The sequence below is a fragment of the Fundidesulfovibrio putealis DSM 16056 genome (genome assembly GCF_000429325.1).
Classification (GTDB): Bacteria; Desulfobacterota; Desulfovibrionia; order Desulfovibrionales; family Desulfovibrionaceae; genus Fundidesulfovibrio; species Fundidesulfovibrio putealis.
Window position 1 is genome coordinate 57331 of sequence record NZ_AUBQ01000004.1, and the last position, 114264, is coordinate 171594.

At 62.0% G+C, this 114264-nt stretch carries 103 protein-coding genes, 1 tRNA gene and 1 other RNA gene (2 of these 105 cut by a window edge); 65 read left to right on the top strand and 40 right to left on the bottom strand.

Going from position 1 to position 114264, the window contains the following annotated elements:
- A protein-coding gene (locus G453_RS0103205) for a DUF3536 domain-containing protein (protein WP_027189880.1) crosses the window boundary here: on the bottom strand, positions 1 to 1636 show its 5' portion. It extends 794 nt beyond the left edge of the window; the window shows 1636 of its 2430 coding nt (coding positions 1-1636); its start codon is at positions 1634 to 1636; its stop codon lies beyond the left edge, outside the window.
- A 61-nt stretch (positions 1637 to 1697) separates the two neighbouring features.
- Entirely contained in the window at positions 1698 to 4517 is a 2820-nt protein-coding gene (gene treY / locus G453_RS0103210) for a malto-oligosyltrehalose synthase (protein WP_051271572.1), read from the bottom strand.
- 198 nt (positions 4518 to 4715) lie between these two features.
- On the opposite strand from treY, the gene treS reads away from it, so the two are divergent.
- Positions 4716 to 8003: a maltose alpha-D-glucosyltransferase gene (treS, locus tag G453_RS22105; RefSeq protein WP_043644290.1), complete on the top strand. Its 3288-nt coding sequence runs from the start codon at positions 4716 to 4718 to the stop codon at positions 8001 to 8003.
- A gap of 138 nt (positions 8004 to 8141) precedes the next feature.
- On the opposite strand, the gene G453_RS0103220 is transcribed toward treS, so the two are convergent.
- The 5 genes from G453_RS0103220 to G453_RS0103240 all read right to left on the bottom strand — a co-directional run bounded on the left by G453_RS0103220 (position 8142) and on the right by G453_RS0103240 (position 18306).
- Complete coding sequence (locus G453_RS0103220) at positions 8142 to 10178, bottom strand: amylo-alpha-1,6-glucosidase (protein ID WP_027189882.1); 2037 nt, start codon at positions 10176 to 10178, stop codon at positions 8142 to 8144.
- Positions 10171 to 12066 carry a malto-oligosyltrehalose trehalohydrolase gene (gene treZ, locus G453_RS0103225; protein ID WP_027189883.1) on the bottom strand — a complete coding sequence of 632 codons (1896 nt, stop codon included), beginning with the start codon at positions 12064 to 12066 and terminating at the stop codon, positions 10171 to 10173. The genes G453_RS0103220 and treZ overlap by 8 nt, the downstream gene beginning before the upstream one ends.
- Before the next feature lie 181 nt (positions 12067 to 12247).
- Complete coding sequence (locus G453_RS25960) at positions 12248 to 13810, bottom strand: ATP-binding response regulator (RefSeq protein ID WP_051271573.1); 1563 nt, start codon at positions 13808 to 13810, stop codon at positions 12248 to 12250.
- Between the two features lie 507 nt (positions 13811 to 14317).
- Entirely contained in the window at positions 14318 to 16789 is a 2472-nt protein-coding gene (mdoH, locus tag G453_RS0103235; protein WP_084502070.1) for a glucans biosynthesis glucosyltransferase MdoH, read from the bottom strand.
- Positions 16786 to 18306: a glucan biosynthesis protein G gene (locus G453_RS0103240; protein WP_235731685.1), complete on the bottom strand. Its 1521-nt coding sequence runs from the start codon at positions 18304 to 18306 to the stop codon at positions 16786 to 16788. The genes mdoH and G453_RS0103240 overlap by 4 nt, the downstream gene beginning before the upstream one ends.
- A gap of 688 nt (positions 18307 to 18994) precedes the next feature.
- On the opposite strand from G453_RS0103240, the gene G453_RS26980 reads away from it, so the two are divergent.
- The 13 genes from G453_RS26980 (at position 18995) to G453_RS25965 (ending at position 29214) form a co-directional block, all read left to right on the top strand.
- Positions 18995 to 19153, top strand: coding sequence for a DUF3309 family protein (locus tag G453_RS26980; RefSeq protein ID WP_084502071.1), 159 nt, complete (start codon positions 18995 to 18997; stop codon positions 19151 to 19153).
- A 167-nt stretch (positions 19154 to 19320) separates the two neighbouring features.
- Positions 19321 to 19998, top strand: a complete 678-nt coding sequence (locus G453_RS0103245) for an undecaprenyl diphosphate synthase family protein (protein ID WP_205620048.1) — start codon at positions 19321 to 19323, stop codon at positions 19996 to 19998.
- A gap of 550 nt (positions 19999 to 20548) precedes the next feature.
- On the top strand, positions 20549 to 20773 hold the full coding sequence (locus G453_RS0103250; protein ID WP_027189887.1) for a hypothetical protein: 225 nt from the start codon (positions 20549 to 20551) through the stop codon (positions 20771 to 20773).
- Positions 20774 to 21040: 267 nt separating this feature from the next.
- Complete coding sequence (locus tag G453_RS0103255; protein WP_027189888.1) at positions 21041 to 21370, top strand: PRC-barrel domain-containing protein; 330 nt, start codon at positions 21041 to 21043, stop codon at positions 21368 to 21370.
- Positions 21371 to 21506: 136 nt separating this feature from the next.
- Positions 21507 to 21998, top strand: coding sequence for a hemerythrin domain-containing protein (locus tag G453_RS0103260; RefSeq protein WP_051271576.1), 492 nt, complete (start codon positions 21507 to 21509; stop codon positions 21996 to 21998).
- A 208-nt stretch (positions 21999 to 22206) separates the two neighbouring features.
- Positions 22207 to 22542 carry a PRC-barrel domain-containing protein gene (locus tag G453_RS0103265; protein ID WP_027189890.1) on the top strand — a complete coding sequence of 112 codons (336 nt, stop codon included), beginning with the start codon at positions 22207 to 22209 and terminating at the stop codon, positions 22540 to 22542.
- Positions 22543 to 22643: 101 nt separating this feature from the next.
- Complete coding sequence (locus G453_RS0103270; RefSeq protein WP_027189891.1) at positions 22644 to 23036, top strand: PRC-barrel domain-containing protein; 393 nt, start codon at positions 22644 to 22646, stop codon at positions 23034 to 23036.
- A 194-nt stretch (positions 23037 to 23230) separates the two neighbouring features.
- Positions 23231 to 25639, top strand: a complete 2409-nt coding sequence (locus G453_RS0103275; protein WP_027189892.1) for a catalase — start codon at positions 23231 to 23233, stop codon at positions 25637 to 25639.
- Positions 25640 to 25774: 135 nt separating this feature from the next.
- Complete coding sequence (locus G453_RS22115) at positions 25775 to 26038, top strand: hypothetical protein (protein WP_051271578.1); 264 nt, start codon at positions 25775 to 25777, stop codon at positions 26036 to 26038.
- Positions 26039 to 26054: 16 nt separating this feature from the next.
- A complete protein-coding gene (locus G453_RS0103280; RefSeq protein WP_027189893.1) occupies positions 26055 to 26399 on the top strand; it encodes a phage holin family protein in 345 nt (114 codons plus the stop codon).
- A gap of 36 nt (positions 26400 to 26435) precedes the next feature.
- Positions 26436 to 26834, top strand: a complete 399-nt coding sequence (locus G453_RS0103285; RefSeq protein WP_027189894.1) for a hypothetical protein — start codon at positions 26436 to 26438, stop codon at positions 26832 to 26834.
- A 106-nt stretch (positions 26835 to 26940) separates the two neighbouring features.
- Positions 26941 to 27294: a hypothetical protein gene (locus tag G453_RS0103290; RefSeq protein ID WP_156920786.1), complete on the top strand. Its 354-nt coding sequence runs from the start codon at positions 26941 to 26943 to the stop codon at positions 27292 to 27294.
- Between the two features lie 837 nt (positions 27295 to 28131).
- Entirely contained in the window at positions 28132 to 29214 is a 1083-nt protein-coding gene (locus G453_RS25965; RefSeq protein ID WP_051271582.1) for a VgrG-related protein, read from the top strand.
- A 190-nt stretch (positions 29215 to 29404) separates the two neighbouring features.
- On the opposite strand, the gene G453_RS22125 is transcribed toward G453_RS25965, so the two are convergent.
- Positions 29405 to 32098 (bottom strand): CBS domain-containing protein, encoded by a 2694-nt coding sequence (locus G453_RS22125; protein ID WP_043644296.1) that lies wholly within the window; start codon positions 32096 to 32098, stop codon positions 29405 to 29407.
- Positions 32095 to 33003, bottom strand: coding sequence for a site-specific tyrosine recombinase XerD (gene xerD / locus G453_RS0103305; protein ID WP_027189896.1), 909 nt, complete (start codon positions 33001 to 33003; stop codon positions 32095 to 32097). Before xerD ends, G453_RS22125 begins: the two co-directional genes overlap by 4 nt.
- A gap of 166 nt (positions 33004 to 33169) precedes the next feature.
- On the opposite strand from xerD, the gene G453_RS0103310 reads away from it, so the two are divergent.
- The 6 genes from G453_RS0103310 (at position 33170) to G453_RS22130 (ending at position 36793) form a co-directional block, all read left to right on the top strand.
- Positions 33170 to 34342, top strand: a complete 1173-nt coding sequence (locus G453_RS0103310) for an LL-diaminopimelate aminotransferase (RefSeq protein WP_027189897.1) — start codon at positions 33170 to 33172, stop codon at positions 34340 to 34342.
- Between the two features lie 14 nt (positions 34343 to 34356).
- Positions 34357 to 34869, top strand: a complete 513-nt coding sequence (gene folK, locus G453_RS28345; RefSeq protein WP_084502114.1) for a 2-amino-4-hydroxy-6-hydroxymethyldihydropteridine diphosphokinase — start codon at positions 34357 to 34359, stop codon at positions 34867 to 34869.
- 28 nt (positions 34870 to 34897) lie between these two features.
- Positions 34898 to 35170: a YHS domain-containing protein gene (locus G453_RS0103320; RefSeq protein ID WP_027189899.1), complete on the top strand. Its 273-nt coding sequence runs from the start codon at positions 34898 to 34900 to the stop codon at positions 35168 to 35170.
- 3 nt (positions 35171 to 35173) lie between these two features.
- Positions 35174 to 35821: a fructose-6-phosphate aldolase gene (gene fsa, locus G453_RS0103325; protein WP_027189900.1), complete on the top strand. Its 648-nt coding sequence runs from the start codon at positions 35174 to 35176 to the stop codon at positions 35819 to 35821.
- Positions 35822 to 36005: 184 nt separating this feature from the next.
- Positions 36006 to 36149: a hypothetical protein gene (locus G453_RS27745; protein WP_156920788.1), complete on the top strand. Its 144-nt coding sequence runs from the start codon at positions 36006 to 36008 to the stop codon at positions 36147 to 36149.
- A complete protein-coding gene (locus G453_RS22130) occupies positions 36146 to 36793 on the top strand; it encodes a class I SAM-dependent methyltransferase (RefSeq protein ID WP_051271584.1) in 648 nt (215 codons plus the stop codon). Before G453_RS27745 ends, G453_RS22130 begins: the two co-directional genes overlap by 4 nt.
- A gap of 105 nt (positions 36794 to 36898) precedes the next feature.
- Here the strand turns inward: G453_RS22130 and G453_RS0103340 are convergent, their stop codons facing one another.
- On the bottom strand, positions 36899 to 37843 hold the full coding sequence (locus tag G453_RS0103340) for an MDR/zinc-dependent alcohol dehydrogenase-like family protein (protein ID WP_027189901.1): 945 nt from the start codon (positions 37841 to 37843) through the stop codon (positions 36899 to 36901).
- A 99-nt stretch (positions 37844 to 37942) separates the two neighbouring features.
- Between G453_RS0103340 and G453_RS22135 the strand changes: the two genes are divergently transcribed.
- From G453_RS22135 to G453_RS0103365, 5 genes are all read left to right on the top strand, one after another.
- Positions 37943 to 39535, top strand: coding sequence for a dephospho-CoA kinase (locus G453_RS22135; protein ID WP_051271586.1), 1593 nt, complete (start codon positions 37943 to 37945; stop codon positions 39533 to 39535).
- Positions 39536 to 39586: 51 nt separating this feature from the next.
- Entirely contained in the window at positions 39587 to 40309 is a 723-nt protein-coding gene (locus G453_RS0103350; protein WP_027189902.1) for a rhomboid family intramembrane serine protease, read from the top strand.
- 93 nt (positions 40310 to 40402) lie between these two features.
- A complete protein-coding gene (locus G453_RS0103355; protein ID WP_027189903.1) occupies positions 40403 to 41161 on the top strand; it encodes an ABC transporter ATP-binding protein in 759 nt (252 codons plus the stop codon).
- A gap of 13 nt (positions 41162 to 41174) precedes the next feature.
- Entirely contained in the window at positions 41175 to 42332 is a 1158-nt protein-coding gene (locus G453_RS0103360) for a SufB/SufD family protein (protein WP_027189904.1), read from the top strand.
- 175 nt (positions 42333 to 42507) lie between these two features.
- Positions 42508 to 42957, top strand: coding sequence for a metal-dependent hydrolase (locus G453_RS0103365; protein ID WP_027189905.1), 450 nt, complete (start codon positions 42508 to 42510; stop codon positions 42955 to 42957).
- Between the two features lie 16 nt (positions 42958 to 42973).
- Here G453_RS0103365 and G453_RS22140 read toward each other — a convergent pair whose 3' ends face one another.
- Entirely contained in the window at positions 42974 to 43435 is a 462-nt protein-coding gene (locus tag G453_RS22140) for a hypothetical protein (protein ID WP_051271589.1), read from the bottom strand.
- A 228-nt stretch (positions 43436 to 43663) separates the two neighbouring features.
- On the opposite strand from G453_RS22140, the gene G453_RS25970 reads away from it, so the two are divergent.
- Positions 43664 to 45724, top strand: coding sequence for a response regulator (locus tag G453_RS25970; RefSeq protein WP_051271591.1), 2061 nt, complete (start codon positions 43664 to 43666; stop codon positions 45722 to 45724).
- Positions 45725 to 45738: 14 nt separating this feature from the next.
- Here the strand turns inward: G453_RS25970 and G453_RS0103380 are convergent, their stop codons facing one another.
- The 6 genes from G453_RS0103380 to G453_RS27750 all read right to left on the bottom strand — a co-directional run bounded on the left by G453_RS0103380 (position 45739) and on the right by G453_RS27750 (position 50992).
- The gene (locus G453_RS0103380; protein WP_027189906.1) at positions 45739 to 46107 is read right to left on the bottom strand and encodes a response regulator; all 369 of its coding nucleotides are present in this window, start codon (positions 46105 to 46107) and stop codon (positions 45739 to 45741) included.
- 1 nt (position 46108) lies between these two features.
- A complete protein-coding gene (locus G453_RS25975; protein ID WP_051271593.1) occupies positions 46109 to 48112 on the bottom strand; it encodes a PAS domain-containing sensor histidine kinase in 2004 nt (667 codons plus the stop codon).
- A gap of 253 nt (positions 48113 to 48365) precedes the next feature.
- Positions 48366 to 49139 carry a J domain-containing protein gene (locus G453_RS0103390; protein WP_027189907.1) on the bottom strand — a complete coding sequence of 258 codons (774 nt, stop codon included), beginning with the start codon at positions 49137 to 49139 and terminating at the stop codon, positions 48366 to 48368.
- Positions 49136 to 49591, bottom strand: a complete 456-nt coding sequence (locus tag G453_RS0103395; RefSeq protein ID WP_027189908.1) for a YkgJ family cysteine cluster protein — start codon at positions 49589 to 49591, stop codon at positions 49136 to 49138. Before G453_RS0103395 ends, G453_RS0103390 begins: the two co-directional genes overlap by 4 nt.
- 1 nt (position 49592) lies before the next feature.
- Positions 49593 to 50012 carry a CoA-binding protein gene (locus tag G453_RS0103400; protein ID WP_043644299.1) on the bottom strand — a complete coding sequence of 140 codons (420 nt, stop codon included), beginning with the start codon at positions 50010 to 50012 and terminating at the stop codon, positions 49593 to 49595.
- 92 nt (positions 50013 to 50104) lie between these two features.
- The gene (locus G453_RS27750; RefSeq protein WP_156920789.1) at positions 50105 to 50992 is read right to left on the bottom strand and encodes a DMT family transporter; all 888 of its coding nucleotides are present in this window, start codon (positions 50990 to 50992) and stop codon (positions 50105 to 50107) included.
- Between G453_RS27750 and G453_RS0103410 the strand changes: the two genes are divergently transcribed.
- A complete protein-coding gene (locus G453_RS0103410) occupies positions 50979 to 52202 on the top strand; it encodes a M24 family metallopeptidase (protein ID WP_027189910.1) in 1224 nt (407 codons plus the stop codon). The genes G453_RS27750 and G453_RS0103410 overlap by 14 nt on opposite strands.
- Before the next feature lie 84 nt (positions 52203 to 52286).
- Here the strand turns inward: G453_RS0103410 and G453_RS0103415 are convergent, their stop codons facing one another.
- Positions 52287 to 52718 (bottom strand): CBS domain-containing protein, encoded by a 432-nt coding sequence (locus G453_RS0103415; protein WP_027189911.1) that lies wholly within the window; start codon positions 52716 to 52718, stop codon positions 52287 to 52289.
- Between the two features lie 177 nt (positions 52719 to 52895).
- Here G453_RS0103415 and G453_RS0103420 point away from each other — a divergent pair, with 177 nt between their 5' ends.
- From G453_RS0103420 to G453_RS0103515, 20 genes are all read left to right on the top strand, one after another.
- Positions 52896 to 53540 carry a protein-L-isoaspartate(D-aspartate) O-methyltransferase gene (locus tag G453_RS0103420; RefSeq protein ID WP_027189912.1) on the top strand — a complete coding sequence of 215 codons (645 nt, stop codon included), beginning with the start codon at positions 52896 to 52898 and terminating at the stop codon, positions 53538 to 53540.
- Positions 53541 to 53560: 20 nt separating this feature from the next.
- Positions 53561 to 54517, top strand: a complete 957-nt coding sequence (locus G453_RS0103425; RefSeq protein ID WP_235731686.1) for an Mrp/NBP35 family ATP-binding protein — start codon at positions 53561 to 53563, stop codon at positions 54515 to 54517.
- A gap of 138 nt (positions 54518 to 54655) precedes the next feature.
- Positions 54656 to 55204 carry a CDP-diacylglycerol--glycerol-3-phosphate 3-phosphatidyltransferase gene (pgsA, locus tag G453_RS0103430; protein ID WP_027189914.1) on the top strand — a complete coding sequence of 183 codons (549 nt, stop codon included), beginning with the start codon at positions 54656 to 54658 and terminating at the stop codon, positions 55202 to 55204.
- A gap of 193 nt (positions 55205 to 55397) precedes the next feature.
- Complete coding sequence (locus G453_RS22155; RefSeq protein ID WP_043644305.1) at positions 55398 to 55676, top strand: hypothetical protein; 279 nt, start codon at positions 55398 to 55400, stop codon at positions 55674 to 55676.
- Between the two features lie 53 nt (positions 55677 to 55729).
- Complete coding sequence (locus G453_RS22160) at positions 55730 to 55996, top strand: FtsB family cell division protein (RefSeq protein WP_235731687.1); 267 nt, start codon at positions 55730 to 55732, stop codon at positions 55994 to 55996.
- Positions 55980 to 56831 (top strand): tetratricopeptide repeat protein, encoded by an 852-nt coding sequence (locus G453_RS0103445; RefSeq protein WP_027189915.1) that lies wholly within the window; start codon positions 55980 to 55982, stop codon positions 56829 to 56831. The genes G453_RS22160 and G453_RS0103445 overlap by 17 nt, the downstream gene beginning before the upstream one ends.
- 89 nt (positions 56832 to 56920) lie before the next feature.
- Positions 56921 to 57742 carry a hypothetical protein gene (locus tag G453_RS22165; protein WP_084502075.1) on the top strand — a complete coding sequence of 274 codons (822 nt, stop codon included), beginning with the start codon at positions 56921 to 56923 and terminating at the stop codon, positions 57740 to 57742.
- A gap of 23 nt (positions 57743 to 57765) precedes the next feature.
- Positions 57766 to 58779, top strand: a complete 1014-nt coding sequence (gene fbp, locus G453_RS0103455) for a class 1 fructose-bisphosphatase (protein ID WP_027189916.1) — start codon at positions 57766 to 57768, stop codon at positions 58777 to 58779.
- Entirely contained in the window at positions 58776 to 59834 is a 1059-nt protein-coding gene (gene tsaD, locus G453_RS0103460) for a tRNA (adenosine(37)-N6)-threonylcarbamoyltransferase complex transferase subunit TsaD (protein WP_027189917.1), read from the top strand. Before fbp ends, tsaD begins: the two co-directional genes overlap by 4 nt.
- A 45-nt stretch (positions 59835 to 59879) precedes the next feature.
- Complete coding sequence (locus G453_RS22170; protein WP_051271595.1) at positions 59880 to 61118, top strand: HD domain-containing phosphohydrolase; 1239 nt, start codon at positions 59880 to 59882, stop codon at positions 61116 to 61118.
- A gap of 93 nt (positions 61119 to 61211) precedes the next feature.
- On the top strand, positions 61212 to 61538 hold the full coding sequence (trxA, locus tag G453_RS0103470; protein ID WP_268870756.1) for a thioredoxin: 327 nt from the start codon (positions 61212 to 61214) through the stop codon (positions 61536 to 61538).
- Between the two features lie 3 nt (positions 61539 to 61541).
- A complete protein-coding gene (trxB, locus tag G453_RS0103475) occupies positions 61542 to 62471 on the top strand; it encodes a thioredoxin-disulfide reductase (RefSeq protein WP_027189919.1) in 930 nt (309 codons plus the stop codon).
- 61 nt (positions 62472 to 62532) lie between these two features.
- Positions 62533 to 63267 carry an outer membrane protein assembly factor BamD gene (locus tag G453_RS0103480; RefSeq protein ID WP_043644314.1) on the top strand — a complete coding sequence of 245 codons (735 nt, stop codon included), beginning with the start codon at positions 62533 to 62535 and terminating at the stop codon, positions 63265 to 63267.
- Between the two features lie 52 nt (positions 63268 to 63319).
- Complete coding sequence (locus G453_RS0103485; RefSeq protein ID WP_027189921.1) at positions 63320 to 64138, top strand: hypothetical protein; 819 nt, start codon at positions 63320 to 63322, stop codon at positions 64136 to 64138.
- Positions 64139 to 64145: 7 nt separating this feature from the next.
- Entirely contained in the window at positions 64146 to 66215 is a 2070-nt protein-coding gene (gene fusA / locus G453_RS0103490; protein WP_027189922.1) for an elongation factor G, read from the top strand.
- Positions 66216 to 66218: 3 nt separating this feature from the next.
- Complete coding sequence (gene rsmD / locus G453_RS0103495; protein WP_027189923.1) at positions 66219 to 66815, top strand: 16S rRNA (guanine(966)-N(2))-methyltransferase RsmD; 597 nt, start codon at positions 66219 to 66221, stop codon at positions 66813 to 66815.
- Complete coding sequence (gene coaD / locus G453_RS0103500) at positions 66761 to 67273, top strand: pantetheine-phosphate adenylyltransferase (protein ID WP_027189924.1); 513 nt, start codon at positions 66761 to 66763, stop codon at positions 67271 to 67273. Before rsmD ends, coaD begins: the two co-directional genes overlap by 55 nt.
- 28 nt (positions 67274 to 67301) lie before the next feature.
- Positions 67302 to 68255, top strand: a complete 954-nt coding sequence (gene miaA, locus G453_RS0103505) for a tRNA (adenosine(37)-N6)-dimethylallyltransferase MiaA (RefSeq protein WP_027189925.1) — start codon at positions 67302 to 67304, stop codon at positions 68253 to 68255.
- Between the two features lie 12 nt (positions 68256 to 68267).
- Positions 68268 to 68834 carry a DedA family protein gene (locus G453_RS0103510; protein ID WP_027189926.1) on the top strand — a complete coding sequence of 189 codons (567 nt, stop codon included), beginning with the start codon at positions 68268 to 68270 and terminating at the stop codon, positions 68832 to 68834.
- Positions 68835 to 68900: 66 nt separating this feature from the next.
- Positions 68901 to 69521 (top strand): hypothetical protein, encoded by a 621-nt coding sequence (locus tag G453_RS0103515; protein ID WP_156920790.1) that lies wholly within the window; start codon positions 68901 to 68903, stop codon positions 69519 to 69521.
- A gap of 40 nt (positions 69522 to 69561) precedes the next feature.
- Here G453_RS0103515 and ffs read toward each other — a convergent pair.
- The 9 genes from ffs to hisD all read right to left on the bottom strand — a co-directional run bounded on the left by ffs (position 69562) and on the right by hisD (position 79473).
- An RNA gene (ffs, locus tag G453_RS26990) (signal recognition particle sRNA small type) lies at positions 69562 to 69657 on the bottom strand.
- A gap of 4 nt (positions 69658 to 69661) precedes the next feature.
- Positions 69662 to 69755, bottom strand: a tRNA-Ser gene (locus G453_RS0103520).
- A 72-nt stretch (positions 69756 to 69827) separates the two neighbouring features.
- Complete coding sequence (locus G453_RS0103525) at positions 69828 to 70592, bottom strand: enoyl-ACP reductase FabI (RefSeq protein WP_027189928.1); 765 nt, start codon at positions 70590 to 70592, stop codon at positions 69828 to 69830.
- Positions 70593 to 70841: 249 nt separating this feature from the next.
- Positions 70842 to 71867, bottom strand: a complete 1026-nt coding sequence (locus tag G453_RS0103530) for an electron transfer flavoprotein subunit alpha/FixB family protein (protein ID WP_027189929.1) — start codon at positions 71865 to 71867, stop codon at positions 70842 to 70844.
- Positions 71868 to 71929: 62 nt separating this feature from the next.
- Positions 71930 to 72736, bottom strand: coding sequence for an electron transfer flavoprotein subunit beta/FixA family protein (locus G453_RS0103535; protein WP_027189930.1), 807 nt, complete (start codon positions 72734 to 72736; stop codon positions 71930 to 71932).
- A gap of 226 nt (positions 72737 to 72962) precedes the next feature.
- On the bottom strand, positions 72963 to 74819 hold the full coding sequence (locus tag G453_RS0103540; protein WP_027189931.1) for a 4Fe-4S ferredoxin: 1857 nt from the start codon (positions 74817 to 74819) through the stop codon (positions 72963 to 72965).
- A 219-nt stretch (positions 74820 to 75038) separates the two neighbouring features.
- Complete coding sequence (locus tag G453_RS0103545) at positions 75039 to 77096, bottom strand: acyl-CoA dehydrogenase family protein (protein WP_027189932.1); 2058 nt, start codon at positions 77094 to 77096, stop codon at positions 75039 to 75041.
- A gap of 154 nt (positions 77097 to 77250) precedes the next feature.
- The gene (locus G453_RS0103550) at positions 77251 to 78147 is read right to left on the bottom strand and encodes a phosphoribosylaminoimidazolesuccinocarboxamide synthase (RefSeq protein ID WP_027189933.1); all 897 of its coding nucleotides are present in this window, start codon (positions 78145 to 78147) and stop codon (positions 77251 to 77253) included.
- Between the two features lie 21 nt (positions 78148 to 78168).
- On the bottom strand, positions 78169 to 79473 hold the full coding sequence (gene hisD / locus G453_RS0103555; protein WP_027189934.1) for a histidinol dehydrogenase: 1305 nt from the start codon (positions 79471 to 79473) through the stop codon (positions 78169 to 78171).
- A 142-nt stretch (positions 79474 to 79615) separates the two neighbouring features.
- Here hisD and G453_RS22175 point away from each other — a divergent pair, with 142 nt between their 5' ends.
- The gene (locus G453_RS22175) at positions 79616 to 80914 is read left to right on the top strand and encodes an MFS transporter (RefSeq protein WP_043644320.1); all 1299 of its coding nucleotides are present in this window, start codon (positions 79616 to 79618) and stop codon (positions 80912 to 80914) included.
- A gap of 93 nt (positions 80915 to 81007) precedes the next feature.
- Here the strand turns inward: G453_RS22175 and lysA are convergent, their stop codons facing one another.
- The 5 genes from lysA to G453_RS0103585 form a co-directional block, all read right to left on the bottom strand.
- Positions 81008 to 82255: a diaminopimelate decarboxylase gene (lysA, locus tag G453_RS0103565; protein ID WP_027189935.1), complete on the bottom strand. Its 1248-nt coding sequence runs from the start codon at positions 82253 to 82255 to the stop codon at positions 81008 to 81010.
- Positions 82256 to 82258: 3 nt separating this feature from the next.
- The gene (gene mutS / locus G453_RS0103570) at positions 82259 to 84955 is read right to left on the bottom strand and encodes a DNA mismatch repair protein MutS (protein ID WP_043644324.1); all 2697 of its coding nucleotides are present in this window, start codon (positions 84953 to 84955) and stop codon (positions 82259 to 82261) included.
- Between the two features lie 261 nt (positions 84956 to 85216).
- Entirely contained in the window at positions 85217 to 85594 is a 378-nt protein-coding gene (locus G453_RS0103575; RefSeq protein WP_027189937.1) for a lipopolysaccharide assembly protein LapA domain-containing protein, read from the bottom strand.
- Between the two features lie 14 nt (positions 85595 to 85608).
- On the bottom strand, positions 85609 to 86109 hold the full coding sequence (locus G453_RS0103580) for an HIT family protein (protein WP_027189938.1): 501 nt from the start codon (positions 86107 to 86109) through the stop codon (positions 85609 to 85611).
- The gene (locus tag G453_RS0103585; protein ID WP_027189939.1) at positions 86109 to 86564 is read right to left on the bottom strand and encodes a TIGR00725 family protein; all 456 of its coding nucleotides are present in this window, start codon (positions 86562 to 86564) and stop codon (positions 86109 to 86111) included. Before G453_RS0103585 ends, G453_RS0103580 begins: the two co-directional genes overlap by 1 nt.
- Positions 86565 to 86680: 116 nt before the next feature.
- Between G453_RS0103585 and uvrC the strand changes: the two genes are divergently transcribed.
- Entirely contained in the window at positions 86681 to 88510 is a 1830-nt protein-coding gene (gene uvrC, locus G453_RS22180; protein WP_043644327.1) for an excinuclease ABC subunit UvrC, read from the top strand.
- Between the two features lie 55 nt (positions 88511 to 88565).
- Positions 88566 to 89252, top strand: coding sequence for a methyltransferase domain-containing protein (locus G453_RS0103595; protein ID WP_043644329.1), 687 nt, complete (start codon positions 88566 to 88568; stop codon positions 89250 to 89252).
- Between the two features lie 612 nt (positions 89253 to 89864).
- Here the strand turns inward: G453_RS0103595 and G453_RS0103605 are convergent.
- Positions 89865 to 90593, bottom strand: coding sequence for a metal-dependent hydrolase (locus G453_RS0103605; RefSeq protein ID WP_027189941.1), 729 nt, complete (start codon positions 90591 to 90593; stop codon positions 89865 to 89867).
- 126 nt (positions 90594 to 90719) lie between these two features.
- Positions 90720 to 91289 carry a UbiX family flavin prenyltransferase gene (locus G453_RS0103610; RefSeq protein WP_156920791.1) on the bottom strand — a complete coding sequence of 190 codons (570 nt, stop codon included), beginning with the start codon at positions 91287 to 91289 and terminating at the stop codon, positions 90720 to 90722.
- Between the two features lie 189 nt (positions 91290 to 91478).
- Here G453_RS0103610 and clpS point away from each other — a divergent pair, with 189 nt between their 5' ends.
- The 4 genes from clpS (at position 91479) to G453_RS0103630 (ending at position 95172) form a co-directional block, all read left to right on the top strand.
- On the top strand, positions 91479 to 91793 hold the full coding sequence (clpS, locus tag G453_RS0103615) for an ATP-dependent Clp protease adapter ClpS (RefSeq protein ID WP_027189943.1): 315 nt from the start codon (positions 91479 to 91481) through the stop codon (positions 91791 to 91793).
- Positions 91794 to 94091: an ATP-dependent Clp protease ATP-binding subunit ClpA gene (clpA, locus tag G453_RS0103620; protein ID WP_027189944.1), complete on the top strand. Its 2298-nt coding sequence runs from the start codon at positions 91794 to 91796 to the stop codon at positions 94089 to 94091.
- 129 nt (positions 94092 to 94220) lie between these two features.
- A complete protein-coding gene (gene aat / locus G453_RS22185) occupies positions 94221 to 94949 on the top strand; it encodes a leucyl/phenylalanyl-tRNA--protein transferase (RefSeq protein WP_084502078.1) in 729 nt (242 codons plus the stop codon).
- Positions 94950 to 94986: 37 nt separating this feature from the next.
- Positions 94987 to 95172 carry a hypothetical protein gene (locus tag G453_RS0103630; RefSeq protein ID WP_027189945.1) on the top strand — a complete coding sequence of 62 codons (186 nt, stop codon included), beginning with the start codon at positions 94987 to 94989 and terminating at the stop codon, positions 95170 to 95172.
- A gap of 87 nt (positions 95173 to 95259) precedes the next feature.
- Here the strand turns inward: G453_RS0103630 and G453_RS22190 are convergent, their stop codons facing one another.
- The 3 genes from G453_RS22190 to G453_RS0103645 form a co-directional block, all read right to left on the bottom strand.
- Positions 95260 to 96177: a DUF1848 domain-containing protein gene (locus tag G453_RS22190; RefSeq protein ID WP_084502079.1), complete on the bottom strand. Its 918-nt coding sequence runs from the start codon at positions 96175 to 96177 to the stop codon at positions 95260 to 95262.
- Positions 96174 to 97844: a glycoside hydrolase family 3 protein gene (locus tag G453_RS22195; protein ID WP_043644332.1), complete on the bottom strand. Its 1671-nt coding sequence runs from the start codon at positions 97842 to 97844 to the stop codon at positions 96174 to 96176. The genes G453_RS22190 and G453_RS22195 overlap by 4 nt, the downstream gene beginning before the upstream one ends.
- A 267-nt stretch (positions 97845 to 98111) precedes the next feature.
- A complete protein-coding gene (locus G453_RS0103645) occupies positions 98112 to 99440 on the bottom strand; it encodes a malic enzyme-like NAD(P)-binding protein (RefSeq protein WP_027189946.1) in 1329 nt (442 codons plus the stop codon).
- 126 nt (positions 99441 to 99566) lie between these two features.
- Between G453_RS0103645 and G453_RS0103650 the strand changes: the two genes are divergently transcribed.
- From G453_RS0103650 to lon, 9 genes are all read left to right on the top strand, one after another.
- A complete protein-coding gene (locus G453_RS0103650) occupies positions 99567 to 101138 on the top strand; it encodes a glycosyltransferase family 9 protein (RefSeq protein ID WP_027189947.1) in 1572 nt (523 codons plus the stop codon).
- Positions 101139 to 101223: 85 nt separating this feature from the next.
- Positions 101224 to 101832, top strand: a complete 609-nt coding sequence (locus tag G453_RS0103655; protein WP_027189948.1) for a hypothetical protein — start codon at positions 101224 to 101226, stop codon at positions 101830 to 101832.
- Positions 101833 to 101850: 18 nt separating this feature from the next.
- A complete protein-coding gene (locus G453_RS0103660) occupies positions 101851 to 102201 on the top strand; it encodes a hypothetical protein (RefSeq protein ID WP_027189949.1) in 351 nt (116 codons plus the stop codon).
- 177 nt (positions 102202 to 102378) lie between these two features.
- A complete protein-coding gene (gene ercA / locus G453_RS0103665) occupies positions 102379 to 103545 on the top strand; it encodes an alcohol dehydrogenase-like regulatory protein ErcA (protein WP_027189950.1) in 1167 nt (388 codons plus the stop codon).
- The gene (locus G453_RS22200) at positions 103529 to 105211 is read left to right on the top strand and encodes an ATP-binding protein (RefSeq protein ID WP_051271598.1); all 1683 of its coding nucleotides are present in this window, start codon (positions 103529 to 103531) and stop codon (positions 105209 to 105211) included. The genes ercA and G453_RS22200 overlap by 17 nt, the downstream gene beginning before the upstream one ends.
- Before the next feature lie 83 nt (positions 105212 to 105294).
- Positions 105295 to 106605 carry a trigger factor gene (gene tig / locus G453_RS0103675; protein WP_027189951.1) on the top strand — a complete coding sequence of 437 codons (1311 nt, stop codon included), beginning with the start codon at positions 105295 to 105297 and terminating at the stop codon, positions 106603 to 106605.
- Between the two features lie 203 nt (positions 106606 to 106808).
- Positions 106809 to 107417 (top strand): ATP-dependent Clp endopeptidase proteolytic subunit ClpP, encoded by a 609-nt coding sequence (clpP, locus tag G453_RS0103680; RefSeq protein ID WP_043644334.1) that lies wholly within the window; start codon positions 106809 to 106811, stop codon positions 107415 to 107417.
- A 54-nt stretch (positions 107418 to 107471) separates the two neighbouring features.
- The gene (clpX, locus tag G453_RS0103685) at positions 107472 to 108725 is read left to right on the top strand and encodes an ATP-dependent Clp protease ATP-binding subunit ClpX (RefSeq protein ID WP_027189953.1); all 1254 of its coding nucleotides are present in this window, start codon (positions 107472 to 107474) and stop codon (positions 108723 to 108725) included.
- A gap of 203 nt (positions 108726 to 108928) precedes the next feature.
- Positions 108929 to 111385, top strand: a complete 2457-nt coding sequence (lon, locus tag G453_RS0103690) for an endopeptidase La (protein ID WP_027189954.1) — start codon at positions 108929 to 108931, stop codon at positions 111383 to 111385.
- 200 nt (positions 111386 to 111585) lie between these two features.
- Here the strand turns inward: lon and G453_RS27755 are convergent, their stop codons facing one another.
- Complete coding sequence (locus G453_RS27755; RefSeq protein WP_027189955.1) at positions 111586 to 111774, bottom strand: hypothetical protein; 189 nt, start codon at positions 111772 to 111774, stop codon at positions 111586 to 111588.
- Positions 111775 to 111936: 162 nt separating this feature from the next.
- Here G453_RS27755 and G453_RS26995 point away from each other — a divergent pair, with 162 nt between their 5' ends.
- Positions 111937 to 112353, top strand: coding sequence for a 4Fe-4S dicluster domain-containing protein (locus G453_RS26995; protein WP_169725286.1), 417 nt, complete (start codon positions 111937 to 111939; stop codon positions 112351 to 112353).
- A 111-nt stretch (positions 112354 to 112464) separates the two neighbouring features.
- Here G453_RS26995 and G453_RS0103705 read toward each other — a convergent pair whose 3' ends face one another.
- The gene (locus tag G453_RS0103705) at positions 112465 to 113046 is read right to left on the bottom strand and encodes an LOG family protein (RefSeq protein WP_027189956.1); all 582 of its coding nucleotides are present in this window, start codon (positions 113044 to 113046) and stop codon (positions 112465 to 112467) included.
- On the bottom strand, positions 113043 to 113531 hold the full coding sequence (locus tag G453_RS0103710; RefSeq protein ID WP_027189957.1) for a hypothetical protein: 489 nt from the start codon (positions 113529 to 113531) through the stop codon (positions 113043 to 113045). The genes G453_RS0103705 and G453_RS0103710 overlap by 4 nt, the downstream gene beginning before the upstream one ends.
- A gap of 105 nt (positions 113532 to 113636) precedes the next feature.
- On the opposite strand from G453_RS0103710, the gene uvrB reads away from it, so the two are divergent.
- Positions 113637 to 114264, top strand: partial view of an excinuclease ABC subunit UvrB gene (uvrB, locus tag G453_RS0103715; RefSeq protein WP_328285385.1) — the beginning only. The gene runs 1376 nt beyond the window's last position; the window shows 628 of its 2004 coding nt (coding positions 1-628); its start codon is at positions 113637 to 113639; the stop codon falls past the right edge of the window.

Below are 114264 nucleotides of genomic sequence, written 5' to 3' on the forward strand. Positions count from 1 at the left end.
CGACCGCAAGCTTTGTATTGCCTGCTTGAAAACGGCGGTAGTTTTCCGTGGCCACGGAATAGGAATAGATGCAGTCGCGCTCGTTGTATTCCGCGAACAAGGAACTCATGGCGAAGTGAGCCCCCACATGTATCAAATCGAGTTTGGCGGACCTGACGAATCGTTCGTAAATGCCTCGCCCGTTTTTGAGTTCGTCAATGTTGCTCTTGGCCAGCTCCAGGCGATCAAGAAACTCCACCTCATAGGATCTGCCGAATAGTTGGTCGGCCAATTGCAGAACCCTGTCGGCGTATTGAATGATTTGCACCGTCTCTATCCCGGAGAGCTCATCGAAAAACCAGCCGCAACTCGTGTACATGAGCATGGCGTGGCGTTGGAGTTCCATGAGCTTCAGGACCGTTGTCTCCTCTTCCTGGTTCAGTTGACGACTTGCATGGCGGCTTAAGAACTGCCCAACCCGTTCGGCGGAGCGGTCCACAAGGACGTCGATATACTCGTTCCGGGCTCCCCACGGGTCCTTGATCAATCCCTGCGCCGATTGTTCGAATGCCGGCGTGACGCTGTCCCTGAGCCAATCCATCGCCTCCCGCAAGGGAGCACGCCAAGCTTGGTTCCAGCCCGGATGGCCGCCGCTGTTGCACCCGCAATCCGATTTCCAGCGCTCTATCCCGTGGATGCAACTCCAAGAGCTGTTCTCGATGATCTCAACCTCATGGGTCGGAGGGTGTTCTTCCAGATACTGACCGTAATTCGTAAGCTTTGCCAGGTGGTTGGACTCGATGTGGTCGAGCGCGCGGGTCAAGGCCATCTCGCCGCCGCGATGGTGATGCCCGTAACTCTCCCCGTCTGTTGCAATGTGTACCAGGCGGGGGCCTGAGTTGTTCTCCGGGAAGCCGGACATGAGCCTGTTGGCGAAGTCCTCGCCATTGTTGAGCAGGCCTTCGAATGCCACGGCCCGGGAGATGGGGCCGTCGTAAAAGAATACATTCATGACCCTGTCCGAGGACAAAAGAGCCATATAGGGCATGCCCGGATCGATTGCCCCCTCACCTGACTGTTGCCAGTCACCTCCCGAAAGAGCCCGGACCCGTTGCGCCTGCCTTGGAGCCAGCACGACGAAATCAATGCCCAACTGGGCCATCATATCCAGGGATTCGAGATCCACTGCGGTTTCAGGGAGCCACATCCCCTCGGGCTTGCGCTGGAAGCGGTATTCGAAGTCCCTGATTCCCCAGAGGATCTGAGTGTACTTGTCGCGGCTGTTGGCCAACGGCAGGATCATGTGGTTGTATGCCTGGGCCAGGGCGCAACCATGACCAGAGAACCTCTCCATGCTCTGCTTGTCGGCCGCAAGGATGGCCTGGTAGGCGTCAGGCGCGTGGTGCTGCATCCAGGGCAGTACGGTGGGGCCGAAATTGAAGCTTATCCGCGCGTAATTGTTCACCAACCTGGCGATTCTCCCTTGCTGGTCCAAGGCTCTTGAGATCGCGTTGGCGGCGTAGCATTCGGCTGAGATCCGTTCGTTCCAGTCGTGGTAGGGAAATGCAGAATCCTGTACCTCGACGAACTCCAACCAGGGGTTTTCCCTGGGAGGTTGATAGAAGTGGCCATGGATGCATATATACCGGTCGGACATGGCAGCCTCCTGGCGAGCTCTTCACATGTACTTTCATCAAGGCCAAATGTCTCAATCATGCTCATGTCTGCGCCGCAGATGCGGCGGGCGGAGAAATCAGGAGCGCGAAGGGGAGGTCGCTGAAGACATCCTTCAGGTGTGCCGTGTCCCCGCCCTGGAATTCTCTCCCGGTGAACGCGTCCATGAAAGGTCCCGTTCCCGGCAGGAGCATGCTTGCGTCCTCCCAGAAGGTTCCCATGGGGTACCGGGTGTCCTCTCCGGCTGCATGGGCGAAAAACCGAGGGACAATGGAGAGTGCCGTCATATCTCCCAGAGTCCTGGCAAAACCGAAGGCCATTCCCTGTCTTCCCCCCCCGAAATCCAGGGGGTGGTAATCCCCTCTCAGGAAAAGCTCAGCCTGTCCTTTGCGGGCGGCCAGGGCCCTCCAGGTCAAGAATAGCTTGATCCGGCCGTCCTCGGGCAGCTCCAGAAGTTCGCGAAACAATGCGCCCCTGTCCGACTTGTATGCGACGCCGAGCTGCGTCAACATTGTCTGACGCAGGGCGAAATCAACCGGCCTGCGGTTGTCGGGATCGACCATTGAGAAGTCCCAGAGTTCCGTGCCCTGATAAAAATCGGGAAAACCAGGCGCCGTGACCTTGAGCAGGGTCTGAGACAGGGAGTTGATGATGCCCAGTCGGGTGACCCGCTTCCAGAGGCCCCTGAAAGCCTCCATGAAGGCGGTCTTCTGGTCCGGCTTGAGCAGGCTGTCCGCAAAGGAGCAGTAAGCCTGCTCGGCTTGTTCGTCTGGGCTCAGCCAGTTGGAATGTTCCTTGGCCTCGCGCATGGCTTTGACCAGATAGGGTTTGAGTCGCTCCCCGAAGGCGTCCGCCTCCTGCTCGGAGAACGGCATATGGGCCAAGATGGATTGGTAGAGGAAATATGCCTCGTTCTGGTCGGGAACCAGCCGGGGGCCGATGCGCTGCCGCCAGCCTTTGGCGGACCTGCTGAATGTCTTGAGAGCTTCCTTCCAGAGTTCCGGCAGCTCCGAAAGCGCGGCCAGACGCATCCGGGCATCCTCGCCCCTTTTGGCGTCGTGCGTTGCCGTAGTGTTCATGGCTGCGGGCCAGGACCCCATGCGTTTCTGTATGGCAGCGTGCCAATCCTGGGAAGGAATGCCGAAATGGCCGGGGTCGCCGCCCACCTCGTTAAGGCAGAGCAGGCGGTTCATGACATAGAAGGTGGAGTCCTCCATGGCCTTGGCCAGGAGGGGGCCGGTCACCTGCTGGAAGCGCATCACGAAATGTGTCCACTCCCGTTTCCCCGTGGACTCCATGCTTTCGCCGAACTCCAGCAGCAGGAAGCGCTCCAGGAAATCCAGTTCAAAATTCAGTTCCGGGTTGGCCCTGCGCGTCGATCGGACAGCGTCCCGGATATAGCCAAGATCGTCCGGCCTGAAAGTTTCGCGGCTGATGTAGGTCCTGTAGACCGGGAACTGGATGAGCAGTTCCGTAATGGCTTGCTTGAGGGCCGCCAGGGTGATGTCGGTACCCTGGCGATCTTTGCTGGACACCGTTTTGACCAGCCGGGCCAGGTTGTCCACGTCTCCGGCCATGTAGCGCTGGATCATGCTTCTCTTCTTGTCTGCGAGGATGTCGCCCAGGGACTTCTTCATCCCGGAGAAGGAGACGTACAGCCTCTGGAACGCCGCCTCTGCTTCCGGCTGGACGAACAGGCCGCAGGCCAGGTTCATGAAGTCATAGCCCGTGGTCCCTTGAATGGGCCAGAAGGTCGGCAGGGGCTCACGCCACATGAGGACCTTCTCCACCATCAGATAGGCGTCCGGCGCATGCCCCCTGAGTCGCTGGAGATAGGATGTGGGGTCGTAGAGCCCGTCGATGTGGTCGATTCGTAGACCGGAGAAAAACTGGTTGCGGGTGTATTCCAGGGTGAGCTTGTGCGTGTGGTCGAAAACCGCCTCATCCTCCACGCGCAGGGAAATCAGGTCGTTGATGCTGAAGAAACGCCGATAGTTTATTTCCTCGCCCGCGACTTTCCAGAAGGCCAACCGGAACAGCTGATCTCCGAGCAGATCGTCAAGCAATGCGAATCTGTCGCCCTGAATGGATTCGTCTTTTCCGTTGAACAGCCTGATGTTGTTGTCCATGAAGTCATGCAGCGTCTTGCTGGACTGGTACAATTCGAAGAGCAGGTGTTTGATGAAATAGAGTTGGTGATAGCGCTCAGACTCTCGCTTCTCACTTGTCAGGCCTTTTATGTTGTAAAGAATGCCCAGCATTTTCAGGTAGTCTGGATTGTCGAGTCCAAAATTGTCGCGGAAATCTGTTATATTGTGAGTGAGAATCTTGACGTAGGAATCAATGCGCAGAGGGAACTTTATGTCGTAGTAATTTATGCTGAATCCATCTTCGTTGAACTTCAGTTGTATCTCCCCGTTCTCCAGCGCCTGGCTGTAATAGCCACCCAGGAAAGGGGCCAGCATGCGGCCTGCCATGCTTTTGTAGGGATGATCCCATTCAATGTCGAAGTAGCTTATATATTTGGATGACTCTCCGTTTTCGAGTACGTCTACCAGCATGCCGTTGTTGCCGGATACGGCCATGTGGTTGGGAACGATGTCTTGAATCCAGCCCAGCCCAAGTTCCTTGCAGGCGGCCATGAGCTGTTCGAATTCCTGTGTTGTGCCCAGTTCGGGATTCAATGTCTGGTGGTCGCACACGTCGTATCCGTGTTGAGATCCTGGCCGGGCCTTGAAAATGGGGGATGCATAAATGTGTGAGACGCCCAGGGCCGCCAGATAGGAGAGAACCTCCCGGCACTGGGCAAAGCCGAAGCCTGGGCGCAGCTGAATCCTGTACGTGGACAAGGGAACCCCGATCATGAACGGCCTCCTCAGGGCTGTAGAATGCCGGATAACATCCAAAGTAGCGCGCCTGCCCGTTGATTCTGTGGGCGTGGGAGGCCCTTTCTGGGGGAGGAGCTATTCTGTGATAGACATTTTTTTTCAAATGGGGTCAATGATGATATTGGAAATAATCCGCAGCGTAAGGCGGGCCGTCAGGCGGTCAAGGTGGCGAAAATGCTCCCGTTGGATTCCCATTGGTACCAGAAGACAGTGTTCTATGAGCTGCACGTGCGATCTTTCGCGGACGGCGACGGCGACGGCATCGGCGACTTCAAAGGGCTCATAAAACACCTGGGATACCTCGAACGGCTAGGCATCGGAGCGCTGTGGCTCCTGCCTTTCTATCCGTCCCCGCTGCGCGACGACGGGTACGACATCGCCAATTACATGGGCATCCATCCCGACTACGGCACTCTGGCCGACTTCAAGCGGTTCCTGCGCGAGGCCCACGACCGGGGCATCCGGGTGGTCACCGAGCTGGTGCTCAACCACACCTCGGACCAGCACCCCTGGTTCCAAAGGGCGCGGAAAGCCAAGCCAGGTTCTTCCGCGCGCGACTTCTACGTCTGGAGCGAAACACCGGACAAATTCCGCAAAGCACGGATCATCTTCAAGGACTTCGAGCACTCCAACTGGGCCTGGGACCCGGTGGCCAAGTCCAACTACTGGCACCGATTCTATTCCCACCAGCCCGACCTGAACTTCGATAACCCCACGGTCCGACGCGAGATGCTCAAGGTGGTGGATCACTGGCTGGGCATGGGCGTGGACGGCCTGCGCCTGGACGCCGTGCCTTACCTCCATGAGAGTGAAGGAACCAACTGCGAGAACCTGCCGGAGACCCACGCCTTTCTCAAACAATTGCGGGCGCATGTTGATGAGAAATTCCCGGGGAGAATGCTCCTGGCGGAGGCCAACCAGTGGCCCGAGGACGCGGTGAGCTACTTCGGCCAGGGCGACGAGTGCCACATGGCGTTCGATTTCCCGGTCATGCCCCGCATCTTCATGGCCCTGTGGATGGAGGACCGCTATCCCATCATCGACATCGTGGGGCAGACCCCGGCCATTCCCAAAGGCTGCCAATGGGCGGTGTTTTTGCGCAACCACGACGAACTGACCCTGGAAATGGTCAGCGACGAGGAGCGCGACTACATGTACCGGGCCTACGCGCGGGATTCAAAGGCTCGCATCAACCTGGGGATACGCCGCAGGCTGGCTCCCTTGATGCAAAACAACCGCAGGAAGATGGAGCTTATCAACTTCCTGCTCTTTTCCTTTCCCGGTTCGCCCATCATGTATTACGGCGACGAACTGGGCATGGGCGACAACTATCACCTGGGTGATCGCCACGGCGTGCGCACTCCCATGCAGTGGAGCCCTGACCGCAATGCGGGCTTTTCACCGGCAAATCCCCAGTCCTTGTATCTTCCGGTCATCATCGACCCGGAATACCATTACGAGGTGGTCAACGCCGAGACAGCGGAACGCAACCCGTCCTCATTCCTGTGGTGGATGCGCAGACTTATCGCCGTGTACAAGGGGCTGCCGGTCCTTGGCGTGGGAGATTTGGCGTTCATACACACAGAAAACACCAAGGTGCTGAGTTTTTTGCGAACCCACGGAGAAGTCCGGCTGCTGGTGGTGGCCAATCTGTCCCGGTACGCCCAGGTGGCGGAATTCGATCTGAGCGCCCTGGCGGGCCATACGCCGGTGGAGGTTTTCGGTCGTACCCGGTTTCCGGGCATCCGAAAGGAGCCCTACGTCCTCACCATGGGGCCACACGACCACTTCTGGTTCCTGTTGGAGAACGGCTCCGGCAAACCACGTCCGTCCGAAGTCCAGAGTGTTTCGTCCCTGGCGGTCGATGCCGAGAACGGGTTGCACCATAAGGAAAACCTGTCCCAGCTGGAATCCTCGCTCCTGCCTGTCGCCCTGGCCAGGGGCATGCGCGGGACGACCATCTCAGGAGCGTTCGGTGAACTGAGAGTCCTGGACGCGCTCCCCCTGAAATGCCATGAACCCGGCGCCACCCTGTTCATGGTCGAGGACGTCCAGGGCCTGAGCCCGCAGAACACGCACCTGCTTCTCGTGTCCGTGATCGACGAAAAACGGACGGAAATGTTCGCCGCGCAGGTTCCAGACGCCGTGTTGGCCAGGCTGGATGGGGTGAACGCCTCGAAAATTCTGGCGGACGGATTCGAGGACACCGAGGCAGTGGTGAGCCTTGCCGCCCTTCTGGGTTCAAACCGCAAATACCACGGCCAGGCGTCGCGATTTCTGGTGGAGGCTCACGCACCGAAGAGCATGCGCAAACATCTGGCCAACCCGTCAGGCCAGATTCGCCGGATTCACTCCACGCCCTACACCGCTTCCTATTCTCTGGGGAACTCGGTCTTCCTGAAGATATTCCGCCATCCCGAGGAGGGCAGCCATCCTGAACTGGAACTGCTGACGGTATTGAACGCGGCTGGATTCACCGGGGTTCCGCGGCTGCTGGCGAGCCTGGCTTATCGGCGACCGGGCAGGGAGAACATGGTCCTGGCCTTGGTTACGGACTATGTGCAGAACGCGCAGGACGGTTCCGCCTTCGTGCTAGACGCGGTTGACCGATACCTTGAACAGGTGCTGGCCTCCGGAGCCGCATCGCTTGCTCCGCTGCCCCCCGACCCCTTCGTGCTGCCGACGATTTCGACTGCCCAAAGGGAACTCCTGGGGGAATACACTTTGGAGTTCTTCCGCCGCCTGGGGCATAGAACGGCGCAATTCCACAAGATACTGGCCGGTATTGGCACCCCTGCCTTCGCCTCGGAGCCGGTGACCAAAATCTATCTGCGCTCCCTGTACCAGACCATGCGCAACCTGACCCACCGCACCGAGCTGGCCTTGGGGCTGGCGGCGCGCGCCCAGGGAGAGGACGATGCGCGGCAGGTCCGAAGCCTGCCCGTGAGCCTTCTGCTGCAACACTTCGCCAAACTCCTGACCATGGAGCCCCTGGGGCAACGCATCAGGTTGCACGGCGACTTCCAGCTCGACAACGTGCTCCACCTCGGCAAGGACTTCATGCTCGTGGATTTCGACGGCGACGTGCGCATGCCTGTGGGAGAGAGGTCCATCAAGCGTCCGGCGCTGCGGGATGTGGCCAGCATGATCTGCTCCATCGGTGTCACCGCCGAGAAGGCCATGCGCAGGCACCTGGAGAGAAACCCCGCCGACCGGGACGGGCTGACGCCCTGGCTCTCCCTGTGGCGCAGGATGGCGCTGCTCACCTATCTGTCATCCTATCTGGACCATGCGGGCGGGGAAGCATTCTTGCCCCAGCAGGAATCCGTGGTGCGCCAGCTGTTGATGGTGTTCATCCTGGAGCAGAACCTGCGGTCGCTTATCCGAAGCCTGGATGAAACGTCCAGCGACGTCCCCATCCTTTTGGACACGATGGACTTCATCCTGAAGCGGTTTCCCTGACGCGGCCTTGGCGGATGTCTGTTCGGGCGAAGATTCCTGCGGCCCTGTGTCGGCGGCAGGCGGCGTGGTCCAGCGAAGGCGCGGAGGCAGGGGAGTCGCTGACGCAGCCTGGCTGGTTTCCATCCCGGTGCGCTTGTCTCAGCTCCCAGTCCTCACCCAGATGCGCAGCGTCTCCGCGACGCTCCAGGCCTGAGCGATGCAGCCGCGCGGCAGATAAGGCGGTTCGGCATCGAAAACCTCGCTGATGGACCCGACGCAGGCCTTGTCGAGGTTGGCCATGAGACCCGCCAGAAAACCTCTGGCCTGAGTCTGCTTGCCGGGATTGAGCTTGAGCCAGGCGTCCACGTACGGTCCGATGAGCCAGGCCCAGACCGTGCCCTGGTGGTAGGCAGCATCTCTGGAGCGCAGGTCGCCGTAGTATCTTGCTTTGTATTCGGGGTGGCCGGGGGCCAGGGAGCGCAGACCCACCGGGGTCAGTAGCTTCTGGGTCACCACATCCATGACCGGCTGCCACCGGGCCTCGTCGAGAACGGGATGATCCAGGGAAATGGCCAGGACCTGATTGGGACGGCAGGCGGTATCGTTACCGCCGTTTTCGGCATCGACCACGTCGTAGAGGTGGCCTCCCGCCTCATACCAGAAGCGCTTGTTGAAGGAATCCCGAACCTGGTCGGCTCTCTGGCTGATCGCCAGGGCGGCGGCAGGATCGCCCGCCTCCCTGAGCCATTTCTCCAAAAGGCGCAGGGCGTTGTACCATAGGGCGTTTATCTCCACGGCCTTGCCCCGCCTCGGCGTGACCACCCAGTCATCCACCTTGGCGTCCATCCAGGTCAACTGGTAGCCCCGCGCGCCCTGGCGGAGCAGGCCATCCTCGGGGTCCACCCCGATGCCGAAATCCGTGCCCCGCACATGGTGCTCGATGATGTCCCTGAGCTTGGGGAGAAGAAGCCGTAGCGTGGTTTGGTCATTGGTCGTGAGCATGTAGCGGTGAAGGGCATGAAAATACCACAGGGTCGCATCGGCGGTATGGTAAAGTCCCTCTCTTTCCCCCTCCGGGAACATGTTGGGAATAAGCCCGTTGCGGATGTATTCGGCGAAGGTCCGCAGAATCCAGCCAGCTTCGTTGATGCGCCCTGTCAGGAGGGTCAGGCCCTCGAGGCTGATCATGGTGTCTCGGCCCCAGTCGGTGAACCAGTGGTATCCGGCGATGATCGTGCGGATGTCGTCGCCTGCGGCCTTGGCGCGCACGGCGTCCTGAACGCGCCCCACGGGGGTGATGAGGAACTGGTCCGCAGCCAGGACCAGCTGGGCGGCGGCCCCGTCCTGGAGTTGCGGAGCGGCCAGACTCAGAAGGATTGCGCACCGATCCGATTCGGACCGGTAGGACGCTTCCGGGGACTGGGCCAAGATGACCTCCCACCCTTCGGTCGATGCCACGAGGGTGGTCTGCTGGCCTTGCTCCAGATCGGTGCGGAAGTAGCCGGGACTCCACAGGGAACCCTGCCAAGGGTATCCCCGGTCGCGTTCCGTGCGATAGGGAATGGTCGGGGTCTCCTTGCGGTCGAAGGTGAAGGCCGTGGAGGGGCCGTGAAGAATCATGCGCAATTTCGGGTGATGCTCCTCGCCCGAGACTTCGAACTGGTCTTCATAGACCGAAACCCGGTAGGGCGTTGACGGCATCGGGCAGACCAGTTCGTCATGGGGCCGGAACTGGATGGCCGGGCGCAGATTGAGCCGCAACACGCCGCTTCCGCTCAGCAGGCGGTAGGTCACATGAACGGTGTTCTGCTGGTACGGCATGAGCAGACGCTTTTCGAGGACGAAGCCATCAACCTCATACCGCCATACCGGCAAACCATGGTCCAGTCGAAATGAGGTCAGGGGAAACACCTTGTCCGGCGGGACCCCTGCCAGTTCCTCGGCTCCGGTATGGACCACACGCCTGTCTGGCAGCCGCAGACGTTCGGACAGACCGTTCAGCATCATCACGCGGCCCAGCGGGTTGGGCAGGGCCGCGATCAGCAGTCCATGATAGCGACGCGTGATTGCACCGACGACGGTGCCGGAGGCGTAACCGCCAAGGCCGTTGGTGACCAGCCACTCATGGAGCAGATGCGGGTCCTGGCCGGAGGCTTGGCCTTCCTGCCCAGGATGAATGGTGATGGGTTCAAGCATCCCCTTGCAGCTCCCTTGGAGCCGGGCACAGCGCCACTGCCGCATGGCCCGGAATCTTCCAGTTTTCTTCCGTATCGAGCGTTGGGGTCCCCGTGCCGCCGTACCTGGGGTCCTCGCTGGACCACAGTATCCGCCACTCCATGCCTTCAGGCGGGGCGAGCAGCGGTTCCGGGGCCGGGTCCAGATGCAGGTCCCGTCCGAAGTTCACCAGCAGCAGACGGTCGTCGCCGCCGTCGTCGAAAAACCGCAGGAGCAGGCACTCCTCATTGAGCACGGAGCCGTCCAGGCCTCCGGGTTTCTGTGCGCGAAAGACCGGGTCCTCGCGGCGCAGGCGCAACAGGTCCTTGTGCAGATCGTAGATTGGGCGGTGGCGTTCCCGTTCGCTGAGGTCAAGTTTGCAGCGCTCGAACACGGACGGGTTGCCTGGGTCCTGGAAGTAGAACTCCATTTCCTTAGTATCCAGGCTGAGGAATTGCTGCCCTGCCAAAGCCCGCCCTTCCTTGACGAGCCTGGCCAACTTCGGGACGTGGTCGGAAAAGAAATAAAACGGTGCGGAGGCCCCGAACTCCTGGCCCTGAAAGAGCATAGGTGTTGCCGGAGCAAGCAGCATGAGGGCTGTCATGGCCCGCAGCCGTCCAGGGCTGGTCAGCAGGTGTATCCGATCGCTTCGACCGACATTGGCGATCTGGTCGTGATTCTGGATGTAGACAACAAAGTTGGCTGGAGGCAGATCCAGGCTCGGTGAACCGCGACGCTGTTTTTGCCATCGGTAGCGCTGTCCCTGGTACAGGTAGCCGTACTTGAGCATGGAGAGAAATTCTTGCGCCTTGCCCTGGTAATCCGTGAAATATGCCTCGCGGCGTCCGGTCATTGCGACTATGGCGGCGTGGTGGAAGTCGTCGTTCCATAAGCCGTCCAATCCGTTGCCGCCCGCTTCGACAGGGCGCACCAGCCTGGAGTCCTGGGGCTCGTTCTCGGCCACTACAATGGTTTTTCGGCCACGGGCAGCTTCGCGCACCCGCCTTGCAATGGCGGTGACGATATATTCCGGCGATTGGTCGAATATCTGCTGGGTGGCGTCCAGGCGCAAGCCATCAAGGTGATATTCGTCGATCCAGTATGCGGCGTTGGTCAGGAAAAACTCCCGTACCGGCTCCGAGTTCTTTCCATCATAATTGATGGCCTGACCCCAGTCGTTTTCATACTTGTCTGTGAAATAATCCTTAGAGAATTTATTGAGATAGTTCCCGTCAGGGCCGAAATGATTATACACGACGTCGAGGATGACGCCCAGGCCGCAATGATGGGCCTCGTCCACGAAGCGGCGGAAATCGTCCGGCTCACCGTACAGCCACACAGGCGCAAACAGTCCTACCCCGTCGTATCCCCATCCGAAGCGGCCAGGAAAGTCGGCCACGGGCATGACTTCAATGACGGTGATTCCGCAGGCCGCAAGCTCGGCCAATTCCTTTTGCGCGGCGGCCCACGTGCCTTCTTTGGTGAAGGTGCCGATGTGCATCTCGTAAATGACCTGGCCTGAGATGTTCACCCCTGGCCATTGGGAGTCCCGCCAGGGAAACGCCGAAGGGTCCACAACCTGGGAAGGCCCGTGGGGACCGTCTGGTTGATAGCGCGAACAGGGATCGGGAAATGAATCGCCTGCGCTGAGGCGGAAGCGGTACCGGGCGCCTGCGGCGGCCTGGGCAACCAGTGTCTCGAAGTACCCGGCTTGAAGCCGCTTCATGGGGAGGGTCGCCGGAGCCCCTGGCCCGGATTCCATGACGATATCAACCGTGCGGGCGTTGGGTGCCCATACGCGAAAATGGGTTCCTCCCCCAGATAGTATTTCGGCTCCGACAGGGTAGCGCCGTGTTGGCTTTGTAACCATGTATACTCTCGCTTGATGGTGCCAGGGATCCTGAGAATGACCAGGGCGAAAAGCAGGTCTTTTCAAGTCGAACCATTATTACCGGCGGATGCTGAAAAGAGTCAATGCGGATTTCAGATGATGGGTGTGGGCGGAACTCGATCGGGATGCCAGGTCCGGCTGTCACGCCGGGTGCTGGCGGTTATTCCGGTTGAATCACGCAGCGCTCGTGGGGATGCGGGAGAATGACTGTGACGGTGGTTCCCGTGGCCGCTGTCGAAGTGAACTCGATATGGCCGCCATGGGCTTTCGCGATGAGCTGAGCGCTGTAGGTGCCAAGCCCTGTTCCGTTGGGTTTTCCCGCAGTGACGAATTTATCAAAGAAGCGGTCACGGATGGATTCAGGCACGACACCTGTATTGTGGATGTCGAATCGCCTCTTGTTTCGCTCGATTCGGCTTGAAATCTTGACGTCTCTACCTTCCGGGGATGCCTCGACCGCATTCCGAACGAGGTTCATGAGCAGATCCTCAATGAGGAACTCTTCGCCGAATACAAGCCGATACTGCGTTGATTCTTTGGAATATAAAATGTCATTCCAAACAATTCGAACTCGTCGCGCCTCTGTCAAGGAGGCCAGAGAACGTTCAATGTCCTGCAATACGTCTCGCAGATCGAACCATTTAGCCTGGGGCGTGTATTCGCCCTGTTCCATCCTGAGGAGTTTTCCTGAAGAATCCACGAGGTTGATCACATTACGGAGAGAATGCATGAGTCCGGGGATCAATTCACGGAAGTTGCCGTTCAATTTGTCTTCCAGCGCGAGAGAAGCCAAGCCATGCAGTCCGATCAGGGGGCTTTTGATGTCATGGCGGATTATGCACTCTACGTCCTCGCGAAACTGTTCAGCCTGCTTGCGATCGGTGATGTCGCGAAAAATGACGCACCCCTTGAGATCACCTTTGGAGTCTCGGTAAAGTCTTGAGGTCATGTCGGTGATGACGGACGAATCGCCCTTACGCTTGAAAGGGAGTTCGCAAGAGACATAGCGGCGGGCGGCTTGCTGTTGGAGCATGTCGTGAGTCTCCGGGATCGAGTAGTCAAGGAGCATATGCCAGCCGCCGCTGCGCAGTTCCTCCTCGGTCCAGCCGAGAATGCGGCACGCGGCAGGATTCGCCTGATGAATACGCCCGTCCGGAGAGATCAGCAAAATGCCGTCGATGCTTGACTGGAAGAAGGCGCTGTATTTCGCCTCGCTCTCCCGCAGTTTCTCTTCAGCCTGCACCCGTAGGAGTATCTCCTGGCTCAACTTCTGGTTTGTCTGCAGTTGAGTGTCCAACAGCTTTGCCATCTTCCGAGAGTTGTCGGCAAGTTCTTGGGATCTTTTGTATAGTTCAATAAATATGCAAACTTTTGAGCGGAGTATTTCCTTGTTGTATGGCTTTGTAATATAGTCTACTGCACCTGATTGGTATCCATAAGATTGGTTTTCAGTGTCTGAGTGTTTTGCTGTTACGAATATGATTGGCAATGGTATGGCACGTTGTGTTTCACGGATCAGCTGTGCAAGTTGATAGCCATCCATGTGAGGCATTTGTACGTCGAGAATTGCCAGGGCAAAGTCATGTTTCGTAATCAGCTTTAAGGCTTCCTCGCCGGATGAAGCCTTAATCACGTTGACCTGGAGTGACGCGAGGTCTCGCCATAATGTTTCCAGGCTAATGGGGTTGTCATCTACGATGAGGATATTCGGTTTCGTTATCATGGGAGGGTACCGTTATGAGCGTTTCTTGTGAGCGGCAGACAGACAGCCAACTACTATCGGCTGACTGTGGAAAGGGTGGAGATGCAGCATTTTCTTACTCCCATAAAGCTGGTCGACAAATAGATTGCACGGCAGGGCCAGGAGTTGCCTGGGATCAAGATGCTCGAAGGCAATTGCGAATCTTCAGCGCTCTGGCCGCTCAAGATGATGAGTTGAGACGCTGATAACATTTGAAATAAATAGTGACGAGAGAAATTTCTGGATTTTGTTGTTCAGATTGTTTTCGAAATGGCTCATGTCAGTAGTTAGGCATTCATGTGACTGGTAGGCAACTCAGCGCGTTTTTTGGCCGATTGTATAGGGGGGCATCTACGCCAGTTGATGGCACGGTTGGGTTGGCCGGGCCCCGATGCGTCAAGGCTCCCACGCTTCGCGCTGGGATTCCTCCTCGCCCGGGCCATGTACATAGCAGTATTCCCGGCTCGAAATGCACCGACCCGGCCAGGATCAGCAGATGTCGACGGACCAAGCTCGGCGCATTTGATCTGTCGGCAGCAGCCAGACCGCGCGGTGCAGTTCCGTCAGGAGTTCAAAGTCTTCCAGCAGGGCCGACTTCTCTTTGGCGGTCAAACCGGCTGGACCCATCTCCACGGCTTTGTCCAGCAACTCCCGGCGCAGTTGCCCGTCCGCTATGGTTTTGCGTTCTGGATGGCGCATAAGACCCAGGCGCAGGCCACAGGCCACTGGATCGACCACGGCCAGGGCCATGCCCTGTCCTTTGGGGATGTGCAACGGTCGGGGGGCTTGCTGGTTCTCCTGGTGCATGGCGCTTAATTCGACCAGTTCCAGAGGAGGATCGACTTCCTCGGGAATGAGCACCAATCCAATGCGTCGCAGCCACTTGCCCAGCCTGGGAAGGCTGGTGACCACCGAGAGGGGGATGGAGAGCAGCAGCGGCACGAATATCGGGCTGACCCACCAGAAGAACCGGTAGTTCAGATGGTAGAGGGTCGTGGCCCAGAGCCCAGCGACAATAGTCGCGCCCAGGTGGAAACGGACCGCCTCGGACCAGGGGGTCGGCTTATCCTCGCGGTCTTGCGTCTCCCAGCCGGTCACTTGGCCGAGCAGGGTGGTGAACACGAACTTTGCGTGAAACTGCATCCGAATTGGAGCCAGCAGACTGGAGAGCACTATTTCCAGCAGGATGCTCGTCACGAGCCTGACCGCCCCGCCGAAGTGCCTGACCCGTCCCTGGATGAACGCCAGCACAAGGCTGAATGCCTTGGGCAAAAACAGCAGCACGCCAGTGGTCAGAAGAAGACTCAAGGCCCACCATGGCTCCCAGATGGGCCATTCCGGAAAAAGGGATTTGGTGGGCGGGAAGTACACAGCCGGAACCAGGGACTCGATGATCGCCTCGGCAGTGGACGCGGCCAGGAACAAAAACCACAGCAGGGCGGACCCGTAGGCCATGACCCCGTTGATGAACAGGAACCGGTGGATGGTGAACAGGCCGCTGCCGAAGACAAGCCGCAGATGCTGCATGTTGCCCATGCACCAGCGCCGGTCGCGGCTCAGTTCGGCCAGAAGGTTCGGAGGCGTCTCTTCGTAGCTTCCGGGCAGGTCGTAGGCCACCCAGACCCCCCAGCCCGCCCGGCGCATGAGCGTTGACTCCACGAAGTCATGGCTGGAGATATCCCCTCCCAAGGGCGGTTTGCCAGTCAGCCGGGGCAGGGCGCAATGACGAATGAAGGGCCGCAGGCGGATCAGTGCGTTGTGTCCCCAGAACTGGGCGTCGCCCAGAAGCCAGAAATGCAGGCCAGCGGAGAACATGGGGCCGTACAACCGGCTTGAAAACTGCTGCGCGCGGGCCAGGAGCGTGTCGCGTCCAGCCACTCCCGGAACCGATTGCAGAATTCCCACCCGGCGGTTGCGCTCCATGACCGAGACCATGCGCACGATGGTTTGGCCGCTCATGACGCTGTCCGCGTCCATGACCAGCATATAGGTGTAACAGGCTCCGAACCTGCGGCAGAAGTCCGCGATGTTGCCGCTTTTCTTCTTGGTGTTGGCCTTGCGCCTCCGATAGAAAATCCGGCTCGCCCCTCCCAGCCTGTCGCGCAGGGCCGCCCAGGCGGATTCCTCCTCGGCCCAGGCCTCGGGGTTGCGGGTGTCGCTCAGGATGAAGAAATCGAAGTTCGCGGCCTTGCCGGTGCGCTTAAGAGAGCTGTGCACAGCCTCGATGCCCGCTGCGACGCGGTCCATGTCCTCGCCGTACACCGGGTAGACGATGGCGGTGCGGATTCCCGGACGCTCGGGCTTGTCGCCTGGGCGCTCAGCCGTGATGGCGAAACGGTCGGACCGTCGGACCAGGGTCACAAATCCGGCCATGGCCGTCCAGAACCCGATGGCTATCCACGCGAACAGGATCGCGAAAATAGCCATCAGGACGAGCTCGAGAGCGGTTGCCCCCCCGTGCGGCAACAACACGCCCATGCGCAACGTGGCCACGCCAGTGGGGACGACGATGAGCAGGACAAGCATCAACCGGCGTGCGCGGGCAGTCGCGGTCCAGGACTTGTGCCTGCGCTCCAGGAGCCTGTAGGGCCAGCCGGGAGGCTTGCCCTCCTGCTCGGGAGCAGGCGTGCCGTCCGGTGTTTTCTTCCCGGAGCCGTTTTTCAGGCGTGGATACTCCGGTGCCATTGGCGTGCGCTTGATCGGAGGGGCGGCGCGCACGTCCGGATCAGGGCCAGGAGCGTGGAGTCGGCCTAGGAGCAGGCGCATGGCCGCCTGTTCCAGGGGCTCGGACCCAGCGGGCTGCCGGGCCGCGTCAGAGAGCACACTCAGGGCCGTTTCCAGTCGTTCGGGCTCGGACATGGGCAGCCGCCCCAGATAGGCCAGGAGCCTTCGACCGGATTGGTCCGGGGGGGCGGCGCGCGGCGCTTTGCCCTGCGAGGTGTGTTCCGGGGTTGTGATCATTTTTCGCGCGTAAGGTCGTAGTTCCACGTTTCACTCACGGATCCGTCGCCGAACTTGAGAAACGCGCGCAGTTCGATGGGGTCCCTTTTCTCAGGCATCATGCTCGCGAGGGGCGCCCCCTCCTCGGCCACCGCCCTGAACACCAGCCTCCAGCCGCCGGTCACGGCGTTCTTGTAGACCTGCTGTTCCTCTATCTTGACGCCAGGTCCGGCGCTGACGAACCCCTGCGGCGGGTCCGTCCTGGGCTTGCCGGGTTTTTCCCCGGAAAAATCGAGGACGAAGAACTGGGCGTTCGGGCCTTGGCGCGCGACGCGGGTGGCCGTGACTATGGTTTTGGGGGCCAGCGCGCCGAGAGCCGTGAGCCAGCGCATGCGGTAATCGAAGGAGAGTTGCTTGCCGGGCTCTCCCTGGTCCTTCGGCTGCCAGAAGACCGCGATGTTGTCGTGAATTTCCTTGTCGGAGGGTATCAACACCAGTTTCACCTCGCCCGGCCCCCAGTCCCCTTGAGGCTCGATCCACAGGCTGGGGCGCATCTCGTAGCGGGATTCTAGGTCCTGATAGCTGCGGAAATCCGTGTCGCGCTGCATCAGGCCGAAGCCCTGGACATCATCCGCCTGGAAGGTATGCACCCGCAGCGGCACCGGGTTGCGCAGGGGACGCCAGAGCCATTCGCCGCCGCGCATGTGCAGGAGCAGGCCGTCCGAGTCGTGGACTTCGGCGCGCCAGTCCATCCGTTGGTTGGGGAGAGAGTTTTCGCCGTAGAGGAACATGCTGGTCAGGGGCGCGATGCCGAGAACGTTTACCGGCTTGCGCAGAAAAATCCGGCTGGTCACCTCCACGACGGTCTCTTCCCCAGGCGATGCCTTGAAGGCGTATGCGCCTGTCATGCTCTCGCTATCCAGCAGGGCGAAAATGGTAAGCTGTTTATCCTTCCTGGTTGGCTTCTGGATCCAGAATTCGCGGAACCAGGGGAACTCCTCGCCCTTCTGTTCAGCAGTGTCCACGCCCAGGCCCCGGGCCGACAGCCCGTATCCCTGGCCTTTGGCCACGGCTCGAAAATAGGACGCGCCCAGGAAAACAAGGAATTCATCCTTGTAGGTCGGGGTGTTGACCACGCCGTGGACCCTGAAGCCGGCCGCGCCGAGCTGGACAGGGACCTTTTCCTTGAGCCGACCGGCCTGGCTGAAATCGAACATGTCCGAGGTCACAGCTACGGGAGTGGCTTTCGCTCCGTCGACGATGTTTATGGAGACGGTCCTGTCGTAGAGGAATCCGGGCGGGAAAAACTGGAGTTCGAAGGGCAGTTTCTCCTCGCGCCACAGGGATTTGCCAGGGATGAAGCGGATCTTGCGCCAGTCGTCGTAGGAGAGTGAGCGTAGCGGTTCTTCCACCTGCTTCGGTGCCTGGTATGGTTTCCCGGCCAGGTCCCTGGCCGCTTCGACAACGGAGGCGAAGGAAAACTGTTTCCCCGCCGCCAACGCGCTTGAGCCACCGATCAGGAAAATTGCCGAAACCATTGCAATAAGTCTCGATAATGCAGAAGTACGACGATAAAGGCCCGATAAGTTTTGTTTCATGTGCATCATGGATTGCGTCCTTCTTGCTTTGGACTGAAGTTTCCCAAGTATCGATTCTTATACGCTTATCAAATGATATTGCAACGGAAGTTTCATTGGGCAAGGCCTCGTTCAACTGTGCAAAGATGTTCCAGGGTTAGCCCCCTGTTCAAAAGTACTTTCGAGAAATTTTGAATTCTCCGTCGATGCGGAGTTATGCCGATGGGTTTTGGCGGTCAGGGCGACCCGGCGGGTGGCGGTGGTAAGGAGTTATGACAGCCTAACCCGGTGTGCCCAAATTCGACGATGCCCCCCGAACGGATGGTCGCCCTTGGCGCGCGAATCCGTCTCAGTAGCCCGACATTCCGACAGTTACCGTGCGTACGTTCATTCCTATTTGGTGGGAGTGATTCTCATATACATTTCTCACCGGATGATGATGCAGGCCATGTGGCGGGATCTAAAAAGCATAAAGTGAAACAATCGCAGTGGATAGGTGATATGATTTTACGGCATGATTGTTGTAATATCCCCAGGAAGTTCCTGGATTGGCCTGTTGAAGCTTGTTTTTAGTGGGTATCTCGAGAGAAGAGACAGGCTGTGCTCAGCCTGTTTTGTAGGCACGTCACGTTTAACCGAAGGAGTACTCATGTCACTCGGAACAATACTGCTCATAGTTTTGGTGCTGGCTCTTGTAGGCGTGATTCCAGTATGGCCGCATAGTCGTTCGTGGGGCTATGCTCCTGGAGGAATAGTAGGCATCATATTGGTTATACTCCTTGTTTTGTTCTTGCTTGGAAGGATTTAGCGACTGTTGCACGCGGTAAGCGAGCGGTGTGTGTTGGTGTTTCAGGTTGTAATGGATGAAGAGTGGGCCTGCGCCTATGCGCATGAATGGAAACAACCTGAACCGGACAGCCATCCTCATGAATTGAGTGGGCGAAGAGTCCCGGCAGGTTCGTCGAGAAACAAACCATGATCGGAGCAGTGATGGATTTCCCCAGGTTCAAGCGCATCCCCGAGCACATCGGCGTGATCCCGGACGGCAACAGGCGCTGGGCTGCGGCGCGCGACCTTCCCAAGGAGTCCGGCTACGCGTCGGGCGTGCCGCCCGGTTTTGATCTCTTTGAGCATAGCCGCTCCTTGGGCATCAAGGAGATGACCCTTTACGGATTCACCCAGGACAACACCAAGCGCCCTTCGGTCCAGACTGCCGCTTTCCGGAAAGCCTGCGTTGAAATCGCCATGGGCCTGACAGAACGCGATGCGGCTCTTCTGGTCGTCGGCAACACCGACTCTCCCCTCTTTCCTGAGGAACTCATTCCTTTTGCGCGTCAGCGGCAGGTTTTCGGCAAGGGGTCGATCCGGGTGAACCTTCTGGTCAATTACGGGTGGCTTTGGGACCTCTCGCATGGGGCCTCAGGCGCGACAAAGCCGTCCGAGTTCACGGGGTCTCTCGCCTCCAGCGATATCTCGCGAATAGACTTGGTCATCCGTTGGGGAGGCAGGCGCCGTTTGTCGGGTTTTCTTCCCGTGCAGTCGGTCTATTCGGACTTCTACTTCCTTGACGAACTTTGGCCTGACTATTGTGGCGACCATCTGCTGGAAGCCCTCAGATGGTACGAGGATCAGGATGTGACTCTGGGCGGATGATCGCGGCGAAACATCAGGGCAGGGGCGCCATCGAAGCGGAAGTGGAGCAGTGCAGTGATGCACTTCCTCTTGAGCCCCTTCTGGAGCAAAGCCTTTGCCCTGTCAGGAATCGCCCCCAGCTGATCTCCCGAAGTTCCAGAGAGCAAAGTTTCAAGCCTCTCAACCCTACGAGGATTTGATGGTCTGGAGTTTGGTGGATTTGCACTGCTCCAAAACTGTCTAAGTCTAGTGATTTTTCAAGTGTAAAAGAACATTACAGTTTGTCTGCAGCATAAAACTGTTATTTTTTAAAAATATTGAATAATGTAATATGTAATACATCTAAAGTTAATGAAAAACAGATTGACTGAGTTAGTTTCTGTGTTATTTATGTCACACTAGAAGCTCTGTTTATGCAATGAAACGAATTTGTGTGTTTGTCAGTCTGGGTTTCTAGCTGGATTTGGAAAAGGGGTTCTCCCCGAACAGTGGGCCAAGCGCTGCTGCAGTAGATTCTGCATTGTGTATTGTCCCATTCGAACTGAACAATGTAACGATTTCGGAGGATATTATGCCTAATAGCACAAAGAACAGCGGTCAGCGTGAAGAATCCAAGACTGGTGGTTCAAAGGCCAGTGAGCACCCCAGCACCAAGTCCGGCGAGTCCAAGAAGATGGAACAGCACGGCAGTTCCCACTCGACCGAAGCCAAGAAGAGCGAGCAGCACGGCAGCGCCCGTTCCGGCGAGTCCAAGAAGAGCAGCCAGCACGCAGGCGCAGCGAAGAATAGCCATTAGGGTGGATGGGGAGGCCATGTCGGTTTCTCGTCTGAGGCCAAACCTGAGATGAGTTGAGTCGGCACGACCGAGCATGGACACATTCGGCAAGTGGTACGCCTCCCGCCGTTCCTGATGTTGTCATCAGGAACGGCGGGAAATGCCCGCAACACGATGGCCACCCGGCTGTATCGCAATCAGCTCGGATGATGTGTGTTCAAGAAAGTCAATTTATCATTTCGATTCTCAATCTGATTCGTTCCGGTTTCGGAACAAAGGAACAACTTCATGGAAACGAACCAATCCTACACGTCAGGCGGCGATACATCCTTGACCACCCAGGACCTCTCCAACCTCACGAAGGGATGGAGTGTCAAGGACGATATTCTGGGCAAGGACATCTATAACGACAACAACGACAACATCGGCACCATTCAAGATCTGTATGTGACTCGTGACAAGGCAATTTCATACGCCGTTCTCGGTGTGGGTGGCTTCCTGGGCATGGGGCGCCATGACGTGGCCATTCCAGTGTACCAACTGAGAATGACAAACGACCAGATCATGTTGCCCGGGGCCACGCAAGACTCCCTGAAGGCCATGCCGGCTATTGATTAATCGTCCTGCAGCGGCTGGACTGAAGAGCCTGGCCCAAACGCAGGGAGGACGCCCCAGGCGGACCGGGGCGTCTCTTTCTGATCATAACGTGCGCCCAAATCGCACAGACATCCACCCCGAACACACAGGAGCGGTTATGCCCAATATAGCCAAGACAGAGAAATCGCAGGTCATGGAGAAAACACACGAGGCTACGGCGCTGCTGCGAGCCGACCATAAGCATGTGAGCGACCTCTTTGCCAAGTACGAGGAACAGCAGTCCCCTTCTCAGAAGAGGGCACTTGTAGCCCTGCTATGCACCGAACTCAAAATCCATGTGCAGATCGAAGAAGAGATATTCTACCCCGCAGTGAAACAGGCACTGAAGGACAAGGAAATGATCCCGGAGGGATTGGTCGAACATGCTGCGATCAGCGACCTGATCAGGCAAGTGGAAAACATTGCCCCCGATGGAGAGATGTTCGACGCAAAGATCAAGGTGATGTCCGAATACGTCAAGCATCATGTCAAGGAAGAACAGCAGGAAATGTTTCCAAAGGCGAAAGCCTCCACGCTCGACATGAACGTGTTGGGTGCCAGGATGGTTTTACGCAAAAAAGAGCTGCTCACTAAAATGACCGGTCATTAAATCATCGCCATTAGCGGTGGCGCGGTCTGCCGTCGGTGAGCCGGGTGACCTGTTCTTGAGCGGCTTGCGCTGACAGTGAAGGGGCAGGAGCCTGTCCTGACCCTTCATACTCATTCTCCGCGTGTTCTCTCGGCACGAACTGGCAGGGAAAGACTAGCGATTCTTTGAATGACTCTCCGAAAGAAATTTACAGGAAAGGAGCACGTAAATGGACAGCAATTCACCCATCTTTTCCGGTGCGAACCAGGGGATTACTGCAGAACAGCTCGAAAAGGTAGCTCAAGGCTGGAGCATCAAGGAGGATATCCTTGATAAGTATGTGTACAATGACAGCAATGACAACATCGGGACTATCGAGGATCTGCTGGTAACGCCAGACGATGCAATTTCCTATGCCATCATCGGGGTGGGCGGCTTCCTGGGCATGGGCCGCCACGATGTGGCCATCCCAATTTATCAGCTGATCATAAACAAATCGCAGATCACCTTGCCCGGAGTGACGACTGAGAGCCTCAAGGCCATGCCGGCCTATGAATACAAATAGCCCCACTCGGCCCGGTGGCCAGCTGCCGTTCGTCCTCCCACGGGATGCGGGCCACCGGGTGTATTTTTCCCAAATCAACCCTTCATCAAGGAGAAATTCAAATGAAATTCGCTCTGAAAACCTGCATCGTCCCTGTCCTCCTTTCCCTTTTCCTATTCGCGGGCGCGGCCCTGGCGCAAAAGGCGCCCGTTGCCGGCATCACCAAAGATGAGGTTTCGGTTCTGGCCAAGGGCTGGAGCATCAAAAAAGCCATCCTCGACAAGGATGTCTTCAATGAAGCCAACGAAAAAGTGGGCACCATCGAAGACCTCGTCGTGACGCCGGATAAGGGCATTTCCTACGCTATTGTCGGCGCTGGCGGTTTCCTGGGCATGGGCAAGCGCGATGTGGCCATTCCCGTCAACCAGTTCAGGATCAAAGACAAGCGTATCACTTTGCCGGGCGCCACCAAGGAAGTCATCAAGGGCATGCCTGAATTCAAGTACATCGATTAATTTCGCCAAGCCTAACAGTCCCGCAGGCAGACTCGGGCTCTGCCGGGAATTTGCCTGCGGGAGCTTAACACGGTGAGGACCAGCCCGGATCACACTGGCTGGCTTGCTCAACCGGACCGGAAGCTGGCTGGCACTCGGGCGACCCCAGGGAAGTCCTCTTGATCAAGAAAATGTAACACCAAGGGTTCCGCCTCATGAAAAAAACAAATTCTCCCACGAGTGGTGCTGGTTCAGTATTGAGTACGATTTCAGGGCCAGCCGGAGCCAAACCACCGTCCAGCCTCGGGAACAAGGAAGCGGCCTCCAGTCGTTTGCTTGAGAAGGTCGCGACCGGGCAGGACCTCTCGGGCCAAATCCCCTACAACGAGACCAAGTCCGGCGAGTACGGCGATGCTTCTCGAAAGCCCATGCCCGGAGCAACCGGCAAGCCCGCGAAGCCCTCGGCCACCGCCTCCACCGCCTCAGAGCTGAACGCTTCCCCCAAGGTGGGCGACGGTCAGGTCGAGGTTGGTCTCGATCACACCAGGGAGCCTCTGGACCGGGTGAGAGTGGACGCAGGCGGCCAAGTGCTCACTACCAATCAGGGCGTGCCCGTTGCTGACAATCAGAATTCCCTGAAAGCCGGACTGCGCGGCCCCACCGCCATGCAGGACTTCATCCTTCGCGAAAAGATCACCCACTTCGACCACGAGCGGATACCTGAGCGTATTGTCCACGCGCGTGGGTCTGCTGCGCACGGATATTTCGAATCCTACAAGGACTTGAGCAGCCTGACGCGGGCGGCGCCGTTCTCGCAGGCAGGCAAAATAACTCCTGTGTTCGTGCGTTTCTCCACGGTGGCCGGAGAGAGAGGGTCAGCCGACACTGTTCGCGACGTCCGGGGATTCGCCGTGAAGTTCTATACGGACGAGGGCAACTGGGATTTGGTGGGAAACAACATGCCGGTGTTCTTCATCCAGGACGCCATGAAGTTTCCCGACCTGGTTCACGCGGTCAAGCCCGAGCCCCATCACGGGATGCCCCAGGCATCGAGCGCCCACGACACGTTCTGGGATTTCATTTCCCTCATGCCGGAAACCGCGCACATCTTGATGTGGATCATGTCGGACCGGGCCATCCCGCGAAGCTACCGCATGATGGAAGGCTTCGGGGTGCACACTTTCCGTCTGGTCAACGAGCAGGGAAAATCGGTCTTTTGCAAGTTCCACTGGAAACCCTTGGCGGGGACGTACTCGCTTGTCTGGGATGAAGCCGTGAAGATTGCCGGGGCGGATGGCGACTTCCACCGGCGCGACCTTTGGGAGGCCATCGAGGCTGGAGCCTATCCCGAATGGGAGATGGGATTGCAGGTTTTCACCGAGGAGCAGGCCGAATCCTTCGGCTTCGACGTTCTCGATCCCACCAAACTGGTGCCCGAGGAAATGGTGCCGGTTCAGTTGGTCGGGAAAATGACCCTGAACCGCAATCCGGACAACTTCTTCGCCGAAACGGAGCAGGTCGCGTTTTGCACCGCCAATGTGGTGCCGGGGATCGATTTCACAAACGACCCTCTTTTGCAGGGGCGCATCCATTCCTATGTGGACACCCAGATCAGCCGCTTGGGGGGTCCCAATTTTCATGAAATCCCCATCAACGCTCCAGTTGTCCCGGTGTTCAACAATCAGCGCGACGGCATGCACAGGCAGGCCATCCATCGTGGCCGGACCAGCTATGAGCCGAATTCGCTGGGCGGAGGTTCTCCGGCACAGGCAGGGATGAAGGGCTACACCAGCTACCCGCAGCAGGTGGCGGAGGACATGGTCCGAGGCAAAGCGGAGCTTTTCTCCGACCATTATTCGCAGGCGCGCCTCTTCTGGCAGAGCCAGACCCCAACGGAGCAGAAGCATATCGCTTCCGCCTTCCGTTTTGAACTCACGCGGGTGCAGACACCGGCGATACGCGAGCGTGTGCTCTCGCTGTTGGTCAACGTCGACCCGGACCTGGCCGCCTGTGTGGCGCGGGGACTGGGGATGGATGTGCCGGCCGCGATGCCGCTCGCATCTGATCTGCCAATTCCAAAATACGACAATTCTCCGGCCCTGTCGCTGATGTTTCGTCCGGGTCGCACCGGAATCAGCACCAGACGCGTTGCCGTGCTGGTCGCTCCTGGGGTTCAGGGGGCAACGGTCGAAACGGTATACGAGTCGCTTCTGGTAGGCGGTGCGGTGCCGCGCCTGGTGGGATGCACTCTGGGCAAGGTTGCCACTCTTGAGGGTGGCTCGCTGGACGTGGAGATCTCCCTCGAGACGGGACCGTCCGTGCTCTACGATGCCGTGGTGGTGCCAGGCGGTGGTGAGGCTGTGGATGCCTTGCTGCATGACGCTCACGCGTTGGATTTTGTACGTGACCAATACCGGCACTGCAAACCCATATTGATTCTCGGCAGCGAGGGAAAGAACTTGCTGGATAAAGCTGGCGTTCCCACAAAGCTGCCAGATGGCTCAGTCGATCCAGCGATCATCGGGTTACGCGGGGGAACGGTGGACCAGGCCTTAGGCGAATTCAAGACAGCTTTGTCCGGACACCGGGCCTACGCTCGCGAGACGGATCCGCACAAGGTTTAGGTCTCGGGCGTACGAACTTCTATGAACTGTAAAGCACGAACACCTACGAGGCGCACAATGGAACCAAATACAAGTGGCAGTGATCCTTCTGGCATAAATGCCTCCGACAGTTGCTGCACAATGTCATTGGAGAAAATGAAAGTTCTCGTTGCCGACAAGCTGCACCACTACGCCGGAAAGCTCGCAGAAACAGCAACAGAACATGCGGATTGCAGTGTGGCTCAGCACGGAAAGCTAGCCAGTGAGTGGCTGGAAAAGTCAGCCGATTACGTTCGGCACTTCGACTATGAAGAGACTAATGCCAAAGTTCGCAACTCCGTGAAACAGCACCCAGGCCGCGCGCTCTTGATAGCAGGAACTGCAGGGCTGGTAATCGGGGCGATCTGTCGGCGCAGGTAGCAAGGCGGACTGTAAAATGAGCACAGTACTGGACAAAAATCCTGCGCCCCAGAGTGAATCATTTACTGAGCTGTTGAGGCAATTGGCGACAAGTTCCGCAACAGTTGTTCAGGATGAGATCGAACTCTTGAAGCAGGAAGCTAAGGAGAAGGTCAGGAGCATCCTCAGTGGGATGGTTATGGCTGTTATTGGAATAGTTTTGAGTCTTGTAGCCTTGCTATCCTTCAGTGCAGCCCTGATATTCTATCTGATCCCATATTTGGGGGTCATCAACGCTGCGCTGGCAACCGGGGGTCTCTTTGCTGTGGGAGGGTTCATCTTCATACTCGTAGGGTACAGTAAGCTGAACAGTAATGCCTAACAGTGAAGGTCAAGATTATTCCAAAGGAGAAAAACAATGACCACAGATTCATATAGATCCTTTACAAGTGGGTCTCCCACAGAACGAAGCAGTGAAGAAATACGCCAGGATATTTCCAGAGGTGAAGAGAACATCACCAAGGCGATGGAGCAGATCGGAGAGCGTATCAAAGAGAAGCTTGATTGGCGGGAATACGTGATGGAATCCCCCTATCTTGCTGTGGGAATTGCCGCAGGCCTTGGCTTTCTCGCCTCACGAATGCTCGTGCCGCGAACCACTCCAATGGAGCGCATCATGGGGTCTGTTGCCGAGGAAGTCCGTTGCTCGCTCGATCATATGAGGGGCTCGTCCCAAGGACCGGGTCTTCTCAAAGTGGCGTTGGTTGGATTCACCACCAAGGCCGCCGCCAATTGGCTAAAGAAACAAACGTCGTGAAGCGGCGAATACGGGTAACTCACCGACAAGGGGGGGGCACCCGTTCTTCCCGGAGCATGAATGAATGCTCCTTTCAACAACCTTCAATCTTCTTCAGGGGAGCATCATGAATAACGAAGACAGCAAGATTCAACCCATCGGACGGCCAAGTACCGGAGCAACCAGCACTGCGGAGGATGTTCTTAAGAAAACGGCGGATATGGGTGCCGAGACCTACGCAAAAGCCGAAAAGGTCGTGACCGATGCCTACGGGAAAACTGCTGATGCAGTGCAGAAGACCTACCACCAAGCTGAGAAATTCAGCGTGGAAAACCCTGGTACAACAATACTTATCGCAGTGGGAGTCGGCGTTGGTTTAGGATTTCTACTGGGTGCCAGCTACCGGCGCGGAGGAGCGGGTCGTTTTGCTCGTCCCGTGGTGCATGCTCTCTCCGATATTGCTTCTGAGTATTTTCGTTAGGCCGGATAGCTCCAGGCAACGAGGAGTCGTGTATGGGACATCGGCATCGACTACGGAATGGCTACTGAATTATAGTTGAGGACCATCTCTCAAGAAAGCAGGGTGCCCCAGGCGGGAGTGGCGATGAGAATCGACGTTTCATCGAAGTGCTAAGCAGAGCTCCAGGGCTGTTGCGCCCTGGAGCGGCTTGACTCCGAGTGTCGGAACAGTCTGCCACTCTCAAGAGATTTGTTCATTGATGGAACAGTGACGCTTTGAGAGAGATCATCAACAGTTTCTGGGTGATGTCCATACGGAGTGGTTAATACCCAGCAGTATGTTGTGCGAGCTCGTCAACCGTATGTTCGCGCAAAGTTTGGCAGTATAGTCAGGGATAGATCAATCACAAGTTGGTTGAATACAATAATCCACAGTGTTGTGGATGCTTCGGGGCGCTCTGTCGTGATGTTTTTGCAGGATGTGTGTCAGCTGTCTGTTTCCAGGCAGTTGATTCTGCTTGAAGGGTGACGGGCAGGAGCGGTCTTGGCTTACAAGGCTCACGTCCCAATCAAATAGTTGGAGTAGATAAAAGTTGGGGGGCGGAGTTTGATATTCCGCCCATTCCAAAACGAAAGACGCAGGTAAGTCTGTCCGCGTCTGGCTGTGGACGGCGTCTTCGACGTTTCAGCTCATGATTGGAATCCTGGTCGTGAGCGCGCACATCTGCCACCGCCGCATGCCGCGATGGGCCTCGTCATATATTGAACAACATAAGTACTCCGGCGAGGGCTTCAACTCGCGCAGAAGAGCGGACGCCATGTTCGCACGCGAGACCCCATAACGAAGGAGACCGACGATATGAACGATTCTCATCTCCGTTTTCTCACCGCGCTGAGCCTGACCCTTTGGATGGTCTGCGCACCCCGTCCGGCTCTGCCCCACGAGGTTGAGAGTGGAGTTGGCCGTATAGTCTGCAACGAGAGCGAAGTCGTGTGTGATGCGGACGGGACGGCTTCCACCCAAGCCGGTTCGGATTCGACCACAGCAGTTGAGGCGACTGCGAGGCAAGTAGAAGCGATGCTTTGGGAGAAGCAGGCGCGCGGCAGCACTGATCAGGTTGACAGTCGAGAGAACAAGCCCGGCTGGCAGTCTGATGAGGTCGGCCATATGAATGAATGTGCCGGTGGCTCACGTTCGACTTCGACGTTATCATCCCAGGAAGAAGATCTTCTTTTGCGTGTGGCTGCTGCCGAATCCAGTCTGACATCGGCTGGGCGAAATATCCCAGTCGCGGTTGCCGGGCTTGCCATAGAACGGGGTGACGCCAAAGCAGAGCCAGTGGGCACGTTGAGCTGGGTGTATGAATCTGGCGGCAACAGCGCGGCTATCGGGTATGACGCCAAAGGTGGAACTTCGTACGGTTTGTATCAGATCGCCTCAAACAGCGGAACAATGAACCAGTTCTTACAATATCTGGCGGCCAAGGCTCCGGATCTTTACAGTAGGCTGGTTGTGGCTGGTCCAGACAATACCGGCAGTAAATCAGGCGGCAAGCCTGAAGTCTGGAAGCAGATCGCCGCTGAGCAGGATAAGCGATTTGCGGCATTGCAACACGATTTCATCCGGGAGAGTCATTACGTACCTGCGGCCAGGAGCATTAGCATGACCTGCGGGATGATCGTTTCAGAGAAGCCGCAGGCGATCCGCGAGGTGTTGTGGAGCACCTCAGTGCATCATGGAGTGCAACGAGCCACGCAAATATTCCTGACCGCAGCCGACAACCTGCAAGCCAAAGGCAAAAATGCTCAAAATCTCGATCGGTCTATGATTGAAGAGGTCTATCGACTTCGCAGCGACCTGTTCGGCGGGGCGGGAGAGAAGGCTGCGGCCATACGAAATCGTTTGCGCACCGAGAAGGAATACGCTGTAGCCATGCTGTAGGAATTCGCGGGTTCGGCTGCTTACGCCGTGGCGGAGCCGATCGAATGGAGAATCGGGCTTGGCCGCCATTAAACCAACGGCATTATGACCGCGGCCTGGTCTGGCATGCTGATAGTCAAGATTGTATTCGCTCGGGCTACTTTGCGAGAAACATCAACCCTTGGCTGGTCCATTTCTCGGGAGGGTTACACTAGGTAAGCGACTCCGGCATCCACTCCAGCCCGACATCCCCTTCGGCCAGCCGTCTGGCCAGATCAAGTTGCTCGGTGCGGCAACTGGCCTTGCCGTCAAGCATCGCTGCCGTGACCGTCTTGAGGATTTCGCCGTAGCGTGGTCCGGGCTGTATGCCCAGATGTTTCAGGTCGTCTCCGCCAATTTCGATATGTTGCATGCGCAGCGTGGTCAGATACACAGAAATGGAGCGCTGTACAGCCTCTTTGGGATTCCTGGCCATGAGGTACAAGACTCCTTCCAGGGGCAGGTCCTTCAGGAGAAAATACAGTTCGCTGTAGAGTCCTTTGCGGTATTCCCATTCGTAGATGGATTGCGCTGTGTCGCGGATGGAGTGGCGCAGCACCAGGAATTCCTGCTCAAGCTTGGAGGAGAAACTCAAGCGCCGGGTGACGCCCCGCACCTCCTCGTCCTCCATGCCCGCGCACAGCCCCAGGAAGAATATCCGCCAGATTTCCGGCTTGGGCTCCACGTACAGCAGCCGATACCAGGTGATCACCCGGTCGGCCTCGGCCAGCACCGTGTCCTTGCGCTGGTCCAGGGCCAGAAGCGGGTGGATGGCGGCCAGCAGGCCGAACTCGTCCATGCGCCGGATGCAGGCCAGGGGGTTGTCGTCTTCCATGATGTGGCGGATTTCATGGAACACGCGCGGGCCGGAGAGCTTGTGCACGAAACGGTTGGTGATGGCGTTTCGGATGAGCCGCTCGGTCTGCGCGCCGATGCGGAAATGGAAGCGCTGCTCGAAGCGGATGGCGCGCAGGATGCGGGTGGGGTCCTCCACGAAGGACAAGGAGTGCAGCACCCGGATGACCTTCTCCTTGATGTCTCGCTGCGCGCCGAAGAAGTCCACCAGCTTGCCGAAACTGTCCGGCGCAATATGCACGGCCAGGGCGTTTACCGTGAAGTCGCGACGATACAGGTCCATCTTGATGGAGGAGAGCTCCACAGTGGGCAGCGCCGCCGGATACTCGTAGTACTCCAGGCGCGCGGTGGCCACGTCCACGCGCGTGTCGTCGGGAAGGATCACCACGGCGGTCTTGAACTTGCGGTGCGACTTCACGCGCCCGCCCATTTCGCGGGCAAGGGCTTCGGCGAAGATGATGCCGTCGCCTTCCACCACCAGGTCCATGTCCAGGTTGGGCCTGCCGAGCATGAGGTCGCGCACGAACCCACCCACCACGTAGGCCTCGTAGCCCATGGCCTTGGCCAGCGAGCCTGCGCGCTTGAGCAGCGCATAGTGCTTGTCGGGCAGGCGGTCGCGCAGGTGTCCGGCCACGCTGCGCTCGGACTTGCGCTCCGCGCCAACGGATTCCGGGATGCGCGCCGGTTCGCGGATCAGGGTGTTTATGAGGTCCGTGCGCGTGACCACGCCCGTCACCTCGCCGTTCTCCACCACCGGCACCTGGCGCTGACGCTGGCCCAGCAAGATTTCCATGATGTGGTACAGGTCGGTCTTGGGGGTGATGGTCTGCGCGCCGTGCATCATGTAGTCGCTGGCGTCGGCGGTGGCCAGGCCGTGCTTCATGGCCTTGTCCACGATGTCGTGCTCCAGGATGCCCAGGCAGGATTTGTCCTCGGAGCTTATCACCGGCACGGCTTTCAGCCCGAAGCGCGACATGAGCTCCTGCGCCTCAGACAGGGGCCTGTTGTCCTCGATGACCTGTGCCGGGCGGCTCATGAGGCTCTCGGCCAGGATCTGCGGGTTCACCTGGGAGGAGAGCAGGGCCAGCAGTTCCTCCTTGGCCTGGGGGAGCGTCTTGTCCTTGATGGAGGCCGAGGCCGCGTAGGTGTGGCCGCCGCCGCCGAGCGAGGCGCAGATGCGCCCCACGTCCACGTCCGTGGTGCGCGAGCGCGCCACCAGATGCACCCGGTCCTTCATCAGGGCCAGGGCGAACAGCACCCGGATGTTCTCCATGTCCATGAGCTTGTGGGCCAGCAGGGCGAAATCTCCTACGTAACTGTCCAGCGTGGCCTGGGTTATGACCACCTCCACGCCGTTGAAGTCGTAGGTGACGGCGGATTCGATCAGCCCGCTCATGATGGTGATCTGCTCGGAGGACAGCTCGCGCGTCAGCAGCTCGGACAGGGTGGCCAGGTCCATGCCCTGGCCCTTGAGCCAGGCCGCCGCCGTGAAGTCCTCCTCCACGGTGGAGGAGAAGGTGAAGGAGCCGGTGTCCTCGTAGATGCCAAGCCCCAGGAAGGTGGCCTCGTCCGGCGTGAGGGTCAGGCCGCGCTCGCGGATCATGTGGGCCAGGATGGTGGTGGTGGAGCCCCAGGTTTTGACCACGCTCACCTGGGCCGGGACGTCCTCCTCGGAGTCGGGGTGATGGTCGTAGAGGTGCACGGCCACGCCCGGACGTTCCAGCAGCGGGGCCACGTGCGGCACGCGCGACTTCTGGCGCGTGTCCACCATGACCAGCGTCTCTACGGAGTCCGGGTCGATGTCCTTGAAGGTCTTGAAATTGAAGAGGTACGTGGCGCTCTGGATGAAGAAGTTGCGGATGTTCTTTTCCTGGCTGCCTGGGAAGATGAGCACGGCTCCCGGATAGAGCTTGCTGGCGGCGATCATGGCCGCCAGGGCGTCGAAATCCGCGTTCATGTGGGCGGTGATGACCGTGGGAGCGGACAAGCCTTTTTGAGGCTTGGAAATCATGAATCCTTCCTTGTGGTTCTGGAGCGGGGGTGATGGCTGCGGTGGATGGCGGTCAGCCGGTCCGCCTGGACGTGGGTGTAGATTTCCGTGGCCGAGATGTCTGCGTGGCCAAGCAGCAGTTGCACGGTGCGCAGGTCCGCGCCGCCCTCCAGCAGATGCGTTGCGAAAGAATGGCGCAGGCTGTGCGGGGAGATGTCCTTCACGATGCCCGCGTCCAGGGCGTAGCGCTTGATGAGCTTCCACACGCCCTGGCGGGTGAGGCCCTTGCCGGAGCGGTTCAGGAACACAAGGTCCGTCACGGGTTTGAAGGCCGGGCGCACGGTCTGGATGTAGCGCGACAGCAGATCCTGGGCCAGGGAGTGGATGGGCACCAGTCGCTCCTTGTCGCCCTTGCCGAACACGCGCAACACCCCGGACTGGGCGTCGAAATCGAGCGGCGTGAGGCTTATGAGTTCAGTCACGCGCAGGCCCGCCGCGTACAGAAGCTCCAGCATGGCCCGGTCGCGGAATCCGAGGCTGGTTTCCATGTCCGGGCGAGCCAGCAAGGTTTCCATCTCGTCGCGGCTCAGGACGTCAGGCAGGGTGCGCGGCAGCTTGGGGGCCTCGATCAGCGCTGCCGGGCTCAGGTCCAGCCAGCCCTCGGCCACGGCGTGGGCGAAGAAGCCGCGCATGCTGGACAGATGACGCGCCAGCGACCGGCTGGTCAGGCCCTTCTGGCGCAGGAACATGAGATACAGGAAGATGGTCTGGTCGGACACGTCCTCCACCGAGGAGGAGCGCTCCGAGAGAAAAACCTGGAAATGTTGCATGTCCTGGGCGTAGGCCGCCAGGCTGTTCTCGGAGAGCCCTTTTATCACCAGAAGGTGCTCGAGCCATGCGTCCGCCCACGGGTGCAGGGGGGGCAGGGCCGCCGCTTGCTGCTCGGAGCGCGGCGTGCGTTCAGGTTTGGGCGCCTTGGACGGCGTGCGCAACGGCTTGGTTTTTATTGACACTGCTGGGGCCTCTTTTTATGACCGGGGCTTCTTTATTCCATTTCTTGCGCCCGCGCGCAATCGCCCCAAGGAGCGTACCATGCCTCAGTTCAAGATGGCCGATCGTCTGGCCGCACTTCCTCCGTATCTTTTCGCCGAGATCGACCGCGTCAAAAACGAGGTGAAGGCTCGCGGCGTGGACATCATCAGCCTCGGCATCGGCGACCCCGACATGCCCACCCCCGACTTCATCGTGGACGCCCTGTACGCCTCCGCCAAGAAGCCCGAGAACCACCAGTATCCATCCTATGTGGGCCTGCGCACCTTCCGGTCCGCCGTCTCCACCTGGTACAAGGGCCGCTTCGGCGTCGACCTCGACCCCGACAACGAGGTCGTGAGCCTTATCGGCTCCAAGGAAGGCATCGCGCACTTCCCCCTGGCCTACGTGAACCCCGGCGATCTGGTGCTGGTGTGCACCCCCAACTACCCCGTGTACAACGTGGCCACCGGGTTCGCGGGCGGCACCACCAAGTTCCTGCCCATGACCGACGCCAACGACTTCCTGCCCGACCTGGACAGCGTCACCGACGCAGAATGGGACAAGGCCAAGATGATCTTCACCAACTTCCCCAACAACCCCACCTCGGCCTGCGCCCCCAAGAGCTTCTACGAGAAGCTGGTGAAGAAGTGCCGCGAGACCAACACCATCCTGGTGGCCGACGCCGCCTACACCGAGATGTACTACAACGAGGCCGCCAAGCCCATCTCCGTGTTCGAGATCCCCGGCGCCAAGGACGTGGCCATCGAGTTCCACTCTCTGTCCAAGACCTACAACATGACCGGCTGGCGCATCGGCATGGCCGTTGGCAACGCCGATTTGGTCAAGGGTCTGGGCAAGATCAAGGAAAACGTCGACTCCGGCATCTTCCAGGCCGTGCAGGAAGCGGGCATCGCGGCCCTTGAAAAGGGCGACGCCTATGCTGAACAGTTCCGCGCCGTCTACAAGGAGCGCCGCGACACCCTGGCGGCGGGCCTGAAGAAGATCGGCATCGACTTCCGCCTGCCCGAGGCCACCTTCTACTTCTGGTGCAAAGTCCCCCAGGGCCACGAGACCAAGGCCTTCGTGACCAAGGTGCTCCAGGAGACCGGCGTGGTGGTCACCCCCGGCAACGGCTTCGGCTCCCCCGAGGCGGGCGAGGGCTACTTCCGCATCGCCATGACCGTAGGCAAGGAGAAGATCGAGGAGGCCCTGTCACGTCTGGCCAAGATGTAGCGGCCTTTGTCGCCCTGGGCTCGAACCTGGGCGAACCTGCTGCGATACTCACGCGGGCTGCCGGGCGCATGGACGGGATTCTTCCCGGCGTGCGGCTGGCGGCCCGCTCGCGCATCTATCACAGCGCGCCCCATGAACTGGCTCGCCTGGAGTACCCCTGGGCGGAGGTGTTCCGGACGGTGAGGGAGGAGCCTCCGGCAACGCCCTGGTACGCCAACATGGTCGTGCGCCTGGGCTGCGTCCCGCAGGTGACGCCTGAAGCCTTGTTCGAAGCCCTGATGCGCCTGGAGGCGCAGCTCGGGCGAAACCGGCTGATGGAGCCGCGCTGGGGTGCGCGTTTCGTGGACATCGACCTGCTCGCTTTCGGGCGGGAGCGCCGCAGCACTGAACGCCTGACCCTGCCGCATCCGCGCATCGCGCAGCGGGCCTTCGTGCTGCTGCCCCTTGCGGAAATCGCGCCGGAGGAAGTTTCGCCGGAACTTTTCGAAGGTTTGTCTTTTTCAGCGTGCGATACTATGATATTCTGAACGTCAGCAAAAAAGGACCGAGCGCATCATGTGGAAATTCGTCATCTTCGCCGTCGCCGCGTTCATCCTCTGGAAGATGTTCGCCGGCGACATGAAGCGTCGCAAGGAAGAAGCCAAAAAGGAACAGGAAACCCTTATCGCCAAGGGCGAGATGGTCAAGGACCCGGCCTGCGGCTCCTATGTTTCCCCGGACAACTCCGTACGGCTTCGGGAAGGCGACAGGACGCTGCACTTCTGCAGCTACGAATGCCGCGACAAGTACCTGAAACAACTTGAGTCCTCGAAAACGAAAGAGGGGTAACGCATGAAATTTTTCCTCGACAGCGCAAGCCTGGATGAGATCAAGGCAGCCAAGGACATGGGCATGCTCGACGGCGTGACCACCAACCCTACCTTGTTTTCCAAGGAGAAGGGCAACTGGCACAAGATCGCCGAGGCCATCTGCAAAGAGGTCGACGGCCCGGTGAGCCTGGAAGTGGTGGGCACCACCGCCGAGGAAATGCTCAAGGAAGCCAAGGATCTGGTGAAGTTCGGCCCCAACGTCGTGGTCAAGATCCCCATGCTGCTGGAAGGCCTGAAGGCCGTGCGCCAGTTGAAGGCCCAGGCCATAGACGTGAACGTCACCCTGATTTTCCAGCCCCTCCAGGCCCTCATGGCTGCCAAGGCGGGAGCGACCTTCGTGAGCCCCTTCGTGGGGCGCATTGACGCCATCGGCGGCGACGGCATGGCCGTGGTGGAAGAGATCGTCACCATCTTCCAGAACTACAGCCTGGAAACCCAGGTGCTCGTTGCCAGCATCAGGAACCCCACTCACATCGTGCGCGCGGCCCTGATGGGCGCGGACGTTTGCACCGTGCCCTTCTCCGTGATGAAGGAGCTCATCAAGCATCCCCTCACGGACCTTGGCCTCGATGCCTTCCTCAAGGACTGGGGCAAGGTGGAGAAAGGCTAGCTCCGCGCGGCATCTCCCCTTCGGGATATAATTTCGCTTCGCATCGGCGAGGCCAGCGAAACCAGCGAGGCCCGCGAGGCAGGATTAGGCGACCCAGCCTCTCCGGCCTTGCGGGCTCGTGCGAGACAGGCCCGAGCGTCATGGATGCTAGACTGAGGGTATGTGCGACTTCAGGGGCATAGTCATGAAGATAATGAAAGCTCGATTCGCAGACGCCGCATCGGCCCGCTTCCTCCTGGCCGCGTCTGGATTGTCCCGACTGACAGCGCCGGGCATTCCGGGATGCTTCGGCAAGGCCATCCAACCCGTGAACCGGTTCCTGCCGTGACGCTCTCCGCTCCAACTCCCGCGCTCGACTGGCGCAGCGCCGACGCCGTGCCCTCCAGCCTCCCCATGCCGGAGCTCTTCCTTGGCGCGTTGCGTCCTGGCATGCGCGTGCTGGACGTCGGCTGCGGCGAGGCCTGGATTGGCTGCGAGGTGGAGCGCTGCGGCGTGCGCTATGTGGGGGTGGACGTGAACCGGGCCAGTCTGGCCCGCGCCAGCAGCCGCCGTCTGGTTGTAGCCGGGGAGGGCGGGCGTCTGCCCTTTGGCGACAGGGTGTTCGACATGGTGATGCTGCGGGCCGTGTTGACCGTGCTGGTGGATGAAGGCGAATTGGCGGACGTGTTGCGCGAGGCCTTCCGGGTGTGCCGGGGCGTGGTGGGCATCCAGGACTTTCTTCAGACCTGGGAGAATCCGGTTTACAGCGCGCGCTACGAAGAGGGGCTCAGGCTCACCGGGCGTCACGGCGTATTCCCTGTGCGCGAGGGCGGCACGCTGCTCTATTGGGCCAGGCATTTCACCCTGGACGAGCTGTCCGGTCTGATCGCCCAGGCGGGCGGGGATGTTGCCGAAGTGGTGGAGGGGCCTTCGCCCACGCGCAGCGGCAATCTCATTCGTGGCGTGGCGCTTCTGGCGAGCCCGCAGGTGTAGTCTTTCACTCACCAGGGCTCTGCCCTGGACCCGGCAGGGCTCCGCCCTGCACCTGCCAGGGGGATGATCCCCCTGGACCCTCAGTAGGCTTCGCGTCGCGTGTCGTCACAATGTCGACGGCATGCGCACCAGCACCTTGCGCGCTCCGGGGCGCGCTGCCAGCCTGAACGCTTCCTCCACGTCTTCGAAGGGCAGGACGGCTTCCACCAGTCCAGACGGATCGACCAGGCCATGAGACAAATGGTTCAGGGCCAGGGCAGTGTCCCCGCAACGTGAGCCGATCAGGGTGATCTCACGCACCACGATGCGCGAGATGTCCAGACAGGACGCCGCCTCCGTGGTGGATTTCAGCACGATCACCCCTTCGTCGCGCACAAGCGCCATGGCCGAGGTGATGCCCTCCGGCCTGCCCGTTGCTTCCACCACCACGTCGAACGGGCCGGAAATATCCCCTGCCAAAGCCGTGCGCACGCCTTGGGCAGCGGCGATGGCCAGCTTGTCCTGGTGTTTGCCCACAAGAACGACGCCTGGGCACAGATGCCGAAGTGCAAGCGCGATGAGCACTCCCAGTTTGCCGTCTCCAAGCACCGCCACCCGGTCACCTGCGCGCAGGTGTACCTGTTGGCCCACTTCCAGGGCTGCCGCCAGAGGCTCGGCGAACACTGCTGTCTGGTCGTTCACGTTGTCCGGCACGATATGGCAGTTCCAGACGGGCAGGGTGAGGTACTGGGCGAAGGCCCCGTCCTTGCCCAGGATGCCGAGCACGGTCCTGCCTGGGGCGTGGCGATTGTCGCCGGGGCCGGAGCCGATGTTGATGTCTCCCACTACGCGCCTGCCGACCAGCTCCGGGCGAGAGGGTGCGGATTCCACCAGCCCCACGAACTCATGCCCGGGGATGCCGGAAAAGTTCATGTATCCTTTTAAGAGTTCCAGGTCTGTGTTGCAGATGCCTGCCATCAGCACGCGGATCAGTGCCTCGTGCGTCTCGGGGCATGGCATGGGAGCATCTGTCAGCCGCAGGGAGCCTTCTGAAATGCGTACTGCTTTCATTGTGAATATTCTCCGAAAAGGCTTGGTTCAGGGGCGGTATTTCGGGTTTGTGCCATTATCCGCGTTGACCCGCCAACATTTTCCATGCATCCACAGCCTATGTCACACACCACGGCCATAGCCGCAGCCCCTGGCCGTCTCGACCAGTTCTGGGCAGAGACCCTTTCGCAGCAGTCTATCACCCGCGCCAAGATCCAGGAATGGATCAAGGCCGGACACGCCACGGTGGATTCCGCCGTGATCTACAAACCTTCCCACAAGCTTCGCGGGGGCGAGTCCCTCGAACTGACCATGCCCGAAGGGTGCGCCGCGCCCGAGGCGGAAGAGGGCGGCCTGGTCGTCCTGTACCTGGACGAGGACGTGGCCGTTCTGGACAAGCCCTTCGGCCTGACGGTGCATCCCGCGCCCAGTTGCCCCGAGGGAACGTTGGTCAACCGCCTGCTGCACCATTTCCCGCAGCTGAAGAACATCGACGGCGAGCGCCCCGGCATCGTGCACCGCATCGACAAGGACACGTCCGGGCTTCTGGCCGTGGCCCTGAACGAGCCGGTTCGCCTCAAGCTCTCGGCCGCCTTTGCCGAGCGCGAAGTGAAGAAGACCTATCTGGCGCTCCTGCACGGCCGCCCCGCCAAGGACGAGGCCGTGATCGACGCCCCCGTGGGGCGCGACTCCGGCCACAAGACCCGCATGGGCGTGGTGCCGAGCGGGCGAGAGGCCGTGAGCAGCTACCGCATCGTCTGGACCTCGCCCGACAAACGCGTGAGCTTGGCCGAGGTGGACATCGCCACCGGGCGCACCCACCAGATACGCGTGCACATGGCCCATGTGGGGCATCCGCTTTTGGGCGACGCGCTCTACGGGCCGCACAAGGTGAACATGCTCAGGCGCGAGGACCCCATGCTCCTGAAGCTTGCTTCGCGCCAGATGCTGCACGCCTGGAAGCTGAGTTTCACCCATCCCGTTTCCGGCGAGATGATGGACTTCACCTGCAAGCCACCGCGCGATTTCTGGCGCATCCCCCTGCACCTGAGCCGCAAGCTTCAGCGCGTGGGCGTGCTGGGCCTGCCGGGCAGCGGAAAGAGCACCGTGCTGGACGCCCTGGCGGAGCGCAAGTGGGCCACCTGGAGCGCAGACCGCTGCGTGGCCGAGTTGTACCAGCCCGGAGCGGACTGCTGGCACATGTTGAGCTCGCGCTACGGGGAGCGTTTCGTGCCCGATGCCGAGTCCCCCGTGAACAAGGCGGCGTTGCTGGAAGCCATGCGCACGTCCGAGAGCTTCCGCCGGGAGCTCATGGATGTCCTCTATCCCATGGTGCTGCACAAGCTGCGTGCCTTCTGGGAGGCGCAGGGCGAAGCCCGCGCGGCCTTCGCGGAAATCCCCATGCTGCTGGAGGCCGGGTGGCTGGGTTCCGACGTGGTGGACCTGGCCGTGGGAGTCTCCTGCCCAGGCGAGCTTCGCCATAAGCGCCTTGCTGAAAAACGCGGCTGGGACGAGGCAACAATCGCTCTGTTCGACGCATGGCAGTGGCCCGAGGACAAGAAGCTCGGCGCGTGCCGCCACATTGTGGACAACTCCGGCTCCATCGACCAGACCCGCGCGGGCGTGGACGAACTGCTGACCAAACTGCGCTGCGAACGCGCAGGCGAGATCTGGAAGCTCCTGGCCTGGATGCGTTCGAAGGACTACGCGTAACGATGCCGGGCGCGGCACGGTCCGCGCCCGCAAGCGATATCACGAGCGATCATGATACCCCTGAAGGACAACATTCCCCGCATCCGGCGGCCCGTGGTGGTGATCACGCTCTTCGTGCTGAACCTGCTGGTGTTCCTTTTCGAGCAGGCCATGCCGGAGAATATGCTGAACATGTTCCTGCACTTCTACGGGGCTGTGCCTCTTCGGATCATGGACCCGGAGTGGGCCGCCATGATGGGCTATCCGGCGGACGGGTGGCTGAGCGCGGGCACGTACATGTTCCTGCACGGCGGCTGGCTGCATTTTCTTCTGAACATGTGGGTGCTCTGGGTGTTCGCAGACAACGTGGAGGACGCGCTGGGCCACTGGCGTTTCCTGGCCTTCTACCTGCTTTCGGGCGTGGCGGCGCTGGTTCTGCATGTGCTGTTCAACACCACCTCCACCATGCCGGTGGTGGGCGCGTCCGGGGCCATTGCCGGGGTGATGGGGGCCTATTTCCGCCTGTTCCCCCAGGCGCGCGTCATCGTGCTGATCCCCATTTTCTTCATTCCCTGGATCGTGGAAGTGCCTGCCGTGATTTTCCTGGGGCTGTGGTTCCTCATCCAGGTGACGTCCGGACTGATGGCCGCCTCGCCGCTGACGGACGGGCAATCCGTGGCCTGGTGGGCGCACGCGGGCGGCTTCGCTTTCGGCATGCTGCTGGTGCGGTTCTTCGGCAGGCTCGACTGCCGCTACTGCTACTTGCCGGAGAGCCGGTCCTACGAACGCCAGTGATCCGTCCGCGCTGGACAACGGCGGGCATCTGACTTACCCAACCTTTTTTTCAGCGGTTTTAGCGTTTTGTCCCGACCCAAACACGAGGCTTCAATGCTCATCATAGAAAATCTGCACGTGACCATCGGCGAGAGGGAAGTGCTCAAGGGCATCGACCTGGAGATCAAGGAAAACGAAACCTTCATCCTGTTCGGCCCCAACGGCTCCGGCAAGACCACCCTGCTCATGACCCTGATGGGATTTGGCAACTACACCATCACCAAGGGGCGCATCCTGTTTCGCGGGCACGACATCACCCACGCCCCCATCTACGAGCGCGCCAAGCTCGGCATCGGCATGTCCTTCCAGCGTCCGCCCACCATCCACGGCCTGAAGCTCCGGCATCTGGTGAGCATGGCCGCCCAGGGCAGACCCGTGGCCGTGGACGCCATGGCCAAGCGCGTCAATATGACCGATTTCCTGGAGCGCGACGTGAACGCCGGGTTCTCCGGCGGCGAGATCAAGCGCTCGGAGCTGCTTCAGCTTATGAGCCAGCAGCCGCACATGGTGCTCTTCGACGAGCCCGAATCCGGCGTGGACCTGGAGAACATGAAGCTCATCGGCCACACCGTGCGCGAGCTCTTGGGCGGCGAGTGCGCCATGGGCACCGAGCGCAGCCTGCGCATGGCCAAGTGCGGCCGCCACGTGGCCGGGCTCATCATCACCCACACAGGCTACATCCTGGAGTACATCAACGCCGACCGCGGCCAGGTGATGTACGAAGGCAAGCTGTGCTGCGAATCCAACCCCCGCGACATCCTGGATCACATCACCCGCTTCGGGTACCAGGAATGCCTGCGTTGCCTGGCCTAAACGGAGTGCCCCAATGAAGCCCATCAATCTGAAAGAATTCGACTTCAACGCCCCGGCTCCCGGCCAGATCGCCGACCTGAACACCCTGAGCGAGGCCGACAAGCACCAGCTGCTCATGGCCGGGGTGGACGTCTCCACCGACGCGGTCAGCGGCACCTACATGCACATGGACCACGGCGCGGTGCACTGCAAATCCCGCCGCGCAGGCGTTGAGATCATGGACATCAAGGCGGCCATGGCCAAGTACGACGGCCTGACCGAATACATGTGGAAGCTGATCGACAAGGACAAGGACGAGTTCACCCGCGCCGCGTACGACAACCTGCACGGCGGCTACTTCATCCGCACCGAGAAGGGCGCGAAGATCACCGAGCCGGTGCAGTCCTGCCTGTTCATCAAGGGCGACATGACCGGCCAGGCCGTGCACAACATCGTCGTGGTGGAAGAGGACTCGGAGCTGCACATCATCACCGGCTGCTCAGTGGCGCACGATTCCAAGGGCGCGGCCCACATGGGCATCTCCGAGTTCTACGTGAAGAAGAACGCCAAGCTCACCTTCACCATGATCCACAACTGGGCCGAGAACACCGTGGTGCGTCCCCGTTCGGCTGGCGTGGTGGAAGAGGGCGGCGTCTACCTCAACAACTACGTGCTTTTGAAGCCCGTGCGCGACCTCCAGATGTACCCCACCATCACGCTCTCGGGCAAAGGCGCTGTGGCCCGGTTCAACTCGGTCATGGTGGCCCCCGAGGGCTCCTACCTGGACACCGGCAGCCGCATCCTCCTGAACGCCCCGGACACCAGGGGCGAGATGATCGCGCGCACCATCACCACCGGCGGCCACATCATCGCCAGGGGCCACATCGCGGGCAACAGCGTGCCTGCGCGCGGCCACCTGGAGTGCAAGGGCCTGATCCTTGGCGGCGGCATCATCCACGCCATCCCGGAGCTGGAAGCCACCGTGGACGGCGTGGAGCTCTCCCACGAGGCGGCGGTGGGCAAGATCGCCCAGGAAGAGATCGAATACCTCATGGCCAGGGGCCTGAACGAGGAGGAGGCCACCTCCACCATCGTGCGCGGCTTCCTGAACGTGGACATCATGGGGCTGCCGCCCAAGTTGCAGCAGGTGATCGACGAGACCATCAGCGAATGCGAAAAGGACTTCTTCTAGGTCCGGACGGCGAAACTTCTGCTTGAGACTACAAGCCGGGGCGGGATGCGCGAGCAGCCTGCCCCGGCTTTTTCGTTTGTATCGGAGTACCCGGCTGTCAGGATTTTCGACTTTTCGAGTCGGGATGCGTCCAGGCAGGCTTGCCAGCCTGACCGGCCCGATGCTACCAAGACCCATGCCCGGATTCAAAGGACATATCGCCGGATCGCTGGCGGCCACGGGAGCGGTCCTCGGCGGTGCGTGGTGGCTTGGAGTGTACAGGCCGGAGCCCAAGGTCATGGCCATGCTGGCCGTGCTGGGGGTGCTCGGGGCGCTTTTCCCGGACGTGGACACCAACTCGAAGGGGCGCCACCTCTATTACGGGGCGGCGGTCATCGCGGACGCGGTGCTCATCCTCAAAGGGGAGTACCGCTACGCGGCGCTGCTTGGGTTCTGCGCCATACTGCCCGCCGTGGGGTCGCATCGCGGCTGGACGCACACCTGGTGGGCGGCGCTGGTCATCCCGAGCCCCATCCTGATCGCGCCCATAATCCTCATGGGCATGACCTGGCAGCCGCTCATGCCCTTTTATCTGGCGGCGGTGCTGGGGTATTATTCCCACCTGTTCATGGACGGGATGATCTAGCGCTTCACCTGCTCGATTATTTCTCTTTGCTCTCAAACCTGTCGTGCACGTCGATGCCGTGGAAGGTGAACACCACTGGAGAACAGGTCCCGGCGGTGATGAGGTGCAACTCTGTCTTGAACTGCGCGCCGGGCCGGACACCGTACTTCTTCAGGAACGCGGGGCCGGGGGCTTCGCCTCCGGCGAGGGTCAGTTCGTAGGTCTTCGCGGGCTTGTAGAGCGGGTGCCTCACGGCTCCGGCTGGCGTGAAGGTGAAGACCACCCGGTAGGACTGATAGGGAGGGGCAGGCGCGCCAGCGCCTGCGCGCGGAGCAGGCTGCACGGCGATCACGTCAATCTTTCCCGGAAAATCAGCGTAGGAGCAGGGGCCGCCCACACGCTGGGCTTGTGCTGCCTGCGTTGCTAGAAACACTACAAGAAACGTTGCCATCAGCAACCGGCACATGGTCGCAATCCGGCGCTTTGCGTCTGAGAGCATGCTGAGGACCTCCTGCGTGGGGATCTGTACGAAACGGAACGAGACCGCAAAACAGCAAGGGTGCTCAGAGCCCCGCGAGATCGGACCCCGTGTTCTTTCTTCCAGGAGATTTATTATAGGCTCGATTCAGATATCGTGCTAGGTTGAAATGGTGGCCTTTCCCTGGGTATCCGAGATATCAGGAAAAGCTCACCTTGACCGAGCCACCCCTGGCAAGGAGCGGTCCAGATGAATACCAAACAAGAGAGCACCATCTCCAACGGCCATATTCTGATCATCGACGACAATGAGAACAATGTCGAGCTGCTGGAGGTGATTTTGAGCACGGCGGGCTACCTGGTGCGCTCCACCCCAGACGGTGCCCAGGGCCTGGCCGCCGCCAGGGCCGACCCGCCTTCATTGATCCTCCTGGACATCCTGATGCCCGGAATGGACGGATTCGAGGTCTGCCGCCGCCTGAAGGACGATGAGGCGACGCGGGACATACCGGTCATCATCCTGAGCGCCCTCATGGAAACCGCCGACAAAACCAGGGGGTTCGACCTCGGTGCCGTGGATTATCTGACCAAGCCCGTTCAGACGCAGGAAGCCTTGGCCCGGATCAAAACCCATATGGCCTTGTCCAGCGCCACGAAGCTGCTACGCACCCAGAACCTGCAGTTGAACCGGGAAGTCGCCGAGCGCAAACGGGCCGAGGATGAGTTGCGGCGGCACAAGAACAACCTCGAGGTGGAGGTTGCCGCGCGCACCCTGGAACTGACGGAGGCGAATCAGAAATTCCGTGCAATCTTCACCGAGGCCAGGGACGGCATCGTGTTGACCGACCCGGAGACGGGTTTTGTGGTTGATTGCAACCCCGAATTCCAGCGGCAAAGCGGCAGGGATTATCAGGCCCTCCGGTACATGCGCATCTGGCAGCTGCTGCCCGAGGCGCACTCCAAGGAAGGCAGGAATGCCTATGACGCCATAGTCCGGACAGGTGAAGGCAGCCTGGAGATCGAGTTGCGCAGGCCCGACGGGTCGGTGCTCATTGCTGAGTATATGGCCAAGGTGGTCGTTCTCCCCGACCGCAGCTTCGTGCAGTTCATCGTGAGGGACGTCACCCAACGCAGGAACCTGGAAGAGGAACTGGCCAAGGCGCACCACTACATCACGAACCTCTTTGACTCCATGCCGTCGCAAATCATCGGAGTGGACCCGCAGGGCAAGGTGACGCACCTGAATCTGGCGGCTAGTGCGGCAGTCGGGCACACGGTGGAGTCGGTCGAAGGCAAGTCGCTGGAGGACGTGATTCCACGGTTCGCCGACCACATGAAGAGCATCAAGCAGGCGGTCCTGGAACGAAGACCTGTCAGCATCGAACGGCAACCCTGCTGGGAAGGCGGCCAGCTGTGCTATCAGAACATCATGTTCTATCCCTTGGTTGCCGACGGTATCGACGGCGTGGTCATCCGGGTGGATGATGTCACTGAGCATGTGCGGATCTCGGACATCTTGATCCAGTCGGAGAAGATGGCCTCGGTGGGTGGCCTAGCCGCCGGCATGGCCCATGAGATCAACAACCCGCTGGGCAGCATCGTCCAGTCGGCCCAGGTGCTGCAGAAGCGGTTCGAGCCTGATCACCCGACGAACGTCAAGGCGGCGGAGGAATGCGGTTGCACGATGCAGAGCATCAGTTGCTATGTTGAAAAAAGAGAGGCGATGCAGTTCCTGGCTTCCATTCGGGAGTCGGGGGGGCGGGCCTCGAAGATAGTACGGACCATGCTTGATTTCAGCCGAAAGAGCGACACAGTCCGCGCCCTGGTCAACATGAACGACGTTCTGGACAAAGGTCTCGAGCTCGCTTCGTCCGATTACGACCTGAAGAAGAAATACGACTTCCGTCGCATTACAGTGGTTAAGCAATACGGTGCCGACCTGCCGCCGGTTTCCTGCATTCAGTCGGAAATCGAGCAGGTTATTCTGAACCTCCTCAAGAATTCGGCCCAAGCCATGGCCGAGCATGCTTCCGGGGACAGGGTGCCGACCATCACCCTTGCGACCAGCCGCGAGGGGGACAAAGTCAGGATCGTTGTGGAGGACAACGGTCCGGGCATAGCGGATAACATCCGCAGGCGCATCTTCGACCCCTTCTTCACCACCAAACAGTCGGGGGAGGGAACCGGCCTGGGCTTGGCCGTCTGCTACTACATCATCAGCACGAACCACGACGGTACGATCGTTATGGAGTCAGAACCGGGCGCCTGGACCAGGTTCATAATCGAATTGCCTTTTCAGGCGCAGGCCTGAGGCCTGACCAGGCGTCAGGCGGGGAGAAACGAGCGGATCTGGTCCGGGAAGGCGCGGGTGTCGATCGGCTTGGTGATGTACCCGTCGAAACCTGCCTCGAGGGCTTTTTCCCGGTCGCCCTTCATGGCGAAGGACGTCACGGCGATGATCTTGATGCCGCTGGTCTCCGGATCCTTTTTGAGCTTCCGCATGGCCGTCATCCCGTCCATGACGGGCATCTGCATGTCCATGGCAATCAGATCCGGTTTGTTGGCGCGCGCCATGCTGACGCCGGATTCCCCGTTCTCCGCTTCCAGAACCTCGTAACCGTGATACCGCAGGAGGAAGCTCAACAGTTCACGGTTCGAAAGAGTGTCTTCCACTACCAGGATGGTGGCGGGCATCTCAACCTCCTGTGCCTAGCGGCAGCACGAACGTGAACATGCTCCCTTTACCGGGTTCGCTGACCACCCATATCCTGCCGCCATGGAGTTCGACGAACTTCTTCGTCAGAGCTAGGCCGAGACCGACCCCTTGATACCGTTTGTCGTACGGGGACTCGAGCTGGGAGAACTCCTTGAAGAGCAGGGGAATATCATCCGCATTGATGCCGATTCCCGTATCAGACACGGAAATCCGGACGAATTCTCCCGACAGGTCCTTGAGTTCCAGGGCGTGCCCTTGGTCCTCCGTGAAATCTCGGGGCAGCGACACCCGCGATGTGTGGATGTGCACCGCTCCGCCATCCTGCGTGAACTTGAGCGCGTTGCTGAGCAGATTGAACAGTATCTGCTTCAATTTTCTGCTGTCGGCCCGGAGCATGATCTCCGGGCCGGGGTCAATTTCATGGCTGACGGAGATGTTGTGCTTCAGTGACTTTTCCCTGAGCATGGCAATGGATCCGTTCATGATGTCGGTAAGTGGGAACTCGGACTCATCCAGTTCCATTTTTCCGGATTCCACTTTGGCTAGGTCCAGGATGTCGTTGATCAGGCTCAGCAGGTGCTTTCCGCTCTCGTAGATCATGCCCATGAATCGCTGCTGTTTTTCGGTAAGCTCCCCGGTGAGGCCGTCGATAATGGCCTCGGAAAAACCAATGATGGAGTTGAGCGGCGTACGCAACTCGTGGCTCATGTTGGCCAGAAAGTCCGACTTCGCCCGGTTGGCGATTTCGGCCTGCTGCTTAGCGGCTTCGGCTTCTCGTTTACGCGAGGCGAGTTCGACCTCGGTTTCCTTGCGCTGGGTGACGTCCCTGATCGCGGCGCTGACCAACAATCCATCGGCGGTTCGCAGGGGGCTCAGGCTTATCTCAACGGGGAATTCCGTCCCGTCCTGGCGCTGGCCATAGAGTTCGAGACCGACGCCCATGGAGCGCACCTTGGGGTTCTGGAAATAACCTGCCCGGTGTTGCTTGTGCCTCTCCCTGAGCCGTTCGGGCACCAGTATGTCCACCTGGAAGCCCAGAAGATCCGAGCGTCGGTATCCGAAGAGGCTTTCCGTCTGGGCGTTCACCAGCTTGATCTCGCCGTTCGTGTTCACAATGACCATGGCGTCCGGTGCGCTTTCCAGCAGGCCCCGGAACATGGCCTCCGCCTTGTTGCGCTGGGTGACGTCCCTTGCGGCGGCGAACACGCCCAGCACATTGCCCCGCAGATCCCTGTACACCGATGCGTTGTACATGACGTCCACCTGCCGACCGTCCCGGTGGCTGATGGTCAGGGGGTAGTCGGTGACGAACCCCTTCTCGAAAACCTGGAGGTAACCGTCTCGGGCCTTTTGTGGCTCGGTGAAATAGTTGGAGAAATCCGAACCGATGAGTTCGTCGCGAGACCTGCCCGTCAGAGTGATCGTTGCCTCGTTGATGTCTGTGATCTTGCCTTCGGAGCTGATGGTGACCAGGGGGTCCAGGCTGGCTTCAATGAGGCTTCGCGCGTACCGGGAAGCCTGCTTCTGCACCGTCACGTCGCGCACGGCCGCTATCACCAGCAGGCCCTCGGCGGCATGCAGCGGGCTCAGACTAATCTCCACGGGGAATTCCGTTCCGTCCTGGCGCTGTCCGTACAGTTCGAGGCCCACCCCCATGGCCCGCACCTTGGGGTTCTGGAAATATCCAGCCCGGTGTTGCCTGTGCTTCTCCCTGAGCCGTTCGGGCACCAGCATGTCCACCTGTAAGCCCAGAAGATCCGAGCGTCGGTATCCAAAGAGGCTTTCCGTCTGGGCGTTGACCAGCTTGATCTCGCCTCTCGTGTTCACGATGACCATGGCGTCCGGGGCGCTTTCCAGCAGTCCTCGGAACATCTGCTCGGTCTGCATGTCCTGGGCGGAGACCGGAACGGAAAGGGGGACGCTTCCCGGGCCAGCCTGTTCAGTGGTTGTTTCCTGGAGATTCCAGTCGTCTTTGGTTGTCACATAACCTCCCTGATGCGAAGCCAGAGGCGGTGCGCAGGGCGGAGGCGTTCGCACGAGGCCAGCAGGAGCACACGCCCAGGGAAAGCCGCGCGCAAAGGAATGGCGGATAATAGCATTATTGCGTGACAGGGCAAGAGGGAAACTGTGCAAGGAAACGCACGTCGACCCTGCGGCGCAATGCCACAGTCTGGACAAAGGCCGGAACCGCTCAGGCTGCCCCCGGCAATTCCCGCCATATGTCGACGATTCGTCTCTATCCGATGGTCAGGCGCAGGTACAGGTCGCCCTTCCAGGGGCCGAGCCTGCGGCCAAGCCCCTTGAGCCTTATGGACTGGCCCAGCGTGTAGTCGCGGGGCAGGGTGAATTCCACGGTCTTTTGTTCGCCGGAGAGCCCTTGGGAAACGCCGACCCGAAGCTTCGCGCCCGGCAGGATGCTGGTGGGAGGGACCTGCACGGTCTGCTCGTCGTCGAGCTGCTTGAGCAGCATCCCCTTGATGCCGCCGAGCACGCCCTCGGAGAGGTCCATGGACCACTTGGACTTGCCCACGCGCACGTCCAGGGTGCGGCTGGTGGAGCTCCTTGGTTCGCCCTGGGGCTGGCCCGGCGACTGGCCCTGGTGGCCGGGCTTGTGCAGCTCGTTGTAGATGTCCTCGAAGACCTGGCGTGCGAAGGCGTCTTTCAGCAGGTCCTGCAGCACGTCCTCGCGCCGGAAGTAGTAGTTGGTCTTCTGGGTGTCCTGGGTGGAGGCCTTGGTGTAGGCGGTCTTGGCCTTCTTGCGCGTGGTGGCGTCGGGCTCGGGCTTCGGCTTTTCCGGGCGGCGTGCGGCCTTGGGCGGGCCTTCGGCCATCACCTGCTTGAGCAGCAGGTAGGCCTCGTTCAGATGCTGGAACTTTCGCTTGGCCAGGTTGTCGCCGGGGTGCAGGTCCGGGTGGTAGCGGAAGGCCAACAGGCGGTAGCTCTTTTTGAGCTCCTCCGGCCCTGCGTCGGGAGACAGGCCCAGGATGCGATGGGCCTCGGTGACGTTCACGGCTTGCCTATCCCGTCCAGGCGCAGGGCGCAGGGCGCGTCAGGGTCGCCGGTGACGCCCACGTCCTGTTTCCTGAGAGCTTCCAGGCCCTGACGGACAAATTCCTGGTGCGACAGGTTGGGGTTGATGCCTGCGCAGTACTCCAGGGACATCTCCCAGCTGGAGTCGTCCAGCAGGTTGCCCCGGAAATAGGGCCAGGCCCGGCAGATGTCGGGCCGGGCGGGGTGGATGGCGCAGCCGTCCTGGAAGAAGAGGCAGAAGCCGTCTTCGCGCACGCCCAGGTGCACCTTCTCGCCCTTGCTGGTGGTGTGCTGGGCCACGAGCTCTGCCACGGCGATGCCCAGATGTACGGCCAGGCGTTCCTGGTCCTTGACCGTGAGCACGATGCCGCCTTCGCCCTGACAACAATGGCCGCAACGGCGGCACTCGAAAGCGCTGGGTTCCTGGCTCATGTCAGTCGGCATGGAAGAGGCGGCGGTGCTCGACCATCAGGCAGAGGTCCTCGAACACCTTGATGGGCGACCCGACGAGGATGGAGCGGGCCTCGAAGCTGAAGATGCCCGACTGCATCCAGAATATCCTGGGTGGAACGGAGAGCTTCAGGGTTTCGCGGGCGTGCTCGGGGCAGTTGTCCGCAGCCCGGAAAAGATCCACGATGTCCACGGGATGCGGGATATCTGCGAGGTTCGCGTAGGTGGTGAGCCCCCACACGTCCTTGCGCACGGGGTGCACCGGATAGACCGTGAAGCCGCTTTCGATCAGATAGCGCCCCACCCGGTCCACGGGGCTGCCGGGCTTGTCCTTGGCCCCGACGATGGCCACGGAAGAGCACCCGGCAAGAGCCTGGCGCATGTCGGCGTCGCCTACGAGCATGTCTGCCGCCTTTACGTCAATTATACGGTGTGCATGAAACGTGGGCCGATATGGCCCGCTCCGGCCCTTCTAACCGCAAAGCGAGGGCGTCCTCAAGGGGAATGTCCGCTCAGGCGCGCACCGGCCAGAACCAACGCGATTCCGAGCCATTGCCACCCGGCCACGGTCTCGCCCAGGAGCAGCCAGCCAAGCGCCAGGGTGAAGGCCGGGATGAGGTTCACCGCCCCGGCCACCCGCGCGGCGGTGAGCTTGGAGAGGCAGTAGTTGTAAAGCGAATAGGCTCCCACGCTCACCCCGAGCCCGAGATAGGCGATGGCGGCCAGGGCCTCCCAGCCAAGCGATCCCGGCCAGGGCGAGATGAGCAGGGCGGGCGTGAAGAACACCGCCCCGGTGACCACCTGGAAGGCCGTGAGAAAGAGCGGCGAGAAGTGGCGCACCAGATGCTTGACCATGAGCGTGTACACCGTGGCGCAGGCCATGGCCGCGAACTCCAGGAGGTTGCCGAGCACGGGGTCTGGCGAGTATGGGTCTTCGGGCGCGAAGGCGCTCAGGACCGCCGCGCCCGAGACGCCCAGGCACAACCCGAGCCAGCCCAGGCGCGAGGTGCGCTCCCCCTGGAAGAGTCCGGCGGCGCAGACCACCATCACCGGCAAGAGCGACGTGATAACGCCAGCCTGGGATGCTTGGGTGAGCGTGAGCGCCTTGGCCTCGAACACGAAGTAGAGGCAGGGCTCGCACAGGGCCATCACCAGGAGTTTGGGCAGATGACGGCGCAGGTCGCCGATGGGCGGGATGCGCCTGAAGAACAGGCTGAAGGCGGCAGTGGCCAAGAGCATCCGCCCGAGCACGATCAGCCAGGGATCGAGAACCTGGACGGCGGCCTTCATGGCCACGAAGGAGCCGCCGTACAGCAGCATCGCCGTCACCAGGGCGGCGTATGCGTAAACGTTTACCGGAGTACCCGACATGTTTGAAGCCATTGAAGTGATGCCCGCCGAGGAGGTTTCCCGGCGTCATGCTGTGTGCCGCCAGCTCATGGACTCGCAGCTTCCCGAGGCCGGGGGGCTGCTGGTGTTTTCCCGGCTGGCCATCTACTATTTAACCGGAACCTTTGGCAACGGCGTCTTCTGGCTGCCGCGCGAAGGCCAGCCGGTGCTCATGGTGCGCAAGGGCATGGAGCGCGCCCGGATGGAATCGCCCCTTCCGACCATCGTGCCCTTCCGCTCCTACTCGGACATCCCCGGCCTGTGCGACGGGGCCGGTTCGCCGCTTTCCCAGGTCGTCGGCGCTGAGATGAACGGCCTGTCCTGGAACCTGGCCAACCTCATCACCTCGCGCCTGAGCGACGTCCGATTCGTGTCGGGCGACATGGTCCTCACGCGCGCCCAGGCCTTGAAAACCGAATGGGAGCTCTCCAAGATCCGCCTGTGCGGCCAGCGCCACGCCAAGGCCATGGCCGAGTTGCTGCCAGCGCGTCTGCGCGTGGGCATGAACGAGCGCCAGGTGTCCCACGCGGTCTGGGAGGTCTTCTTCGAGCTTGGCCATCCGGGTATGATCCGCATGGGCGCCCACGGCGAGGAGATCTTCCTGGGGCACATCGCGGCGGGCGATTCCGGCAACTACCCCAGCGTGTTCAACGGCCCCCTGGGGCTTCGCGGCGAGCACCCGGCCATCCCCTTCATGGGCTATGCCGGGCAGGTGTGGCGCAAGGGCCAGCCCTTGAGCGTGGACTGCGGCTTCGCCCTGGAGGGCTACGTCACGGACAAGACGCAAATCTACTGGGCCGGCCCCAAGGATTCCATCCCGGACGAGGTGGCTTCGGCCCACGCTTTCTGCATGGACGTGCAGGCCTACGTGGCCGAGCATTTGAAGCCGGGGAGCATCCCCGCCGAGATCTACGCCCATTGCCTGGAGTGGGCCAAGCGCGAAGGCTTCGCCGAGGGGTTCATGGGCCTTGGGGGCAACAAGGTGCCCTTCCTGGGGCACGGCATCGGCCTGGTGGTGGACGCCTGGCCCGTGCTGGCCAAGGGCTTCGATGAGCCTTTCCAGGAGGGCATGGTCATGGCCGTGGAGCCCAAGATGGGCGTCGCGGGGGTGGGCATGGTCGGCGTGGAGAACACCTTCGAGGTCACACCGTCGGGGGGCGTGTGCCTGACGGGCGAGAGCTACGACATGATCTGCGTGGAGTAGCCCTGGCAAAACCACGACCGCGCTCCCGGGCGTAACCGGGCAGGGAGCGCGGCCCTCTTGTCATTCGTGGCCGGAGAACGGATTTCAGTCCTGGCCTTCGATGGCGTCCATGAGGCTTATGGTCAGGCGCAGGAAGTCGGCCTCGGTGATGATGCCCACGAGCTTTTTCCCGTCCACCACTGGCAGGCAGCCGTATTTGTGCTCCAGGAGCATGTGGGCTGCGTCGCGCAGGAGCGTCTCGGGGCTCACCACGGCCACGTCGGTGCGCATGATCTCGTGCAGCGGAGTGCCCGCATCCAGTTCGTCCTGGGTGGACGGATCGATGTCGGACAGCTTGGACACGGCCAGGGCCAGCATGTCCCGGTGGGTTATCAGGCCGATGAAGGATTCGTTGGCATCCACGATGGGCACGTGGCGTACCCTGGCCATCTCCATGATCTGCTTGGCGGTGTACAGGGAGTCGGACTCCAGGAGCGTGAAGACCTTGGTGGTCATGAGATCGCCGACGGTGAGCATGGCCGTTCTCCTTTTTGGATTCCTATTCATTCCAACCCTGAAACGCTTTCCTGTCAAGAGCCAGGGGCATTTCCGGCATGAGCCCGGTGTCCGGGCGGAAGATTTCGACAAGGCGTTGACTTGCGTGGGGAAATCTGATTTTTCTTGTCAGTTGGCCGATCAGGCCCGGAAAGCAAGATGGAAATCGATCCCAGACGCAGCAGAGAGCGCATGGTGCGCGAACAGATCATGGCCAGGGGCCTGTCCTCTCCGGCCGTGCTCGCGGCCATGCGCAAGGTCCCGCGCCATCAGTTCGTGGAGCAGGCCCTGAAACCCCAGGCCTACGAGGACCATCCCCTGCCCATCGGGCAGGGCCAGACCATCTCGCAGCCGTACGTGGTGGCCTGGATGACCGAGCTTCTGGACGTGAAGCCCGGCATGAAGGTCCTTGAGATAGGAACCGGTTCAGGCTACCAGACGGCGGTTCTGGCCGAGATGGGCGCGACCGTCTTCAGCGTGGAGCGCGTGCCTGAGCTCCACCAGCTGGCCAGGACCCGCCTTTCGTCCATGGGCTACGGCAACGTGCAGCTGAAACTCGACGACGGAACCCTCGGCTGGCCCGAGAAGTCGCCCTTCGACCGAATCCTGGTCACGGCGGGCGGTCCCAAGGTTCCCGAGCCCTACATCGACCAGTTGGCCGACCCGGGGCAGATGGTCATCCCGGTGGGCGTGGAACGTCGCAGCCAGATGCTTATGGTCATACGCAAACAGGAAGGGAAGATCGGGCGCAAAACGGTGGGGCAGGTCATGTTCGTTGACCTTGTGGGCCGTCACGCCTGGTAGTCCGTCCGGAGGAAATACTTATGAAGATCAAGATGAAGGGAAAAGAGAGCCCGTCCACCTGCAAGACGTGCGCGAAGTCCAGCTCGTGCAGCTCCAAGCCCGCCTCGGGCGAATGCAAGGACGCGAAATCCGCCGAGAAGGACGCCAAGACGCAGCAGCAGGACGCCCGCATCTCCTCCACCCTGTCCAGGATCAAGTACAAGCTCTTCGTCATGAGCGGCAAGGGCGGCGTGGGCAAGAGCTCCATCACCGTGAACCTGGCTGCGGCCCTGGCCCGCAAGGGCCACAAGGTGGGCATCCTGGACGTGGACCTGCACGGGCCGAGCGTGCCGCGCATGCTGGGCCTTTCGGGCAACCTGGAAGGCAACGCCCAGGGCGAGGTGTCCCCCAAGGCCTGCGGCGAGAACCTGTACGTGGTCTCCATGGAGTCGCTCCTGAAGGACCCGGATCAGGCCGTCCTGTGGCGCGGCCCCATGAAGACTTCCGCCATCCGGCAGTTCATCGGCGAAATCCAGTGGGGCGAGCTCGACTACCTGGTGATCGACTCCCCTCCGGGAACCGGAGACGAGCACATGACCGTGCTGCGCACCATCCCCGACGCCCTGTGCGTGGTGGTCACCACCCCGCAGGAGGTGTCCCTGGCGGACGTGCGAAAGGCCATCAACTTCCTGCAGTACGCCCAGGCCAACATCCTGGGCATCGTGGAGAACATGAGCGGGCTCATCTGCCCGCACTGCTCCAAGGAGATCGCCCTGTTCAAGAAGGGCGGCGGCGAGGAGCTGGCCAAAAAGTACGGCATCGAGTTCCTGGGCGCCGTGCCCCTGGACCCCATCACCGTGGTGGCCGGGGACGTAGGCAAGCCCGTGGTGCTCATGGACGAGCCGTCCCCGGTGAAGGACGCGCTCATGGCCCTGGCCGACACCATCGACAATGCCGCCCAGTCCAGCCTGGAGGCCCACGCCACCACGCGGCGCTAGGACGAAACAGTTCGTTCATGTTCTTGCCCCAACCGGTGCTGCATTGATTTGGGGATGTGATGTCAGGGAGAGATCCCGATGGCCTAGAACGGCAACAAGAAGACGGCGGACGCCGCCCGCGCCATAATAAGGACGCATATGATGAACCTCCCCAACATACTGAGCCTGGCCCGCATCGGGATCGTTCCCGTGCTGGTGCTCATGCTGTATTTCCCTGGGCAGGCCATGTGCGTCGCGGCCTTGCTGGTTTTCGTGCTGGCGTCCGTGACGGATATCGTGGACGGCCTGCTGGCGCGGCGCATGGGGTTGGTCACCAACCTGGGCAAGTTCCTGGACCCGCTTGCGGACAAGCTGCTCATCGGGTCGGTGCTTATCATGCTGGTGCATCTTGGCTGGGTGGAGGCCTGGGTGGCCGTGCTCATCATCGGCCGGGAAATGGCCGTGACGGGGCTTCGGGCCGTGGCCTCGGATTCCGGTATCGTCATCGCCGCCGATCGCTTCGGGAAGCTCAAGACCATTATCCAGAGCGCCGCCCTGTGTCCGCTCATCCTGCACTACCCCGTGTGGGGCATCGATCCGGGGCCGTTCGGGGATATGCTGTTGTATGTGGCGCTGGGCCTGACCATCGGCTCTGGGGCCAATTACATGTATACGTTCTTCAAGAACTGGTCGCCCGAGAAGGCGTGACGCCGCGCAGGCCGGGCCATCCGCCGGACAGCCGGGCAGGGTGGGGCGGGCGTCTGGATCGAGCCTGGGGTGCCGGTTTTTTCATCCTGGCGGATACGGCGTCGGGATTGCCTTCCCGGCTGAAGTGGCTTAAGGTTTTCTGGTCCCATCGGCGGGTTGTTCGCCGCCAAAGATGGAACAGGACAGGGTCGTTATGAAAAACGTCAAATCTTCTGTTTTTGCCGCGCGCATCACGAACTGCCTCCAGACCATTCTGGAGCTGGAGCCGCTGCTTCGCACCATTGATTCCGGACATCTGCTGCTGTCGGAATTCAAGGTACTTCGGGCCTTTATGGACGATATGGACAGCGTCTCGCTTGACGAGGATGATGTGTCGCGTATAGAGACGGCTACTGAACGTTTCCTGCAGGAACTGAAGACGCCCGTAACGCTCACGCGTCAGGGCGCAACACGCAACATTACGTTCCAATAGGCCCATACATGCGGCGATTGCTCCTGGCGCTCATCCTGACATGCAATGCCGTCTTGCTGTATAATCTCCTCTGGAGCGACAAGGGCGTATTCGCCTACCTGGATCTGAAAAGCCATCAAAAGCAGTTGAAGCTCAGGCTGGAAAACCTGGGCGGGCGTTCCCTGGATCTGAGCCAGGAAATCCGCTGGCTCAAGTCCGACAGGGCCTTCACGGAGAAGATGACCCGTGCCCACGGCAACTATCTGCGCGACAATGAAATCATTTATCTCTTTCCCGGACACACCCCCGAAGGAAGCGTAGGCGATGACATCAAAAATTGAATTCTACCGCGAAGTCCTCTCCGACGATCCGAACTCACGGGTATTTTTCCCCCTGGCCAAAATGCTGGCCGAGCAGGGTGACGCCGAAGGCGCGGTTTCCGTCCTGAGGCGCTCCATCGGTTTTCACTCCGGCCACCTGGAAGCCCGCTTCCTGCTGGTCGAGATGCTTTCGCGCCTGGGGCGCGAGGGTGAAGCGGCCGAAGCCTTCGAGGGCCTGACCTCGCTTCTCTCCAACTACCCCTCGGTCTGGAGCCTGTGGGCTTCCAAGGCCACCGGACTCTCACGCGATTCCTCCCTGGCGCTGCGTTTCCTGGCGCTCTCCCTCCAGGGGCAGGACGTGTCCTGGCTGGGGCTCATGGAGCAGGGCCTCGCCGCTGTTTCCGGCCAGGTCAAGCCCGCCGAGCCTGTCGAAGATGCTCCGGTCGGTCCAGACGGCGAATCCCCTGAAGGCTTCAGCCTGCGCGGCGCCGACGAAGTCCTGGCCCTCACCCAGCAGATCGAGGCCGAAGAGCGCCGCGCGCCTGCTGACCAGCTGCCGCCCGAGTGCGTGTCCGAAGCTTCGGCCACGGTGAAGACCAGAACCATGGCCGACCTGCTCGCCCGCCACGGCGACTACTCCTCGGCGCTGGACATCTACGCCGAATTGCTGCGTCTGGCCGTCACTGATACCGACAAGGCGGCGCTCTCCTCCCGCATCGACGAGATCAAGTCCCTCATGGCCGCCGGAACCTCTCCTGCCAAGCCCGAGTCGGCCCAGCAACCAAAATCCAAGGCCAAACTGGTCAGCATGCTGGAAACCCTGGCCACACGCCTGGACGCGCGGGCAACAGCCTGAGCCGTTTGAATTCACCTACACTAGAGGGTAGACAGCCACGGCACGCCCGCAGCTGCCTCGTCACTCACCTGCCAACAAGGATCGGCGTCATGCTTAAGCGTGTTATCCTGGCCATACTGGCCTGCAGTGTTCTTGCGGCTTCGGGCTGCGACACAGTCAAGCCTTATGTGAAGAGCACCAAGAAGCTCTACAAAGAATACGTCAACGTTGACCCCTCCATTGATCTGACCGATCCGGGCATCTCGGATCCTTCGATCAACAAGCTGGCCGCGCTGTTCGCACCCGTGGACGAGCGGGTGGAGTTCCTCCTGCGCGCCCTTTCCGCACAGGACCTCCCCCCCAGCCGCGAGTGGTGCCAGTCCTTCATGGACTCCTTCCCCTGGCTTTCCGGTGTGGCTGTGGTGACCGAGTCCGGGGCCGTCTCCTTCAAGCTCCCCATGTTCACCATCAAGCAGGTGGACTACGCGCCGCTTCTGGAACTCGAGAATCTGTACAAGGCCCGCAAGATGGGCGCGTACGTCGCCGCGTCGGAACTGGGCGCGGAGATCATGGTTGCCAAGCCCCTGTTCGTGGACAACGAATACAAGGGCTTGCTCGTGGCCTCCTTCGATCCGGGCAGCCTGGCCAAGTTTTCGCCTGAACCGGGGAGCCTGCTGATGTTCATCCCTGGCGCGACCCTCTGGAGCGGCGACGACTCCGGCGCGGCCCAGGCCCTGGCCCAGATGAACTGGAAGAACCTGCTCAAGAGCGACGTCGCGGGCGAGCAGGCAGTGGGCGGCACGCGCTACCTGTGGCAGTCGCGCTATCTGGCCCAGGTGCGCCTCATCTATGCTGTTTCCGCCGTCACCGCTCCTGCCAAGGCTGCCAAGCCCGAACCGAAACCGGCTCCCGCCGCAGCCCCAGCCCCCTAACCGCCATGCAAGGAGCCGGAAGCATGAAACAGGTCACGGTCACCGAACACCTTCTGCTTCACCAGAAAGAATCGCCCATGGCCACCGGGCGCTTCACCAGCATGTTCAACGAGCTCATCCTGGCGGCCAAGATCATCTCCCGCGAGGTGAACAAGGCGGGCCTGGTGGACGTCCTGGGCCTCACCGGCGAGGTGAACGTGCAGGGCGAAGCCGTGCGCAAGCTCGACGACTACGCCAACGCCGTGCTCATCCACCGCATGCAGCGCGCGGGTGTCCTGTGCGCCATAGGGTCCGAGGAGAACGCCGACCTCATCGAGATTCCCGACCATCTGCCCAAGGGCGACTACATCCTGATCTTCGACCCGCTCGACGGCTCCTCCAATATCGACGCCAACGTGAACGTGGGCACCATCTTCTCCGTCCTGCGCCGCAAGGAGAAGAGCGAGTGCGCGGCGCGACTGTGCGAGGTGTTGCAGAAGGGCTACGAACAGGTGGCGGCGGGCTATTTCCTCTACGGCTCCTCCACCATGATGGTCTACACCACAGGCCGGGGCGTCAACGGCTTCACCCTGGACCCCTCCGTGGGCGAATTCCTGCTGTCGCACCCCGACATCAAGACCCCTGAGCGCGGCAAGATCTACTCGGTCAACGAGGGGTACTGGTCCTTCTGGGACGAGGCCACCCGCGAGGCGGTCAGCTATTTCAAAGGATCGGACAACGAGCGCGGCAAGCCGTACTCAGCCCGCTACATCGGCTCCCTGGTGGCCGACTTCCACCGCAACCTGCTTTACGGCGGCATCTTTCTCTATCCCGCCGACATGCAGGACCCCAAGAAGCCCAAAGGCAAGCTGCGCCTGATGTGCGAGGCCAGCCCCCTGGCCTTCGTGATCGAGCAGGCCGGCGGAGCCGCCTCCGACGGAGAGCGCCCCATCCTGGACATCGAGCCCACGGAGCTTCACGAGCGCGTTCCGCTGTTCATCGGCAGCAAGCGGGACGTGGAGAAAGTGGTGGAGATCTACCGCAAGCACAAAAAATGATCTGCCTGGGCGTTGAAACCTCCTGCGACGAGACCGCGCTGGCCCTCGTTCAGGACGGCAGGCTCGTTTGCGAGAAGATGGCCAGCCAGGAACGGTTGCACGCCGTTTTCGGCGGAGTGGTTCCGGAGCTGGCCTCCCGCGAGCACCTGCGCAAGGGCGTGCTGCTGTACCGCGCACTCCTGAAAGAGTCCGGAATCGCCCCTGCCGACATCGGCTGCGTGGCCGTGGCGCGCGGCCCGGGCCTCCTGGGCAGCCTGCTGGTGGGCATGAACCTTGCCAAGGGGCTCTCGCTCGGCCTGAACGCCCGGCTCGTGGGCGTGAACCATCTGCACGCCCATCTTATGGCCGCCTCGCTGGAGCGAGAGATACCCTTTCCCGCGCTGGGGCTGCTCATTTCCGGCGGCCACACCCACCTCTATCTGATCCGTTCGCACATCGAATTCGAACTCCTGGGACGCACCTTGGACGACGCCGCAGGGGAAGCCCTGGACAAGGCCGCCAAGATGGTGAACCTGCCGTATCCTGGCGGGAAATTCGTGGACCAGCTGGGCCGCCTCGGCGTGGCGGACGAGTCCCTGTTTCCCCGCCCCCTTACCGGAGTGCCCGGGCTTGATTTCAGCTTCAGCGGTCTGAAAACCTCCGTGGCCCGGTACGTGTCGCAGCATCCCGGCCTGCGCCTGGAGTCGCTCCCCGGCGAGGACGTGTCGCAGCTTGCGGCCATGCCCGGCCTTGCCGATTTCTGCGCCTCCATCAACTGGACCGTGGCGGATACGCTTCGCATCAAGACCCAGCGGGCACTGACCGCCCACGGCCGGGTCCGTTCGCTCATCGTGGCGGGCGGGGTGGCCGCGAACTCCGTTATCCGCCGGGTTATGCTCGAATTGTGCGGGAAATTCGGCGTGGAGCCTGTGTTCCCGTCCATGACCCTCTGCACGGACAACGCCGCCATGATCGCAAACCTTGGCTGGATGCTCTTCCGGGACGGCTATTGCCATGGACAGGATCTTGAGGCTATCCCGCGAGGACGTGTGGTTCCTTTCGATTATCACGCATGATGACATTAGGTGTGACCCCATATGGAATCATCGCTGAGTTGCCATTTGCACGATGACGACGGGGTCATCAGCCTGGGTGGCCTGACCCAGCAGATGATCAGGATCGGGCTCGCCCTGACCAGCACCCGCGAGCTGGATGAACTCCTGGAACTCGTGCTGCTGGAGGCCAGGAAGCTGACCGGAGCGGATGCCGGCTCGGTGTATCTGGTTGATGGCGACAGCCTGCGCTTTGAGACAAGCCAGAACCAGTCCCTTTTTGATCGACTGGGCGAGGAAAACGTCCGGGCCATGTTCAAGAGGTCCACGTTGCCGCTGGACAGCCGGTCCATCGCCGGCCATGTCGCCCTTAGTCGGAAAATTTTAAACATCTATGATGTTTACGATATTCCTTCTGCCGCTCCCTACAAATTCAATCCCGACTGGGACTTCGCCAATGCCTACCGCACCCAGTCCATGCTGGCGATCCCCATGCTGGACCAGTCCGGCGTCGTTGTCGGCGTGGTTCAACTTATAAACGCCCAGGCCAGAGGGGAGACCGTTCCCTTCGACTACCGCTTCACGCATGTGGTCAGCGCCTTCGCCTCCCAGGCTGCCGTGGCCATCGTCAACGCCAGGCTCACGCAGGATCTGCACGCTGCCTGGCTGGACAGCCTTTTCCGGCTTGGCCTCGCCGCCGAGTATCGCGACAAGGAGACATCCAATCATATCAAACGGGTGTGTGAGTATTCCGTGCTGATTGCCAGGCACGCGGGTGTCAGTGGTGAAGAGCTCGAACACCTGAGATGGGCCGCAGCCATGCACGACTGCGGAAAACTCGGCATTTCCGACGCCATTTTGCACAAGCCCGAGGCCCTCACCCCCGAAGAGCGCTCCACGATGGAGTACCACACGCTTGTGGGCGCGCAGATCCTCCAGGGGGGCGGCAATCCCCTGATGAAAGCGTCCCAGTCCGTGGCCCTGTCGCATCACGAGAAATGGGATGGCTCGGGGTACCCCCGCAAACTATCAGGAGAGGACATCCCGCTTTTCGGACGCATCGTCGCCCTGGCGGACGCTTTCGACGCCATGTGCTCCAGGCGCGTGTACAAGCCGGCTCATCCCATGGATGAGGTCGTCAAAAGAATAGAAACCGACCGGGGAAAGCATTTTGACCCCACTCTGGTGGATATTCTTCTGCAGCACCTGGACGAGGTCGATCGCATCCGGCTGGCCTATCTGGACAACGACGCCGATTTCGAAAAATTCAGAAATTATTCACTTCTCAAAATCAACTCGGTTCTGTAAGAACGAACAGGTCGGAGCGCCCTTGTCCCGGCTTGTTTGAGTGCGTGCGAAGCTTGGCCTTCGCTGCCGTTGTCACGACACTGCATAAGGAGAATACGAATGGCCATTCAAGTCACCGACGCTACTTTCGAGGAAGAGATTCTCAAGTGCCAGCTCCCCGTTCTGGTCGATTTCTGGGCTCCCTGGTGCGGACCCTGCCGCGCCATGGGACCGGTGATCGACGAGTTGGCCAACGAGTATACCGGCCAGGTCAAAGTGGCCAAGATGAACGTGGACGAGAACCCCTCCACGCCCAGCAAGTACGGCATCCGCGCCATCCCCACCCTGATCCTGTTCAAGGGCGGCGAAGTGGTCGAGCAGATCACCGGCGCTGTCTCCAAGTCCTCCATCAAGGAAATGATCAGCCAGAAGGCTCTGTAATCCATGAAGAGTTACGACGCCGTGGTCGTGGGGGGAGGGCCGTCCGGCTTGACGGCCGCCCTCTATCTGGCCAGATCCGGGTTGAGCGTGGCCCTCATCGAGAAGGTGGCTGCGGGCGGTCAGGTGCTCATGACGCATTTCATCGAGAACTATCCCGGCTTTCCCGAAGGGATCGAGGGATGGAAGCTTGCCGACATATTCTCCAAGCATCTCGATGCCTATCCCGCCATCGACAGGATAAGCGGCGACGTCAAAGCCATCGAGCCCAAGGAAGGAGCGCACCGCGTCCTGGTCGATGCCGAATGGATCGAGGCCAGGGCTGTGATCATCGCTTCCGGCGCCCGCTACAAACGTGTGGGCATCCCCGGCGAGAAGGAACTGCTTGGCAAGGGCGTGTCCTACTGCGCCCTGTGCGACGGCAACTTTTTCAGGGGACAGGACGTTGTGGTCATCGGCGGCGGTAACTCCGCCATGGAGGAATCGCTCTATCTTGCAAGACTGGTCAAAAAACTCTACCTGATTCACCGGCGCGAGGACTTCCGCGCACAGCGCTGTTATCAGGATCGGTGCGGGATCAATCCTGTCATCCAGATCATGCGCAGCTCCGTTGTCGAAGCCATCGAGGGAGAGAACCAGGTCGAAGGCGTGACAGTCCGTAACCTGAAAACCGGAGAGGTCACGCGCCTTGATGTGGAAGGCGTTTTCGTCTTCGTGGGCTACGAACCCCAGGGCGGCTTCTTCCCGCCGGATATCGAACTGGACGCGTCTGGGTTCATCGTAACGGACCAGAACTTCCGCACAGCGATTCCGGGCGTGTACGCAGCCGGAGACGTCCGTTCCAAGCATGTGCGCCAGGTGGCCACTGCGGTTGGCGACGGAGCAGGGGCGGCCAGCACCGTCATAAGCTATCTGGAGACTTTGGACAGCCATTAACCTCACGGCCTCCTGGACCCTGGGGCCCGGGCCACCATTAACACAGGCTCAACGCACACACATGACCAGAAAAAATTTCCTGCGCGCCCTGTCTTCGGCGCTCCTTCTCTTTGGCCTTTCAGGCTGTGGGTTCATCGATACGTACTTCCTGCCCCCGTCTGAAGACACCGCCCAGGAGCTCTGGGAGGCCGGTCGCGACGCCATGAAGGAAAAGCGTTACAGCGATGCCGAGGAATATTTCCTCAAGCTCAAGGACCGCTACCCCTTCAGCCCCTACACTCCTGACGGACTGATCGGCCTTGGCGACGCCTACTTCATGGACGAGAAGTACTTGCAGGCCACTGATGCCTACAAGGAATTCGAAGCCCTGCACCCGCGCCATGAGCAGATTCCCTACGTGCTCTACCAGATCGGCGTGTCCACCTTCCGCAGGCTGGAATCCATCGACCTGCCCCAGGACGGCCTGCAGGAGTCCATCCAGTACTTCACTCTCCTGAAGGACGCCTACCCCACCTCCCAGTGGGGACAGGACGCGCCCAACTGGATCGTGAAGTGCCGTACCAGGATGGCCACACATGAAATATTCATCGCCGATTTCTACTGGAACTCGGGCCGTTACGGGGCCGCCTGGCGCCGCTACATGTACGTGGCCGAGAACTTCAAGGATCTCGAAGAGATATTCAAGTACGCCAAAGACCGGGCACAGCTGTCTTACCTGGAATACCAGAAGACGCTCTCGGAAGCCGAACGCCGCGAGGTGGAAGGCAGTTGGCGCAAGTATCTGAAGTGGCTCTAAAACGAGGCGGCCTCCGGGCCGCCTTTTGCTTCGCATGCCAAAAGGTGCCGACATGAGCACGCCCACACGCGATGCCCTTTTCGAAGCGTTCGACTCCTGGCGCGTGAGCGACTCCAGGTTTGCCAAAGCCTACGCCGCGACCGGCGACGGCAACCGCGCCTTGCTGAAGACCTGCATTGCCGCCCTGTTTCAGGCCAGTCAGCAGGGCGCTTTGCCTGCGAGTTCTTCCACGAGCGTGTTTCACGACGGCGGCGAGCGAACGGAGAGCCGGGCAAACCGCCCATGGTTCGCACTGGTTCTGGATCCCGCCGTGGCCGCCCCTGCCCAGGTGCTGGCCGCGCTTCTGCCCGCAGTCTGCCGACGCATCCCCCTGGTGGCCGTGATCAGGCCGCGCTCCCGGACAGTCTGGCCCGCGCCGGTGCTCACGGCCCTGGAGTTGTGCGGAGTGGAACAGGTGCTTGAACCGTCCGGGCGCGACCTCGTCCAATGCCTGGCTGCATTTCGTTCCACACTTGGCCCCGGCGGCCTGGCCTGCCTGGGGTCCGAAGCGTTCTGGAGCGGCGTGCGCGGCGCGGCCGAGAAATCAGGCGCTGCTCATTGGCTCAAATCTCCCGAGGTTGTGGGACTTCTCGCCGGAGAAGGCCTTGCCTGGAACCGCGAGGCTCTTTCGGTGTCCCACGCGGGTGTTGAGATTCGTGAATACGGCACGCCGCAGGCCCTGGACGCGGCAAGGCACGACGCCGTCTTTGCTCCTGCCGGCCTCGCTCCGGTCACGGCGTCTTTGGTGCTCGAGCCTGGGCGCGAAGTCCTGTGGGATTGGCCGGACATGCCCGGCGAGCTTTTCTTTGCGCGCCGTCTCGTCTATAGCTAGCGGCCACATGTCTTCACAACACCCCCCCGTCGCCGCAGAGGGCGCACGTTCGCCACGCGCCCAGAAAGGCCTGCATTCCCTGCGCAACATCGGCATCATCGCCCACATCGACGCAGGCAAAACAACGCTGTCCGAGCGCATCCTGTACTACGCGGGCAAGATCCACCGCATGGGCGAGGTCCACGAGGGCACGGCCACCATGGATTACCTGCCCGAAGAGCAGGAGCGCGGCATCACCATCACCTCGGCCTGCACCACCTGTTACTGGGCCGGACGCCAGATCAATATCATCGACACTCCCGGCCACGTGGACTTCACCATCGAGGTGGAGCGCTCCCTTCGCGTCCTGGACGGGGCGGTGGGCGTGTTCTGCGGCGTGTCCGGAGTGGAGCCGCAGTCCGAGACGGTGTGGCGCCAATCCGAGCACTACCGCGTCCCCAAGCTGGCTTTCGTCAACAAGATGGACCGCCCCGGCGCGGACTTCGAGGCGGTGCTGGGGTCCATGCGCCAGCGCCTGGGCGCAAATCCCCTGGCTATTCAGGTCCCCGTGGGCTCCGGTTCTGATTTTTCCGGCGTCATTGACCTGGTACGAATGGAAATGCTGACTTTCCCCGGAGACGAGGTGCTGCGCGCCCCGCTTACGGACGAGCAGCGCGCCCTGGCCGAGCCCTGGCGCGACAAGATGCTGGAGACACTGGCCGAATTCGACGACGCCCTGATGGACGCCTATCTTTCCGGCGAGGAAATCGCCGTCTCGACGGTGGTGCCCATCATCCGCAGGGCCTGCATAGGGCGCGGCGTCGTGCCTGTGCTTGTCGGATCGGCCCTTCGCAACATGGGCGTGCAGCCGGTGATGGACGCGGTGTGCGAGTATCTGCCGAGCCCTGCCGACATAGGCCCGGTCCACGGCCTGGACCCGGCCACGCACAAGCCCGTGGAGCTTGCGCCCGACCCGACGGCTCCGCTGTCCGCCTTGGTGTTCAAGGTCATCATGGAGGCCGGACGCAGGCTGGCCCTTGTGCGGGTCTATTCAGGAACCCTGGCCGAGGGGGCCGACGCCCTGAACGTCACTCAGGGCAAGGCGGAGCGCATCGGCCGCATCTTCCATCTGCACGCCGACCAGAAGGAACCGCTTTCAAAGGCCGGACCTGGCGAGATCGTGGCGCTTACCGGCATGAAGCTGCCGCGCACCGGCGACACCCTGGCGGACAAGGCCCATCCCATCCTTCTGGAGAGCATATCGCAGTACAAGCCGGTTCTCTCCATGGCCCTGGAACCGCGCAACACCGAGGAGCTCGACAAGCTGGTTGAGGCGCTGAACCGTCTGCTCCTGGAAGATCCGACCCTGACCAGCGCGCGCGACGAAGACTCCGGCCAGCTGATCCTTTCCGGCATGGGCGAATTACACCTTGAGGTCGTGCTGGAGCGCATCCGGCGTGAACACGGCCTCTCGCCACGGGCGGGCAAGCCCCAGGTGGTCTGCCAGGAAACCATCACCCGCGAGGCGCGCGGCGAGGCCGAGTTCCATCGCGAACTCGGCGGGCAGATGCACTACGGCAAGGTCCTCCTGAGCGTGGCCCCGCGTCCCCGTGACCAGGGCAACGAGGTACACGTGCCTCTGGACATGACCGCCTGGCCCAAGCCCTGGTTGGACGCCCTGGCGGAAGGACTGGAGGACGGCTTGCTTTCCGGCGCGTTGCAGGGCTTCCCCGTGCAGGACGTGTCGGTGCGCGTCGAGGAACTTGGCCGCCTTGAAGGTCAATCCTCTGCAGTAGGTTACCGCATGGCCGCGTCCCAGGCCCTGAAGAACGCTCTGCGCGAGGCGCGTCCCGCCCTGCTTGAGCCCATCATGTACCTGGAGATCGGCGTACCCGACGACTTTGTGGGCGACGTGATCGGCCTTTTGGGCAGCAAGGGCGCAAAAATCGAGAATCTTTTCGACCGGGCCGGGCAGAAGGTCGTCCAGGCCCTCACGCCGCTTCGCAGGCTGTTCGGTTTCTCCACGGAGCTTCGTTCGGCCACGCAGGGCAGGGCGGGCGTGGTGATGAAGTTCGCTCGCTTCGACCTCATGGACTAGCCGATGCGTATTCTCGGCGGACGATTCAAGGGGCGGGACCTCCCCACGCTCACGGGCGACGGCTGCCGCCCGGCCATGGCCAAGGTGCGCGAGGCGCTCTTCAACATGCTGGCGGCCAGGGGGCTCCAGGTGGAGGGCGCGCGCGTGCTCGACGTGTTCGCGGGCACAGGCAGCCTCGGCTTTGAATGCCTGAGCCGGGGCGCGCGTTTCGCGCATTTCGTGGAGTTCAACAAGACCCTCGCCCGGCGCATCGCCGACAACGCCCGCATGCTGGGGCTTGCCCCCCGCGAATATTCGGCTGTCACGTCGGATGCGCTGAAGCTTCTTTCCCGTCCTCCCGTGCAGCCCTTCGATCTGATTTTCGTGGATCCGCCTTATGGGCGCGATCTGCTGGCCCCCGTGCTGGACCTCATCTCGGCCAAACATTGGCTGGCCCCCGACGGGCTGCTGGTGGCCGAGGTGGAGAAGGCGCTCACCCCGCAAACCTGGCCCGCCTCCCTGGAACTGGAGACGGACCGACTCTACGGACAGACCAGGATACTCATATGGACCCCCGCAAACCCTGCATCGCCGTCTACCCCGGAACCTTCGACCCCCTAACCATGGGACATCGCAGCCTTGTGCGCCGGGCGCTCAAGGTGTTCGACCGGGTCATCGTGGCCGTGGCGGAGCAGACCCCCAAGCAGCCCCTGTTTTCCCTGGACGAACGCGTCGGAATGATCCGCGAGGTCTTCGCCAACGAATCGCGCGTGAGCGCCGAACCCTTCGGCGGCCTGCTGGTGGATTACGTGCGCTCCACGGGCGCGTGCGTCATCCTGCGCGGCATGCGCGCCGTGTCGGACTTCGACTACGAATTCCAGATGGCGCTCATGAATCGCCGCCTGGACAAGGATATCGAAAGCGTCTTCCTGATGACCGACTTCAAGTGGCTCTACATAAGCTCCACCATCATCAAGGAGCTGGCCCGAGCTGGCGGCAACTACGAGGGGCTGGTGCCCGAACCGGTGATGCGCCGACTGGTGGAGCGCTTCGGTCCGCCCAACGGCAAGCGCAGATGAACCAGCGACCGCTCCACATGTTGTCCCTATGAGCGGAATCACGGCACTGTGCCTGCTAGGCCCCACCGGCACGGGCAAGACCGAGGCCGCGCTGGCGCTGGCGGACGCCTTCAACGGCTCCGTGGTGAACTTCGATTCCCGCCAAGTGTATCAGGGAGTGGGAGTGACCACCGCCCAGCCCTCGCCGCAGGAGCAGGCCCGCTGCCCGCATCATCTCTATGGATTCCTGCCGTGCGGCGAGGCCATCTCTGCCGGGATTTACGCGGAACTGGCCGCGCCGGTGATCCGCGAGGTGGCCGCCCAGGGGCGCATGCCCATCCTGGTGGGCGGTACCGGGCTCTATCTGCGCGCTTTGCTGGAGGGGATCGCCCCCATCCCGGACATCCCCCAGCCCATCCGGGAGAAGATCCTGGACGAGGTGGACCGCCTGGGGCCGCAACTCCTGCACGAGCGCGTGCGCCGGATCGATCCGGCCTACGCGGACAAAATCCATCCCAATGACCGCCAGCGCGTGGCGCGCGCCCTGGAGGTCCACGAGGCCACCGGGAGGACCTTTACCGACTGGCACGGGGCCACGACCAAACTAGTGGACATCCGCTGCCTGAAGCTGGGCATCCGCATGGGCAAGCCGGACCTGGACGCAAGGCTTGCCCGGCGCATCACCCTGATGCTTGAACAGGGGGCGCTGGAGGAAGTCCGCGCCGCCCTGGACGCCTGTCACCAGCGCGGGCTGGACGAGCGCGCGCCCGGCCTTTCCGGCATCGGGTGCGCCGAATTGGCCGCGCACCTTCTCGGGAGGATCAGCCTGAAGGAAGCCCTTGCGCTGTGGCTTGCCAACACCAAAGCCTACGCGAAGCGGCAGATGACATGGTTCAAGATGGACCCGGAGGTGCGCTGGTTCGGGCCGGGCCAGCCCGGGGCCATGGCGGATTCTGCGCACGGCTGGCTGGAAGCCCAGGCATCGTCGCCCGGGAAGGGCTGACGGGGGGCCCGGATGGACGTTTCGCCGTCTCAGTTGCTTGAGCAGTACGGGTATCTGGCGGTGTTCGCCGGGAGCCTCCTGGAGGGCGAGACCATCCTGTTGCTGGCCGGATTCGCGGTCCACCAGGGATACTTGGCGTTGGGGCTGGTGGTTGCCTGCGGCGTCTGCGGCGGCACGTTGGGCGACATGATGTTCTTTCTGATCGGGCGGCGCTACGGCAACGCACTTCTCACGCGTTTTCCGCGTTTCACGCCGCGCATCGAGCGCTTCAACGCGCTCCTGCGCCGTTATCACGGACCTGCCATCATCCTGGTCCGTTTTCTTTACGGGCTGCGCATCGCCGGACCAATGGCCATCGGCGCGGGCGGCATCGCCTTCTGGCGTTTCCTGTTCTTCAACGTGATCGGGGCCATGCTGTGGGCTGTGCTGCTCACCGGCGTCGGCTATCTGTTCGGTCATACCCTGGACCTGATGATGAGCGATCTGAAGCGCTATGAAGAGGCTGCCCTGGCCGTCTTGGCGATTTGCGCCGTCTGCCTGGGGCTTTGGCGCTGGCGTCGCAACCGCCGTCCGGACTGAATCAGGTAATCCTTTGCTGAAAAGGCTTGCGCTTGCGCACGGAAGGATTACTCGAAGAGCATGAGCATGCTCGGAAGAAGGGCGCTTGAGGTCTTCAACGCGGCGGTGGACCGGGGGATAGAGGGGCTGCCCCCTTTGAGTTCCTCCTGGGAACTGGCGGTGAGCTACCTGGAGAACAGGAGCTTTCCGAGCCCGGACCAGCGCGTGGACACACTCATCCGGCGCGAAGCCCGAAAGAACGCCTTATGCACCGCCGTCACCAACCTGGGCGGCATCATGACCCTGCCCCTGGCCATCCCGGCCAACGCCTACACATCCTTTGCCTATCAGGCCCGGTTGGCCGCCGCCGTCGCCCTGGTCTACGGTCACGACATTCGCAGCCACAAGGTCCGGGTGCTTGTGGGGCTTTCCATGGCCGGACGTCGGGCCGTGGATTTGTTGAAGACCCTGGGCGTGCGTTTTACGACCATGCTGCTGGAACGCAGCGCGGCGCAATTGTCCGAAAAGGTGCTGGCCGACATCGGGACGGGCGTCGGCGTGCGCATGATGGCGCAAGGCGGCGAGCAGGCGGCGGGGATACTGCTGAAGGCTGTTCCCCTGGCCAGCGCCGTGGTGTGCGGGGCAATAGACTGGAACTATTGCCGCGCAGTGGGGCGGGTGTCGCAGGATATTTTTCGCAGGCAGTAGCCATGCAGAGGAAATGAAAAAGGCCCGGCGTTAACCGGGCCTTTGAAGGAAACCAGGCACCCAAAAGCAACCGTTACCGTTGCTCCCTCTCGGGCCTGGCGGGGTTGGCGGCGCCTTCGCCGCCTGGCTTCCTTGAAATGTGGCGGAGAGGGAGGGATTCGAACCCTCGGTAACGGTTTTGCCGCTACACACGATTTCCAATCGTGCACCTTCGGCCAGCTCGGTCACCTCTCCGCGAGACGAAGGGAATTATCCCAACCCCCCTGCCTTGGCAAGTAAAAAGTGCTTCATGCTCAAAAAATAGTTTTAAATCCCCATGATGCTGAAACCGCTGTCCACGTGGATGACCTCGCCGGTCACTCCGCTGGACAGGTTGGACGCCAGGTAAACCGCTGTTCCGGCCACGTCTTCCAGGGTGATGTTGCGCTTGAGCGGCGCGCGCTCCTCCACGATAGGCAGGAAACCCTTGAATCCGGCGATGCCCGAAGCAGCCAGCGTCCTGACAGGCCCTGCGCTGATGGAGTTCACCCGCACGCCCTTGGGCCCGAGGTCCGCCGCAAGGTAACGGACGCTTGCTTCCAGCGCGGCCTTGGCCACGCCCATCACGTTGTAGGAGGTGATGACGCGCTCGGCTCCCAGATAGGACATGGTCATCACCGAGGCCTCGGGCGTCAGGAGCGGCTCGAAGCCCTTGCACAGCGCCACAAGCGAGAAGGCGGACACGTCCAGGGCCAGGGCGAATCCGGCGCGCGAGGTGTCCACGTAGCGGCCCTTGAGGTCCTCCTGCTGGGCGTAGGCCACGGAGTGCACCAGGATGTCCACCTGACCCCATTTCTCGCGCACGGTTTCGTAGGCGGCCTGGATGTCTTCATCCTTGGTAACGTCGCAGGGGAAAGTGAAGTCCCCGCCCAGTTCCTCGCTGAGGGGCTCCACGCGCTTGCGGATGGCCTCGCCGGGATAGCCGAAGGCCAGGGACGCGCCTTGCTCCTTGAAGGCCTTGGCCACGCCGTAGGCGATGGAGCGGTCGTTGGCGACGCCGAATATCAGGGCTTTCTTGTCCTTGAGAATCATGAGTGTCTCCTTGAATGAAAAATTCCGGCGTGCACTGCTCAAGCAGTCGCCTGGAACGGGATGGTCTGATGGTTTAGAGTGCGCCTAAAAGGCAAATGTGACTTGAATATGACATGAGCGGGATTATGCAAGGTTTTTTCGTGCTTGTTCGCAAAGTCCCAAAGTCGTCGGACATTGCAGGGTGGAAGCAAAAAAAAGCCCCCCGGCATGTGCCAGGGGGCGTCGGATACTCAATTCAGGCGAGGCTGTCTAGGGCATCATCTCCAGGACTTTACGCATGACGTCGAAGGCGTCGGCCACGTAGAGCACGTCCGCCTTGCCCTGGGCCCAGCCGCAGTTGGCGTCCAGGTTGATGGCGCGGCGCTCGCCGATGAAGCGCCAGCCCACGGTGTGGGGCTCCTCGCCGTGGCAGCAGGTGGCCAGGCCCTTGGCGTGGCGCGGGGTGGAGCCGGTCTGGCCGACCTGATGCATGTGCGTCAGGAAGGACATCACCTGCTGGCCCTCGCCCGAGAGGTCCACAAGGGACTTGGACGTGCCGAGCGATGCCTGCATTTTGCCCAGGAAGCCCAGGATGATCTGTTCGGCCTCAGTGAGATGAGGCACGCCATCAGCCTGCTTCTTGGTCCAGCCAGCGCCTGCCACGAAGAGAAGCGCCGCGTCGGGGCGGATGGTCTGCTCCTCTGCGGAGGGGCAGATCATGGAGGTCACCTCGGTGCGAACGCCTGCGGCGGGAAGCTCCGGGGTCACGCCAGTGACCTCTGCGCTCCCGGCAGCGCCTTCGTAGGGGGCCACACAGCCGGTGGAGAGGCTCAGACACCAGGGGCGCTCCTGGCGGGTCAATTCGGCGAACATGCGCTGGCGGTAGTACCAGCGGGTGGCCATGAGCTTGCCGTCCTGCACGCTGAGCGCGGTGACACCCGTGTCGGAGCGTCCGCCCAGGCGGGCGGCCACGCCGGGCAGCACGCGGCTCATGCGCGAGGTGGCCGCGCCGATGACGATGTTGGATCCGGCAGCGGTGCACAGGGCGGCCAGGGCGGCGGCGTCGGTGGCGTATCGGGCCGTGGCGTACTCGGCGCCGGAAACGCCGTAAAACGCGGCAGCGCCGCATCCGGCGACGGCGTCGGCGGCGGCCTTGACGTCAGCGCCCACCAGCCCCACGGCCAGTTCGGCGTTCAACTGTCCGGCCAGGGACTTCGCGGCGGCCAGGGCTTCCAGCGAAGCCTTGCCCAGCAAACCGTCGCATTCGGTCTGGGCGACGAAAAGAATCTTGTCCATAGAGTCCTCCGGCTTAACGGGAACGATCATTCCCGGATTGCCAGTCTATCGTGGTCTGGGGGCTAGGCTCCAAGCCAGTCGATGATTTCCTTGGCGATGACCTCGGACGGGGTGTCCTTCACGATGCGGGTCTCGCGCTTCTGGCTGGGAATCTCGACCTTCGCGTACTCAGGGCCGCCGTCAATCTTTACTGGCTTGGCCTTCTGGAGCGCGGGCATCACCAGGCGCATGTTCTGCATGCCCACCTGGGGGTTGTTGGGCGGCTCGGGCAGCTCGCCCGTGGCCCAGCCCAGCACCGCAGGGGGACCGGCAACCACGGATTCCTGGTAGCTGCCGCCTTCGACGCGCTCCAGAATCCGCATGGTTCCGTCGGCGCGGGCTTCAAGCTTGTCCACGCCCTGGAACTGGTCGAAGATGCCAAGCTTCTCGCCCACGATCTGCATGGTGGCGCCAGCGCCGCGAGAGGCCGACTGCCAGCCGCCGAACACCAGAAGTTTCGACTTGTCCAGGCCGGGGAGGGCCTCGATGGCTTCGGCCAGCGCGGTTCCCACTTCGTGGGCCTCCACGAAGCCGCCTGCGGGGCCATCCAGCACCACCAGCTCGAAGGGAACCTTCTGGGCGATGGTCATCATCACCTGCTGGAGCTTGGCCTTGGGGCCCATGCTCACCAGCCAGACCTTGCTGCCGGGTGCGGACTTGGCCAGGTTGGCGGCTTCAAAAAGGGCGTGACCGGCCCAGGGGTCCAGAATGGCGGGGAGCATCAGCTCGTTCTTGAGGCCCCACCCGGCCGGACCCTTCACGGGTTCCAGGGTCTGGAGCGGATCGGGCACGATGCCGCCGCAGACGACGATATGATAGCCTACGCTCATGTGTTCTCCTTGACGATTGGGATGGGAAGGGCCTCCGGCGGCCAGAGAGGGCGCTACCCTCTCTGGACTCTCCCGCCAAAGGAACTTCGTTCCTTTGGAATCCTCTATAGCTTCGCGTCGAAATTCGTTCGTATCATCCGGCACCCCCTACTGAGGGTCCAGGGGGATCATCCCCCTGGCGGGTCCAGGGCAGAGCCCGGGTGGGGTCCGGGGCGAAGCCCCGATTCTAGTTCTCGGCCGAATGCAGCCCGCCGGCACCAGCGCGGAATTCGACGTTGGTCTTTTCCGGGTCGGTGGGGTGCGGCTTGGAGCAGTTCCACAGGCACGCGCCGCAGTGCACGCACTTTTCCCGGTCGAACAGCGGCACGCCGTCGTCGGGGTTGGTGGTGATGGCCTGTCCGGAACACATCTCGATGCAGATCTTCTCGTTGCAGCGGCGGCAGGCGTCGGGATCGACGAAGACCACGTGGTCGGCGTAGCCGAAGGGGGCCTGCACCTTGCCGCCCAGGAGCAGGGCGTCCTGGTGGGAGATGAGCATTTCGCCGTCGTATTCAATCTTGGGCCAGCCGATGCGGTCCATGATGGCGTCGTGCAGCGATTCGCCCTTGGCCTGACACTCTTCGCGCAGGGCCTTGATCTCCTCGGCGGTCAGCTGGGGCGAGTAGGTCTCCTCGATGCTTGGGACTCGTTCGTGCGGGCGGCGGTGGTCGCCGGGCATGTTGAACTTTCCGTCGGTGTACCCGGCGATCGCCATGCCCAGAAGGCCCTGGATGAAGCCCTTGCCGAAGCCGTCGCGGGACTTCTCGGCGATTTTTGCCTCGGCCTCCAGGGTGGAGACGCGGCGTCGGGCCACGTAGGTGTCCTTGAGGTTCTGGCGGCTGAAGGGCTTCCCGGCCTTGATGAGCTCGAGAACGCCTTCGGCCAGCTGCACGCCGGACATCCAGGCCTCGTCCACGCCGGAGCCGGTGAGCACGTTGGTTGTGCCGGAGCCCTCGCCGATGCGGGCGTAACCGTCGCCAGCCAGCCAGGGCTCGCCGCGCCGTCCGGACTCAAGAAGCGACTTGGCCCCCCAGGAGCGCATCTTGCCGCCCTTGAGGTGCTTCCAGAGGTAGGGGTGGGTCAGCCAGTGCTGCATGTAGCGGTAGGCGCTGCGCACGGGCAGGTCCAGCCAGGAAGGTACGAAGATGCCGAGCGAGGCCACGCGGTCCGACAGCACGTACAGGAACCCGAAAATGTCCGGCTCGGGGTAGCCCAGGGTGTGCAGCACGAAGCCTTCGGGCAGGTCGCAGCTCTCGGGTAAGTCCACCACCATCTTCATGCCAAGCGCCCAGTCGCGCCGGTGATGCCCGTGGGGCATGCCCATGGCGTCGTCCAGGTCGCGCCCCACCGGGCCGACCGGGCCGTCGCCGATGACGGTCAGGGGGGCCTTGATGTCCATGCCGGGCATGAATCCGGCGTCGGGCTGGCCGGACTTGTCCACACCCTGGTCGCAAAGGCGCACGCCCACAACCTTGCCGCGCTCGGTCAGCACGGTGGACACGGGCATGCCGGGCCAGATCTGGGCCTGTCCCTCGGCCATGATCTGGGAGCCGACCCACTGGTTGAACTGGCCGATGGAAAAGACCAAGCCAGGTTCCTTGCGCAAAAACGGCGGAATGAAGGGCAGCTCGACGGCTTCGTCCTTCAGGAACTTGAGGCTTGGGCCGAAGGCGCGGATGAGCGAATCCTTCATGTCCAGGAGGTCCTGGCGGCGGCTGGCCCCGTGGGGGTCAAGCAGGTAGACCACCTTCTCGTGGGTGACTTCCGTGCACAGGGGCACCTGCGAGGGCTCGAAGCCGGGGAAGGATTCGCGGATGGCGCGGGCCTTGCTGACCACGCCGGACACGCCCGCGCCGATGTCGTCGGCGCGCTCGTAACAGATGATCTGGAGAGGCATGCCGGGCATGGCCGTGCTCTCGGCGACGGGGCTGCCGTCCTCGGAGGTCAGGCCGCGCGACAGGGTGGTGAGAAAACCGCCCATTGCCGGGCCGAATCCGACGCAGACGATGTCTACGTCCATGCTCTGGCGTTCGATGTCGGACATTAGCCTACCTCTCGAAAAAGTTCACGGAGCCCGAAAAGGCTGAAGTGATGCATGACGCAAAAATGCGGGGATTCCAACGGAAAAATCCCTCGCATGGCAAAGGCTTTCCTGGAGGCGTGCCGGGTGGGCGGTGGAAAACCGTGCGCCGTCAGTCGTAACAAATCGCCGGGGGCCATCCCCCGGCGACCGATAAAGCATATTCGACGAGTCCGAAGACCACTACATGGGGTAGTCGAGCGCCTCGGGGATCATCACCTGGGTCAGGGCGTAGCCCGCGCGGTCCTTGGCCAGGGCTGCTCCGGACAGGGAGCGGTCCAGTTGGGAACGCAGCTTGTCGAAGGCGGTAAGCTCGGCTTCGTCCTGGGGACCGAAACCGTTGACCATGGTGGCGCAGATGCGGGCGCATTCGCCAGCGGCGCGCGCGGCCTGCACCATGGACAGATCGCTCAAAAATCCCAGCGTCCCTTCGAGGCCCTCGGCCACGATGGGGTTCTCGGGGCCTTTTTCGGCCAACTCCAGAAGGTCCGCCACCTGGCAGCGCGACGCCATGATCCAGCACAGGGCGTCGGCCATGGGGAAGGTCACGTTCTGGCGGCGGTTGTGATAGAGGCGCGCGCCCGAGGGGTCCTTGGCGCGGTGCAGGAACTCAAGCGTCCAGAGCCACAGCTCCATCGCCTTGGCCACGATGCCCGCACCGGTCTCGGGCTTTTCCTGGGCCAGCAGGGTGAACTGGTCTATCCAGATGCGCAGCTTGGCCAGGAAGACCTCGTTGGTCATGGTGATGGACAGCTGGCGGCGCTGCACGGCCTCGGGGCCTTCGTAGGTGGCCTCCAGCTGGGTGTCGGCCCACTTGTGGAACAGGAAGCCGGGGCAGTCCTCGGTGATGCCGTAGCCGCCCATGAGGGCCAGTGATTCGCGCATGACCGTGGCGCCGTGTCCGGTGTTCCAGAGTTTGCAGGCCGGGCACAGGATGTTGGCAAGGGACTCCAGCAGCACGTAGCGCACCAGGGTGTCCTCGCCCAGTTCCTGGAAGCGGGCGGCGTCACGCTTGTCTTCGGGCATGGACTCAAGGGCCAGATATTCAATGGCCAGCTTCTCCACCTTGCGAAGAGCGGAGAGTTGCGACTTGGGACCGACCACGCCGCGTTCGGCCATGATCTTGTCCTTGGCCTTTTCGGTAGGGTCGAGCTGATCGAAGAGGCGCGCGGTCTCAAAACCAAGCGACGCTCCGGCCTCGCCGGTTGCCCAGATGTCGGCCAGGCGCAGCACCGCGTCGGGCTTCTGCTGGATGCCCAGGTCGTACTTGGGGGTTCCGGCCACGGCGTCGCCGCCGCGATAGCGCTGGCGCTGGTAGCGGATCACGGGCTCCACGGCGGAAAGGAGCTTGGCGGTGCTCATGAGGGCCACGGGCACGCGGGTGCGATGGAACACCGCGCCGATGATCTCGGAGTGGGTGTAGTTGGGGACGATGACGCCGTCCTTCACCGTGTAGCCGCCCACGATGCGGCTGGCCGGGACCTTCAGGTTGAAGACGGGGTCGCGCGTGGAGGACAGCTGGTGCACCATCTTGAGGGTGGGCGCGCCGCGATCGAACAGGCCTTCGTCGGTGTCCTCGACGATGACGATGCAGGAGGTCTTGATGCGCGGGTCGTCGGTGTCCACGGCGCAGGTGGCGAAGTTGGCGAAGTCCATGCCGGTGATGAAGCGACCGCGCTTGTCCACCTGGAGCATGGGCTCCTTGCCGTCTTCCCACTCGGCCACGCGGACCTTGCCCACCAGGGTGTTGGTCTCGACGCCCACGTAGGGCAGCGGCTCGGTGAGGGCGAAGGCCCCACGGAATATCTTGCGGTCCTCGCCGGGCTGGGGCGGGACGCAGTTGCTCATGTAGTAGTCGCGCTGTTCCTGGGTGCCGCGCTCGTGGATGGGAGCCAGGGCCAGGTTGGTGGCCAGGGAGCAGGTGGCCGCCCCTGCGTCCACCCAGGAGAGTTCGAAGGCAACCAGGGCCAGGGCCAGGTTTTTCGGGCCTTCGATAAAGCCGCCCTGGTGCGGTTCCATGAACAGGGCGGTCAAACCGGAAGTGTCGAACGCTTCGAGGAGCTGTGCCTTGTGGTCGGTCCACTCGTGAGTGTTGCGCGCTCCCTCGGCCACCAGGCGGGCCACCAGGGTGCGGGCCAGGGAACGGGCGGATTGCAGTGCCATCTGGATATCGTAGCGGTCGGCAAAGCGCCACATGATCTGGCGTACGTCATCGCCAGGAAGCGTGCGAAGAGTCTCCATGATTGTTCCTATCTCACCTTGTGTGTTGAGCAAGCCGACCGGACGCGGCTCGAAAAACCGACGAATTAAGCGATAGCCTTCGTCGCGTCAATGTTAAGGGCCGGACTTGAGAGGAGATTTTCCCCCTCTCCCATATCCCCTATCCCATGACCCTCTAGAAAGCCAGGGTCTCTCCTGTCAGGGCTGCGTATGCTTCCAGATACTTCTGCTGGGTCCGCAGGGCCACTTCGGCGGGCATGTTGGGCGCGGGAGGCTTCTTGTTGAAGCCGATGGATTCCAGCCAGTCGCGCACGTACTGCTTATCGAAGCTGGGCTGTCCCTGGCCGGGCGCGTAGCCCGAGGCGGGCCAGAAACGGGAGGAATCGGGCGTGAGCACCTCGTCGATGAGGATCAGCTCACCGTCGATGGTGCCGAATTCGAATTTGGTGTCAGCCACCAGGATGCCGCGCTCGGCCGCGTAGTCGCGGGCCTGGGAGTAGATGGCCAGGGCTGTGTCCTGCACTTTGTCGAACAGCTCCTGGCCGATCATGGCCTTGGCCTGGTCCAGGGTGATGTTCTCGTCATGCTGGCCAAGCTCCGCCTTGGTGGACGGGGTGAACAGGGGCTTCTCCAGCTTGTCGGACTCGCGCAGGCTGGCGGGCAGGGCGTGTCCGCAGACCGTGCCGGTGGCTTTGTAGTCTTTCCAGCCGGAGCCGGTGATGTAGCCGCGCACGATGCACTCGATGGGCAGGGGCTTGGCTTTGCGCACCAGCACGGCGCGGCCTTCCAGCATGTCCGCGTGAGCCTTCAGGGGCGCGGGGAAGTCGGCGGGCTCAGTGGCCAATAGGTGGTTCTTCAACAGATGCTTGAACTTTTCCATCCAGAAGATGGTGATCTTGTTGAGGATCACGCCTTTGAACGGAACAGGGTCCGGCAGGATGACGTCGAAAGCGGAGAGTCGGTCCGTGGTGACGATCAGCAGGGTGTCGTCCGAGACCTGATAGATATCGCGCACCTTGCCGCGCGAGAGCAGCGGGTACTCGGTGATGTTGGTGGTGTTGACCACTTGCATGTCGGGAACTCCTCCGGGAAATTAAACGTTGCGGCACTCCACGGACCGGGCGTGGGCTTCGAGCCCCTCCAGGCGCGCGAGTCTCGCGATCTTGGCCCCGTGCCTGCGCGCATAGGCCGGGGGCGCGGCGATGAGGCTCGACTTCTTGGTGAAGGTCTCCACGGACAAGGCCGAGGAGAAGCGGGCGTTGCCCATGGTGGGCAGCACGTGGTTGGGGCCTGCGAAGTAGTCGCCCACGGGTTCGGGACAGCCGCAGCCCAGGAATATAGCGCCCGCGTGGCGAATCTCGCCGAGCACGCTCCAGCCGTCGGCTATGGCCAGCTCCAGGTGCTCCGGGGCCAGCAGGTTAACGAGCTCGATGCCTTCCTTGAGCCCAGGCACGACCACCACGGCGCCCCAGTCGGCCAGGGCCTTGCGGGCGATCTCGCTGCGAGGCAGGCGCTCCAGCTGTTCGGCCAGCTCCTTGAGCGTGGCCTGGGCAACCTCCGGGCTGTCCGTCACCAGGATGGACGCGGCCTGCGGGTCGTGCTCGGCCTGGGACAACAGGTCCGCCGCCAGCCACGCGGGCGGGGCGGTCTGGTCCGCCAGGATGACGATCTCGCTGGGGCCGGCGATCATGTCGATGCCCACCTGGCCCACCAGCAGCCGCTTGGCCGTGGTGACGAATATGTTGCCGGGACCGGCCAGCACGTCCACCGGGGCGATGGTCCCGGTTCCGTAGGCCAGGGCGGCGATGGCCCAGGCGCTGCCGGTGCGGTAGATTTCCGTGATGCCCAGAAGCGAGGCCGCCGCCAGGATGTAGGGGTTCAGCGAACCGTCCTTGCGGGGCGGGGACACCGCCGCGATGCGTTCCACCCCGGCCACCTGGGCGGGGATGGCGTTCATGAGCAGCGAGGATATGAGCGGCGTTTCACCGCCCTGGCCTCCGGGCACATACAGGCCAACGGAGTCCACCGGGCGAACCATCTGGCCCAGGATCGTGCCGTCCTCGCGGGTGGTCCACCAGGACTTCTGCTTCTGGGATTCGTGAAAAGAGCGAATATTGTCGGCGGCTTCACGCAAGATGTCCATGTCCGAGGCGATGACCTGCCCGCGCGCGGCGGCGATCTCCTCGGGCGTCACGCGCAGCATGGAGGCAGTAAAGCCGGGGCAGTCGAAACGGCGGGTGAAGTCCACCAGGGCTTCGTCGCCCTGGGCGTGCACATAGGCCAGGATTTCGCGCACGCGCGTTTCCACGGCCTGGTCGGGATTCTCCCGGCCCTTGAGTTTGAGGTGAAGGGGGGCGAAATCTTCGGGACGCTGGTATGTGATCTGTGGGCAGGGCATTTGGACTCCGAGTGGCGTCGTTGGCGGGTTTGATAGATGAAGAAGGGGGTGTTTGTCGAGTGCCGGGGTGGTATGTTAGCGGAAACAACGTTTTCGAATTTGAAGAATATTCGCCGTGCGAAGCAGAGCAACCAGAGGAACAATGAACCAGACCGCCCTCGCGCCCCCCGACCCAGTGGTCCATCGCGCCGTATCCAAGACGTCCTGGCGGCTTTTGCCGTTTTTATTCATTCTGTACATCATCGCCTACCTGGACCGCATCAACGTGAGCTTCGCCGCGCTCACCATGAACCAGGACCTGGGGCTTGACCAGACCGCCTACGGTTTTGGAGCGGGCATATTCTTCCTGGGCTACGTGCTCTTCGAGGTGCCCAGCAACCTGATCCTCTCGCGCGTCGGCCCCAGGCGCTGGATCGCGCGCATCATGGTCAGCTGGGGGCTGGTGACCATGGCCCTGGCCTTCTCGCAGGGCCACAAGAGTTTCGTCGTGCTGCGGTTCCTGCTCGGCGCTGCCGAGGCCGGATTCTTTCCAGGAATCATCCTATACCTTACATACTGGTTTCCACTCTCCTATCGGGCCAGGGCCGTGGCCCTGTTCATGACCGCCACTCCCATCGCCGGGCTGGTGGGCAGCCCCGTGTCCGGCTGGATCATGCAGATGCACGGGATGCTCGGCCACGCGGGCTGGCAGTGGCTGTTCCTGCTGGAAGGGCTTCCGGCGGTGCTTCTTGGAGTATTCGTCTTCTTCCGGCTACCCGACGGCCCGGAACATGCCCGGTGGCTAACCGGCGATGAAAAATCCGCCCTGGAGGAAGTTCTGGCGAGCGAACGCCAGGACGTCGCGGCGCGCCACCTCTCAGGACTGCGACAGGGGCTGGCCAGCCCCACTGTGTGGCTTCTGGGCTTCGTGTATTTCGCGTCCGTGCTGGCCATGTACGGACTGGTGATGTGGCTGCCGCAAATAGTCTCCGGCGTCACCGGCGGCGGGACGCTCTCGGTGGGCCTGTACGTGATGATCGCCTATTTTTTCGCCGCCGCCGGGATGGTGGTCATCGGGGCCAGCTCGGACCGGTTTTGCGAGCGCCGCTGGCACATGCTCGGCTCCATGGGGCTGTGCATGGCCGGGATGCTGGTGCTTTGCCTGTCCAACGGGCTTGCGGGCATCCTGACTGGAGCCAGCCTCGCGGCCATGGGCATCTGGGGGATACTGGGGCCGTTCTGGGGGCTTGCCACCGGCTATCTGACCGGCACGGCGGCTGCGGCTGGCATCGCGCTCATCAACTCGCTGGGCAACGTGGGCGGGTTTGCCGGGCCGTACCTCATGGGCTGGGTGAAGGCCAACACCGGGAACTTTTCCGAGGGGTTCGCCTATCTGGCAGGACTCATGGTGCTGGGGTGCGTGCCGCTGTTCATTCTGCGCAGGGGGCCTGACAAGGGCTGAACGCTCACGACCACATGACAATACAAGAGAGCCGGGGAGGACGTCGTCCTCCCCGGCTCTCGTAGTTTCCAGAAGCGTAGCGCCGCTGCAGCGTTACTTGCCGTCTTTTTCCAGGGCGATCAGGTCTTCGTAGGTCTCGCGGCGCCTGGCCAGGGTGACTTCTTTGCCGTCCACCAGCACCTCGGCCGCGCGGGGGCGGGAGTTGTAGTTGGAGGACATGGTGAACCCGTAGGCTCCGGCGGAGAATACGGCCAGCAGCTCGCCGGGCTCGACGGCGGGGATGTCCCGGTCGCGCGCCAGGAAGTCGCCGGACTCGCAAATGGGGCCGACCACGTCCACGTTCAGCTCGGGGCGTCCCTTGGGGGTAACCTCGCGGATGGCGTGGAACGATCCGTAGAGCGAGGGGCGCACCAGATCGTTCATGGCGGCGTCCACGATGATGAAGTCCTTGGAGGGGGTCTTCTTGGTGTAGACAACCTCGGTGAGCAGGATGCCGGAGTTGCCCGCGATGACCCGGCCCGGCTCCAGGATGAGCGTCATGGGGTGGTCCTTCAGTACGTTGGTCAGGGCCTTGCCGAACTCTGCCGGGTGGGGCGGCTCTTCCTCGTTGTAGGTGATGCCCAGGCCTCCGCCCAGATCCAGGAACTCGATGCGAAGGCCCATGCCCTTCAGGCGGTCATAGAAGCGGATGATGCGGTCCAGGGCTTCCATGAAGGGTTCCAGGGTGGTCAGCTGCGAACCGATGTGGCAGTCGATGCCGATGGGCTCGATGTTGGGCAGGGCCATGGCGCGCGAATAGGCGGCCATGGACTGCTCGATGTCCAGGCCGAACTTGTTCTTTTTCAGGCCCGTGGAGATGTAGGGGTGGGTCTTGGGGTCCACGTCGGGGTTGATGCGAAGGCTTATGCGTGCGGTCTTGCCCATGTCCGAGGCCACGGCGGAGAGGCGTTCCAGCTCGCCCATGGACTCCACGTTGAACATGAGGATGTCGGCGGCCAGGGCCTGGCGCATCTCGTCCGCGCGCTTGCCCACGCCCGAGTACACGATCTTGGATGCCGGAACTCCGGCGGCCAGGGCGCGGTGCAGCTCGCCACCGGAGACGATGTCCATGCCTGCGCCGCACTCCTTGAGAAGCTTCAAAAGGCTCAGGTTGGAGTTGGCCTTCACCGAGTAGCAGGTGAGGTGGGGCAGGCCGTCGAAGGCGGAGTCGAACGCCTGGAAATGGCGGCGCAGGGTGGCCGCAGAATAGACGTAGAGGGGCGTGCCGTACTGCTTGGCCAGTTCCTGGGCGCTGACGCCCTCGGCGTGGAGTTGACCGTCCTTGTACTCGAAGAAATGCATGAGCTAGTCTCCTTGCGTATTCGTGTCCCCACTCCACTTGGCCTTCCAGTCGCCCAGGATGTTCAGGGCTTCAAGCGGGGTGATTGCGTCCAGTTTGAGGTTTTTGATCTCCGAAATCAGCGGATGCTCGGGCGCTGCGGCCTCCTGCCCGGGCTTTTGCGATCCGGGCAGTCCCGGTAAGAGCGTCTGGCACGAGGGCGGCGGAGCCGGAGCAAAATTTTTGGCGTCGCGCGCTTTCTTCTCAAGCCCGGCCAGCACGTCCTTGGCCCGCTGCACTACGCGGCCCGGCACTCCGGCCAGGCGGGCCACCTCGATGCCGTAACTGCGGTCGGACGGCCCAGGCACCAGGCGGCGCAGAAAAATGATGTCGCCTCGCCACTCTTTGACCGCAATATTGACGTTTCGCAAGCCCGGCAGCTTGCCTTCCAGTTGGGTCAGCTCGTGGTAGTGGGTGGCGAAAAGGGTGCGGATGCCGCCCTGGTCCTTGGAATCGGCTTTGCGCCCGCGTCCGCACAGGTCTTCCACAACGGCCCAGGCCAGGGCCAGGCCGTCGAAGGTTGAGGTGCCGCGCCCGATCTCGTCCAGAATGACAAGGCTCTTGCGCGTGGCCTGACGCAGGATGCGCGCGGTCTCCATCATCTCCACCATGAAAGTGGACTGGCCCTGCGAGAGATTGTCCGAGGCCCCCACGCGCGAGAAAATCCGGTCCGTCAGGCCGATTTCGGCCTTGGCTGCCGGAACGTAGGAGCCGATCTGGGCCAGAAGCGCCACGATGGCCACCTGCCGGAGCACCGTGGACTTGCCCGCCATGTTGGGGCCGGTGATGAGCAGCAGGCGGGTGTCGCCCTGGAGGTGCAGGTCGCTGGGGATGTAGTTGGCCGGGCCTTGCACGGCCTCCACGGCGGGATGTCGGCCTGCCTGGATGGTGATGTCCAGGCCCTGGTGCAAGCTCGGGCGGGTCCATTCCCAGCGGCGGGCCGCGTCGGCCAGGGCCTGCCAGTAGTCCAGGGAGGCCAGGGTGGCGGACTGGCTTTTGAAACGCTGCTGGGCCTTGGCCACGGTCTCGCGCAGTTCGCCGAAGAGCTTGTATTCCAGGTTCTTGCGGCGTTCGCTGGCGGAGAGGAGCCGGTCCTCCAGGTCCTTCAGGGCCGGGGTGATGTAGCGCTCGGCGTTGGCCAGTGTCTGGCGGCGCTCGAAGTGCTCGGGAGCCTGCCCCGAGGCGCGCGTCAGCTCGAAATAGTACCCGAACACCCGGTTGTAGCCGAGTTTCAGCTTGGGCAGGGCGTTGGCCTGCTGCTCATGCTCCAGGAGCTCCTTGAGCTTGCCTTCTCCGTGCTCGGTCAGTTCCATCAGCTCGTCCAGGCGCGGGTCATACCCGGCCCGGAACAGGCCCCCCTCGGTGATGACCGCAGGCGGCGTGTCGGCCAGGGCGGATTCCAGCAAGGCGTGGATATCCTCCAGGCTGTCCCATTTTTCCAGGGGGCCGGCCAGGGCCTTGGGCTTTTCCACGCTGAACCCGCCGCCGTCCAGGCCATCGCTGGTCAGCAGGTCGAAGATTTTGGGCATGGCCGAGAGGCTGTGGCGAAGCGCCAGAAAATCCTTGGGCGTGGCCCGGCCCAGGAAAATGCGCGTGGACAGGCGCTCCAGGTCGTACACGTCGTCCAGGGCACGGCGCACGCTTTCGCGCAGTTGGTCTTCCTTGAAGAAGAAGCGCACGGCCTCCTGGTTGGACAGGATGGGTTCCATGTCCACCCAGGGCTGGCGCAGTCGGGTCTCCAACAGGCGTCCGCCCATGGGGGTGGCGGTGCGGTCCAGCACGTGCCAGAGCGTGCCTGGGCCTTTGCGCCCGTCTAGGCGGCGGAAGATCTCCAGGTTGCGTTCCGTGACCTCGTCTATCAGCAGATGGCGGCTCAGGTTCACCGGCCTGAAAGAGGACAGATGGCCGAGCTCCTGCTTCTGGGTCTGGGCCAGATAGGAGAGGATGGCCCCCATGGCCCGCACCAGCTGGGGCTTGTCGGAAACGTCCAAGGTGTCCAGGCTGGCCACGTTCTGGGCCTTCAGGATGCGCTCGGTGGAGGAGGGCAGATCGAAGTGCGGCTTGTGGGGAAAGTTGGTGATCTGGATGCCCAGTTCCGGCACGTGACGCGGCGGGGCCTTCATGTCCGGCAGCAGGAGTTCCTTGGGGTGGAGCTTCTCCACCCACTGCCACAGCTGGGCCTCCTCGCGCGAATAGAGGCCCTGCCACTCGCCGGTGGAGAATTCGATCCAGGCCAGACCGCCCGCGCGTTCCTCCGGTTCCCAGAACATGGCGGCGAGGTAGTTGTTTTCCTTGGCCTGAAGGTTGATGTCCTCGACCACGGTGCCGGGGGTGAGCACCCGCGTGACCTCGCGCTTCACCAGCCCCTTGGCGAGTTTGGGGTCCTCAACCTGATCGCAGATGGCGACCTTGTAGCCCTTGTCCAAGAGCTGGCTGACGTAGGCGGGCAGGGCGTGGTGCGGCACGCCGCACATGGGAACGGGGTTGTCGGAGTTCTTGTCGCGCGACGTCAGCGCGATCTGGAGTTCACGCGCGCAGACTTCGGCATCCTCGAAGAACATCTCGTAGAAGTCGCCCATACGGTACATGAGCAGGCAATCAGGGTATTCTCCCTTGATCGACAGGTACTGCTCCAGCATGGGGGTGAGCCTGACTGTGCTCATGGCGTGAAGGGACTTCTTTTTACGATTTTGTTAATATCTGTCCTGGCTGGCATTGCGATACCTTGCACAGACATTTTCGTGGCGTCAATAGAGAAAAACGGCCGGACGCGCCGTGGCGTCCGGCCGGGAAATGACAAGGGCTCACAGACGCCTGACAGCATCCGGTGATGCGCAGGTCCAGCCGCAGCCGCGAACGCCCCGGGAGAGGCGTCCGCAAGCTGGCCTGCTGGCAGGGCGAGCCTGCCCGCAGCGTCGGAGAAACTAGGCCTTGGGCTCTTCCTTGGCCTCGGGCTCAGTCTTGGGCGCAAAGACCGGAGCCGGCGCGGGGGAGGCAACGCTCGACTTGGCCTTCAGGGCGTCAACTTCGGACTGGAGGCTCTGGGCCTTCGACTGGGCTTCGCGGCAGATGGATCCGACGCGGATGCGGTCGATCACGAAGAAGATCGTGCTGAACAACGCGCCAAGCACGAAGAAGACCAGCACCACCAGGTAGAACGGCAGCGGCTGTGCCTGCCAGTTCAGGGTGAACAGGTTGAACTTCAGCTCCAGAGCCGCAGACAGCTGGGCCTGGTTCTGGACGAAGAAGATCATGAAAACCAGGAAGAACAGCACCAGCAGGACGAACTTGATGAAACGCATAACCGCCTCCCTCATCAGATGTTGCAAAACGGGGCCGCGCCGTCGAAGCGCGGTTTGATCCTGTCGTATGTGTCGAGCAGAAGCTCGGGGATCACGTGTGTCTGGCCGAAGACGGCCATGAACGAATTGTCGCCGTTCCAGCGCGGCACCAGCTGGAAGTGCAGGTGCGCCGCGATGCCCGATCCGGCGGCCTCGCCCAGGTTCAGGCCGATGTTCACGCCGTGGGGCCTGAACGCGTCCTTCATGACGGCGGTTGCCGCCTGCATGGCAGCCATCATCTCAGTGGATTCCTCCGGGGAGAGGTCCGTCAGGCAACTGGTGTGGCGGTACGGGCAGATCATGAGGTGCCCGCTGTTGTAGGGGAACTTGTTCATGATCACGTAGCAGTGCCGGGCGCGCGCCAGGACCAGGCGCTCGCGGTCCTCGCCGGTGTGTTCCGGGATGCAGAACACGCAGGCGTCCGGCTTGGGGCCGAGGATGTAGTTCATCCGCCAGGGAGCCCAGAGCACGTCCATCAGCGCGTCACCAGGGAAGAGGCCAGGGCGAAAGCCTGATCAGCGTCCGAAGCGGCGTGGACGCCCTCGATGCCGGACCAGCGGCCAACGGCCACCACGGGGATGCCGGACTTGAGCGCGAGGCCTATCTCGGAAAGGGTGCCCGCGCCGCCCTCGATGGCCACGGCCACGTCGGCGTTCTTGACCACCAGGAAATTTCGCATGTGCCCAAGCCCCGTGAGGACGGGAACGTCAACGAATTCGTTGGCCTGGGCGAAGTCCAGGCCGGGGAGGATGCCGATGGTCAAACCGCCTTCGGCCTTGGCTCCCTTGCATGCGGCCCGCTGCACGCCAAAACGCCCTCCGCAGACCAGATCGAATCCGCTTCGGGCAATGAGTGTACCGAGCCGTTCAGCCACGGCTTCGGTCTCCGGGCCGCACGTACCCGCGCCAATAATGGCGATGCGTTTTTTCATCCTTACTTTCCACCCGCTTGGATTGACCTTCCTACACTTTTGCGGGCGCGAGGGCAAGCCGGAGAGCCGCTTCTGCGGGGCTTGAATGCACGGCTTCTTCAGGGCATGGAGGAGCCATGTTTGAATTCGTGCCCAAGGATTTCCCCGCCGACCCCGGCGTGTACCTGATGAAGAACACGCAGGGAAAGGTTCTGTACGTTGGAAAGGCCGTGAACCTGCGCTCGCGCCTGTCGTCGTATTTTCGCGGCGAGTTGGCCCACCCCAAGACGCGCGCGCTGGTGGCGCGCATCGCGGGCGTGGACATCCTGGTGACGGCCACGGAGAAAGAGGCCCTGCTTCTGGAAGCGAGCCTCATCAAAAAGCACCGCCCGCACTACAACATCGTGCTGCGCGACGACAAAAGCCACATCCTCTTCAAACTGGACAAGACCCACGATTTCCCGAAAATCGCCTTCACCCGCAAGGTGGTGCGCGACGGCTCCACCTATTTCGGCCCGTTCACCTCGTCCCAGGCCGCCCGCAAGACCTGGAAGGAGCTGAACAAGCTCTTTCCCCTGCGCAAGTGCCGCGACGCCTCCTTCCGAAACCGCGTGCGCCCCTGCCTGTATCATTTCATCGGCCAGTGCCTGGCCCCCTGCGTGGGGAACGTGAGCCGGGACGAATATGCCGTGCTGGTCAAGCGTGTGGAGGCGTTCCTGTCCGGACGCTCAGCCGACGTGCTGAGGCGCGTAGAGCGCGAGATGCTCGACGCTTCCGACGCACTCCTGTTCGAGCGGGCCGCCGAGCTGCGCGATCTGCTCTCGGCCATGCGCGCGACAATCGAGGGACAGGCCGCCGTGCTGCCCAACCACCCGGACCTGGACGCAGTGTCAGCCTTCGCGGCGGGCGGTGGCATGGGACTGAGCGTGCTGTTCGTGCGCCAGGGCAGGCTTCTTGACCGCAAAAACTATTTCTGGCCCGACTTTTCCGAGGATGAGCTTCCCGAGGCCATGCCGAGTTTTCTGGCCCAGTATTACCGGCCGGAGAGCTTCGTGCCGGGACGCCTGCTCCTCTCCAAACGCCTGATGGCCGCCCTGGGTGAGAACGGCGCGTCCATGACGGAAGAGGTTCTGGCCGAGAGGCGCGGGGGCAGGGTGGCGATCCGGGGGCCGAAGTCTCCCGAAGAGGAGCAGCTTCTGGAGATCGCCTCGGCCAACGCGGCCCGAGCCGTGGCCGAGGCTCAGGAGAAAGGGTCGGAGGAGTCCATCCCGTCGCTCTTGGGCAGAAAGCTCCAGGTGGGGCGCGAGATCACGCGCATCGAGGCCGTGGACGTGTCGCACCTGGGCGGCAAGGGCATGCGCGTGGGCATGGTGGTGTACGATGACGGCCGTTTCGCCAAGGAGGACTACCGCCAGTACGCTTTCCCGGAGCTTGAGGGCACGGGCGACGACTACGCCGCCCTGGCCCGCTGGGCCGAAAAACGCATCGACTCGGGCGAGCCCTGGCCGGATCTGGTGCTCATCGACGGCGGCAAGGGGCAGCTGGCCACGGTGGAGCGCACGCTGGCCCAGGCCGGGCTGCCCAACCTGTGGGAGCTCGCCTCCATCGCCAAGGCCGGACACACCAAAAGCGACATGGAGGAGCGCGTCTTCCGGCCAGGCCGCAAGAACCCTCTGCCGCTTCGGCCAGGCAGCAAGGAGCTGCTCTTCCTGCAGAAGCTGCGTGACGAGGTGCACCGCTTCGTCATCGGCAGGCAGCGCCAGGCCAGGAAGAAGACCGGGATGAAAAGCGAGATCATGTCCATCCCTGGAGTCGGTCCCAAGACGGCCAAGCTTCTCTGGGACAGGTTCGCGACGCTGGATGGCATCCGGGCTGCCACAATAGAGGACTTGCAGGCCGTACCGGGGTTTGGCCCAACCAAGGCGAGGACAGTTCATCACGCGCTTCATTCGGATGGGGCGCATTGATTTTTCGGGAAAAAGCCTGTATCCGCGCTTCGTCACGCCACGCCAAGGAGTCCCCATGCCCCGCTTCGAGCGGCTGCGCGAGCTTGTGTCCGGCCTTGATCCCGAACACGTCTACCGCACCATTTACGACGAGAATCTCTGCCCGGTCATCAATGGGACCGAACCGCTGGATCCCCAGGGCCTCGACGATTTCCGCAAAGTGGATTTCTCGGGCAAGAACGTGGTGGACCTGGGGTGCAACTTCGGCTTTTTCGCCTTCGAGGCCAGACGCCTCGGGGCGGCCAGCGTCCTGGCCGTGGACCGGGCCGAGAAGGTGCTGGAGGGCGCGTGCATGCTCAAGAGCATCTTCGACATGGACGGCGTGGACTTTCTTGCCTGCGACATCGAGACCCCCGACAACTGCCTCGCCGGGCGCACCTTCGACATCGCCATGCTGGTGGAATTCATCGGCAAGACTTTCGTGCGCCAAGGCTTCATCCCCGCGACCCTGACCTTCCTGGAGCAGCTCTCACGCAAGGAACTCGTGGTTTCGGTGCAGAAGACCTACATGATCCGCAAAGAACTCGGCTCCACCGTGGAAGAGATGCGCCGCCACTATCCGGAAGCCTACCTTCAGGGGGGCGACGTGCTGGTGCTGGATTACGTGCGCGATTTCTTCAAGGACCGCTGGAACATCGAAATGTTGTCAGACCTTTGCGATGGCTACGAGAAACCTCGAAAATTTTTGCGGATGTATAGATAAATCCGCTTCCGGGCTTCCTCTTCCTGGCGCGATGAGGTACTGTTGTGCCTGATCGCTCATTTGAAGGAGGTCCGTATGTTTGCAATCCGTGCGGTCGTCGCCCTTCTTCCGCTCGTCCTCATCCTGCTTGTGTTGCTGTCGGGACCGGCTTTGCCGTAACGTTTCACACAGAACATATACGGAAAACCGGCTCCGGTTCAGGAGCAGATGCAGAATGGCGAGAGAGACAATCCGTGAAGGAATCCTCTCGGCAGGTGAGAAAATAGGCGCGCTCCGGCTGTCCAACTGAAGCACGCCCGTGAATGTCGCGTTGCCGCCCTGCAGCGGCGGGATGGAGCTTTTTTGTTTCAAACGCGGTCAGAACGTCCGACCATCACTCCTCTCTATTACCCTGCAATAATCCCCGTTCGTTCCGATCCCAGCGATCCATCAGGGCCGTGCCGACCCATACTTGCCTGTGGCGGCAGCTGGCCGCTTCCCGCTGAACCGGCAAGTGCGATCCAAGCTCTGTCCTGATGCGGCTCTGTCCTGAATGCTCAGACGCCCCGAACACATTCCTGTCTTCCGTTCAGGCACTTCAGGGATTGCTTCGGCGGCAAGGCAAACCCGGCCTCAGTCGCAGCCGCAATCCTCGCTGAAGATGTTTCTCTCCAGGGTGATGCTCTGTCCGGGCTCGCAGTGCACCAGGGTGGTCTCCACCCCCAGATCGTCAAGCGCCAGTCCGAAGGCGCGCGTGTTCTTCTCCAGCACCGGGAAGGTCCCCCAGTGCATGGGCAGCACGCGCTTGCAGCGCAAAAGCTTGCAGGCCACCGCCCCCTGGCGCGCGTCCATGGTGAAGGTTCCGCCCACGGGCAACAGCGCCATGTCGATGGGGAAGAGCTTCCCGTAAATCTCCATGGTGGCGAAGATGGCCGTATCGCCCGCGTGGTAGAGCGTGTATCCGTCCCCCAAAGTCAGCACGTAGCCCACAGGCAGGCCGGATTCGCTGGAGTGCACGGCCTGGACCATGGTGGCCTTGACGCTGCCGAGCATGATGCTGCCGCCGATGTTGATGCCGATGCCGTTCACCACCTGGCTTTGCGGCAGCCCCTGGCTCACCAGCTTGGTGCAGGTCTCCACGATGGCCAGAAGCTTGGCCCCGGTGGCCTTGCAGATGTCCAGGGCCTGCCCGATGTGGTCGCCGTGGTCGTGGGTGACCAGCACGTAATCAACCGATGTCAGGTCCTTGGAGGCCAGGGCGGCGGAGGGGTTGCCGTCGAAGAAGGGGTCTATGAGGATCGTCAGGCCGTCGGTGCGCAGTGTGAAGTTGGAATGGCCGTTCCAGGTGAGTTCGTGGCGCATGGAGGTTCTCCTCTCGGGATTCTTGAAGTCTTGTGCAACGCGGTTCTCTTGCCGCATCTCCTGTGTATGAGACAGGAAAATCACGGAGATGCCGGGACACGGCTCCGTGTTTCCAGTCGGACGGCGCTAGCCGTCTTTCCAGCGTTTGCCAAGGCCGTGCGGGATGTCCAGAAGGTCCAGGACGCGCGCGGCAACGAAATCCGTCAGGTCCTCGATGGTCTGGGGGCGCGAGTAGAATCCCGGACAGGCGGGCATGATTGCGGCTCCGGCCTGTTTGGCGGCCAGGAGGTTTCGCAGGTGAATCTCGTTGAAAGGGGCCTCGCGCGGCACCAGCACCAGCTTGCGCCCTTCCTTGAGGGTGACGTCCGCCGCCCGGTGGATCAGGTTCGAGCCGAGCCCGCCCGCGATGGCCGCAAGCGAAGCCATGGAGCAGGGGCATACGATCATCCCGGCGTGCCGCCAGGAGCCGCTGGCCGGGCCTGCCGCCAGGTCGTGCTGGGAGTAGGCCGCCGTGGCCATGGCCGCGAGTTCGTCCGCCTGGACGTCGGACTCCAACGCCAGGACCTGCTTGGCCGCTTCGGACAGGATGAGGTGCAGTTCCAGTTCGGGATTTTCGGATATTTCGCGGGCCAGCGTCACGGCGTAGGGCATGCCGGATGCGCCGGTCACGGCCAAGACTATGCGTTTGATGCTCATGAAGCGATTATATCCTGGCCTCCTGGGAAGTCCAGGGCCGTTTTTGGGCGTCTTGCCTGCACATGTTTTTTTCAGTAAATGATAATCCTGCCGAGTTGGGGTTCGCATGTTTCCTATCCCGGCTCGACAACCTTCGATAACGACTTATCTCATGGGCCGTAAGGCCTTGCTGCGATGGAGCCGAGACATATGACAGACCATTTTCACCAGGATGAATTCGAATCCGGCACCGGACTCAAGGAAGAGCTCCGGGAACCGAAAAAATACAAAGTGCTCCTGCATAATGACGACTACACCACCATGGAGTTCGTCATCCAGGTGCTCATGACCGTCTTCCACAAGACGGAGTCCGAGGCCACCCAGATCATGCTGGCCGTCCACAAGAACGGTCAGGGCCTGTGCGGGGTGTTCACGGCCGAAGTGGCCGAAACCAAGGTGGTTGCGGTGCGCCAATTGGCCCGCCAGGGCGGATATCCGCTCAAGTGCACCATGGAAGAGGAATAGATGCTCGGAAAAAGACTTGAACGTGTCCTCACCAACGCGGTGAAGGAAGTCAAACGCCGCAACCACGAGTACCTGACGCTGGAGCACCTGCTCCACGCCATCGTGCTGGAGGAAAGCGGAAAGTCCATCCTGATCAACTGCGGAGCCAACGTGGTGCGTCTGCGCCACCAGCTTGAGCGCTTTTTCGCCGAACATATGGAAGTGCTGCCCACGGACCAGACCTCCGACGTGGTCCAGACCCTGGGTGTGCAGCGCGTGTTACAGCGGGCCATCATGCAGATGCAGTCCGCCGGAAAGGGCAAGGTGGAAGTCGGCGACGTGCTGGCCGCCATCTTCGAGGAGGACGACTCCTACGCGGTCTATTTCCTGAAATCCCACGGAGTCACCCGCCTGGATGTCCTGGAATGCATCGCCCACGGCTCGGGGGCAGAGGACAACGACGCCGACGCGGGCGCGGGGCAGGCCGGGGAACCCGGCAAGGCCAAGGAATCCGCCCTGGAGCAGTTCACGGTGGACCTGGTGGCCAAGGCCCGTGCGGGCAAGATCGATCCGCTCATCGGTCGCGACGAGGAGCTGACCCGCACCGTGCAGGTGCTGGCGCGCCGCCGCAAAAATAACCCCCTCTTCGTGGGCGACCCCGGCGTCGGCAAGACCGCCCTGGCCGAGGGCCTTGCGCTGCGCATCGCCACCGGCGAGATCGCCGAGAGCTTCCGTAACGCCGAGATCTTCGCCCTGGACATGGGCGCGCTGCTGGCCGGAACCAAGTACCGGGGCGATTTCGAGGCCCGGATGAAGTCCGTGCTGAACGAATTCAAGACCCGGCCCGGAGCCATCCTCTTCGTGGACGAGATTCACACCATCGTGGGCGCGGGAGCCACCAGCGGCGGCACCCTGGACGCCTCCAACATCCTCAAGCCCGTGCTGGCCTCGGGAGATCTGCGCTGCATCGGGTCCACCACCTACGAGGAATTCAAGAATCACTTCGAGAAGGACCGCGCCCTGTCGCGACGCTTCCAGAAAATTGAGGTGCACGAACCCTCCCAGGAGGAGGCCGTGGAAATCCTCAAGGGCTTGAAGCCTCACTATGAAGAGCACCACGGGGTGCAGTACACCGCCGCCGCCCTCAAGAGCGCCGTGGAGCTCTCCGCGCGCCATCTGAGCGACCGCTACCTGCCCGACAAGGCCATCGACGTGATCGACGAGGCCGGGGCCATCTTCAAGCTTGCGGCCAAGCCGGGAAAGAACGTCATCGGCGTGCACGACGTGGAAAAGGTCGTGTCGCGCATGGCCAAGATTCCGGCGCACCGCGTGTCCTCCACGGACCGCAACCGTCTCTCCAACGTCGAGGACGACCTGAAGCGGCTGATCTTCGGACAGGACGAGGCCATTGACGTGCTGTGCAAGGCCATCAAGCGCTCCCGAGCCGGATTGTCGCCAGCGGGCAAACCCACCGGCAACTTCCTGTTGGCCGGTCCCACGGGCGTCGGCAAGACCGAGCTTTCCAAGCAGCTGGCCAACGTGCTGGGCATCAACTTCATGCGCTTCGACATGAGCGAATACATGGAGAAGCACGCCGTGGCCCGACTGATCGGCGCGCCTCCGGGGTACGTAGGTTTCGACCAGGGGGGGCTCCTCACCGACGGCATCCGCAAGCACCCCTACACGGTGCTCCTGCTGGACGAGATCGAGAAGGCCCACCCGGACATGTTCAACATCCTCTTGCAGGTGATGGACTACGCCACGCTCACCGACAACAACGGGCGCAAGGCCGACTTCAGCCACGTCATCCTGCTCATGACCTCCAACGCCGGAGCGCGCGAGATGTCGGCCAAGTCCATCGGCTTCGGCCAGAACTCGAACGACAATACGGCCTTCCATGGTCAGAAAGCCATCGAACGCCTGTTCACGCCGGAGTTCCGCAACCGCCTGGATGCGGTGATCAACTTCAAGCCGCTCAGTTCCACGGTCATGGAGATGATCGTGGGCAAGTACATTACCGAACTCAACGTCCAATTGAAGGACCGCAAGGTCACTGTGGATGTGTCCGACAACGCCGTGACGTGGCTGGCCGAAAAGGGCTTCGACCCGGCCTTCGGCGCGCGTCCGCTGGCGCGGCTCATTCAGGAAAAGCTCAAGGATCCCCTGGCCGACGAACTGCTCTTCGGCAAGCTCCAGAAGGGCGGCCACGTGAAGGTGGACGTCGCCAAGGACGGCCCGAAAAAGGGGAAGCAGGACAAGGTGGAGACCGTGCTCGCTTTCTCCTACACATCCAAGGCCGGAGAGAAGGAAAAGGTCTGATGTGACGTTCTCGAAATGTGTTCATACAATGTATGAACCTAAACGAAGAGAACCATTTGTTTTGCTTTTGAAAAATATGTTGCTGTTTGTCAAGAACGCGACACCGACGCCAACCGGCTTGGTACGGTCGTGATAACCTTGCTGGGCTCCACCATCGGATTCCCGGACCCGGAGACCGCCGACCCAGGCGGTCTCCTGGCCGTGGGGGGAGACCTGTCCGTGCCTCGGCTCGTTGAAGCTTACCGCCGGGGCATCTTTCCCTGGTACAACGACGAGCACCCCATCCTGTGGTGGGCTCCGGACCCCAGGCCCATCCTGCGCCCCAAAGACCTGACGCTCGATTCGCGTTTTCGCCGTTACCTTCGCAACCATCCTTTCCAAGTGAGTGTTGATACCGATTTCCAGGCGGTCATCAGCGCCTGCGCCGTGATGTATCGGCCCGGACAAGGCGGCACCTGGATAACCGACGATATGATCCGCGCCTACGTGCGCCTGCATCTGGCCGGATACGCCCACAGCGTGGAGTGCCGCCTGGACGGGGAGTTGGTGGGCGCGATCTACGGCGTAGCAGTGGGGCGGGCCTTCTTCGGCGAGTCCATGTTCCATGAGGAGGGCAACGCATCCAAAGTCGCCTTCGCACATCTGGTCTGGCTGCTCAGGGACCTGAAATACCCGTTCATGGATTGCCAGCAGGCCACACCGCACGTGATGCGATTCGGAGCGCGCGAGGTGCCGCGCAGGCAATTCACCCGCCTGGTGCGGGAGGCCACGGCCATGGAGCATGAGCGCGAAGGCTGGCGCGCCCCTGCCTGGTGGAACGATCCGGCTGCCAGAAAGGAGGCCCTGCGTGAGCGTTGAGAAGATCGCATTGGATGTTCGCGGCAAGTGTTGAGGCGTGGGCGCGGAGGTCGGGTGGCACCTCCGGTTCGTGCAGGCGGGTGTTGTCGATATTTGGGCCGATCCGGGCCAGGCGGCTCTTTTCGAGGAACTGGCCGCCACGTTCGGCCAGTGGCGCATGGAGCGCGAGGACGTGGACGGCGTGATGCGCTTTCGTTTCGTCAGGCGGAGCAGCGGGGGCTGAGAGCTGTTGTTGGGGGTATGTTGAGCAAGAAGGCCTCCGGCGGCCAAAGGGACAAGTCCCTTTGGAATCCCCTATAGTTACTGTGTATTATTGTTTGTTCTTGCGCTCTCCCGACACGTTGGGGCAGGGCGCCTCCCCAAGAAGCGAGTCAGAGAGGGGATCGTGCGCCGCGAAGTTGCGCCGTGCACGCTCGAAATTCTGCGTGGCGTAGCAGTAGGCGCACCCTGCCGGGCAGGCGTCGTACATGCCGATGTCCTTGCTGGGGGCGCAGAGGCAGGCGGAGCGCTGGTGCGGGTCTTTGTTCTTTTCTGACGTGACGCCGAACAGGCGGCGCAGCAACTCACCATCCACGCAGGCTCCAGGCGAGAAACCGAAGTGATGCAGACCGGCTTCGTCTGCGCAGCTTTGCGGCTCCATGCCCCGGCTGCGCGCCATGGCGGCCATGTCCGTGAACATCCCCGCGAGATGTGATTCAGCGGGGGCCAGCGGGTCCACTCCAGCTTGATCCAGGCGCTTCCTGATCTTCCGATACGGCTCCACGAGGCTCACAGTCATCCGTCTGGTGTATCCATCCAGCGCTTTTGAGAGCATCTCGACATTTTTCCGATGGTAGTCCGGGCCGAACCGGGAAGATAGCACGATGGGGTCATAGCGCCACAGCACGCGCTCCGGTCCTATGGCCTCGGCCAGACGTCGGAATGCGTCCAGCCGTTCGCCGAGCGCGGGCATGCCCGGATGCAGGGCAGGGGGGTATTCCACCAGGGTGAACTGGAACACGGACCTGAGCCTCAGGCCGTCCAGCCAGGGCAGGTGCGCGATCATGGGCCTGGGGTCGCGCGTCCAGAACACCACGGCGTCCACGTCCTGGGGCGCGAGGCTTATCCGGCTTACCTGCCTGGCGTTGAACGGGTTCGGCACGGCGCACCATCCGGCGGCCGCCCGGTTCACGAACCACTGGGCATAATGTGCCGGAATGTCGGCGCGCCGGGAGGCGCTGACGATCATTGCAGGCGGACCGGGAGCCTTCCGGTGAAGGGCGCGCGCCCGGCCAGCGCCTTGGCCAGCGCCTCTATCGAGGCCGGGACGTCTCCGTAGGTGGCCACGGAGGTGGGCGCGTCGGCAAACAGCGAGAGGTCGTAGGGCGCGCCAAGGGCCACATGCACGAAACCGCCCGGTTTTATGGCCAGGAGCGTGCGCGCCAGGTTCTGCTGGGCGGGGTTGCGGGTGGCGTCGTAGGTGAACACCACCACCTTGTCCACCTGGGCGCTGGCTTCCACGGCGTTGCGCAGGTCCTGCGACGAGGGTTCGCGCGCGGTGCGCAGAAGCGCCGTGCCAGGGGCCAGCGGCAGGGAGCCTACGGCGTCGTTGGAGTTGCGCTCCGGCCAGATGATCAGCACACGGTCGCTTGGCTTCAAAGGCAGCAGCCTCAGACGGTCGTGGCGCAGGGTGATGCTGTCCTGCGCGGCGGAAAGCGCGGCCTGACGGTTTTCGGCGATGCCCACCCGGAAGGGAATCTCCAGGGCGCGGTTGGGGATGGCGCGCGCGTCCAGCAGACCGTATTCGCCCTTGACCGTGAGGATGCGGCGCACGGCGCGGTCAATGCGTTCCATGGGGATCTCGCCTGATTTCGCGGCGGCCACGAGGTTGTCGAAGGCTGCGATCTGGTCGGCTGGCTCGTGGCCGATGTCCGCGCCGAACAGCAGCACGTCCGCTCCGGCCTTGGCCGCCATGACGGCTGCCCGCACGGTTCCCACGCCCTTGGAGAGCGCGCCCATGCCCAGCGAATCTGTGACGATGAGCCCGTCGAAGCGCAGCTCCTTGCGCAAAGCGCCTTCCAGAATTTTGGAAGAAAGCGTGGCGGGCAGGTCGCGGGCAGGTTCCAGGGCCGGAACCTCCACGTGGGCGGTCATCACCGCCGGGGCCTTGGCCGCGAAAGTGGCCCGGAACGGGGCGAAGTCGATGCGGTCCAGGGTCTTTTTGTCGTGGTTGGAGAGGGGCAGGCCCAGGTGGGAGTCCACGTCCGTGTCGCCGTGCCCGGGAAAGTGCTTGGGGGTGCAGAGCATGCGGGCGCGCACGTATTCTTCCACCATGGCGGCGCTCAGCCGCGAGACCACGTTGGGGTCCGAACCGAAGGAGCGGATACCGATGATGGGGTTGTCCGGGTTGGAATTGACGTCGGCCACGGGCGAGAAGTTGAGGTTCACGCCGAGCACCGTGAGTTCGCTGGCCATCACCCGCGCCATGGCCCGCGCGTGCTCCCTGTTGCCGGTGGCGGCCACGGCCATCTGGCTTGGAAAGACGGTGACGCCCTCTCGCAGGCGGATCACCGGGCCGCCCTCCTGGTCGATGCCTACGAAAAGTCCGACCGCGCGCGGCGTGGCGGCGGCAGCGGCCTGGATGGCGGCGTTCAGGGCCGCAACCTGGCGGATGTTCTCCACGTTGCCCCAGGAGGAATAGAGGATCACCCCGCCGATGTGGCGCTTTGCGATCATCTCGGCAAGCTCGGGCGACACGCCGGGGCCTTTGAAGGCCACCAGCATCATCTGCCCGATTTTTTCTTCCAGTGTCATGGAGGAGAGGATCTGGTCGACCGTCGCGGCGGCAAGCGGGGCCGGACGAAACGGGACGAGCAGCAGCGCCACAAACAGTGCCGAGTATGTGAGAATTCGCATGGGACGAGCTTACATCATCACAGGGCAAAGGTGAATGCTCTTCACGCGGGCCGCACCGTGGCCGGGATTCCCCGATCCGTACATGAGCAGGCGCTTACGCGAAAAGCCGCAGAGGCTGCGCGCCTGGTCGGGACTCTGGACCATGCACCCGACACGGACGCCTTCCCCGACGCGCCGGGCGCAGGCAACCTGTGCGTGAATTGGCGCGCAATGAAAAAAGGGCGCGCCTCGCGGCGCGCCCTTGTCTGTTCAGCTTGTGAGGCGAGGCTAGATCATGCTCAGGTCGTAGGTGCCCAGGAACTGGTTCATACGGCTGTGGGCGTCGTCCATGCGCTTGCGCAGGTCCTTCGCATACTGCTCGAGGTCCAGCTTCTTGGTGGCCACGCCGGTTTCCATGGCGGCCTTGGCCACGGCGGGGGCTTCCCATTCCAGCATGCGGAAGTCGAGGGCCTTGGGCATGATGTAATCGATGCCGAGCTTCAATTCCTTCACGCCGTACATGTCGCAGATCTCGGAAGGCACGGGCTCCTTGGCCAGGGCGGCGATGGCCTTGGCGGCGGCCATCTTCATCTCCTCGTTGATCTTCTTGGAGCCCGCGTCGAGCGCGCCACGGAAGATGAAGGGGAAGCCGGAGACGTTGTTGACCTGGTTGGGGAAGTCCGAACGTCCGGTGCCCATGATGGCGTCGGGACGGGCGGCCTTGGCGTCGGCGTAGGAGATCTCGGGGTCGGGGTTGGCCATGGCGAAGATGACCGGGTCCTTGGCCATTCCCTTGACCATGTCCTGGTTGACCGCGCCCTTGACCGACAGGCCCAGGAACACGTCCGCGCCCTTCATGGCTTCGCCCAGGCTCGCGTACTCGATCTTCTGCACGTCGCCGAAGTAGGCCTTGGTGGAGTGCAGGTTGGTGCGGCTCTTGTTGATGTGGCCGCGAGTGTCGAACATGGCGATGTTGGAGCGCTGGATGCCCATGGCCTCGTACAGCTTGGAGCAGGCGATGGCGGCAGCGCCCGCGCCGGAGACGACCACGCGCAGATCCTCGAGCTTCTTGCCGGTGATCTCGCAGGCGTTCAGAAGGCCAGCGGCGGACACGATGGCCGTGCCGTGCTGGTCGTCGTGGAAGACGGGGATCTCAAGCATTTCGATGAGCGCCTGCTCGATCTCGAAGCACTCGGGGGCCTTGATGTCTTCCAGGTTGATGCCGCCCACGGAGGGTTCGAGCATCTTGCAGAATTCGATGACCTGTTCGGGTTTGGCGGCGTTGATGTTCAGGTCGTAGACGTCGATGTCGGCAAAGATCTTGAACAGGAAACCCTTGCCTTCCATCACGGGCTTGCCGGCCTTGGGGCCGATGTTGCCCAGGCCCAGGACGGCGGTGCCGTTGGACACGACGGCGACGTTGTTGCCGCGGTTGGTGTAGTCGTACACCTTGGCGGGGTCCGCGTGGATTTCGCGACAGGCCTCGGCCACGCCCGGCGAGTAGGCCATGGAGAGGTCTTTCTGGTTGCGGAACGGTTTGCAGGGAACCACTTCAAGCTTGCCGACGCGCGCTGCCGAGTGGTAGCGCAGAGCTTCCTCTTTGGTGAACAGAGCCATCTAGGACCTCCAAAAGCTGTCGAGCGTTGAAGCGGGCGAGTGGCGAACGCCTCGATTGGTAGAGGACTCGGTGAATTAATGCAACATCATTTTGTCTGGTCCGTTTCTTGATTGGAATGGTCTGAAATGCGTACGCTCGTCATCAATCTGACCCGCTTCGGCGACCTGCTCCAGACCCAGCCCGTCTTTACCGGACTCAAAGAGTCCGGAGATACGGTCGGCCTGGTTTGTCTGCAGAACTTCCTGCCCGCGACTGCCCTGGTCAGGGACCTGGACGCCGTGTTCGCCATCCCTGGCGCGCGCCTTCTGGCCGAGCTGGACCGATCCTGGCCTGTGGCCCTGGGCAGCTGCCTGGGCTTCGTGGACAATGTGCGCGGCGAGTTCGCCCCGGACCGTGTGATAAACCTCACCTCGTCGCTGCCCTCGCGGCTCCTGGCCCGGGCCATGCGTGCGGACGTTGTGCAGGGCTTCGGCCTGGACGACTTCGGTTACGGAATTTATTCGACCCCCTGGGCCGCCTTCCTGGAAGCCACGGCGCTTCATCGCGGCTCCAGCCCCTTCAATCTCGTCGATCTGTTCTTCAAGGCCGCCCATTTGGGCGACGCTCCGCGCCGGTTCCGGCTGGCCGAACCGGACCCGTCGGCACTGTCGGACGTGCGGGCCCTGATTTCGGAGCAGGCCATCGGAAACGCGACGGACATCGCCGGATATGTCGGGTTGCAGCTTGGTGCCAGCGCGGCCAAACGGCAATGGCCTACGCAGCATTTCGCCCAGGTCGCACAGCGCTTGTGGGAGCGCCACCGCCTGCTGCCGGTTCTGCTCGGCGGCAAGGACGAGCAGGAGCTGGCCGGACGGTTCGCGGCCAGCACCGGCGTGCCGCACGTGAATCTGGTGGGGCGCACCGGCCTGCCTCAACTGGCCGCCGCAGTGAGCCTTCTGCGCGTGCTTGTCACCAACGACACCGGCACCATGCACCTGGCCGCAGGGCTTGGCGTGCCCATCCTGGCGATATTCCTGGCCACGGCCCAGCCCTGGGACACCGGCCCGTACCTGCCGGGCGCGTGCTGCCTGGAGCCGGACCTGCCCTGCCATCCCTGTTCCTTCTCCCATGAATGTCCCATCGACTGGGCCTGCCGCAACGCGGTTCGCCCGGAGACCGTCGCGGCCTGCCTGGACGGCTGGCTGGAATCGGGCCGTTGGCCGGACGTGGCGGGGAGGGGCGTGCGGGCTTGGGAATGTTATTCCGATGCCGGGGGCTTTCTCGGCCTGCGCTCGCTCTCCGGCCACGACGGCGCGGACAGGACAGTCTGGAATGAAATCCAGCGCCAGGCCTGGCGACGGTTTCTTGACGGCCAGCCGCAGTCCTTCCGTGGGGACGAGGCCGAGCGGCTCTCGCCCGCCTTCCGGGAACATCTTGCAGGGGTGCTTCTCCAGGCGGGCGGCCTGTTGGATGTCCTGATACAGCAGTCGCGCCTTCTGGCCATGGCGCCGCGCCCGGCCCTTAGGAGCAAGTTCATGGCCACCTGGCAGCGCCTGGAAAGCCTGTTCGCCTCCGACCCGGCATTCAGCACCCTGGGGCACCTCTGGCTGCATCTTTCCCAGGCTGAAAGCCCGGACATGTCCCGCTTCGATTCTTTCGCGCTAAGCGTCGCGGATATGGTCTCCGCCCTGTCGGGCTTGTTCGTTCCACGGCCCTGATTCACGTCTGGCACGCTCCTTGAATGTGGCCGGTTGCGGGAATATTTTGCCACAAATCCGCCACGCTCAATCAGGAGGGAGAGACATGATAACAGTGGACGGCCGGGACACAGGGCTGGATGCCCAGGGTTTTGAAAACCTGGAACAGCTCCTCATCAAGGTTATGGAAGACAAGCACCTGACTGGACGCATCGTCACCGACGTGATGGTCAACGGTGAACCCTTTTCGGAAATTTATCCCCATCAGGCCGAAGACGTGGAAACCGCCGAGATCGAATCGGTGGAGATCGTGAGCATGCCCACCAGCGAGATGGCCGTGAACATCACGCGCGAGCTCTACAAGGTGGTCACGCTCATGGACCACGGCGCGCGCCGCGTGGCCGAGCTGTTCCGCAAGGCCGACGACGGCGAGGCCCTCGAGGTCTACCAGGACCTCCTGGACGTCACCCGCGACTTCATGGGCATGATCGGCGTGCTGCGCGGCGAGTTCAGCCTGAAGAAATCCTCGAATTTCAATGAGTCCGCCGAGGAGCTCTCCAGCCTGTTCAGCGAGATGGTCGAGGTCATCGAGAACGAGGACTGGATTCTCCTGGCCGACCTCCTGGAGTACGAGTTCATTCCCGCTGTGGAGCGCTGGAAGAAGGTCGTTGCCCAACTGCGCGAGGACATCAAGGAAGTTGCCCGAGCGGCCTAACGAAAAGGCGGCATTCTTATGAAGGACGAGATTGACATCCTGGAGCTGGCTCTTGAGACCGGCCGCAAGGAACTCGACCAGCTCGCCGAGGGCGAGGTGGACGAGGCCGAGCGCCTGTCCACGGAGCGACTGGCCCTGATGGAAGAGGCCTGGCGCATGCGCGATCCGAAAAAGATCGGCGCCCTGAAGGAGAAGCTCATGCAGTTGCAGAGTCTTCAGGGGCAGATCACGGCGGAAGCCAGACGCCTGCATGAAGCCATCAGGCGCGACCTGTTGCGTGCCAAGCAGGAGAACCAGCGCCTGACGGGGTATCGCTCGTCGCTTCGCGTCTCTCCCATTGGCGGCAGATTCGTCGACAAGGCAGGCTGATCCCGAATGGCGGGCCGGGCGCGAGTCCGGCCCGCTTTTGTCTCGTTTTCCCTCCCCAACGCCTGCGCCGCGTTGTTTTCCAAGCCATACAGTTTATTGACGCTTGTTTTGCATCAATGCTTCCGGTACGCTCCGGCCTGATGACCCCTCCGAACATATTGAATCGGGAGGTGCGACATGGCTGACGGGCAGGAACCAGGATTGAGAAAGTTCGTCGCGCCGGAATTCGTCTTCGGCGAGGGCGCGTCAAAGCTTGCCGCCCGACATGCGGCCAACCTGGGAGCCAGGCGCCCCATGCTCGTGACCGACGCCGGACTCATCGATTCCGGATGGTCGGCCCTGCTGGAAGCGGACCTGCGTTCCGCCGGGATCGACTGCGTCCTGTTCAGCGACGTCACGCCCAACCCCAAGGACCATGAGGTCATGGCCGGGGAAGAGCTCTACCGCGCCGAGGGATGTGACGCGCTGGTGGCCCTGGGAGGCGGCAGCGTGCTGGACTGCGCCAAGGGCATCGGCGTGGTGAACGCCTGCGGCGGACACATCACGCAATATGAGGGCGTGGACACCATCCACCGCCCCCTGCCTCCGATGGTGTGCATTCCGACCACCTCCGGAAGCTCGGCGGACGTGTCGCAGTTCGCCATCATCACCGACACCACCCGCAAAGTGAAGATCGCCCTGGTGAGCAAGATGCTCGTGCCGGACGTCTCCCTGCTGGACCCCATGCCCACCACCACCATGAGCGCCGCCCTCACCGCCGAGACCGGTGTGGACGCGCTGACCCACGCCATCGAGGCCTACGTTTCCAACGCCAGCTCCCCGGTGACGGACCTGTTCGCCCTGGAGTCCATGCGGCTGGTCCATCGCTGGCTGGTCCGCGCGGTCCGCGAGCCCCTGCACCTCAAGGCCCGTGCGCAGATGTGCCTGGCCAGCCTGGATGCCGGCCTGGCCTTCTCCAACGCCATCCTGGGCGCGGTGCACGGCATGGCCCACAGCCTGGGGGGCAGCCTCGACCTTCCGCACGGGGAGTGCAACGCCATCCTGCTTGGCCCGGTCATCGCCTTCAATTATCCGTCCGCGCCCCGCCGCTACCGCAAGGTGGCCAAGGCCCTGGGCTGCGCCGTGGAAGGTCTCCCCGACGACGAGGTGCTGGACATGCTGCTCGGGGCCGTCAAGGCGTTGCGCGCCGAAGTGGACCTCAACAGGAATCTTGGAGAGCTCGGGGTCACGCGCGCGGACATCCCGCGCCTTGCCGCATTGGCCATGCAGGACCCCTGCATCCTGACCAACCCGAGGAAACCTGCGCAGGCGGACATCGAGGCTATCTATGAAGCGGCGCTCTGATGACCCACGGGAGGCTGCTCCCGAGGATCCGGAGAGCCTGCGTGACAAGCTCATGGGGCTTGGCGAGCGCTCCATGCGCAAGAGCTACTACCCGGAGCTGCGGGCGCGCATGGAAGAACTGGAGCGTTTCCGGACGCTTCTGGACAACGCCAGCGACCTGATCTTCGTGGTGGAGGCCGATTCGGGGCGCATCACGGACATCAATGAGACCGCCTTGCGCAAGATGGGCACGACCCGCGAACAGATGGCCGGAACCTTTCTGCATGCGCTGCTCTCGCCCGGACAGGAGCAGGCGCTTGCCGGGCTCCTGCGCGGCGAGGTGGACACCCATCGGGCCGCCGTGGTGTTCAGCCTTCCCCTGGCCGGAGGAGGGAGGTTCCCGGCGGAGATCACCACATCCGTACTGGGCCTGGACCATCGCTCCCTGGCAGTGGTGATGGCACGGGACGTGACCGCTCGGCTGGAATCCCAGAAGGAGCTGGCGCGCGCCTGGGGCTATCTCCGTTCCATCGTGGACGCCATGCCTTCTCTGCTGGTCGGCGTGAACGAAAATTTAGAAGTCACCCTGCTCAATGCCCACTGCGCCGCCATGGCCGGTGTCGGCGCCGGGGATGTGCGGGATGACCAGGGAAAGACGGGAAAGCTGCTCTCGGACGTCCTGCCGTGGCTGCCCGAGTTGCCCAAGGCCCTTCTGGACACCATGAAGGACGGCAACACTCGGACGCTGCGCCGCCTGTCCGGCAAGGGGCCGGGCGGGGCCGCCTGGTACGACGTCACGATCTTTCCTTTGAACCAGGGCAGGCAGGAGGCCGTTGCCCGCATCGACGACGTGAGCAGCCGGGTGCGCATGGAAGAGGTGCTCATGCAGACGGAGAAGATGCTCTCCGTCGGAGCCCTGGCCGCAGGCATGGCCCACGAGATCAACAACCCCCTGGCCGGAATTCTTCAGGGCGTGCAGTCCGTGCTGCGCCGCTTCAGCCCGGAGCTGCCCGCGAACCGCGCAGCCGCCCAGCGCACAGGCCTGGACCTGGGCGTGATGAACGCCTACCTGGAGGACCGGGAAATCCCCTCCATGTTGCGTTCGGTGCAGGAGTCCGGCATCCGGGCGTCGCGCATCGTCTCAAACATACTGGAGTTCAGCCGCCGCTCCGACATGAGCAAGGCCCAGGTCCAGCTTTCACAGCTGGTGGACAAGGCCCTGGAGCTTGCGGTCAACGAGTTCGACCTCAAGAAGAAGTACGATTTCCGCCATGTGCGCATCACCCGCGTGGATGCGCCGGACCTTCCTTCCGTCTGGTGCGTCCCCACGCAGGTCGAACAGGTCATCCTGAACCTCCTGAAGAACGCGGCCCAGGCCATGGCCGCCGCCGGAACGGTTGAGCCCGCCATCACCGTTCGAACCGGCTGGTGCGAGGGCATGGCCTGCGTGGAGGTGGAGGACAACGGCCCCGGCATGGATGAGTCCGTGCGCGAACGCGTGTTCGAGCCGTTCTTCACAACCAAGCGAGTGGGAGAGGGGACCGGGCTTGGCCTTTCCGTGGTCTACTATATCGTCGTCGAGCAGCACGAGGGGCGGGTGGGAGTGCGTTCCGCGCCCGGAGAGGGGACGGCGATCTCCATCCGTCTGCCCATGAACGCCCCGGAAGGCCCGTCCCGCCGAGGTTGACGCCGGGGCTTTCCTTTTCTCGAAAGATGCCTTAAACAAAACCCCTTTGTCCGCACCGCCATATCACCCAGGAGCCACGTCCCATGGATTATACCGTTACCGAAGTGTCCCCGGTCGAGACCAAGATCGAGGTCAAGGTCCCCGCCGAGGAGATCAACGCCTCCCTCATGGCCACCACCGCCATCTACCGTCAGAACATGGACCTGCGCGGTTTCCGTAAGGGGAAGGTTCCTTCCAGCATCGTCGAGTCCAAGTTCCGCACCCAGATCATGCGCGAGGCCGCCAACGACCTGATGAACGTGCACATCAACGAGATCATGTCCAACCTCAAGTACCTGGCCATCGCCAAGCTCGATGTCAGCCCGGTGGAACTCGAGAAGGACAAGGCCATTGATTACGTCATCACCTTCGAGCATTGCCCCAATTTCGAGCTGCCCGTGTACGAAGGTCTCGAGGTCGAGGAAGAGGAAGCTCTGGCCAGCGACGCCGAAGTGGATCAGGTCATCGAGCGCATCCGGGGCAATCTGGCCGAACTGAAGGTGGTCAAGGAAGCGCGCCTGCCCCAGGACGGCGACGTGGTCGTGGTCAGCTTCAACGCCACAGAGAACGGCGAGCCCGTCCCCGGCGTTCGCGCCGAGAACTTCCAGCTGTCGCTGGGCGAAGGCCAGGCCCTGGAAGACTTCGAGGCCCTGGTGAAAAAGACCATGCCCGGCGCAGACAACACCGGCACCATGAGCTTCCCCGCCGACTTCATCAACCAGGACCTTGCCGGAAAGACCGTGGACCTGAACATCACCGTCCACATCATCAAGGAAAAGGAACTGCCCCCCATCGACGACGAGCTGGCCAAGAAGGCCGGCAGCTTCGAGGGCCTGGAGAAGCTCAAGGAAGCCATCTCCAAGTCCTACGTGCAGAGCCGCCAGCAGCTCTTCAAGGCCGCCGCCCAGAAGAAGCTCCTGGACGCCATGCTCGCCAGCGTCGACTTCGAACTGCCGCCTTCCCTGGTTGCCGAACAGCTCGACCTGCTGGTGAACGACGCCAAGCACAAGATCGAGCGTACCGGCAAGGCTCCCGAAGCCCTGGGCAAGTCCGACGAGGAACTGCGCAAGGAATTCGAGCCCAAGGCCCTGGAGATCGTCAAGTCCCAGCTGCTGCTGATCAAGCTCTCCGACAAGGAAGGCATCGAGACCACCCCCCAGGAAATGGACGCCTACTTCATGCAGGTGGCCTCCCGCACCGGGCAGGACGTGCTGGCCGTGAAGCAGCACTACGAGCAGAACGGGCTGGTCATTCCCGTTCGGGACAAGATTTTGGCGGACAAGGCCATGGAGCTGGTGTATTCCAAGGCCAAGGTCACCAAGGTTCCCGTCAAGGAAGCCGAAGCCAAGGCCTAGTTCTCGTCCGGTTCGCGGCTTGTCCGGCATGTTCGGGCGGCCTGGCCCACGAAATGCATCTGTACGCCGGGGCGGACATGGTCCGCCCCGGCTTGTCGACAGCGCCCAGGCATCTTGTCATTGGGAGCGCGATGAGTCACAGTCGGATTGCGGCGGCGGTGGCTCGCCTGCCGCGAGACTATATTTCAGCCAAGGAGAACGGGGTGCACGCCCAGATACCCATTGTCATCGAGACCACAGGGCGCACCGAGCGCGCCTACGACATCTATTCGCGTCTGCTCAAGGATCGGATCATCCTGCTTGGAACCCCCGTGGACGACCACGTGGCCAACGTGATCTGCGCCCAGCTTCTTTTCCTGGAGTCCGAGGACCCCAAGAAGGAAATCTCCATCTACATCAACTCCCCCGGCGGCTCCGTCACTGCCGGCATGGCCATTTACGACACCATGCAGTTCATCTCCTGTCCTGTCGCCACCCTGTGCATGGGCCAGGCCGCCAGCATGGGCGCGCTGCTGCTGACCGCCGGAGCCAAGGGCATGCGCCACGCCCTGCCCAACGCCCGCATCATGATCCATCAGCCCATGGGCGGCTTCCAGGGACAGGCCACGGATATTGACATTCACGCCCGCGAGATTATTCGCATGAGGGAACGGTTGAACGAAATCCTGGCCAAACACACTGGCACGGATATTGATAAGATTCGCGACGACACCGATCGCGATTACTTCATGACCCCGGAAGAAGCCGTGAAATACGGACTTATCGACAAGGTCATCAGTTCGCGCCAGTCCCAGGAAGAAGAGAACAAGTAGCCTTGTGCACCGGACTCGGCAAATTTCGCCACGCGCGACATCAGGGAAGATGACATGACTAAAAAGAAGACCCCAGTCTCCTCGGACCTGTGCTGCTCCTTTTGCGGCAAAAACCAGGACGAGGTCCAGCGCCTCATCGCAGGCCCCGATGTCTACATCTGCGACGAGTGCGTCTCCTTGTGCAATGAGATCATCGCCCAGGAAAGCCTGAACGAGGAAGTCGAGGACGGCAAGCTCCTGCCTCCCTCGGAGATCAAGCGCCTGCTCGACGAGTACGTCATCGGACAGGACTACGCCAAGAAGATCCTGGCCGTGGCCGTGCACAACCACTACAAGCGCGTGTTCTACTCCGGCGGCGCCAAGGGCGGCGACGTGGAACTGGACAAGTCCAACATCCTGCTGATCGGCCCCACCGGCTCCGGCAAGACGCTCCTGGCCCAGACCCTGGCGCGCATCCTCAAGGTGCCCTTCGCCATCGCCGACGCCACCACCCTGACCGAAGCCGGTTACGTCGGCGAGGACGTGGAGAACATCCTGGTCCAGCTGCTCCAGAACGCCGACTACGACATCGAGGCGGCTTCCAAGGGCATCATCTACATCGACGAGATCGACAAGATCGCCCGCAAGTCCGACAGCCCCAGCATCACCCGCGACGTGTCGGGCGAGGGCGTGCAGCAGGCGCTTCTGAAGATCATCGAAGGCACCGAGGCCAACATCCCCCCCAAGGGCGGACGCAAGCACCCCCAGCAGGAGTTCATCCGGCTGAACACCGCCAACATTCTGTTCATCGTGGGCGGCGCGTTCATCGGCCTGGAGAAGATCGTCCAGCAGCGCAATCGCGGCTCCTCCCTGGGATTCGGCGCCAAGATGGAAGGCAAGCGCGAGGACGACATGTCCAAGCTGCTCATGCAGTCGCATCCGTCCGATCTGGTGAAGTTCGGCCTGATCCCCGAGTTCGTGGGACGTATTCCCATCATCACGTCGCTGACGGAGCTCACCGAGGAAGACCTCATCCGCATCCTCACCGAGCCCAAGAACGCACTGGTGAAGCAGTACATGAAGCTCTTCGACCTGGACAAGGTCCGCCTGCGCTTCACCACCAACGCCCTGGCGGCCATCGCCCGCAAGGCTATTGAGCGCAAGACCGGCGCGCGCGGCCTGCGCAACGTGATGGAAAACATCATGCTGGAGATCATGTACCAGCTACCTTCGCTGACCGGCGTCACCGAGTGCGTCATCAACAAGGCCGTGGTGGAGAAGGGGCAGGAACCGCTGCTCTTCTACCAGCAGGAAGTGAAGACGGCGTAAGTGCTGCCTGATTGAATCCGACTTGAAGCCCCCTTCCGGCAACGGAAGGGGGTTTTCGACTATTGTATCCGCTCAATTTATGAATTTTGTTTCACATTTTCATAATTTGACTTTTTCCACACCTGTCTTAATCTCACTTCTTGTGATTATCGGCGCTCCGCGCAGTTCCCCGTGCGCGGACAACTCATGCCGAGGAGGCATTCATGACGAGCTTTTTCTCCGACGACCAGCCCCGCCGCGCCGGCAGCCTTCGTCTGCCGGTGATGAGCCTGCGCGAGGTGGTCATGTTCCCCCGGTCCATCGTGCCGTTGTTCGTTGGCCGGGAAGCCTCCATCAAAGCCATCGAGAACGCCGTCTCCACCTACGACAAGAAGATCTTCCTGGTGGCCCAGCGCACCCCGGAGACGGAAAAACCCCAGGAAGAAGACCTCTTCCGCATGGGCACGGTCAGCAAAATCCTCCAGATGCTGCGCCTCCCCGACGGCACCATCAAGGTCCTGTTCGAGGGCCTGTACCGCGCCGAATGGGATGAGGACGGCCTGGAAGGCTTCGAGGACGAATTCCCCACGGCCCGCGTCTCCCGCATGGCCGAGGACGACGGCGAAGGCAGCGAAGCCGAGGCCCTGGTGCGCACCGCGCACGAGGCCATGGAGCACTACGGCCGCGTGAACAAGAAGCTCGCGCCCGAGACCATCCTGGCGATAAACGCCCAGACCGCCCCCGGCCGTCTGGCCGACGCCATCATGCCCCACCTCAAGGTGGACTACATCAAGAAGCAGGAAATCCTCGAGCAGCTGGACCCCAACAAGCGCCTGGAAGACGCCTTCGCGCTCCTGCAGGGCGAGATCGAAATCTCCTCCATCGAGAAGAAGATCAAGAGCCGCGTCAAGCAGCAGATGGAGAAGAACCAGCGCGAATATTACCTGAACGAACAGCTCAAGGCCATCCACAAGGAAATGGGCCGTGACGAGGACCCCCTGGCCGAAGTCGCCGAGTTCGAGCAGCGCCTGAAGGACAAGGACCTGCCCGACGACGCCCGCGAGAAGGCCCTGCGCGAGCTGAAGAAGATGAAGAACACGCCGCCGTCCTCCGCAGAGTACACGGTGGTGCGAAACTACGTGGAATGGATCCTGGACCTGCCCTGGAATACCCTCCAGGACGTCCAGATCGACGTTAACAAGGCCAAGGAGACCCTGGACGCCGACCACTACGGCCTGGACAAGCCCAAGGAACGCATCCTCGAGTATCTTGCCGTTCAGAGCCTGGTGGAGAAGATGAAAGGCCCCATCCTGTGCCTGGTGGGACCTCCGGGCGTGGGCAAGACCTCGCTGGCCAAGTCCATCGCCAGGGCCATGGACCGCGAGTTCGTGCGCCTGTCGCTTGGCGGCGTGCGCGACGAGGCCGAAATCAGGGGCCACAGGCGCACCTACGTGGGCGCGCTGCCCGGCAAGATCCTGCAGTCGCTCAAGCGGGTGAAGTACAACAACCCCGTGTTCTGCCTGGACGAAGTGGACAAAATGTCCACCGACTTCCGGGGCGACCCGTCATCCGCGCTCCTCGAGGTGCTGGACCCCGAGCAGAACTACGCCTTTGGCGACCACTACCTGGACCTGGATTACGACCTGTCCAAGGTGTTCTTCATCACCACGGCCAACGCCCTGCACACCATCCCGCTGCCGCTGCAGGACCGCATGGAGATCATCCGCATCCCCGGCTACCTGGAGACGGAGAAGGCCCAGATCGCAAAACACTTCCTGCTGCCCAAGAAGATCGCCGAGAACGGCCTGAAGCCCGAGAACATCAGCGTGTCCGACGGGGCCGTCCTGGAGGTCATCCGCCAGTACACCCGCGAGGCGGGCGTTCGAAACGTCGAGCGCGAGCTGGCCTCCCTGTGCCGCAAGACCGCGCGCAAGCTGGTGGAAGGCGGCGACCGCGAAGCCACTTTCCAGATCACCCGCCAGACCCTGCCCCAGTATCTGGGCGTGCCCAAGTTCCGCCACGGCGAGATGGAGGACGCCCCCCAGGTGGGCGTGTCCACCGGCCTGGCCTACACCGAGATGGGCGGCGAGATGCTCATGGTGGAGACCGCGCTCATGCCCGGCGCGGGCAAGGTGGAGATCACCGGGAAGCTCGGCGACGTGATGCAGGAGTCGGCCAAGGCCGCGCTCTCCTACATCCGGTCGCGCTCCGCGTCGTTTGGCCTGAAGCCTGACTTCCACAAGGAAATCGACATCCACATCCACGTCCCCGAGGGCGCAACCCCCAAGGACGGCCCAAGCGCGGGCATCACCCTGGCCACGGCCATGGTCTCGGCGCTTCTGAACATGCCCGTCAGGAACGATCTGGCCATGACCGGCGAGATCACCCTGCGCGGGCGCGTGCTGCCCATCGGCGGCCTTCGTGAGAAGCTCCTGGCAGCGCATCGCGGGCAGATCAAGAAGGTGCTCATCCCCGACGACAACGCCAAGGACCTGAAGGAAGTGCCCGAGGCCATCCTGAAGGAACTGGAGATCGTCCAGGTCAAGAACATGGACGAGGTGTTGGAGCAGGCCATCATCTGCGAGGCTCCTGGCAAGCTCTTCTGCGGCAGGGACAACGCCGTGGAGCCGCTGGCCTCAAGCCTTCTCAAGGCCGAATACCAGCACCACACGCGTCACTAGCAAATCCGCAATAACCGGGATTCTGCCCGGTCCAGACTGTCTACGAACCCCTTCCGGCCATCCGGGAGGGGTTCTCTTCGTTTGCGGGGGGAAATGATAAGGAGAAGGCCAGGATATTCTTGGAGGAGAGGCGATGAGGGCGCCCTGGGCCTGCCCGTGATTGTTGCCTGCAGCCGTCACTGCCAACCCACTTGCCCCCGTCACGGGATACACAGCATATCAGAATTTGAGCTGGTTCTGATTTCAACGGGCATATCAATGGCGTCCTTGAGCAGGCGCGGGCGAGCCTGCCGGAGGAAGTGCATCACGCCGTCTTCATGTTGCTCTTCACGACGATATGCAACCGTATTGGAATGGATTCGGATGTCGATGCAATGAAAATCACTCATGCGTGGTCGCCATTGACAATATCCCCCATCGCTCTATGAATAGTGCAAGGGGGCCTTATTATGAGTAATTACGTTGTAATTCAGGATGCCGACAAATGCGGCCACTGCGAGGCGTGTCTGGCAAAATGCATGAAATCCAACCACTTTTCAGCACGGGTGCGCATGGTGGACATGGTGTCTCCACATGCAACAAAGCTTGGTACGCACCATTTTGCGTTTCTCTCCTGTCATCACTGCGAGGATGCCAAGTGCGTGGCCGCTTGCAAGCACAACGCCATGCAGCGCACGGCTGAGGGCGTGGTCCGCGTAACCGAGGAAAACTGCGAAGGCTGCGCCGATTGCGTCCATGCCTGCCCCTGGCATGTGCCACGGGTCATGGGCGACACGCCCACTGTGAAGTGCAATCTGTGCGACGGCAGGGCTGCGCATGGAGAGACTCCGGAATGCGTGAAGACTTGCCCGAAAGGCGCGCTCATGCTGGTGCGTTTGTCGGAATTGGCCACGCATGGCAGGCCGGAGTACGCGCAGAAATTCTTCATGCGTAATTTCTTGAAGGGCGGCGAGTCCATTCATGACTGATCATGACTGATCCGTGCGCCTTGGCGGGGGCACGTGTCACAACGAATCAGGGGGTGCGGGAACTATTCCCGCAACCCCTTTTGTCTGTCTATTTGCCGCTCCGCAGTCTATTCAGCTCTTCTCCAGGCCGTACCACTTGCCCTGCACGGCGGGCTTGAACTGCTCCATCATGTCCAAGAGCGCCGCAGGATCGTCCGAAGCCAGCAGGTTTCCCCGATGGGCGGGCTTCACGAAGCCCTGGGTCACGGTGTGGTCCAGAAAGCCCAGCAGCGAGTCGTAGAAGCCAAGCACGTTGTAAAAGCCCACCGGCTTGGCGTGCAGCCCAAGCTGCCCCCAGGTGGCCACCTCGAAGATTTCCTCCAGGGTGCCCAGCCCCCCGGGCATGGCGATGAACCCGCCCGAGAGCTCGGCCATTTTGGCCTTGCGCTCATGCATGGAGTCCACCTCGTGGAGTTCCGCCAGCCCCTCGAAGGCCAGCTCCTTGGCCTTGAGGAACCCCGGCAGCACGCCCACTGCGCGTCCGCCCGCCTGGACCACCGCCTTGGCCAGGATGCCCATCAGGCCATTCTTGGCCCCGCCGTACACCAGGTCGATGCCGCGTGCGGCCAGAAGCCCGCCGAGGGATACGGCAGCCTCGGCGTAGGCGGGCGACGTGCCGGGGTTGGACCCCAGGAAAACGCAGACGCTTTTCACTGCTGCTGCGCCTCCACGATGGGGGGGTGCTGGCTCAGGTCGAAGAAGCCGCGAATGACGAAGGGCAGGGAATAGTTGGGGATCTTGTCGAACAGGATGAATCCGATGTCCTTGCCTTCGGTCAGGTCGCACAGGGCCGGAATGCCAAGGGGCACGGGAAAATCGATGGGGCAGGCATGGATGGCGGACAGCTTCCCTTCGTAGCGCTCCTTGAAGTAGTTTACGATCAGGTCGCGCTCTTCGGGAGTGAAGGATTCCATCACGAGCTTGCGGCCCGAGCCCATGTCGGCGTCCATGTCGGGGTGCATGGGGTCGCCCAGGATGTCGTTCCAGTCGTAGGATTCCTCTTCCAGGTAGTCCCAGTCGGGGCGGAAAAGATGTACTTCCACGTCCTTGCGGCCCTTGAAGCTCTTGATCACGACGGTCACGGACCAGCAACGGTCCACGGGCATTTTCTCCTGCCCTTCAACGATATCGATTTCCATGGGTGGCCTCCGCGCTTGTTTTATGGCCTGCAAGGCCGTAGAATTGCAAAATTCGTCGCCGCGAGGAAAGATTTGAAAAATCAGGGCAAAAGTCAATCAGGGTTTGTGCTTTCCAGCACATTCTCTCCCCAGGGGGATCAGCCGCAGGCCATCGCCGAGCTCACGGAGAACCTGAACGAGGGCGTGCGCGACCAGATTCTTCTTGGCGCCACGGGCACGGGCAAGACCTTCGCCATGGCCCAGGTGATTGCGCGCACCAACCGCCCGGCGCTCATCATTGCGCCCAACAAGACCCTGGCTGCGCAGCTTTTCAACGAGTTCCGGGGCCTCTTCCCCCAGAACGCCGTGGAATACTTCGTCAGCTACTACGATTACTACCAGCCCGAAGCCTACCTGCCGCGAACGGATACCTACATCGAGAAGGACTCCTCCATCAACGAGGATATCGACAAGCTCCGCCATAGCGCCACCCACGCGCTGCTCACCCGGCGCGACGTGATCATCGTGGCCTCGGTGAGCTGCATCTACGGCCTGGGCTCGCCCGAATACTACGCCAAGATGGTGCTGCCCCTGGAAGAGGGCCAGCGCATGTCCATGGAGGACGTCATCGGGCGGCTGGTTGAAATCCAGTACGAGCGAAACGACATGGATTTCCATCGCGGCGTGTTCCGCGTGCGCGGCGACGTGCTGGAGATCATCCCGGCCTACAGCCGCGAGCGCGCCCTGCGCCTGG

What these genes read in the sequence shown, in the direction of transcription:
- treY (WP_051271572.1), bottom strand. Translation starts at nt 4,517, where the DNA reads ATGATCGGGGTTCCCTTGTCCACGTACAGGATTCAGCTGCGCCCAGGC.
- treS (WP_043644290.1), top strand. Translation starts at nt 4,716, where the DNA reads ATGCTCCCGTTGGATTCCCATTGGTACCAGAAGACAGTGTTCTATGAG.
- G453_RS0103220 (WP_027189882.1), bottom strand. Translation starts at nt 10,178, where the DNA reads ATGCTTGAACCCATCACCATTCATCCTGGGCAGGAAGGCCAAGCCTCC.
- treZ (WP_027189883.1), bottom strand. Translation starts at nt 12,066, where the DNA reads ATGGTTACAAAGCCAACACGGCGCTACCCTGTCGGAGCCGAAATACTA.
- G453_RS25960 (WP_051271573.1), bottom strand. Translation starts at nt 13,810, where the DNA reads ATGATAACGAAACCGAATATCCTCATCGTAGATGACAACCCCATTAGC.
- mdoH (WP_084502070.1), bottom strand. Translation starts at nt 16,789, where the DNA reads ATGATCACAACCCCGGAACACACCTCGCAGGGCAAAGCGCCGCGCGCC.
- G453_RS0103240 (WP_235731685.1), bottom strand. Translation starts at nt 18,306, where the DNA reads ATGGTTTCGGCAATTTTCCTGATCGGTGGCTCAAGCGCGTTGGCGGCG.
- G453_RS26980 (WP_084502071.1), top strand. Translation starts at nt 18,995, where the DNA reads ATGTCACTCGGAACAATACTGCTCATAGTTTTGGTGCTGGCTCTTGTA.
- G453_RS0103245 (WP_205620048.1), top strand. Translation starts at nt 19,321, where the DNA reads ATGATCGGAGCAGTGATGGATTTCCCCAGGTTCAAGCGCATCCCCGAG.
- G453_RS0103250 (WP_027189887.1), top strand. Translation starts at nt 20,549, where the DNA reads ATGCCTAATAGCACAAAGAACAGCGGTCAGCGTGAAGAATCCAAGACT.
- G453_RS0103255 (WP_027189888.1), top strand. Translation starts at nt 21,041, where the DNA reads ATGGAAACGAACCAATCCTACACGTCAGGCGGCGATACATCCTTGACC.
- G453_RS0103260 (WP_051271576.1), top strand. Translation starts at nt 21,507, where the DNA reads ATGCCCAATATAGCCAAGACAGAGAAATCGCAGGTCATGGAGAAAACA.
- G453_RS0103265 (WP_027189890.1), top strand. Translation starts at nt 22,207, where the DNA reads ATGGACAGCAATTCACCCATCTTTTCCGGTGCGAACCAGGGGATTACT.
- G453_RS0103270 (WP_027189891.1), top strand. Translation starts at nt 22,644, where the DNA reads ATGAAATTCGCTCTGAAAACCTGCATCGTCCCTGTCCTCCTTTCCCTT.
- G453_RS0103275 (WP_027189892.1), top strand. Translation starts at nt 23,231, where the DNA reads ATGAAAAAAACAAATTCTCCCACGAGTGGTGCTGGTTCAGTATTGAGT.
- G453_RS22115 (WP_051271578.1), top strand. Translation starts at nt 25,775, where the DNA reads ATGAAAGTTCTCGTTGCCGACAAGCTGCACCACTACGCCGGAAAGCTC.
- G453_RS0103280 (WP_027189893.1), top strand. Translation starts at nt 26,055, where the DNA reads ATGAGCACAGTACTGGACAAAAATCCTGCGCCCCAGAGTGAATCATTT.
- G453_RS0103285 (WP_027189894.1), top strand. Translation starts at nt 26,436, where the DNA reads ATGACCACAGATTCATATAGATCCTTTACAAGTGGGTCTCCCACAGAA.
- G453_RS0103290 (WP_156920786.1), top strand. Translation starts at nt 26,941, where the DNA reads ATGAATAACGAAGACAGCAAGATTCAACCCATCGGACGGCCAAGTACC.
- G453_RS25965 (WP_051271582.1), top strand. Translation starts at nt 28,132, where the DNA reads ATGAACGATTCTCATCTCCGTTTTCTCACCGCGCTGAGCCTGACCCTT.
- G453_RS22125 (WP_043644296.1), bottom strand. Translation starts at nt 32,098, where the DNA reads ATGATTTCCAAGCCTCAAAAAGGCTTGTCCGCTCCCACGGTCATCACC.
- G453_RS0103310 (WP_027189897.1), top strand. Translation starts at nt 33,170, where the DNA reads ATGCCTCAGTTCAAGATGGCCGATCGTCTGGCCGCACTTCCTCCGTAT.
- G453_RS0103320 (WP_027189899.1), top strand. Translation starts at nt 34,898, where the DNA reads ATGTGGAAATTCGTCATCTTCGCCGTCGCCGCGTTCATCCTCTGGAAG.
- fsa (WP_027189900.1), top strand. Translation starts at nt 35,174, where the DNA reads ATGAAATTTTTCCTCGACAGCGCAAGCCTGGATGAGATCAAGGCAGCC.
- G453_RS27745 (WP_156920788.1), top strand. Translation starts at nt 36,006, where the DNA reads ATGAAGATAATGAAAGCTCGATTCGCAGACGCCGCATCGGCCCGCTTC.
- G453_RS0103340 (WP_027189901.1), bottom strand. Translation starts at nt 37,843, where the DNA reads ATGAAAGCAGTACGCATTTCAGAAGGCTCCCTGCGGCTGACAGATGCT.
- G453_RS22135 (WP_051271586.1), top strand. Translation starts at nt 37,943, where the DNA reads ATGTCACACACCACGGCCATAGCCGCAGCCCCTGGCCGTCTCGACCAG.
- G453_RS0103350 (WP_027189902.1), top strand. Translation starts at nt 39,587, where the DNA reads ATGATACCCCTGAAGGACAACATTCCCCGCATCCGGCGGCCCGTGGTG.
- G453_RS0103355 (WP_027189903.1), top strand. Translation starts at nt 40,403, where the DNA reads ATGCTCATCATAGAAAATCTGCACGTGACCATCGGCGAGAGGGAAGTG.
- G453_RS0103360 (WP_027189904.1), top strand. Translation starts at nt 41,175, where the DNA reads ATGAAGCCCATCAATCTGAAAGAATTCGACTTCAACGCCCCGGCTCCC.
- G453_RS0103365 (WP_027189905.1), top strand. Translation starts at nt 42,508, where the DNA reads ATGCCCGGATTCAAAGGACATATCGCCGGATCGCTGGCGGCCACGGGA.
- G453_RS22140 (WP_051271589.1), bottom strand. Translation starts at nt 43,435, where the DNA reads ATGCTCTCAGACGCAAAGCGCCGGATTGCGACCATGTGCCGGTTGCTG.
- G453_RS25970 (WP_051271591.1), top strand. Translation starts at nt 43,664, where the DNA reads ATGAATACCAAACAAGAGAGCACCATCTCCAACGGCCATATTCTGATC.
- G453_RS0103380 (WP_027189906.1), bottom strand. Translation starts at nt 46,107, where the DNA reads ATGCCCGCCACCATCCTGGTAGTGGAAGACACTCTTTCGAACCGTGAA.
- G453_RS0103395 (WP_027189908.1), bottom strand. Translation starts at nt 49,591, where the DNA reads ATGAGCCAGGAACCCAGCGCTTTCGAGTGCCGCCGTTGCGGCCATTGT.
- G453_RS0103400 (WP_043644299.1), bottom strand. Translation starts at nt 50,012, where the DNA reads ATGCTCGTAGGCGACGCCGACATGCGCCAGGCTCTTGCCGGGTGCTCT.
- G453_RS0103410 (WP_027189910.1), top strand. Translation starts at nt 50,979, where the DNA reads ATGTTTGAAGCCATTGAAGTGATGCCCGCCGAGGAGGTTTCCCGGCGT.
- G453_RS27750 (WP_156920789.1), bottom strand. Translation starts at nt 50,992, where the DNA reads ATGGCTTCAAACATGTCGGGTACTCCGGTAAACGTTTACGCATACGCC.
- G453_RS0103415 (WP_027189911.1), bottom strand. Translation starts at nt 52,718, where the DNA reads ATGCTCACCGTCGGCGATCTCATGACCACCAAGGTCTTCACGCTCCTG.
- G453_RS0103420 (WP_027189912.1), top strand. Translation starts at nt 52,896, where the DNA reads ATGGAAATCGATCCCAGACGCAGCAGAGAGCGCATGGTGCGCGAACAG.
- G453_RS0103425 (WP_235731686.1), top strand. Translation starts at nt 53,561, where the DNA reads ATGAAGATCAAGATGAAGGGAAAAGAGAGCCCGTCCACCTGCAAGACG.
- pgsA (WP_027189914.1), top strand. Translation starts at nt 54,656, where the DNA reads ATGATGAACCTCCCCAACATACTGAGCCTGGCCCGCATCGGGATCGTT.
- G453_RS22155 (WP_043644305.1), top strand. Translation starts at nt 55,398, where the DNA reads ATGAAAAACGTCAAATCTTCTGTTTTTGCCGCGCGCATCACGAACTGC.
- G453_RS0103445 (WP_027189915.1), top strand. Translation starts at nt 55,980, where the DNA reads ATGACATCAAAAATTGAATTCTACCGCGAAGTCCTCTCCGACGATCCG.
- G453_RS22165 (WP_084502075.1), top strand. Translation starts at nt 56,921, where the DNA reads ATGCTTAAGCGTGTTATCCTGGCCATACTGGCCTGCAGTGTTCTTGCG.
- fbp (WP_027189916.1), top strand. Translation starts at nt 57,766, where the DNA reads ATGAAACAGGTCACGGTCACCGAACACCTTCTGCTTCACCAGAAAGAA.
- tsaD (WP_027189917.1), top strand. Translation starts at nt 58,776, where the DNA reads ATGATCTGCCTGGGCGTTGAAACCTCCTGCGACGAGACCGCGCTGGCC.
- trxB (WP_027189919.1), top strand. Translation starts at nt 61,542, where the DNA reads ATGAAGAGTTACGACGCCGTGGTCGTGGGGGGAGGGCCGTCCGGCTTG.
- G453_RS0103480 (WP_043644314.1), top strand. Translation starts at nt 62,533, where the DNA reads ATGACCAGAAAAAATTTCCTGCGCGCCCTGTCTTCGGCGCTCCTTCTC.
- G453_RS0103485 (WP_027189921.1), top strand. Translation starts at nt 63,320, where the DNA reads ATGAGCACGCCCACACGCGATGCCCTTTTCGAAGCGTTCGACTCCTGG.
- fusA (WP_027189922.1), top strand. Translation starts at nt 64,146, where the DNA reads ATGTCTTCACAACACCCCCCCGTCGCCGCAGAGGGCGCACGTTCGCCA.
- rsmD (WP_027189923.1), top strand. Translation starts at nt 66,219, where the DNA reads ATGCGTATTCTCGGCGGACGATTCAAGGGGCGGGACCTCCCCACGCTC.
- coaD (WP_027189924.1), top strand. Translation starts at nt 66,761, where the DNA reads ATGGACCCCCGCAAACCCTGCATCGCCGTCTACCCCGGAACCTTCGAC.
- miaA (WP_027189925.1), top strand. Translation starts at nt 67,302, where the DNA reads ATGAGCGGAATCACGGCACTGTGCCTGCTAGGCCCCACCGGCACGGGC.
- G453_RS0103510 (WP_027189926.1), top strand. Translation starts at nt 68,268, where the DNA reads ATGGACGTTTCGCCGTCTCAGTTGCTTGAGCAGTACGGGTATCTGGCG.
- G453_RS0103515 (WP_156920790.1), top strand. Translation starts at nt 68,901, where the DNA reads ATGCTCGGAAGAAGGGCGCTTGAGGTCTTCAACGCGGCGGTGGACCGG.
- G453_RS0103525 (WP_027189928.1), bottom strand. Translation starts at nt 70,592, where the DNA reads ATGATTCTCAAGGACAAGAAAGCCCTGATATTCGGCGTCGCCAACGAC.
- G453_RS0103530 (WP_027189929.1), bottom strand. Translation starts at nt 71,867, where the DNA reads ATGGACAAGATTCTTTTCGTCGCCCAGACCGAATGCGACGGTTTGCTG.
- G453_RS0103535 (WP_027189930.1), bottom strand. Translation starts at nt 72,736, where the DNA reads ATGAGCGTAGGCTATCATATCGTCGTCTGCGGCGGCATCGTGCCCGAT.
- G453_RS0103540 (WP_027189931.1), bottom strand. Translation starts at nt 74,819, where the DNA reads ATGTCCGACATCGAACGCCAGAGCATGGACGTAGACATCGTCTGCGTC.
- G453_RS0103545 (WP_027189932.1), bottom strand. Translation starts at nt 77,096, where the DNA reads ATGGAGACTCTTCGCACGCTTCCTGGCGATGACGTACGCCAGATCATG.
- G453_RS0103550 (WP_027189933.1), bottom strand. Translation starts at nt 78,147, where the DNA reads ATGCAAGTGGTCAACACCACCAACATCACCGAGTACCCGCTGCTCTCG.
- hisD (WP_027189934.1), bottom strand. Translation starts at nt 79,473, where the DNA reads ATGCCCTGCCCACAGATCACATACCAGCGTCCCGAAGATTTCGCCCCC.
- G453_RS22175 (WP_043644320.1), top strand. Translation starts at nt 79,616, where the DNA reads ATGAACCAGACCGCCCTCGCGCCCCCCGACCCAGTGGTCCATCGCGCC.
- lysA (WP_027189935.1), bottom strand. Translation starts at nt 82,255, where the DNA reads ATGCATTTCTTCGAGTACAAGGACGGTCAACTCCACGCCGAGGGCGTC.
- mutS (WP_043644324.1), bottom strand. Translation starts at nt 84,955, where the DNA reads ATGAGCACAGTCAGGCTCACCCCCATGCTGGAGCAGTACCTGTCGATC.
- G453_RS0103575 (WP_027189937.1), bottom strand. Translation starts at nt 85,594, where the DNA reads ATGCGTTTCATCAAGTTCGTCCTGCTGGTGCTGTTCTTCCTGGTTTTC.
- G453_RS0103580 (WP_027189938.1), bottom strand. Translation starts at nt 86,109, where the DNA reads ATGGACGTGCTCTGGGCTCCCTGGCGGATGAACTACATCCTCGGCCCC.
- G453_RS0103585 (WP_027189939.1), bottom strand. Translation starts at nt 86,564, where the DNA reads ATGAAAAAACGCATCGCCATTATTGGCGCGGGTACGTGCGGCCCGGAG.
- uvrC (WP_043644327.1), top strand. Translation starts at nt 86,681, where the DNA reads ATGTTTGAATTCGTGCCCAAGGATTTCCCCGCCGACCCCGGCGTGTAC.
- G453_RS0103595 (WP_043644329.1), top strand. Translation starts at nt 88,566, where the DNA reads ATGCCCCGCTTCGAGCGGCTGCGCGAGCTTGTGTCCGGCCTTGATCCC.
- G453_RS0103605 (WP_027189941.1), bottom strand. Translation starts at nt 90,593, where the DNA reads ATGCGCCACGAACTCACCTGGAACGGCCATTCCAACTTCACACTGCGC.
- G453_RS0103610 (WP_156920791.1), bottom strand. Translation starts at nt 91,289, where the DNA reads ATGAGCATCAAACGCATAGTCTTGGCCGTGACCGGCGCATCCGGCATG.
- clpS (WP_027189943.1), top strand. Translation starts at nt 91,479, where the DNA reads ATGACAGACCATTTTCACCAGGATGAATTCGAATCCGGCACCGGACTC.
- clpA (WP_027189944.1), top strand. Translation starts at nt 91,794, where the DNA reads ATGCTCGGAAAAAGACTTGAACGTGTCCTCACCAACGCGGTGAAGGAA.
- G453_RS22190 (WP_084502079.1), bottom strand. Translation starts at nt 96,177, where the DNA reads ATGATCGTCAGCGCCTCCCGGCGCGCCGACATTCCGGCACATTATGCC.
- G453_RS22195 (WP_043644332.1), bottom strand. Translation starts at nt 97,844, where the DNA reads ATGCGAATTCTCACATACTCGGCACTGTTTGTGGCGCTGCTGCTCGTC.
- G453_RS0103645 (WP_027189946.1), bottom strand. Translation starts at nt 99,440, where the DNA reads ATGGCTCTGTTCACCAAAGAGGAAGCTCTGCGCTACCACTCGGCAGCG.
- G453_RS0103650 (WP_027189947.1), top strand. Translation starts at nt 99,567, where the DNA reads ATGCGTACGCTCGTCATCAATCTGACCCGCTTCGGCGACCTGCTCCAG.
- G453_RS0103655 (WP_027189948.1), top strand. Translation starts at nt 101,224, where the DNA reads ATGATAACAGTGGACGGCCGGGACACAGGGCTGGATGCCCAGGGTTTT.
- G453_RS0103660 (WP_027189949.1), top strand. Translation starts at nt 101,851, where the DNA reads ATGAAGGACGAGATTGACATCCTGGAGCTGGCTCTTGAGACCGGCCGC.
- ercA (WP_027189950.1), top strand. Translation starts at nt 102,379, where the DNA reads ATGGCTGACGGGCAGGAACCAGGATTGAGAAAGTTCGTCGCGCCGGAA.
- G453_RS22200 (WP_051271598.1), top strand. Translation starts at nt 103,529, where the DNA reads ATGAAGCGGCGCTCTGATGACCCACGGGAGGCTGCTCCCGAGGATCCG.
- tig (WP_027189951.1), top strand. Translation starts at nt 105,295, where the DNA reads ATGGATTATACCGTTACCGAAGTGTCCCCGGTCGAGACCAAGATCGAG.
- clpX (WP_027189953.1), top strand. Translation starts at nt 107,472, where the DNA reads ATGACTAAAAAGAAGACCCCAGTCTCCTCGGACCTGTGCTGCTCCTTT.
- lon (WP_027189954.1), top strand. Translation starts at nt 108,929, where the DNA reads ATGACGAGCTTTTTCTCCGACGACCAGCCCCGCCGCGCCGGCAGCCTT.
- G453_RS27755 (WP_027189955.1), bottom strand. Translation starts at nt 111,774, where the DNA reads ATGAGTGATTTTCATTGCATCGACATCCGAATCCATTCCAATACGGTT.
- G453_RS26995 (WP_169725286.1), top strand. Translation starts at nt 111,937, where the DNA reads ATGGTGGACATGGTGTCTCCACATGCAACAAAGCTTGGTACGCACCAT.
- G453_RS0103710 (WP_027189957.1), bottom strand. Translation starts at nt 113,531, where the DNA reads ATGGAAATCGATATCGTTGAAGGGCAGGAGAAAATGCCCGTGGACCGT.